The organism is Cytobacillus sp. SAFR-174 (assembly GCF_051964675.1).
Classification (GTDB): domain Bacteria; phylum Bacillota; class Bacilli; order Bacillales; family Cytobacillaceae; genus Cytobacillus.
The window spans coordinates 57,672-173,014 of record NZ_JBQCMZ010000004.1 but is presented as its reverse complement, the minus strand read 5'-3'; the positions used below and the strand labels follow the sequence as shown (position 1 = coordinate 173,014).

Below are 115,343 nucleotides of genomic sequence, written 5' to 3'. Positions count from 1 at the left end.
TTGAAAGGCTATCGGGCAAGGAGCAAATGGAACAATTTGACCCGGCATCCCAGGCGCCGATCTCCATGGAGCTCTATTTCCAAATAGTAGCCAATCATGAATCGGACATTGATGATGGCCATTTTGAAATGATTATCGGAGGTAACCCTGGTTCAGCCGCTGCCGGCAAGACGTTTGGAAGATTTATCGATATATTGGATGAATCGATCGAAACTAAACTGGCAGACACGAGCAAAACAGAGCAATCACTATACGAGGATTCAATTTTTGCAGAATTAGTCTATCTGCCGCCTGCTGGAAGAGCAGCCAATCTGATGGTTTCCAAGAATACCAGAGAATATGAAATCGCAGTGGGAACAAACTCATCCAAGCCGGCTGAAAAGCAGATACCGCTAGAGGATATTGTTGTAGGATGCAATCTGGAATCCTTTTATCTAAAGTCTAAAAGACTGAATAAAAGAATCATCCCTGTCACATGCCATATGCTCGATTATTCCAACGCACCAAATGTATGCAGATTTCTAAGGGAAGTTGCTTTAGAAGGTGTCAGACACTGGATGCCATTTGATTGGGGAGAACTTGAACATTCATATGCCCTGCCGGGTATTAGATATAAAAATATTCTTCTGTCGCCTGCCGAGTGGAAAGTGGACCCGCTCACATTGGATTTAGATCAAAGTATCAGCGGGAAAGAGTTTATGGATTATTTTAAAAAGTGGAGGAAGGAGAGGGAGATTCCCCGTTATGTTTATCAGACCCGCTCCGATAATCGAGTTCTATTAGACTTGGAAAACAGCTTTCATCTGGAATTACTGGAATATGATTTTAAACGGCTTAGTAAGGGACAGACGATCAGGATCACTGAAACTGGAATGAAAGATCCGGCCAATCTATTGGTAAAAAATAAAAATGGGGATTCATTCTTTGCTGAATTTGTTTTCCCTCTCATTAAAAGTAACCACGTAACCAGCGAGAACAAGCTGAATAAAAATAAAATGCAGTTGAAGAAAGAATTTATCCCGGATGATCAACGGCTTAAATTTCCGGGGAGCGAATGGCTTTATATCAAGCTGTATGGCATGAATCAGCGTGTCGAGGAGTTTCTATATAATGGATTCTGCAAATTGGCTGAAGAATCTAAAGAGAATGGATGGGCTGATCAGGCATTCTTTATACGTTATATAGATGAAGTCCCGCATATCCGAATTCGGCTGAAAGGGGACCCGGATCTGTTAGTGGCAAAGGGAATCCCTTCGATCTATCAATGGGCCAATACGATGAAAAAAGAGGGGCTTTTGAATCGGATGGTCATTGATACCTATGATCCCGAGATTGAAAGATATGGAGGTTCTGACCTTATCAGCAGTGCTGAAACATTCTTCTCTAAAGACAGTGAGGCCGTAGCGCGATATTTGGGGCTTAGAAGATTTGAACGTATTGACATAAGCGAAGAATTATTTGGTGCACTAAGTGTGATTGATATCCTCGAGGGATTCTCGCTCAGCTTCAGGGAACAGCTGAACTGGCTCAATGATAGTGTGAATTACAAGGAATACAAAGAGGAATTTAAACAGATGAAATCTGAACTGCTGCGTTATGGCAATACCGATGACAATTGGGCCAATTTGCAGAAGGATGAAAAAGGGCAAACACTCTATTCTTTAATGAATATAAGAAAAGAAGCGTTAAGTATTTATGCTGATAAAGTAAATGTTGCGAACCGGCAAGGACTCATCGCCAATCATATAGACGATCTGATCGGAAGCGTCATTCATATGCACATCAACCGCCTGATTGGAGTTGACCGCACGCGGGAAACGAAAATCATTACACTCGCGAGGCATACTTTATACCATTTAAGGTACCAGAAGGAGAAGCAGAAACAATGGATGAGTTAAAATACTATTCTTCTAATTTCAGCTTTAAAAGTATTTTAAGTTCCTTCTCTTACTGGCCCAGGCTATTCAAGCTTCTCTGGGAGATCAATAAATTCTATTTTATTCTCATTATTGGCTGCTCCCTGCTTCAGGGACTTATTCCTGCCTTTGTAATCATCGCGACACAGGAATTTATTAATAGTATTGTCAGTTCACAGAATAGCGGTGCCTTTTCAGATGTCTTTTTCAGTTTTGGCCTGCTGGCGGGTGCCACTATTCTAAATGAATTGGTGTCTGTCCTGAGAGGATATGTTGAAAGGCTTTATGAAAGTCTCATAGGTTATCGCTTAAATGAAACGATCATGAGTAAATCAAATGACCTTCCTTTGGAATCATTTGAAAATGCCGATGTACAGGACAAATTAAAGCGGGCCCAGTCGGAGGCATCTTACCGTCCGTATCAGATATTTTCCCAGATCCTGTCCTTAATCAGCCAGGCAGTAACTCTTTTTTCTGTTGCTGCCATCCTGATCATCTGGAAATGGTGGGTAGCCTGTTTATTAATTGTCTTTCCGCTCGTTTCCTTTATTTCCTTTTTGAAATTAGGGCAGGAAGAGTTTGATATTCATTTCAGAAGAGCCCCGAAAACAAGAGAATCCTGGTATTTGTCTTTTTTGCTGACCAAAGACAATAGCTTTAAAGAAGTAAAATTGTTTAAGCTGGGCTCTTATCTGATTGACCAGTATAAACGGATTTTCTCGGGGTTTTTTGAAGAAGACAAAGAAATTGCCAAGAAACGTTCGTTCATGTCCATCCGTTTTCAATTTTTAAATGAACTGGTCTCTGCCATTATTATTTTCATGATTGCTTTTGCTGCTTTTAATCAAGAGATCATGATTGGAAATCTGGTAGGGATGATTCAGGCAGTAACCATGACGCAGGGAAACTCTCAAGGGGTTGTTCAGGGTGTCTTGTCATTATGCCAAAATAGCTTATATATGAAACAGCTGTTTGCATTTTTAGATCTGGAAGTAGTGAAAGAAGAAGACGATTCGAATGCGGAAGAGCTGGGAGAGATCCAAAGTTTAGAATTCAGAAATGTCTCGTTTGTGTATCCCAATACTTCCAATTTAGCATTAAAGGATGTCAATTTCTCTCTGAAAAAAGGAGAAACGGTTGCGGTTGTGGGAAAGAATGGTTCAGGTAAATCAACAATGGTAAAGGTTCTAACCCAGTTATACAGCTCTTATGAAGGTGAGGTTCTGATCAATAATCAAGATGTCAGCAATTATAGCAAATCAGCCATTCGCCAAAGGATAGGAGCCGTGTTCCAGGATTTTGTCCACTATGAAATGTCTGCAAGAAACAATATAGGATTCGGAAATCTTCAAAAGATAAAGGATGATGAAAGCATTCTTAATGCAGCTGAGAGATCGGGTGTGCTGCCGCTTATAAATAAATTGAATAAGGGAATAGACAGCCAGCTTGGGAGATGGTTCGAAGACGGCCAGCAGCTTTCGGGAGGACAGTGGCAGCGAATTGCCATTGCCAGAGCATTCATGCGGGAAGCTGACGTTTATATTCTTGACGAACCAAGTTCCTTTTTAGATCCGGAAGCCGAGGCTGATATATTTTCCAGATTTCAGGATTTAGTGAAAGACAAAATCGGATTATTCATTTCTCACCGTTTTTCCTCAGTGAAATTTGCTGACAAAATTATTGTCTTTGACAACGGCGAGATCATTGAAATGGGCTCACACGAAGAATTGATCAGTTTAAATGGCCTCTATAAAGATTTGTACGATACACAAGTAAATGCACTGGTGAGAGATGAAGTGCAGCTGCAGGGCGTATAAGGGAGGGATATTAGTATGGTACAGACGAAAGGGATAACAGGAGAACAGTTAAGAAAAAGAGCTGAAGATATAGCCGTTGAATTGGCTATGAAATTAAAAGATCCGAAAACCGTAAGCGAAGCTATTCAGGATAAAGAAAACTTTATTCTGCATAATGGTGTAAAGCATTACCCATGGGAACCTCTTAGTCTCTCACATGGATATCCGGCAATGTGTGTGGCTATGGCCGAAATGGATGAGTTCAGGAAAAGCTCCGGCTGGGATTTGGCTGGGCATGAATACGTGCTTGGGATTAAAGAGGAAATTGAAAAACATGGGATCCATTCCCTCTCCATGTGGAGCGGCCTGGCCGGTATCCTCCTGGGAATTCATGCACTTTCCAAAGGGGGTACCAGGTATAAAGGATTCATTAATCAATTAATCGATTTCTTCTGTGAAATGTACCCATCTGAACTAGAAAAAACGATGGCCAAAACAGACCTTGAAATGTCAGATTATGATGTGATCGAGGGATGGTGCAGCACGATAGGAATCTTATTAATATTTAAAGAGGAAGAATGGGCGAAAACAGCCCTTGTTAAAATTCTTGCTTATTTAGTGTTGCTTAGTGAAGATAAAGAAGTAATGGGGATAATGGTTCCAGGTTGGTGCATCTCAGCAGATCCTTCATCTTCAGAGTCCGGCCGAAATGCGAAATTTAACTGTGGCATGTCCCACGGGATTGCGGGTATCCTGGCTGCCATGGCAATCTGTCTGAAAGAAGGAATCCAGATCCCGGGGCAAAGAGATGCAATGCATAAAATCAGTGACTGGCTCCGCTCACACACCCGGTACGATGAATATGGCGTCATGTTTCCATCCATCATCAGCTGGGAAGAAGAGGTTAATAAAGATCATTCAAAACCGGAAGACTATCATAGGGATGCCTGGTGCTATGGGTCTCCAGGTGCGGCAAGGGCATTATGGCTGGCAGGTGAAGGGCTTCATCGGGATGATCTGAAAGAGATTGCTTTAGATGCCTTTCTTGCTACATTTTCTAGAACGATGAAGAAATGGAATATCTACTCCCCTACCTTCTGTCATGGATTTTCTGGACTTTTAAGACTAACCCATCTTATGTATCAGGACAGCGGGAACGAAACATTAAGAATAGAACGGGACAAACTCCTGAGCATGATCGTGGATATGTATGACCAGGATGCCCCATTAGGCTTTTATGATCACAATTTTAGTGACAATGCCGAGAAGAAAATTGTCAATATGGGAATGCTGGAGGGGGTGGCAGGTATTATGCTGACACTTATTTCCATATACCAAAAACCGGTGTCCAGCTGGGATTTGGCCTTTATGATTAATAACTGAGTACAGCCGAATTTGCAGAAAGGCTGACATTGCACTAAAGCGCAGTGTCGGCCTTTTTTTGCCGGCTGAAAAAATGTAGAATAAATAGCAAAAAACCATTTGACCTTCACGCTGCGTAAAGGTGTATCGTATTAAACAGAAAGTACTTTCTATAGATTTTCAATGTCTAGCTCCAGTGCCTACCCCCTCGAGGTCACAAGCTTGGCTTGTTGCGGCTCCTAGGGACGAAAGACTAGCCAATCCCTTCCAGAAGGAAAGAACACCTTCTTGCAGGGCTCGTCTTATGCTTGTTGTCCCTGAGCAGTCGCCTCCACATTTCGGTTTGTCTTGTTTCGGCTCCTAGGGACTCGGGGTCATAAGCCGTTTCCTTTCAGAAGGAAAAACGCCTTCTTACAGGAACCGTCTTATGCCTGAGGGCCGCAGGACAAGGAAGGCTTCGTCAGCATAAACATCGCACGACCAAAAGCGACAGCTTTTGGGAGGATGCGGGCCATGCAGACGTTGCCACAGGACGTGGCGTTCTTAGTCTGCGCTCCTTCGTGGGCAAGGCGCTTCCGCTTTTCTAGAAAGGAGGAACCCGCATGGAATACACAGTGCAGAAGCTCGCGCAGCTGGCCGGGGTCAGCTCGAGGACTCTCAGGTATTATGATGAAATTGGGATTCTTAAGCCGGCAAGAACCAATTCGTCGGGATATCGCATTTATGGCCAGCAGGAAGTTGACAGACTGCAGCAGATTCTGTTTTACAGAGAATTGGGTGTCAGTCTCGATCAGATTAAGGAAATCATCACAGCGCCAGCTTTCGACGCTGCAGATGCACTGAAGGAGCACCGCGAGAAACTCCTTGAGAAAAGAAAGCAGCTTGATCTGCTTATTACGAATGTAGAAAAAACGATTGCGTCAGCAGAAGGGAGAACAACCATGTCAAATAAAGAAAAGTTTGAAGGATTTAAAAAGAAAATGATTGAAGATAACGAGAAGCAATACGGAAAAGAAATCCGCGAGAAATATGGTGAGGAGACAGTAGAGAAGTCGAATGCCAAACTCATGAACATGACCCAAGAGGAGCATGAGGCTGTAACGAAACTGGCCGAAGAGGTGAACAGCACCTTAGCCCAGGCCATGGAAACAGGCAATCCGGCAGGCGAGCTTGCTCAAAAAGCAGCAGGCCTGCATAAGCAATGGATCACTTTCTATTGGAGCGAATACAGCAAAGAGGCCCACGCCGGGCTGGCGGAAATGTATGTGGCAGATGAAAGGTTTAAAGCTTATTATGATAAAACTCAGCCGGGTGCCGCTGAGTTTTTAAGGGATGCAATCAAGATTTATACTGGACAGCAATAGGTATGAAAGCGGCTGGCTCTGCCTGGCCGCTTTTTTATGGCTGAATAAGCCGATGCATAGGAGAATTGAGCCGTTATAGTGGATAATTGCGCAGTCACAATTAAGTTTGGGCTATCCGTCAAAATTTCACTAAAACCATCTGCTTACTGTATGTAACTCCTTCCGAAGGGGAAAATGAGTAACAAGATACCAACACAAAATGGCAGGTGATAAGATGAGCCGCATTCCTTCCTATAAAGATGAGCAAACCCTTAGGGAGAAATTAAGAGATATTTCTCTTGAACATTGGGTACATGAGGATTTGTTCAGCTTTAATTGGTGGCTGCTGCTGGCTGCGAGCATTTTGCCTTTTTTTATTTGGTGGAGGCTGGTGGATAAGGGCCGATTCTTTGAAATTTTGGCTTTCGGCTTAATCTGTGCAATCTTCGCCTGTTTCCTGGATGTTGTGGGAGTGAGTTTTCTCTTGTGGGGATATCCGGATAAGCTGTTTCATTTTATTCCCCCATTAGTGCCAGCTGATTTTGTGGTCATTCCGGTGTCAGGGATGCTGATTTACCAGTACTTCAGCACATGGAAAAGCTATGCGGCTGCAGCAGCGGGCCTGGGGATTGTGTTTGCTTATATCATTGAACCGTTATTTAGCTTATTAGATATGTTTGTGCTCATACATTGGAAGCATACTTATTCGTTAATTGGCTTTATCCTCTTTTTTCTGAGTATTCGCCTTTTAATGCTGGCATTGAAGAGCGCAGTCAAAAAATAAAGCAAGCGGTCAGCAATGCTGGCCGCTGTTTTTACTGGATTAATAGTCATATTTATGGAAACATTTTTTACAGTTGCAGTAATGCCTTTCAAATGTGCATTTTTTGCAAGGGCAATGATGAAATTCCGGTGAACATTTTCTGCAGGAACAGCTCTTATGTTCCCCGGAACACTGTTTACACGGACAAATAGGCTTAAAATCGCTCGTGCATTTTTTACAGCCATGGTGTTCAGGTTTGTCCTTCTTCTTGCAGCAGACTTTCTTCTTGTAATAAAATTCTTCTTCCACACAATATTGGCACATGGGATTCACTCCTTTCTCCTGCTAATATATGAAGGGAAAAGAAAAAGGAAAGAGCCCTTGTCCATAGTGCTTGAAATATCCGCAAAAGCCCCCTCTTTTTTTGAGGGGGCGGGACAAATTAATTAACGGTCTCTGGAATTACTTTCACATCACGGCCATTCTTTTTGTGTTTTTTCTTCATCCAGCCAAAACGGAGGCTGGACGCGGTGAACAAGCGGTAAACCGCTGGGATCAGAAGAAGCGTAATAAAGGTTGCAAACAGCAGTCCGGAAATAATGACGGTTGCCATCGGTGCCTGGTAATTTCCGGAAGTTCCCGAAGCCAAAGCAAGGGGAAGCATTCCGCCAACTGTAGTGAGAGTAGTCATGAAAATCGGACGGATGCGGTTTTTACCTGCTTCAATAAGTGCATCTTCAACAGAGTATCCTTCCTTGCGGAGCTGATTCGTACGGTCGATCAGCAGGATGGCGTTATTAAGCACGATCCCAATCAGCATAACAATACCCATTCCAGACATCACGCTCAGCTCCATTTGTGTCAGGAACAATCCAAGAATGACGCCGACGATGGTCATCGGAATGACAGACATAACGATCAGCGGATGTCCAAGGTGGTTGAACTGGACAGCCATCACCAGATAGACAAGGAAAATGGCAATCGCTAAAACAAACACCATATCCATAATTAATTCCTGCTGCTGCTCAAGATCCCCGGCAGCTGCAGCACTATAGCCGGGAGGAGCTTCGAAATCATTAATCAGCTTTTGAACTTCGCGATTCACAGCCCCAAGATCTTTGCCTTCAATATCTGCCGAAATGGAGATGAAGCGCTCCCCGTCATTATGGGAAATTTCATTCGGTGTATCGATACTTTTTAATTCAATAAAGGAAGATAATGCTTTCTCTCCCTCGGCAGTAGGGATTTTTAAGTCCAGCAGAGATGATTTGGAATCTGTTTTCTCAGCCCACTTTAAAGCAAGCGGCACATTTTCTTCATTTATGCTCATTACTCCGACAGGCATTTCCATGAACGCCTGCTCGATAAACTGCCTGATTTGCAGCTGGGTTAAGCCTGCTTTTTCAATTGCTTCTTCTTTTAAAACAACAACCTGCTCCTTTGATGTGCGTTCCATTGAGTTGGTCACACCAACGATGCCGTCAATTTTTTCCAGATCCTCTGTAAAATCCCCGGCAAGGTTCTGCAAATCTGCAAAATCTTCTCCCTTGATATTTACCTGAACCGGAGAGCCGCCGCCAGCTGACATCGCACTCTGGACATTTTTCACCGGAAGAGTATCGGACAGGCTGCGAAGTTCCTTCATAATCTCTTCATTGACATCTTTCTGTTCTCTTGTAATGTCATCGCCCTTTGTCATATTGATGATCGTATAGAACATGCCGCCCTCGTCCATGACATAATTGGACTCAACATCTTCAATGGATTGCAGTTTCTGGTTGATTCCTTGAGCGATGTCTTCTTTTTCATCAGGAGAAAGCCCTGTTTCCAGGTTAACCATCAGCTCTGTGTAGCGGTTGAACATGTCCGGCATGATCGTCATCGGAATTTTCGTCACAAGCGTTAAGGAACCGGCAAACATCAGGAAGAAAATCGCAATGACCGCAAAGCTGTAGCGTTTTTTCCGGATGGCCCAGGCTACAAGACGGCTATACATACGCATTATCGGTCCTTCTTTGTGCTCTTTCTTTGGCTTGCGGAGCTTGAGCATTTTTTCCGAAAGTGAAGGAATTAATGTAAACGAGACAATAACCGAACTGATGAGCGTAATGGCTACCACAGCAGACAGCATGATCATGAATGTGCCCACATCGCCGCCAATCAGGCCGATTGGCAGGAATACCACAATTGTGGTGAGCATCGAAGAAATGACAGCTGAGGATACTTCTTTGGTTCCTTCCAGCACGGACTCAAGCTTGCCAAGGCCCTGTTCCTTCTTTCTATAGATGGATTCTATAATGACAATCGAGGAATCCACCATCATTCCGATCCCCAAACCAAGGCCAATCAGAGTAAGTATATTAAAGCTGTAATCAAAAACCCACATCGCTGTAAATGTCAGCAGGATGGAAGTCGGAATCGACAGGCCGATGATAAAGGTGGCCCTTACATTCCTTAAAAAGATCAGCAGAATGGCAATGGCAATGACGCCGCCGATTAAAATGTTGCCGGTCACGCCATCAATCGATTCCTGTACATAATCTGCCTGTGCCACCATTTCATTCAGTTCAAAGCCTTTTACCAGACCGTCTTTGCGAATGTTCTTCACCTCATCACGGACCGCGGCTGCCATTTCAATTTGTGTGGAATCTGCTGCGCGTCCGATCTGGACAAAAATGAAATCTTTCGTGCCGTTTTTCCATACAAAGGATGAGCTTTCAACCGGCTGAAATGTAACATCTGCCACATCTTTCAAATCAATAAATCCATTTTGTGAGGGGATTGTGATATTCTGTACATCTGCGGCATTTTCCAGCTTCGTATTCCAGCGAAGGGAAGGAGAGCTGGCATCGCTGCTGAGTTCTCCCAGTGTGGCTTCGCTGTTAACCTGCTGAATAGCACCGATCACAGCTGCTGAATCCAGTCCTTTTTCAGCCAACTTGCTGCGGTCCAATTCAATAAGTACCTCGTGCTCCTGAACCCCTGCAAGCGATACATCCCGGACTTCCGGCAATGCTTCCAGGCGCGGCTTCAGAACTTTAGCAGCAAAAGCGGTCATCTCTTCCATGCTGCCGCCGGATACATCCATATAAAATTCATAGCTTTGAGTGGTACCGTACTGACCTGCTGTAACATCTGTAATCGCGGCATTGTCGGCCTTTGCTGCGTTGGCAGCTGCCTCTACTTCATTAAACAGCTCATCGCCAAGGCCTTCATCGAACGTAACTTGAAGTGAGCTGCGTCCGATCGCAGTTGTAGAGTCTACCGACTCGACTCCGTCAATCCCCCTGATCTGCTGCTCCAGGGGAATGGTGATCGATCGCTCCACTTCAGCCGCTGCCATCTCCCCGGCGCTGACCTCTACATAGGCGCCATCCATCGTCACAGGCGGCATCAGCTCTTTATCCAAGTCCATAATGGAATAGCTGCCGATGGCGAGAATTAATACCGTCATCAGGGCAACCAAAATCTTTCTCTGCACAATCAATTTTAAGAATTTCATTAACATTCTCCTTACTCCCTAATAGTGAAAATTTGCACCCAAGATCTAATTATACAGAGGTTAATAGGTATTAATAACTACTTTTACTTAAATTTTCCAATAATTCGTCCGACCTATTTCGCCAATTTGCGATCTTATTTGCAGGAAAAACTTAACAATTCTTACAGATACTATCTTAACCGGGATCAAGAGAAGGCATAACGAGCCAGAGACATATCTTGCTATCGGACTTAAGGCTGAGAAGAAGCTTAAGGAAGAAAAAATTGAGAGCGGAGGGGAGCGGCAAAAGCAGATGGCGAAAATGTAAATTAACATCAGCCATATCCCCGCCCCCAGCCCATAACCCTCTCAAAATGACAATCCCAAACTGTATGTTATACTGAAGAAGCCATAAAACTCCCAAAATTGGAGGAGAGTTCATGTACACTGTTTTTTCAACATTCGACGTTCCCGATGAAAAATCGGAAGAAGTCATTCGCATATATAAAAATCGCTCGCGGTCGGTCGACCAGGCAGAGGGGTTTGTCGATTTTCTGCTTCTGCAGAATGATAAACGCGCCGGCGAACTGACTGTGCAGCTCATTTTTGATACAAAAGAAAACTATTTAAACTGGGTCCGGAGCGAGGATTTTAAAAAGATCCATGATTTAGAAAAGAAATATCCGGATCAGGAACTGGCTGCTGTGATTCCAAAAGTAGCGCAATACAAGGTGGTGGCTAAGTGAATCATGAGAAGATCGTCAATAGTGTAACCGATAAAATTTATGAGCGTGATCCTTCCCTTCTGGAACGGTTCGGCGAACAGGGAAAAGAGAAGTGCCGGGAAGATAATCATCATCATATGAAGCATCTGGAGACAGCTTATGAGCTGGATCAGTCCTCTTTTTTCAATGATTATGCAGTCTGGCTTAATGGCATATTAACCAGGCATGGGATGAAAACCCGGCATTTGATCGACAACTTCGAAATCATTCAGGCTGTGCTGGCTGAAGAAAAAGAGTCTGCGGAGAAGGCAGAACGATTCCATCTTTACCTGGCAGAAGCCATCGCTGTTTTGAAAGGTGAACCAGCGAAAGGGGGCGCGTAGGATGCAGCAGGCAGAAACACTTGCTTCTTTATTACTTGAGGGTAATTCCGGGGAGGTTTGGGAAAATATCCGAAAATACCCGCATCTAACGCGTATCGAGGTTTATCAAAATCTGATTACACCTGCGATGCAGCACATTGGCCACCTATGGGAGACGAATCAAATCACAGTGGCAGATGAGCATCTGGCAACAGCTACATGTGATTTTGTGCTGTCTAAACTCGCTTACCAAAGTGAAAAAAGACAATCAAGCCAAAAAGCCATGTTTCTCTGTCTGGATGGGGAACAGCACTATATCGGCCTGAAGATGGTGAACAGTCTTTTTGAAGAGAGTGGCTGGGAGACGAAGTATTTTGGTCCAAGCCTGCCTTTGGAATATGCGCTTAAAACGGCAAAAGACTGGAAGCCAAGCGTAATCGGGCTGTCAGTCACTATCGTCTATCACCTGCCGAAGCTGAAGGAATATGCCGAGGCATTTGCCAAGCTGCCGCATAAGCCGGCTGTTATCCTTGGCGGGCGATTAGCAGGGAAGTATGACCTGCTTCCGTATTGTACCGATCGTACAGTTATCCTAAAGGATTTGCAGGACACACAGAAATGGCTCCAAAATTATGAAGCGGGAGGACAGCAAAATGCAATATTTTAATCATGCGCTTCCGCTTGCGTTTTTAAAAGCTGACAGAAACGGAAAAATAGTAAGCTACTCCACTATCGCACGGGAAAGCTTTGACCTGAGCGGGGGGCACCTAAAAGGAATCATCGATGAAGAAAGCATTGAAAAGCTCATTCAGTACAGCTGGGAGCCCGGTGTGGATCCTGTGAAGCTGGAACTGAATATGAAAACCAGGGAAATGCCTCTCTGTTTATTTGAGGTTCATATCCAATGGGACAGCGAGGATCATGCCAATATGCTGTTTCTGCCCAAAGACAGCTCAAACGAAGGACTGATGGATAAACTGATGCAGCTGCAGCAGCGCCTCACCTCCACCGACTTTGAACTTTTGGAGAAAAAAGAAGAGCTTGAGCAGGTGCTGACCCGCCTGAATCAATTGTCCGGGCCGTTTATCCCGCTGTCTGAAACACTTTGCCTGATCCCTTTATTTGGCGATATAACTTCAGCTAAAATTAACATTATTTCCGAAAGCTGCCTCAAGGCTGTTTTTGCAGGCGAATATGACGAAATTCTTTTTGATCTGACAGCTGTTGGGGAAATTGAAGGGAAAGGCATCGAGAAATTCACCCAGCTGATTAAAACATTGAACTTCATGACAGGCAGCATCATCAAATTGATTGGCATAAAGCCAAACCTGGCGGAAGTGCTTAATAACTACAAGCTGGATGAATGGGTACAGATCGACCAATCTCTGAAGCAGGTTTTAAATATCTATTTTAATCGGAACGAGCTGGGGGCCTCTTAGGGGGTCTTTTTTTTTGCGAAAAATGCATGATTTTTGTAACTGAAGGGAGGATAGTAATAACTTAAATGATGGGGGAACATTCATGCCTGAAAGACCGCCGATTACATCAAATGAACTGGCCACACTCTGGATGACTTATCAGCAGAAAACCATGCTCTTAAGAATGCTTGAATACTTTCTTGAAAATTCAAATGACGAAGAAGCGAAAAAAATCATGTCCGATTTAAAGGAAGATATAAATCCTTTTATTCAGAAGATCACTCATATATTGAAAGAAGAAGGGGCGGCCATACCGGTGGGGTTTACCGAACAGGATGTCGTGCCGGATGCTCCGGCCCTGTTCGCTAACGGGTTTGATATCATGTTTGTGCGTCTCATGAAATCGATCAGCATGGGGCTGCATACTCTGCACTTAAGCATGTCTTACCGGGAAGATATTATCTTACTGTATAGAGACCTTACCGCCATGACCCAGGAGTATTCCAAAAAATGCACTCAATACTTACTGGGAAAAGGTCTGCTGATCCGTGCGCCTTTTGTGACCATGCCTGAAAAAGTTGAATTTGTAAAGGACACAAATTATTTAAAGGGTACAAACTTACTTGGAAGAAAACGGACGATCAATACGGTTGAGCTGAGCCAGCTGTATTATACAATTGAAGCAAATGTGACAGGCATGCAGATGATTACAGGCTTTGCCCAATGCGCACAGACAAAAGAAGTAAGGAACTATTTTTCAGAAGGCGTGGAACTGGCAAAAGGGATTATTAAAGAATTCTCTGAAATGCTGCTGGAAGATGGTATACAAACCCCGGTGGGTCCAGGCGGCCAAGCTACCCGTTCTACTGCTGCCCCGTTCTCAGATAAGCTCATGATGTACTGCATCAGCCTGTTCTGCAGCTTTTCAATCGGAAAAAATGCCATCGGAACAGCCTTCAGCTTAAGAAACGACATTCCGGCCAAAGCAGCCGTCTTTACAAAAGACATCTTCGAATACGCCCACCGCGGCGCCAAAATCATGATCCAAAACGGCTGGATGGAAGAACCTCCGCAAATGGAAGAACGCCGAAATCTCATATAGGGTGACAGGCATCACCCGAAATTTGTCGAAAAAGAGAAATATCCTTGTGAGGGTATTTCTTTTTTTGACTTGATAAATTTAAAAATTTTCCAGTATAATAGCTATTAATGATTGATTAATCACTCGTAGATAGGGAGTTTTAAAAATGCCGCTTTCAGAACAGCAATTAACAAATATGAAAAAAAGAAGAGAAGCCATTCTAGAAACAGCGACATACCTGTTTGCAACAGAGGGGTATGAAGGGACAACGATAAAAAAAATATCTCAGGCTGCAAACATTAGCTTCGGAAGTGTTTTTACTTATTTCAAAGATAAAGAGGAGCTATTTTATACAGCAGTAGCAGAGCCGCTGCATGAATTGTCTGTTCAAGTGTTTGATTTTAACCATGAAGCTGAAGATCCAATGCTGGAGCTGGAAAAGATGATTCGCGGCCATATAAGATTGTTCGCTGGAATTAATAATTATCTGGCTTTAGTTGTTCAGGTTGTCGGACAGCATCAGCGGTATCCGGCCATTTTTGCAAAGCTGGACGCATTTCATGATGAATTTAGAGAGAAGGTCAGCAAGCTGGTAAAAAATGGCCAGCAGAAAGGAGTACTGGTTGACCAGGATCCATTGACTGCAGCAACTCTTTATACCAGTCTTCTCATCGGAATCCGGTTAAACTCGACAGACGAAAGATATAGTAACGTGTGGGAGAGCTATGCATCTTCCGCCATAAATTTATTCGGGCCTATAAGCTAAGTAGGTTCTCTTTTTTATAATAATAATGATTGATTAATCAATCATTAATGGAGGCGATGTTAATATGAAGTTAAAAACCTTTAACTTAACCATTCGAATTCGACTGTTTTTGATTTTCCTTTCATCCGTTTCAACGATGTCTGTATTGCCGTATTTGATTATTTATCTTTCCGGCAAGACAGGGAATTTAATCACGGGATTTTTATTCCTGGGAGTCATGATTGCCCATGTCGGGGGTTCTATCTTGGGAGGATTCGCATCAGACCGGCTGGGACGCAAAAAGATCATCCTTTTATCTGAATTTATTATGTTTATGGGGTTTACTGGTGCTGCTTTTGTACACTCACACCCTTATCTTATGTTTTTCGCCTTTGTTTTTATCCAATTCAGCAGCGGTGCGGCCAGTCCTGTATATCAGGCGTTAATTATAGATGTCAGCTTGCCGGAAGAGAGAAAGACCATACATACATACTCTTATTGGGTTCGCAATACGGGTATTGCCGTGGGCAGCATGGCTGGCGCTTTCCTATTCTTTGATTATCTCTTTTACCTGCTGTTAGGTGCCGCCATGTCGATATTATGTTCATTCCTCATCACTGCCTTCTTTATTCAAGAAACATATATTCCCGCAAAAGCCAACCAGTCTAACAGCAGATCCTCAAGCATAATAAAAGCATACAGAAACATATTGGCGCACCGATTCTTTACTGTTTTCTTAATCGCAAGTCTCCTTATTGTTTCGGTGGAGGAGCAATTAACCAATTACATAGGTGTTCACCTTGCTAATAAAATAAGTGAACCTGTTCAGCTTGCAGCTTTTCTTCCCTTGAAAGTGGACGGTGTCAATATGCTTGGTATATTGAAAACGGAAAATACAATACTTATTGTTTGCTTTACCATGATGATTTCTGCGGTTATGAAAAAATATAATGACCGCTTTGTTTTCCTGGCTGGCCTCCTGTTATTTTTTGTGGGATATACAGTTGTAAGTTTTAGCACATCCCCGCTTGTGTTGATTTTAGCTATGTTCATAGCATCCATTGGTGAAATGCTGTATATCCCTGTTCAGCAGACTTTGCTGGCGAGCAGTGTACCAGACCATGCACGCAGCTCTTATATGGCTTTATACACAATAGCTATGATACTCGGAGTTAGTGCAGCTGGGATTTTTATGATTGTAAGCAACTGGCTGTCTCCGATGGTTATGACCACGTTAATTGGATCCATGGGGATAGTTAGCATACTTTTATTCTATCAATTAACCAAAACTGGAGACGACAGGAGAATACTAAAGTTACCGGGTGAAAATACATCGGCTGAATAAATGTTTTCATAGGCGAAATAGTTTGACAATTTACCTGTTTAAAATCATGATAGTAAGTAAAATACTCAGAAGTCGGGGGCAGGAAAAATGGGTTTGCCGAAGGAGAGGCATAACGGATACAGTCAGGCGGAACAAAAGGGTTCCTTCATAAGGGATTTAAATGCGGAAAACATTTCATCTGGAATCATTGCAAGCACGCTGGTTATGACCGGGCCTGCCCTGATTATCCTGCAGGCGGCGTCAGCAGGGCGATTCACGGATCAGCAGACGATTAACTGGATGTTTGCAGTTTATTTTTTCGGAGGTGTCTACAGCATCCTCATGCCGCTTCTATATCGTATTCCGATTACTGGGGGGCATTCGATTACAGGTGCAGCATTTTTGGCGACGGTGACTGCGCAATATTCGTACCCTGAACTAATTGGGGGATATGTCATTTCCGGGCTGCTGATTTTTCTGGTAGGCATTTCAGGTCTGTTTACAAAAATCATTGGCTGGGTGCCGAAAGAGGTTATCGCCTCCATGCTTGGCGGACTCGTTGCCGGGTATGTCGTGAAGCTCGTGCCTGCCATACAGGAAATGCCTGTTGTCGGAGGAGCGGCGTTAGTCAGTTTTCTGCTTTTTACGAGATATGTGAAAAAGTTCCCTCCTGTGCTCGCAGCCGTTGCGGCTGCCTTTGCCGCATTGTTTTTGACAGCCGATGTCCATCCGGCCAAAGAGATAGCGTATTTTCTCCCGTCTGTTCAGATGCCTGAATTCAGCTGGATGGGGCTCGTAACCATTGCCCTCCCGCTCGCGATGCTGATTCTGAGCAATGATGCAGCACCAGGAATCGGGGCTTTGGAAAGCGGGGATTTCAAGCCCCCTATTCGGAAAATTGTCTCATCAAGCGGCGTCTTCTCCGTAATCACCAGCTTTTTTGGCGGACAGTGTGCCAATATCGCCGGCATGATGAGCGCCATCTGTGCCGGACCGGATTCAGGGCCTAGGGATAAAAGGTATATGGGAGCAGTGGTGTCAGGGGCAATTACAATTGTCTTTGGGATATTCGCCTGGAAAATCGTGCCCTTTATCCAGTCGCTTCCGCAGGCATTTGTCTCACTGCTCGCCGGGTTCGCCCTGATTGGCGTCCTCCATTCCAGCCTGCAAACGGGCTTTTCCGGAAACCGGTACAGGCTAAGTGCCTTGGCAGCCTTCATCGTCACCTTATCAGGCGTGAGCTTTCTTCATATAAGCGCTCCTGTTTGGGGACTTGTTGCTGGGGCGGTATTGGCGGGGACAGTGGAGAGAGACGGGGTTTAATAGATAAATAATAAGGAGAACTAATATGATCATTCGCCATATAACCACAGCAGACGCTCAGTCCCTCGCACATCTAATCACCAAAGTAGAAAACGAATCAGACTACATGCTATTTGAGCCAGGTGAAAGGCAGACATCAGCAGAGGCACAGCTTAAGAGAATTGAAGCCATCCAAAAAGTAGACCATTCGACCATCATCATCGCGGAACAGAATAACAGATTGATAGGCTTCGTAATGGCCATCGGCGGTGCAGCAAAGAGAAACCGTCACTCAGCCTATCTGGTTGCAGGCATTCTCAGGGAACACAGAGGCCGGGGCATCGGCACCAAACTGTTTGAAGAACTGGACCGCTGGGCGCGTGAACACCATATCCACAAGCTGGAGCTTACAACAGTTATCCGCAATCAGGCCGGTGTCGCCCTCTATAAAAAGGCGGGATTCCAGATTGAAGGCACCAAAAAACATTCGCTTATGATAAACGGAGAATTTGTGGACGAATACTATATGGGTAAGCTGCTATAACAGATAGGCCATTTTCTTTTTTACAAGGGGATGGGCCTTTTTTTTATAGGGAGCAGTCTTAACCCAGGTGGCACTTCTGACAATGATAGAAGATTTCTGGGAGTTTGAGTCCGAACCTGGCCCAACTTCAGACAGAGAAAGCCGAAATACGGCACTCAGAGTCCGAACCCGGCCCAACTTCAGACTTAGAATGCCAAAATCCGGCACCCAGAGTCCGAACCCCGCCAGGCTTTAAACAAGAAAGCGCGAGCCCGCCGCCCAACCTAACCCTTCAACAACTCCACAAGGTAAATTTTCCTATTTTTAATTCAGAAACCCCTTTATTCACAAGGAATCTAGCAACCAAATCTACTAAACAAAAAGAAAAATCAGAATTTTAATTGAATTCAAAACGTGTAATCTTGTATACTTGTAATACAAGTTTGAAAAAAGCGCTTACATACTTACTGGAAAGGGAGGATTTTATGATTCAAAAAAAGTGGAAGATTATCATATCGGTTCTGACACTTATCTTTATTGCGATTGTTGGCGTACGGACAGCGGCCGAGAATAAGGATAAAAAGTTCGTATCCGTTGCGACCGCATCAACCGGAGGTACATATTACCCGATAGGAGTTGGAATGGCTAACATTTGGAGCAGCCATTTAAAGGGTGAGAAAATCCAGGCGAGCGGCCAGTCCTCTGCCGGATCCATTGAAAATATCGAACTTCTGCGTGAAGGGGAAGCACAGCTTGCTATTCTTCAGGGATTAATATCTTCTCAGGCTTATGCCGGTGAAGACTCTTTTGAAGGAAAGCGCTATGAGGATCTCCGCACAATCTCCATGCTCTGGCCCAATGTGGAGCATTTCGTGCTGATGAACAATAAGATCAAAAGTGGAACTATCGACGATATAAAAGGAACGCAATTTTCTGTTGGGCCGCAGGCCAGCGGTACGGAGCAATCCACAGTCGTGATGATGGATGGTCTCGGGCTTACAAAAAAGGATATTTCTCCTGAGTATCTGGGCTACAGTGACACGGTTTCCGCGATGCGTGACGGGAGATTGGATGGAGGTTCTCTTCCGGCAGGTATCCCGATTTCCGCTGTAACAGATATGTATGCAAGTAATGTCAAAGCATCGATCCTGGAAGTAACCGATGAACAGCTGGATGCCATCAATGCAGTATCTGACAGCTGGTACCGTTATGTTATTCCTGGAGGCACTTATCCTCGCATTGACGAAGATATCAACACAATAGCCCAGCCAAACCTATTATCCACAACAAAAGAAATGGATGAAGAAACCATCTACATTTTAACCAAAACACTATATGAAAATCTTGATGAAATGTATGAGGTTCATAGCTCTGCCAAGGAAATGACGCTGGAAACGGCCCTTGATGGCGTATCCGTGCCACTGCATGCCGGAGCATACAGATATTTTAAAGAAGCAGGCCTTGATATACCTGAAAATCTAATTCCGCCGGAAGCGAAATAAAGGAGGGAAAAGAATGACACAATCAACAAGCGAACCTATTGTACAGCCAGCCGACCTCGATAAAGAAGCTGGCGGCGGCATGCGCCTTCTTGAAGGGCCATATAAAAAAGCAGCGGCCATTATTGCTGTAGTGTTTTCTGCATTTGCCATTTATTCCAATGGATTATCCAATATTCAAGAGATTTATAGAAACCTGATTTTCCTGGGCATCCTTTTGGTAATGACTTTTTTCTATTATCCGGCCGGAAAGTCTTCCAATCAAAAAAGGTTTACAGCCCCTGATTACGTTTTTGCGGCACTTGCGATTGCCGGTCTCGGCTACCTGCTCCTGAACTACACAACCATTCATGTGGACCGGGGCTCCCAGCCGATTATGATTGACTATATCTTTGGTGCCATTACGATCATTGTCCTCCTTGAAGCTTCGAGAAGGGCAGTTGGGATTTTTATCCCGATCCTGTGCGGAAGCGCTATTATATATGCCCTGTTTGGCACATACTTCCCGTGGATATTCGGACATGCCGGCTTTTCACTTGAACGCCTTCTGTACCGTCTTTATATGACGACTGAGGGTGTATTGGGATTAACACTGTCAACGGCATCCACATTCATCGTCATGTTCGTTCTTTTCGGTGCTTTCCTGTCTGTCAGCGGTGCGACCCAGCTTTTCAATGATCTTGCCCTTGCCATTGCAGGACGAAAGCGCGGAGGCCCGGCTCAGGTTGCCGTCATTTCCAGTGCACTGACAGGATCTTTGAGCGGAAGTGCAGTAGCCAACGTTGCCACAACAGGCGCCTTTACGATTCCATTGATGAAATCCATCGGCCTTAAGCCTAAGTTTGCCGGTGCTGTTGAGGCTGCTGCTTCAACAGGCGGAATGATCATGCCGCCGATTATGGGTGCTGCGGCCTTCATTATGGCCGGGTTCCTTGGAATCTCTTATACGACGGTCATCCTGGCAGCGATCATTCCAAGTTTTCTCTACTATATCGCCTTGATTTTTGCCATTGATATTGAAGCGAAAAAGCAAGGCCTAAAAGGCATCAGCAAAGAGAATATCCCGGATGTCTTCCAAATCCTGAAGGAACGCGGGGTTCTCCTTATCCCGATTATCGTCGTTATCACAACACTTTTAATGGGAAAAACAGCCCTGTTTGCCGGATTTGCCGGGATCGGCGCGGTTATCATTGCGAGCTGGCTGGCAAAGGATAAATCTTCTAGGATCACGATCTCTAAAACTATTGAAGCTTTCATTGAAGGCGGAAGAGGGACGATTCAGGTCGGGATTGCCTGCGCCGCCATCGGAATCATCATCTGTGTTGTCACCATGACGGGAATTGGATCTACACTAGCTTATAATATTGTCGAATTAACGGGCGGACAGCTTTGGCTGATTTTAATCGTCGTCATGCTCACTTGCATCGTTTTAAGTATGGGGCTTCCATCCACAGCACTTTACATCGTCGTTGCCGTTACAGCAGCTCCTGCCCTTGTGGAAGCGGGCGTTAACCCGATTGCTGCACACTTCTTTGTGTTCTGGTTTGGTGCATTGTCCAACATTACACCGCCTGTGGCTTTGGCATCTTATACCGCAGCAGGACTGGCCGGCGCCAATGCGATGCAGACATCATGGGAAGCGCTTAGAATCTCACTGCCGGGCTTTATCATCCCGTTCATGATTGCCTATAATCCTATCATTCTGCTTCAGGCAGCAGAGGGAGAAACAATATCCATTTTATCAGTAGCACTTGTAGTCATCACAAGCACACTGGGTATTTACGCCCTGGCAAGTTCACTTGGAAACTACCTGAATGCCAAGCTGACGATTGTTGAAAGAATCCTAATGTTTGCAGGGGCTTTAATGCTGATTAAACCTGGCATGATTACGGATATTGCCGGACTCGGGCTTTGTGTGTTCGCGATTCTCTTCCATATCATTAGAGTAAAGAAAAGCAATTCAGTCGAAATCACCATATAAGGAGCTAACATCCATGAAAATCGAACGGAAAAAAATCTCGGCCCAGGTGCTGGATCAGCTGAAGGAAATGATAAAAGAAGGCAAGTTCCCGCCAAATGAGCCGATGCCATCCGAGAATGAACTGGCCAAACGGTTTGGCGTCAGCCGTGCGCCTGTCCGAGAGGCATTGAGCGTATTATCTGCCAGCGGGATCATTGAATCCAGGCAAGGCGGCAGAAGCTTCGTTAAAGAGGTTAATATGGCAGACATGCTTGGTTCGTTAGCGATTGAATACATTCCCGTGGAACAGGTATTTGAACTATTGGAAATGAGGATGGTTATGGAGACACAGGCAGCAGCAATTGCTGCCTTGCGTCGTGATGAGGACGACCTGGAAAAAATGAAAACGGCGCTCGATCAATTTGAAATCACGCTGACGAACCCTGAAGCAGTTGGCGATCAGGCCGACGTGAATTTTCATAAATACCTGATTGCAGCAACGAAAAATCGCTTCATGATACAGGTAATGGAAAACATCGATGATCTGTACCGGAAAGCAATTGCGTTTTCCCTTCAGAAAAACGTGGGCCTTCCGGCAAAGCGCGAACAGGTATATCAGGAGCATATGAGCATTTTTACAGCTATTCAAGATCAGGATGAAGAACGAGCGGCAAAGGCGATGCGGGTGCATCTTGAGAATGTGACAAAGAAATTGAAGGTGAACGAATGGGAAGGAAAGAAGGTGCCATGGTGATCACCGAACAGATTGTTGAGCGGCTTAAAAGCATCATGGGATCAGAAAAGCGCATTCTGCTTGAAAAAGCGGACCTGGTTTCTTATTCATACGACGGCTCATTTGGAGCCTATATTCCGGAGATCATCCTGCAGCCTGTCTCGACAGAGGAAACGGCGGGCATTGTAAAGGTCGCCAATGAACTGAAAATACCCGTCTATCCAAGAGGCAGGGGTACAAGTCTGAGCGGAGGCCCGCTCCCTGTCCACGGCGGGATGGTCCTTGATTTTTCCAGATGGACCCAAAAGCTGATCATTGACCCGGAGGATACCGTTGCGATTGTATCTCCAGGTGTTATAACTGCTGATATTGACCGTGAAGCAAAGCGGCATGGGCTGATGTATCCGCCAGACCCAAGCAGCTCCCATGTTTCCACAATCGGAGGGAATCTCGCAGAAAATGCAGGCGGCCCGCGCGGTTTAAAGTACGGGGTAACGAAGGATTACGTCTTGGGCCTTGAGATCGTCACGCCGGAAGGGGACATCATTCGGACAGGCGGACGGACGGTCAAAAACGTTACAGGCTATGACCTGACGAAGCTGATCGTTGGATCCGAGGGGACGCTCGGCATCATCACAGAGGCCATCCTTCAGCTGATTCCAAGACCGCAGGCAACCCAGACAATGATGGTCATTTTTGATGACATTATTGATGCCGGAAAGGCGATATCGGCTGTGCTCACATCCGGCATCCTGCCTTCCAAAATGGAAATTATGGATCAGGCTTCGATCCAGGCTGTGGAAGAGTTTCAGCCGATCGGGCTCCCGACAGATGTGGATGCCATTATCCTGATTGAGCTGGATGGCCATCCAATCGCCATCAGGGATGAAAGCGAGCAGGTGAAGCAGGTGTGCCTGGAAGTTGGGGCGAGAGAAGCCATCATTGCCAGGGATGAAGAATCCGCCGGGAATCTGTGGAAAGCAAGAAAACTTGTTTCGCCGGCCATCGTCAGGAAAAAGCCGACGAAAATATCCGAAGATGCCACCATTCCAAGAAGCAAGATACCTGAGATGTTCAGAAGGCTTCAGGAAATTAAAGCGAAATATGAAATCGACTTAGTCGTATTCGGCCATGCGGGTGATGGAAATCTGCATCCGAATATCATAACTGATAAGCAGGATAAAGAAGAAATGAAGCGCGTGGAAAAAGCGGTGGAGGAGATTTTTACCGCAGCGATTGAATTGGGAGGAACCCTCTCAGGCGAGCATGGAATCGGGACCATGAAGGCACCGTTTATGGAAATGGAGCTAGGTGAAATGGGCTTGGACATGATGAAACGAATGAAAAAAGCTTGGGATCCAAACAACATTATGAATCCGGGCAAAATTTTCCCAGAGACAAAAGGGCAGAGGCTGGTGTTAGTCCATGACTAGCCAGCTCGCCTATAAAGAAACGTTTGACTGTGTCCAATGCGGCTATTGTCTCCCGGCATGCCCCACATACGCCAGCATGGGGAAAGAAAGGCACTCTCCAAGGGGACGGATCAATCTTGTGCAAATGGCGGCGGAAGGAAAAATAACCATCGAAGAAATTACCGAATCGCTGGAGCTCTGCCTCGGCTGCCGCGCCTGTGAGACGGCATGTCCAACCAATGTTCAATATGGAAAAATCCTCGAGTCTTTTAAGCAAGTAAAGAGGGCCGAAGCACCATCTCCATTCGTGGAGAACATGGCTCTGCAGAAGGCCTTGCCGAATAAAAAACTGCTGGCAGCCATGAGAGCTTCACTTCGGGCCTATCAGAAAACAGGTTTGGATTCGATTGCCCGCAAAAGCAAGGCCCTCGGCATTCTTCCAGAACAGCTTAGGGCTTTTGAAGAGATCGCTCCGGCTGTGGAAATGCCAAATAAACAGCTGAGAACGGGCATCCTTCTGCCAGAGCGTGAGCCGAAAGCCCGTGTCGCGTTTTTTACAGGCTGTATTATGGATGTGTTTTTTGCCAAAATCAATGACCTCAGCATCAAGCTGCTTCAGCATGCCGGCTGCGAAGTCACCGTAATCAAGGAACAGACCTGCTGCGGTGCGCTTCAGAATCATAGCGGAGATACGGGAACATCCAGAAAATTGGCGAAGGAAAATATTGTAGCTTTTGAAAAAGGGAACTTTGATTATGTGGTAAATGCGATTGGCGGCTGCGGTGCGATGCTTGTTGAATATGATCACCTACTCGCAGAAGACCCGGAATGGGCAGAGCGTGCCAGGGTGTTCGCCCAAAAGAATAAAGATGTAAGTGTAATACTGAACAAACTCGGAATCAGTTTCACCCGGGAACTCTCAGGTGCTGTAACCTATCAGCCATCCTGCCATTTACTAAATGTGCAGAAGGTGGCGGAAGATCCCGTTCAGCTCCTCGAAGGCATACCAGGCATTACATATGTTCCGCTTCCGAAAGGGGACATGTGCTGCGGATCGGCCGGAATCTATAATATTGTTCACTATGAAGAGTCCATGGAAATACTCGACACTAAAATGGAACAAGTCCAAAGCATCTCGCCTGACACCATCGTCACGTCCAACCCTGGCTGCCATCTGCAGATGTGCCTCGGGGTGAAACGTGAGGGGCTTGAAGACAAGGTGCGTGTTGTCCATATTATTGAAATACTGGCAGAAGCCTGCGGAATTGATCATAAATAAGAGAAAGGGTGGAGGATCATGTACGATTACATCATAATTGGCGGGGGCATTGTCGGCCTTTCAACAGGAATGGAGCTGCTGAACCGGTTTCCATCAGCAAAAGTGGCCATCCTGGAAAAAGAAAGCCACGTGGCGGCCCACCAGACAGGCCATAACAGCGGTGTCATCCATTCAGGAATTTACTATAAACCTGGCAGCTATAAAGCCAGGCTTGCCAAAAAAGGCAGTGAGTCCATGACAGAATTTTGCCGGAAGCATGGGCTTGAAGTGGATATCTGCGGGAAAGTCATTGTCGCGAGCGAAGATTTCGAGCTGCCGCTTTTGGACGATTTATATCAGCGCGGGCTGGACAACGGACTTGGAATCAGAATGATCGATCAGGGGGAGCTTCATGAAATAGAGCCGCATGTAAATGGAAAAAAGGCTATCCATGTGCCAATGGCCGGAATAGTCAACTATAAGCAGGTTTCGGAAAAAATGGCTGAGATCATTACAGCAAAAGGCGGGGACATCCTGTTGAATCATAAAGTATTAGCCATTGACGAAACAGCTCAGGAAGTAATCGTCCAGACCAGCAGGGGAGAGATAAGAGGAGCTTACTATGTAAACTGCGGCGGCCTGCAGTCAGACCGGATCGCCAAGCTTGCCGGATTGAAGACGGATGTCAAAATCGTGCCATTCAGGGGCGAGTATTTCATGCTCAAGCCGGAGAAAAGCAGTCTCGTCAAAAATCTGATCTACCCTGTGCCAAATCCTAACTTCCCGTTTCTTGGGGTCCATTTTACCCGCATGATTAACGGAGCTATTGATGTGGGGCCGAATGCCGTTCTAAGCTTTAAAAGGGAGGGCTATAAAAAGACGGACCTGAATGTGGCAGACCTGATGGATGTTATGGCTTATAAAGGCTTCTGGAAGCTCGCAAAGAAATATATGAAAGAGGGAGTGGAAGAAATGATCCGCTCAGCATCCAAGGAGCTCTTCATGAAAAATGTCCAGAAGCTTATGCCGGACATTCAGAAGGATGATATTGTTCCCGGGCCGGCCGGTGTCAGAGCACAGGCCTTGAAGGATGATGGTTCATTAGTCGATGACTTTTTCATTGTGCCCAGCAAACGCTCCATCCATGTTTTAAATGCACCATCTCCGGCCGCGACGGCTTCCATAGAGATTGGAAAAGAGATTGTCAGGAAGATGGACGGGATGTTTAAGATGGAATCAGCTGTTTAATAAAAAAATGGAGAATAATTCAAATCCCCCTAAACCACAATATGGAAGAAGGGGGATTCTTATATGAAACTAACTACAGCGATCAGGCTGCTTCATTTGGTCATTCCTTGGCTGACCATATTCTTTCTGCCCAGGAAGTCATTCAATAAATTTTCGACTGTTTCTGTTTTCGCAGGTATTTTAGTGTTAATTTTAAGCACTCTGGCCATTCCCTTTAAATGGTGGACAGTGGAGGGCGGCCACTTCAAGAAATTGCTCAATGACCTCACCTTTATTATGGGCCCATTCTTTATCGGAACGCTATGGATCTTTCATTTTACCTTTGGCAGCTTCAAAAAGTATTTGGCTGTGAATGCCATCATGGATCTGCTGTTCGCATACCCGCTTAACTACTTATATCAAAGGTTGAATTTATATAAGCTCGTAAAATTTAAGCCCACCCATATTTTCCTGTTCTTCACCTCTTATGCCTGGATTATTTACGGGTACCAGGAATTTTTTCACCGGAATAACCGGTAAGAAAAAGCCGCTCCATTATGGAACGGCTTTTCATATTAAATCAGCATTCACCATTATGGCACTCGACCCCAATTACCCGGAAGCCATTTGCATCCATTTCCTTCTTGATTTTTTCCAGGGTCTCCTCTGTCGTATCTTTTGGCAATGTAAAAAGGACGCGGCGGATCAGACTGACATGGAAATTGGATGAATCCAATGAGATGACGCCCTGGATATCGCTGTACTTGCTGATTATGCCCGTCATCTTTTTCAGGGTTCCCTGTGTGCCATAGCTGCCCACAGTCAGCGTATAGCTGCCGCGGTTCAGCCCCCACGCTTCCTCCAGAAGTTCCAGTACAGCTGCATGGGTCAGCAGTCCGGCAAAATGGCCCTGGTTATTTTCAACCGGAAGATAAGGATATCTTTTCAGCGTGAAGAAGGCCTTCATGAAAGAGTCGTCCTCGTCGATCACGGTATGCTGGTCTTTAGCCAGAACCGTAATCCGTTCATCCAGAGAATGAGTCTCCTTATATTCTAAAATATCAACCTTATAGATGTTGCCGGCAAACTTTGTATGTGTGGAATCCAGAATTGGGACACAACGGTAACCTGTTTTATTTAAAAACTGCAGCGCCTGTTCCAAATTGAATGTCTCATCACAAAAATGAACATCTTTTTTCTCCACCATCTGATGGCGAATTAGCATGCGAACATCCTCCTTTACCCCAAACCTTCTCTATTCTATGCGGGTGCTTTTTCGGCCATGATAAGAAATTAAGTGATTCCCCTTACGAAAACTTGTAAAATAAGAAAAAACCATCATCATGAAAGGTGCTGAAAAGAACGTGGAAAGCATTACAGTTGTATCGCTGCTGGATGTAATTGGGGAGCTGTTTTCCGATGAGATTTCCATAGCGGTTTCCAATACGAGTGAATATATTTATTACCGGCCGAGCAAGCGCATCGATTTGAAAATCAGGCCGGGGGACATGGTTAAGGAAGGGACCATCGCCTATAAGGCTTTAGGGACACAGCAAAGAGTCTCGGAGTTTATCGACCGTGATGTGTTCGGTGTTCCGTATCACGGCATGGCTGTGCCATTTTTGCATGAAGGGAAGCTTGAAGGCTGTGTAACAGCGATTTTCCCGGCTTTGACGGACGGCAAATCGGTTGTGACAATGAAAACGAATGATGGCTGGATTCCGATTCCTTTTTCCGAAGTTGTCTGCCTTGAGGCAAAGGATAAGAAGACCTATGTACATACTGGCGGCCATTCAGGCACCCATAAATACTCGCTGCAGGATTTTGAGTATTCGCTGCCGAAGGACAGTTTCATCCGCTGCCACCGCTCATTCATTGTAAATGTTAATCATATCAAGGAAATCTTTCCTGATACCCATTCCACCTTTCTCCTCGTCATGAAAAATGGGGACCGGGTGCCTGTCAGCCAGTCCTATTCCAGCTATTTCAGGAAATTGCTTGGTTTTTAGAAAATTCTTTCTGTTTCAGCTGTGAAATTTGCTGTTTTATCGGAATTTTCCGTAAGATAACCGGAAAAATCCTGGCTCCCTCTTTATCCGGGTAAAATGATTACATATATCTTGATAGAGGGGATGAGCATCATGGAGAAACATTTAGAACGGATTCGCGACAGCCGCCTGCATGACCGGGTAGTTACACCTGAAGAAGCAGCATCCTGGATTCAGGATGGCATGACTCTGGGGCTAAGCGGCTTCACACGTGCGGGTGATGTGAAAGCGGTGCCATTTGCGCTCGCTGACCGTGCCAAACATGAGAGCTTTAAAGTGAATGTGTATACTGGGGCTTCTTTGGGATCTGATGTGGATAAGCTTTTTGCGGAAGCCGGAATTTTAGGAAAAAGGCTGCCATTTCAGGCCGATCCCACCATGAGAAAAGGGATTAATCAGGGGGATTTTCTGTTTGTCGATCAGCATTTATCCCACACGGCAGAGCTTATCCGCGCCAATGTCATGGATCCGATTGATTTCGCTATTTTGGAAGCGGTTTCTATCTCGGAGGATGGGCTGATCATTCCGTCTACTTCTATCGGAAACTCGCTGTCTTTCGCGGAAAATGCCAGACATATCATTGTTGAAATCAATTTGGCACAATCCACACAGCTGGAAGGATTGCATGATTTATATGAACCTGGCAGGCAGGGGGAGCGGAATCCGATCCCGCTGACGAAAGCCGACGACCGTATCGGCGATCCGGGAATTAAAGTGGATATGGATAAGGTGAGGGGAATCGTATTCACGAATCAGCAGGACTCTCCTTCGACGATCGTGCCGCCGGATGAAGAAACCGCCATTATGGCTCAGCATCTGCTTCAGTTTCTACGCAGGGAGATTGCAGCAGGAAGGCTGACAAATAGCCTGGCACCGCTGCAGTCGGGTATTGGCTCGGTGGCGAATGCCGTGCTTCATGGAATGCTCGACTCTGAGTTTGAGAATCTGGAAGTCTATTCAGAAGTGCTGCAGGATGCTGTATTTGACTTGATGGATGCCGGAAAGGTGAACTTTGCTTCCTGCTGTTCTATCACACTATCAGATGAAAAGATGAAAGAGGTTTTCACGAATTTTGACCGGTACAGGGACCGTTTAATCATGCGTCCTCAGGAGATTTCCAATCACCCTGAAATCATCCGCCGCCTCGGCTTGATTTCAATCAATACAGCATTGGAGCTTGATATCTATGGAAACGTGAACTCAACCCATGTCCTGGGAACGAAAATGATGAATGGCATCGGCGGCTCCGGAGATTTTGCGAGAAATGCCCGACTGGCAATCTTCGTGACGAAGTCTATTGCCAAAGACGGCAAGATTTCAAGCATCGTCCCATTCGTCTCCCATGTCGACCACACCGAGCACGATGTAGATGTCATCGTAACAGAGCAGGGCTATGCAGACCTGCGCGGGCTTGCTCCAAGGCAGCGCGTGGAGTTGATCATCGAGAATTGTGCACACCCGCTGTACCGCGACCAGCTTCGCGACTATTACCGGGAAGCCCTCACAAGAGGCGGCCAAACACCGCACGTACTGGAAAAGGCACTCTCCTGGCACACAGACTTTGCAAAAAATGGAACCATGCTGAAAGAAACAGCGGCAGCTGCTGGCCGTCAGTGATGAGATAGTGACAGGCACCTATACCACTTCATCCAAGTGGTATAGGTACCTGTCACTTTTAATGTTACAATGATAGCTATACTAACAAAATGATTGGGTGAATTTATGAGTAATGCTATCAAATTAATCGCGGCTTCTAAATATAAGAATAGTTTTAGGGATGGCTATCCGCTTGTGACGGAGGAGTCGGTGCAGCGGATTCCGAAGGGCATCGAAGAGGGTGCGGTCATTGAGCTGACTGATGAGAGCGGCCGGTTTATCGGCAAAGGTTATTATGGAAAGCAGAATAAAGGCAGGGGCTGGATACTGTCGCGAAATCCTCAGGAAACCTTTGATGAAGCATTTTTTGCGAAGAAATTCCAAGAAGCGTTAAGGAGACGGGAAGCTCTGTTCCGTGATCCAGATACAACCGCCTTTCGGGTTTTTAATGGAGAAGGAGACGGAATCGGAGGCATCACGATTGATTATTATGATGGCTTTTATGTGATCAGCTGGTACAGTGAAGGCATTTATACGTTCAGGCATACGGTGATACAGGCATTCATGAACCGTGCTGATGTAAAAGGATTGTATGAAAAGAAACGGTTTGCTGTAAAAGGCACTTATATAGAGGACGATGATTTTGCAGCAGGAGAGCGGGCCTCTTTTCCGCTGATGGTGAAGGAGAATGGAATCCGCTTTCCCATTTATCTGAATGATGGCGCCATGGTAGGTGTATTCCTTGACCAGAGGCATGTCCGGAAGACGATCAGGGACAAGTATGCGGAAGGAAAAACGGTACTTAACACGTTCTCTTATACGGGCGCTTTTTCAGCTGCTGCCGCATTAGGGGGAGCAGTGAAAACAACCAGTGTCGACCTTGCCAACCGCAGCAAAAGCAAAACCATTGAAATGTTCAGCGTCAACGGCATTGATTTTGAGGCACAGGATATCATTGTGGAAGATGTGTTCAACTACTTCAAATATGCTGTCCGGAAGCAGCTGGCATTTGATATGGTTATTCTGGATCCTCCAAGCTTTGCCCGTTCCAAAAAGCATACTTTCAGCGCCAGAAAAGATTATCCGGAATTGCTTGCACAGGCCATTCAAATCACAGAAAAAAACGGAATCATTGTGGCCTCATCCAACTGCAGCACATTCAATATGAAAAAATTCAAAGACTTTATCAAAAAAGCGTTCGCACAAACAGGTGACCGCTACAAAATCCTTGAGGAATTCACCCTTCCTGAAGACTTCCGCACCATTAAGGAATTCAAAGAAGGAGACTACCTTAAAGTAGCATTCATACAGAAACTGTAATAAAGGGGTGACAGGCACCTATACCACTTCAGCCAACTGGTATAGGTGCCTGCCACCTTTTTATTCATATTTACCCCGCAGTTCCTTCATCTCTTCCACCAGATTCTTCCCGATATCCTGTGAAAAGTCTTCATAGATGGGATCCAGCACAGCTTGCCATTCCTGCTTTTCTTCCGGTGTGAGTTGATGAATCTGAATGGAGGAATTCTGCCTGATTTTTTCAAGCAGTTCTTCGTTCATGTCAAAGGCCATCCGGCTGTTCCATTCAGTTGTTTCTTCCATTGCCTCGAGCAGAATCTTCTTTGTTTCCTCACTCTGCTCATTCCAGACCTTCCCGCTCATCATAACCGCATATCCCAGATAGCCATGATTGCTGATTGTCATATGCTTTTGCAGGTTATAAAATTTCTTAGAGTAGATATTGGAAACTGTGTTTTCTTCGCCATCCACTTCACCTTCTTCCAGCAGCTTATATGTGGAATTGAAGGAATCCTGAATAGCTTTTGCCTTCAGGCGGCTGAATTGGGCTGATATCACATCACTTTGCATGATACGGAAGGATTGCCCTTTCAGATCCTCCGGTTTTTGGATAGGACCCTTATTCGTGGTGATCTGCTTAAATCCATTTGGCCAGTGGGCGAGCCCTTTAATACCGTCCCCCTGAAGAGAATCAAGCAGCTGCTTGCCGATATCCCCATTCAGGCCATCAAGTGCAGCTTCACGCGAAGGGAAGGCAAAAGGCAAATCCAGCACGGCCCATTTCGGGGAAAGCATCCCAAGTTTAGAGGTGGAAGGGGCAATAAAGTGAACCTGCCCTTCCTTAAGCGCATTAATTTCTTCAATATCAGAATAAAGGCTGCCGTTTGGAAACACTTCTATTTTAATATGGCCATCCGATTTTTCGGCGACAAGCTCTGCAAACCTTTGGGCTGCAAGACCCTTCGGCGTATTTTCAGCCACCACATGGCTGAACTTGAAGACAATTTGATCCTTGAGCCCTTCCTGGTCATCATCGTAGGGAAGCTTTTCTCCCGGAAAAAAGCTTCGATAGCCAAACAAGGCAGCCAGCAGCAAAACCATGCCGGCAAGGAGAACATAGCTTTTCATTTGAATCCTCCTTTTTAAAACTATTAATGTTATCATACTTACAAGAATTCTATCCGTAAAGACAGAAGGGAGGGACCCCTTGTGAATCAGATGCCCATCCGCTGGAAGATTACCATATTGTCTTATGCTGTCGTTATTTTTTCTTTATTGATTGGCGGGATGGTCGTGATTGCAAACATCCAGGAGCAGGAAGAAAAGGAACTGAGGATACGCTCGATGAATACCGCCAGAACGGTGGCAGAGCTGTCAGATGTGAAAAAAGGAATCCTGCAGCCGCAGGGCTGGAAGACGGTTAACAAAGTTGCAGAGGAAATCCGGATTATTAATGAAACAGATTATATCGTAATCATGAATATGGAGCGTATCCGCTATTCCCATCCGGTCAGGGAGCTGATCGGCAGGCCTTCATCAGGTGAGGATGAGAAACCTGCTTTTGCCGAGCATATTTATTTTTCCAAGGCTGAGGGAGACGTCGGCAAATTTATCCGCGCATTCATCCCGATTAAAGATGAAAGCCTCAATCAAATCGGTGTGGTTGTTGTCGGCAATAAGATACCTTCGATTACGGAGATTATCACAGATCTGGCAGACGAGATCAGCATCATTGTGCTTTTGACGCTCATATTTGGACTGATCGGCTCTTTAATGCTCGCCAATCATATTAAAAAGCAGATGTTCCAGCTGGAGCCCCATGAAATCAAACGGATGCTGGAGGAAAGGACAGCCACTTTCCATTCGATCAACGAAGGCGTAATCGCGATCGATAACCAGGAAAACATTACGATTTTCAATGAAAAGGCAAAGAAAATTTTTAGTGTGTCAGGCAAAGTCGCAGGCAAAAAAATCAGAGACGTGCTAAAAGACACAAGGCTTCCCGAGATTGTAGAAAGTAATCGTGCTGTCTATAACGAACAGATCATTGTTAGCGGAAAGGTCATCCTGAGCACCAGAATTCCCATCCGGAAAGACAATGAGAAAATCGGAGCTGTGGCCATCTTCCAGGACCGCACGGAAGTTACGAAATTGGCCGAAGAGCTGACAGGCGTAAAAAGCTTTGTTGAGGCGCTCAGGGTCCAGAACCATGAACACATGAACAAGCTTCATACCATAGCCGGATTGATTCAGCTTGGAAAAGCAGACCAGGCGTTACAGCTGACCTTCGACGCGTCTGAAGAGCAGGAAAACCTTTCGAATTTCCTCAGCGATAAAATCAGGAACGATGCCATTGCAGGGCTTTTATTAAGCAAAGTACGGCGCGGCAAGGAATTGGGCATCACGGTGGTCATCGACCCAAACAGCAATCTGGAGGAGTTTCCGAGCAACCTGGATCACCATGACTTTGTTTTGCTGCTGGGCAATCTGATTGAAAATGCTTTCGGGGCTTTTGAGCATAGTGAACGTGAAGATAGAAAAATTGACATCAGCATTGAACAGACGGATGAGATTTGTGCGGTACTGGTGGAAGATAACGGCAGCGGGATAGAGGAGGCGATAATGCCGAAAATATATGAAAAAGGATTTACCGCCAATAAATCTGGCGGGACAGGCTACGGGCTTTACCTTGTCAAACAAATTGCAGAAAAAGGCGGAGGAGCGATCGAGGTTTCATCAAACAGGGGTGAAGGAACCTCGTTTACAATCGTTTTTCCGATGGAAGCGGAGGGAGAATCATATGGCGGTTAAAGAAGAAATCAGTGTGCTGCTGATTGAAGATGACCCAATGGTCCAGGAAGTGAATAAAGAATTTATTGCAAGTGTGCCCGGCTTTACAATCATTGCTGCGGCCGGGAATGGGGAGGAAGGCATTGCCCTGGCGAAAAAGCTGCAGCCTGATCTGGTGATTTTAGATATTTTTATGCCGAAAAAAGATGGTATTCAAACTCTGCAGGAATTCAGAAAACAGCACCTTGATTCTGATGTCATTGTCGTTTCTGCCGCAAAAGATAAGGAAACCATTAAGCTGATGCTTCAAAACGGCGCCAGGGATTATATTATCAAGCCCTTTAAGCTGAACAGGATCCAGCAGGCCCTCGAAAAATACCGCCATTACAGAGAGAGCCTGAAGGAAGCAGGCACTCTGTCACAAGAACAGCTTGATGCCCTGATTTATGCCAGGCAAGCGAAAAAAGAAGTAAATGTTCTGCCGAAAGGGCTGAATGAATTCACCTTAAATGAAATTACTGCTTTCATGAAACAGCAGACCGAACCCCGCTCTGCCGAAGAAGTCGCGCACGGCATCGGCATTGCCAGAGTCACCGCCCGCCGCTATCTTGATTATCTTGAAAAAAACGGTGCGATCCGGCTGGATGTGCAGTACGGAGGCGTGGGCAGACCTGTGAATCGGTATGTCATCGTTTAGCTGCATTGCTTGAGACCAAAATGAACAAAACATCCGTTATGACCATAAACTTCTCTCTTTTATCTGAAAACGCTATCATTTCTAATAGAATGAATAGTTAGAAAAAGGGAGCTGAGATTAGAGTGAAGAAGCAGCGGATTTATAAGAATCTAACCTTTCAGGTGTTAACGGCTATTTTTATCGGTGTTATGGTCGGGCTGATTTGGCCGGAAGTCGGAAAAGAAATGAAGCCGGTCGGCGACACCTTTATCAACGCAGTCAAAATGGTCATCGCCCCAATTATTTTCCTGACCATCGTCCTTGGAATCGCGAAAATGGGCGATATGAAAAAAGTCGGCAAGGTAGGCGGCAAAGCGTTCATCTATTTTGAGGTTGTTACTACACTTGCTTTAATGATCGGCCTGATCGTCGTTAATGTCATTAAACCAGGTGCAGGCCTGAACTTTAATGAATTGGAAAAAGGAGATGTTTCACAGTATACATCCAATGGAGGAGAGGGCATCAACTGGATTGAGTTTGTGACACATATTGTTCCTTCCAACATGGTGGATGCCTTTGCAAAAGGAGATATCCTGCAGGTCTTATTCTTTTCTGTTCTATTTGGTGTCGGCTTGGCGGCTCTTGGTGAAAAGGGCAAAATCGTCATTGAATTTTTGGATAAGCTGTCCTTAGTCTTCTTTAAAATCATCGGCTATGTCATGAAGGCAGCCCCGCTTGGAGCATTTGGCGCCATGGCCTATACAATTGGGCATTTCGGACTGGCATCACTTGTACCGCTTGGTAAACTGATGATTTCCGTGTATGTGACCATGTTCTTATTTATCTTTGTTGTTTTGAATATCATCTGCAAAATGTACGGATTCAGCTTATGGAATTATCTGAAGTTCATCAAAGATGAAATTTTGATCGTATTAGGTACAAGTTCTTCAGAATCAGTGCTTCCGAGAATGATGGATAAAATGGAGCGCATCGGCTGCTCCAAATCGGTTGTGGGCCTTGTCATTCCAACAGGTTACTCCTTTAACCTGGATGGTACATCCATCTATCTGTCCATGGCGGTTGTCTTCTTAGCCCAAGTGTTCGGAGTGGATCTGACAATCGGCCAGCAGATTACGATTCTGCTTGTACTGATGCTGACTTCAAAAGGTGCAGCTGGAGTAACAGGCAGCGGATTTATCGTATTGGCCTCTACACTTGCAGCCCTTCAGGTTATTCCTCTAGAAGGATTGGCGCTTCTTCTTGGCGTAGACCGTTTCATGAGTGAAGGAAGAGCGATCGTGAACCTGATCGGAAACGGAATCGCAACAATGGTTGTAGCAAAGAGCGAAAATGAGTTTGATGAAAATAAAGCTAAGAAAGCCATCAGTGATATGAAATTAATGAAGCAGGAACAGCAAAAGCAGGCAGTATAAAGGGAAAGGCCATTCTCCGCTAAGGGAATGGCCTTTTTTGTCGAAAGCCCCCAGTGCAGACGACAATTCCTGCAGCTATTTCCCGGGAAAAAATCAGAAATGAGAATGCTTTCATGTCATTTCAATCAAATGTTTGATTGAAAAGTAAATTGTTGAATAAACACGAAAGGTAAACAAAATTTAGAAAGTTTTAAAAATTATATGGTATATTATTTTTAAAAAACAGTGACAGGCACCTATACCAGTTGGCCCAACTGGTATAGGTGCCTGTCACCGGAAAGAAGGGTTTACATCGTGAAGCGCTTAAAGGTTCATTATGCGTGGATAATTTTAGTGCTGACGTTTTTGGCTTTGCTCGCAGCGCAGGGTGTCCGATTGTCGTTCGGCGCGTTTATGGCGCCTTGGGAGCATGAGTTTTCCGCTAATCGCAGTGTTATTTCCTTCATTGCTTTCGTCAGCTATATTGTTTTTGCCATTTCACAGCCGTATGTCGGCCGGCTGATTGATAAATACGGCATCCGTTATATTCTGTCCTTCAGTATCCTGATTATTGGATTTTCAACGCTTCTGACCTTTTTTACCACCAATCCCGTCCAGCTGATGATCATCTACGGCGTGATTGCCTCCGTTGGCTTTGGGGGTGCATCCAATGTAGCGGGAACGATGGCAGTGGCGACCTGGTTTGCCGATAAAAAGGGTATGGCAATGGGACTGATGTCTGCAGGAACAGCCGCAGGGCAGCTTATTCTCGTCCCGCTTTCCTTATTCCTGATTAATCTGCTGGGCTGGAAGACAACCGTATTTGTGCTCGGCTCCTTTTTGATTGTAATCATTTTCCCGCTGCTTTTGCTCTTTATCCGCTCGAAACCGGCCGATCTGCAAATCGATGCTTATGGAGCAAAAGTGAGTGTAAGTGAGGAGGGGAAGCAGGGGAAAAAGGAAGCGCCAAAAGGAACGATATCCATATTCCAGCTCTTAAAACGGAAAGAATTCCTGTTTCTCATGCTCCCGTTTTTCGTGTGCGGAGTCACCACTACTGGCCTGATGGATACTCATCTGATTCCCTTTGCCCAATATTGCGGATTTTCGCCTGGCGTAACGGGAGCTGCTGTCAGCCTGCTGGCCGGCTTTAATATTCTTGGAACTGTCGTTTCGGGGTTCCTCGCAGACAAGTGGAATTGCAGAAAAATCCTTGCCTTTCTCTATGGAGTGCGGGCATTAACCATTGTTCTTCTGCTCGTCATCGTAAATGATGCTTCCTTGTTTGGCTTTTTTGTCACTCAGTCCCATCTGCTCATTCTGTTTGCTATCAGCTTTGGGATTGTCAATTTTGCCACCGTCGCACCAACCATGAAACTGGCTGCAGAATATTTCAAACATCTGTCCGCAGGAGCCGTAATCGGCTGGATTTATTTGAGCCATCAGCTGGGTTCAGCTCTTGGTTCATTCGTCCCTGGTGTATTATTTGATCTGACAGGCAGCTATGACAGCTCTTTCATTGCATCCATCATTCTTCTGGTATTCGCATCAGTCTTCAGCATAATGCTTCCAAGCCAGGGGGCAGACTATCAGTATGCAAACAGCAGGGAATTGGCCGACACATAGGTAGGAGCTTAAAAGTGACACTTTATTTCTCTTCGGTTAAAATAAAAATATTGTAATAACAGTTCGGTTAGGGGAGACGGGCATGCATCGTAATCATGATCTATATCAATTTTTCTTTGAGAAAACATGGGACTTAACAGAAGAATGGTATAAAAAAGTGAACAAAGAAGAAAGCGGAGGGATTTATACCTCGGAAGACCCCTCTGTAATTGAAAAAGTTAAAAAGCAAAATTATGAATTCCACAAGCAGTTCTCCGAAGTCTTCCATAAAGAAGAAGAAGCGTTCTTTAATGATTTGGAAGTCTGGATTGTCAAAGTGGCGCAGGATGATGAACATCTCCGCACCCCTCTTGAGATGATCCTCAAGGAGTTCTTTAACACTCAGGAACAGTATTTAAACCTGCTTGAGCAGTTCCTTGAAACCAATCAGGGCCAATATGATGACAAACAAATCGCCTTATGGCGCAGGATGATCATCAGAACCATTGGGGAAGTAGTTACCTGGTTCACAGAAGAGTATAATAACCATTCCCAGAAGAGGCTGCAGGCTCAGCAGGCTTTAATTCTTGAGCTCAGCTCCCCGGTCATTTCATTGACAGAAGATATTGCACTTCTGCCGCTTGTCGGGGATATTGATACAGCACGAGCAAAAATCATGCTTGAAAATACACTGCAGCAATGCAATAAATTAGGCGTCAACCAGCTGTTCCTTGACCTTTCAGGAGTAGTCATGATCGATACAATGGTAGCTCATCAGCTATTCCAGCTGATCGAAGCGCTAAGCCTGATCGGCGTAAAGACCACAATCTCCGGTTTAAGACCGGAAATTGCCCAGACCGCAGTACAGCTGGGGCTGTCTTTTGATCATGTCAGCATCAAATCCACGCTATCGAGTGCCATTAAATCAGCGAACATCATAGCAGGTTAATAAAAAACACGATGAAGACTGTCTTCATCGTGTTTTTGCATCTATTCCAATCCTTTAATGCTCATTTCCTTCACAGGCAGGAATGCCTCACCTGTATCCAGATAGTTAACGCTGACCTGATCGCCTTCCTGCAGATAAATGGCCATCGGCACGGTTTCGGATGAAACCACATAGCTCTGCCGGTTGTCCAGAAGGAATGATACGACCGTAAAATCACCGGACTTCTCCTTGTACACCCGCACCACAGTGCCGCTTATCTGTTTTTCCTCTGCCTTCGAGCTTCCGTCTACTGTGCCTCCGCCCCGCTGCAATGCAGTTTTATACAAACGCAATGCTTCATTTGGCGTCGTTCCATAAGCGGAAATTTCCGGATTGGCAGCTGATACAATGAAGTAGTTCTGCAGGAATCCGTTGGCATCAAGCACAGGCGTCAGCCAGCTTGCTTCCCCGTAGAAGTTATACAGAACAGGCATTTCCCCGCTCCATTTCTTCTCGATGAATTTTTTCTCGATAATCTGGAGGGCACCCTGCGAATCCATATAAGATTCTTCAAGATTGCCTGTAAAGAAGGTCGCTTCGCCTGTCCTTGAATTTGTCAGAGAATAGCCAAGCATTGAATCAACGCCTTCTTTTGGACTCGTAAAATCAGTGAAGTAGTACATGTCGCCATTTTCATCAAAAATAGGGCTCACATTGGCTTCTGTTCCTTCATCAGATGGAAGCCTTACATCTGACTTTCCGAATTTGCTGTTCCAGAAGCCATGGACATAATTCCCGAAATAGCTGTTCTGCAGACTGACCGTCTCAGGAGAAACTGCTCCATCAATAAAGGCCGGCACATCCGCAAGTTTATAAGACTTCGTCTGTCCGTTCAGCGGGTCAACCATGACCACCCCTTGAACCTCAAAGCCATTCCTCGCCGAAATAAACTCTCCATATGAAAGGATATAAAACGGCTTTCCATCGTCATTCACTTCCAGCTGCATATCTCCGTAAAAAATGGCCTGCGGATACTGCATCCGGATATGGCGCTCTAAATTTTTATTAAAATAAGAGGATGGCGTGTACACCATATCGCTTTTCACAAACTTTGGATTAGCTGAGGAATCAGTCGCGCTAATTGTAAAATAGCCTGGTGTCTTATTCCCATTCCACCATTTAAAAAAGCCCGAAAACTCTACAGGCGCAATATACACATACTCTCCATTGACTTTCTGGATCTGCAGACTGCCAAGTTCATAATAACTCGTGTTCGGGACCTGCCCGAAAGCCTTCTTCATCTTATTGCGTGCAAACTTAGGCGGCACGCTCGCCGGTGTTTCTTTTTCATCAAATGTTTCAATCTCCGTTTTTTCCTTCATTTTGGCACTTTCATATTTATCATCTGCATTAAACAGGAAAGCTGTCAGAAAGAAAGCTCCTGCAGCTAAACTAAGGACAAACACACCTGTTTTGATCATACGCTCCCGGCCAGTCGCGAAAACAGCCCCCATTACAGAAGCGAAAACCGCAAACAGCCACAAACTAGTCAAGTTCCGGTCCAGATTGGTGAGGTAATACACGGCAAAAACAAGCAGCACAGATACAGCTGCGGTGGCGGCCATGATTCCGGTTCCCAGTTTCCTTCCTTCCTTTTCCTTCGCCTTCGGTTTATAGCTGAACGGAATCAGCAGGATCGAAATCGCCAGTCCGGCGATGAGTGAAAAAATAAATATATTTCCCATTATGAATCTCTCCTAACAATAAGGTCGTTACAATCCTTTACGGGTGAAATTCAAAAAAGTTTCAAAAAGCTGATCCTTAAGTGTTCTTGTGCATCAGGACAGCATAATCCTTAAAAGGAAGGAATTTTCTGCACTGAACCCGAATAGGATTAGCATTCCCATTGTTAAGGAGATTTTTATGATCAGATATGAATTGGCCATGCCCGACTATAATCAGTTATTTCAGTTATATGAAAATGACGGCTGGAATGAATTTTTGAAGTTGCCGAAAGAAACGCTTTATAGAGCGATGGAGCAGAGCTGGATCGTGGTCAGTGCCTATGATGGAGAGTGCCTGGTCGGGACAGGACGCATTATTTCAGACGGAGTGATTAATGCTTACCTTTGCGGTTTAATCGTTGATCCAGATTATCGCAGCCGGGGCATCGGCAAGGAAATGGTACGAAAGCTTGCAGCAGAGTGCTCGAAGGACCGGCTGCATTTACAGCTGCTGGCAGAGGAAGAAAAGGCGGGTTATTACGAGAAGCTGGGCTTTGAGGTTTTTACATTAGGCTTAAAGTATAAAGTCTCAGTCTAAAGCAGTAGCCGCTTTCAGCCGAAACGGCGATTTAACAGAACGTTTCCGATAGTAAAATGGTGAATATAACCAGTATGAGAAACGGAGGCATTATCTATGGAAAAATATATATGCAAAACGTGCGGAACGCAATTTCCACCATGCGACGATCATCCTGAAAGCTGCCCAATCTGCATGGAAGAGCGCCAATATATTGGACACGGCGGACAGGAGTGGACTACTTTACATGAAATGAAAGAAAGCGAAAATTATACGAATGAAATAAAGCGGGAGGAATCCAATCTTTACAGTTTGAAAACAGCTCCGGAGTTTGCCATCGGCCAGACGGCCTATCTTATTCAGCATAACGGTTATAATCTGATGTGGGATTGCATCACCTACCTTGATGAGTGCACGATTGAAGCCATAAAAGAACTGGGCGGAATTAGCGCGATCGCACTGTCCCATCCTCATTATTATTCAGCACAAGTTGAATGGGCAGAAGCATTCAATGCGCCGATCTATATCCATGAAGATGACAGGGAGTGGGTAATTAGGGAAAGTGACCACATCATTTTCTGGAGCGGAGAAAGTTTTAAGATTCATGATGGCCTGGTGATCCACCGCCTCGGCGGCCATTTTAAAGGCGGTGCTGTCCTTCATTGGGAAAAGGGGAATGGGAGCAAAGGCGTCATGCTTACCGGCGACATCATTCAGGTCGTTGCGGACAGGGATTGGGTCAGCTTCATGTACAGCTATCCGAACCTCATTCCGCTTCCCGCTGAAACGGTTGAACGGATGGCCGGCAAAATCAAACCGCTGTCATTTGACCGGATTTACAATGCGTTTCACAGAGTGGTAGAAAAGGAGGCAGACCTTGCAGTGCAGCGGTCAGCCGAACGGTATGTTAAAGCAATCAGGGGCGAGCTTTTTCAGACCTGAAGTTGGCTCTATGGGTGGAAATTTAGTAAAATAAGGTAATAGAATGGGAGGGAACAAGATGTTAAAGAAACCTGTATTGGATGAGTATGCACCGTATTATGAGAAATATGTCAGCTCTGTACCGGAAGGGGACCTTCTGCAGATCCTCGATGGACAAATGAAGGAGACAATCAATCTGGTAAAAGATCTGAATGAAGACCAGGCGAATTTCCGCTATGCTCCGGAAAAATGGACGGTTAAGGAAGTGATCGGCCATATTACAGATACTGAACGCATCATGAGCTACCGCCTGCTTTGCATTGGCAGAGGGGAGATGGCTGAGCTGCCGGGATATGATGATAACCAGTACGTAAAGAATGGCAAATTTAACCGCTTCAGCATTGAGGAGCTTTCAGCACAGCTGTCCCAGGTTCGCCAAAATACGATTTCTTTACTGAAAAGCCTGGATGATGAGGCATTGCTAAGGCGTGGAAATGCGAACGGCACCGGGGTAACTGCCCGGGCCATTGCCTATATTATTGCCGGACATGAACTTCACCACCGCACCTTAATCAAAGACCGGTATATGGGTGCCGAAAGCTTTGGTGGAGCACATGAATAAGCATGAAATAGCGAGCTGGCTCAAGTCCCTTCTGATTGCCTTTGGAATCGCACTGGTCATCAGAGTCTTTCTTTTTTCACCGTACTATGTGGAAGGTGCCTCCATGGATCCGACCCTTCATGACGAGGAAAAAATCTTTGTTAATAAATTTGAAGAACTGAACAGAGGCGATATTGTCATCATCAGGGGTGATGAAAAGAACTATGTAAAGAGATTAATAGGTTTCCCCGGCGATGAACTGGAAATGAAAAATGATCAGCTGTATATTAACGGCCAGCAATGGGATGAAGACTACCTTGATGAAAATCGTGAAGCAGCAGAAGGAATTGTCAGCAAATTGACCGGTGACTTTGGTCCTCTCACGGTTCCGAGTGATCACTATTACGTCATGGGGGACAACCGCCTTGTCAGCCTGGACAGCCGAAATGGGCTCGGCTTTATTGGGAAAGAGCGCATCATCGGCGTCAGTGAATTTGTCTGGTATCCTTTTACAAGCATGAGAAAAGTAGAGTAGCTGCAGGAGCGGCAAAGAACGCTCTTTTACTTAGATAAGGCAACTCTTAAAAATCTATTCAAAAGAAAGGATGTTTTTTACATATGACAAGAATCGGATTAATCCGGCACGGAATCACAGCCTGGAATAAGGAGGGACGGGCACAGGGAAGCTCGGATATTCCCCTTCATGAAGAAGGTATGGCTGAGGCAGAACGTCTGGCCGAACGAGTTAGCGGCGAAAAATGGGATGTGATCTACTCCAGTAATCTCTTAAGGGCAAAGCAGACGGCAGAAGCGATCCAGGAAAAAATCCGCTCCATTCCCCTTCACCTCGATCCGAGGATTAGAGAAGTCGGCGGCGGAATGATTGAAGGCACAACTGAAGCCGAACGACTTGAAAAATGGGGCACGAATTGGCGTGAAATGGACCTTGGTTTCGAGCCGAAAGAAAGTGTTATGAATAGAGGGCTTGGCTTCCTTCAGGAGATTACAGAAAAGCATCCGGATGAAAACGTGCTGATCGTAAGCCATGGCGCCTTTATTCGTCATCTGTTAAGAGAACTGGTTCCGCAGACAGACCTTTCCACTCCGCCGAAGAACACCTCCATCACGGAACTGTTAATAAAAGAAAGCAAGTGGAACTGTGAGCTGTATAACTGCACGAAGCATTTGGAGGCGGAGCAGATAGAATCATAAATGAAATTGCATAAGCCATAGAGGCCGGACAGGCGGAATCGAAGGCGGGAAAATAAAAGCCTCCCCGAAACGGGAGGCAAAACTTACCTGTACATATTTTAATTTATTTTCTTTTTATCTTTACTTAAGATCGTCAGCTCATATGGGTCATTTCGAATATCTTCTGCTTTTTCATGTGTTTGTAAGAAGCTCTCGATTTCCTCTTCAATGCGTTCTGCCAGCACCTTTGCATCCGGGTCATCTGCTTTCACGGTTGTTTTCACCTTTATTTGCAGCGGGAGAGGATGGAAAGAGTATGAAAACCCTTTTACCTTGAATTCTTTGTTTTCCATCAAGCCGCTTGCGATGACGTGAATGACTCCGGATTCATCCCATCGCTGTTCCTGTTCTCTGGCTTCCATATCAATCTGTCTAATGTCATATTTGAACCCTTTTCCATATTCACTTGAAATCGAATTCAATAAACTATTAAGCTCGTCAGTCCTTTTTTCGGTCTTCGGGATAGCTACAAAAATATATTTCTCAATCTCATTAATCCTGGCCTGAACTGGGAAGGCCATCGTGTAATGATTCTCTTCAAGCGCTTTAATGATCTTTTGTTCCAGCTCCAGGCTGTCAGCTTGCTGCTTTTTCATTTCAGGGGTTTCTTCTGGTATCGTGTTATCACGTTTGTCCCTTTTTATTCTGATATCATACGCACCAAAGTTATGAACTTTTAATGAGTGACTGAAGGTTTTTTTTACTTCTTCTTTAATGCCGTTTACTTCCGCCTTTGTTCCTCCAAGCCAGACGGTTAACTCTTTATCAGGGATGGAGGCATCCATTCTTCTCAAGTCATAGCGATGCTTATTAGCAGTATCACTAACGACATCATATAAAGCATATTTGTATTCTTCCTGTTTTATAAATACGCTGAAGTAAGGAATCTTGGCGGCTACCTTTGCCATTCCGGGAGAAAAATAAGCAGTTCCGATAAAAAGTATGAACAAAGCTGCTGCAGCTGTGCCTGCATAAGCCCATTTCTTTTTCCGGCTTATTCTTTCTTTCTTTTGAAAAGAATATGAGTTAGGTCTTACAGCTTTTAATACCATTTCTTTCTGTTTATCCGCGAATCGAATTTGATTATCTGGGTATTTAAAATGATTGGTCATGTCTGTTCATCTCCCTTCTCTGAAAGAACGTCTTTTAAGGAATTTCTTGCCCGGTGAAGCCGCGATTTGACTGTATTCATATTTAAGCTCAGGAGGTCGGAAATTTCGGTCAGCGTTAGTTCTTCATAATAGTGAAGGATAATGACTTCACGCATTTTCAATGGGAGCCCAAGAACTCTGCTATACAGATACTCCTTATTTTCTATGTGAAGCAGCTCAGTCTCAACAGAATCCATTCGATCTGCCAGCAGGGATCCAATCCATTCTTTATAAAACAAATTTTTATAAGACCAGCTTTTTAAAACATCCTTGCATTTGTTGACAGTGATCCTGTAAAGCCAGGTTTTATAGGCAGCTTTCTTCTGAAAACCTTCAAGGTTCTGATAGCAGCTAATAAAAACTTCCTGAGATACGTCTTCAGCCAGCTGCTTTTGTTTTAAATAGGAGAAGGCAACCCTGATAACCATGTCCCCATATATATCCATTAGCCAAATAAGCTTCTCTTCTTTGGACTCTGTATCGGATTGAAGGGGCGGCCCTTGATTGTCTGTTATTTTTACCAGCATGTTTATGCTCCTTTCGTTGGTAACATTTAGACGAGGGGTACTGCCTGGAGGTTCCATAAAAATTGGAAAAAAGAAAAACAGCAGTGTTGACCCTGCTGTTTTTTGTTAATCCTTATGTATTTCCGACTTGAAAATCGGAAAAGTAAAGCTGAAAACAGTTCCTTTATCGACTTCGCTTTTGACCCGGACATTGCCATCCATGGCCCTTACAATACTGAATACGACCATCATTCCAAGCCCGGTTCCTTTGGAGCCTTTAGTAGAATAATAGGGTTCTCCCAGGCGCTGAATCTGTTCGGAAGTCATGCCCACGCCGGTGTCTTTTATTTCGATGATGATTTGGCTGCTGCTGTAGTGCGTTTCTATGTATAACTGCCCGCCGCGCGGCATAGCCTCAATTGAATTTTTAATTACATTCAAGAAGCATTGGTGGAATTTTTGCCGATCTCCCTTAATAGATCCGAGGAGGGAAAAGTGGGCATTGATTTCGACGGAATTCTGGTTGGCTGTCGGCTTTAATATATTCAATACCTGCATGAGCTCTTTTTTTACATTGATCTCCTCGATCTTATCCAAGGATGGCTTGGAAAAGGTTAAATAATTCTGGATGACCTGCTCCGCTGATTCAAGTTCAGCCTTCACAATGTTCAAATATTCCACCCTTTTTCGCGGTGGCAGCCGCTGCTCCTGCAAAAGCTGAACAAACCCGATAGCGGCTGTCAGGGGATTGCGGATTTCATGTGAGATGGCTGCACCCATTTGCTCGACAGCTTCAAGTTTTTCGGTCCGGACGAGATTCTCACGCATATCCAGATTCCTTTTAGCAAATTCAAATACATATGTAATCATAAAAACACCCAATGGCGGAATCATCAAATAGGCAAACCAGGCATCGAACCGGTTTTGTGGCGGCGCGCTTATTTCCATTACTATGACCGTCAGTACACTTAAAATCAGAGTAATAATAACCGAAAAGCGAATCCTTTTTCGGGGCACCTGCTTCCAAAACCAGGGATAGAGCTTCCAAAGAATAATTCCCAGGGGCAAATATAAAAGAATATTAGAATAAAATCCAGGCTCTATTCCATAAAAACTTCTCATCAAAATCACAGTTCCGGCTAATGCAAGGCCAATCCCCGCATATAAACCGCCGATGATGACAGGTATCAATCGTAAATCAAAAAAATAATGGGGGCTTGTCTGATAGGAAAACTGAAAGCATATCCAGATCATAAACAAAAGCCATACAAAAGAGCAGCCTTTGGAAAACCGGAATTTAGAACTTTTTTCCGCCCATACAAGCACAACAAACAAGATAACGATCAAAAGCGATAGATTAAAGAAAAGATGCTTGGTAATTTCCATCGTTTCACCTGCCTCTTCGTGAGGTTATAAGAAAATTCTATATTGTTTTACTATTATTGACAATACTCAATTGCTTTTTTTATATAACATTGTCACAAAAAACAAAAATTTGATAAGCTAAAGAACCAATTCCTGTAAATAAACAAATGAGATTTCAAGTGATTTAAACGGAAGTTTTACGCTGCTTTCTTTTATTTTGCTGTTTACCTCCTTTAATGTAGGGTACTTCAATTGTAGATACATACGTAATCCAGAAGCATTTGCTTCTTAAATATAAGGAGGAATGAACATTTGAAACAGGATCCGCAAAACAAAGGTGTAAATGAACACAGCAAGGACAGGCAGCTTGAGGAATTCCGCATGGATAACGCAGGCAAGAAACTGACGACGAATCAGGGGGTAAAGGTTTCGGAGGATGAGCATTCACTGAAAGCAGGTACCCGCGGACCGACCTTGATGGAGGACTTTCACTTCCGGGAAAAAATGACGCACTTTGACCATGAACGCATCCCTGAACGGGTTGTTCATGCCCGCGGGTTTGGCGCACATGGCTATTTCCAGGTGTATGAATCCATGGCAGAATACACAAGGGCTAAGTTTCTGCAGGACCCATCTGTCAAAACCCCGGTCTTTGTCCGGTTCTCAACCGTTGCCGGCTCCCGGGGCTCGGCAGACTCTGTACGTGATGCCCGCGGATTTGCCACCAAGTTTTACACGGAAGAAGGCAATTACGATTTAGTCGGCAATAATATCCCGGTATTCTTCATCCAGGATGCCATCAAGTTCCCGGATCTCGTTCATTCATTCAAGCCGGAGCCGCATAACGAAATGCCGCAGGCTTCAACGGCCCATGATACGTTCTGGGATTTTGCAGCCAACAATACGGAAACTGCCCACATGATCATGTGGACAATGTCAGATCGTGCCATTCCGCGCAGCTACCGCATGATGGAAGGCTTCGGTGTTCACACATTCCGGTTTGTGAATGAGCAGGGCAGGGCACGATTTGTAAAATTTCACTGGAAGCCGGTTCTGGGCACGCATTCTCTTGTTTTTGACGAAGCCCAAAAGCTTGCCGGAAAGGATCCGGATTTCCACCGCCGGGATCTTTGGGAAGCGATTGAAATGGGAGATTACCCTGAATTTGAACTGGGTGTCCAGATGATTGATGAAGAAGATGAATTCTCCTTCGATTTTGATATTCTGGATGCGACGAAGCTGTGGCCGGAGGAAATGGTCCCGGTTAAGATCATTGGAAAAATGACCCTGAACCGGAATCAGGATAACGTGTTTGCTGAAACAGAACAAGTCGCGTTCCACCCTGGGCATGTGGTGCCGGGCATTGATTTCTCGAATGATCCATTGCTGCAGGGCCGTCTGTTTTCCTATACAGACACCCAGCTGATCCGCCTTGGCGGTCCAAACTTCCATGAAATCCCGATCAACCGTCCTGTATGTCCATTCCATAATAACCAGTATGACGGCTATCATCGCATGACGATCAATAAAGGGCCGGTTGCTTATCATAAAAACTCGATGCAGAATAATGATCCAAGCCCTGCCACAGCAGAAGAGGGCGGCTATGTTCATTATCAGGAAAAGGTCGAAGGGCGCAAAGTCCGCCAGCGGAGCGACAGCTTCAAAGACCACTACAGCCAGGCGAAATTGTTCTGGAACAGCATGTCCGAAGTGGAAAAGCAGCATATTATCGAAGCATTCCGTTTTGAAGTTGGCAAGGTGCAGAACAAGGATATAAAGCAGCAGGTTGTAGATATGTTCAGTAATGTGGATCTTTACCTGGCTGAGCAAATTGCCCTTGGCGTCGGTGTGAAGGTGCCGGATGAAGCTGCTGAATCCAAAGTCACGCTTTCTTCTCCTGCATTAAGCCAAATGAATACAGCCAGATCAGCTAAGACCCGAAAAGTTGCCATTCTTGCTGATAATGGCTTCAACTATAACGAAGTCAGCAGCGTAATGGAAGCCTTGAAAGCGGCTGGGATCATGCCGGAGATTGTCAGCAAAAACCTGGGCATGATTAAAGGTGACGGCGGGGAGCTCGAAGTCACGAAGACATTCCTGACCTCTCACTCGGTTATGTATGACGCCATCTATGCAGCAGGAGGAAAGGAAAGTGCAGAAGCGCTGAAAAAAGTGCCGCAGGCCAAGGAATTTGTCAGCGAATCCTATAAGCATTTCAAAACCATTGCGTTTGGCGGCGAAGGAGCCGAATTGCTGCCGGCAGAAGCCTTAAATATGCTGGGACAATCACAAACGCTCTCTGATATGGGCATCGTCGAAATTAGAAGCGGAGACCCATCTTCCAGTAAGAATTTAATCAATACGATTGCCATGCACCGTCATTGGGGACGTGCCATATAAAGTCGAAGCCAGCTGCCTGTTAATGGGCGCTGGCTTTTATCGCAGTCTAACGGGCAGTAAGACCCCCACTTCAAGACTCAGAGGAATCAAAGGGGATAAGTGGTGTCAAACTGCCCGTAAAGGCCCGAAAAGAAGAACAAAGACTAAGAACGCCACGTCCTGTGGCAACGTCTTTGTGACCCACTTCCTGTGGGCCTCAACTAACAATCAGTGGGGGATAAGGAAAACCCCCACTGATTGAAGTTTCACTTTATATGATCTTTTGAATCGCCGAAATAATGCAGAGACTGACCATTAAAAACCGCATCTAAAATTCCCCTTTCAGCAGGTATTCTCCGCCTGAAATAAGAATTCATTATTATCGCCTGCCAAAACAAAGCAAAAAATGACAGGAAGCCAAGAAGAGATATAGATAGGATATACATAAGGGAGTGATCAGTAATGTCATGGATTGAATCGCTGCAGAAGGCTATTGATTATATAGAGGAGCATTTGCTGGATGAGGATTTTTCAGTTCAGAGAGCAGCGGAAGCGGCGAACTCCTCCATATTTCATTTTCAGCGCATGTTTGCCATTCTGACAGATATGCCGGTGGGCGAATATATCCGGGGCAGAAGATTAACGTTCGCTGCACAGGACCTGGTTTGTACAGATCTCAAAGTGATTGACCTCGCCTATAAATATGGCTATGACACTCCTGAAGCTTTTACAAAGGCTTTCCGCAGACAGCATGGCATGAACCCGACGGAAGCCAGAAACTTTTCCGGAAAGCTGAAATCCTATAACCGCCTGGTAATCCAGGTTAGTCTGAAAGGGGCAGAACCAATGCAATATGCCATTGTCGAAAAAGAAGCTTTTCAAGTCGCTGGCATCAAAAAGGAGTTCTCTTTGGTCAATGAAGAAAATCTGGCCGGTATCCCGAAATTGTGGGATGAAGTAAACAGTAACGGCACCTCCGATAAGCTGTTCAAGCTGAATAATGGGGATATCAAAGGTATTCTCGGCGTGTGTGTGGATAACCGCAGCCAGAAGCCTGAGAGCATGGATTACTGGATTGCCGCAAGCTTTGAAGGTGAAAAGCCTGACAGCTTTGACACCCTGCAAGTCCCGGCCTCCAAATGGGCGGTGTTCGAAGTACATGGCGCCATGCCGCATGCCATGCAAAACACCTGGAAAAAAATCTTCTCGGAATGGTTTCCATCAAGCGGCTATGAACATGTTGCTGCACCTGAACTGGAAGTCTATACAGCAGGTGATGCATCCGATCCGGATTATTATTCAGAGATCTGGATTCCGGTAAAATAACCATCAAAAAACCTGCAGATGCCAGATCTGCAGGTTTTTGCATCTACACTTTCTTCTTCGGAATCTTCCCAATCCCAAGCTCCTTGGCTTCTTTCTGGAGAGCCTTGATCAGACTGAAGGTCATTAAAGCCATAATAACGGAAAAGGGAAGAGCTGCTGCAATCATTGTATTCTGCAGAGCCTGCAGTCCGCCGGAATAAAGCAGGACCAAAGAAATGGCAGCAAGCAATATTCCCCACACTAGTTTTATCTTGTTGCCGGGATGGTGCGAACCATTTGTCGTCATCATTCCTAATACATAGGTGCCGGAGTCGGCCGAAGTAATAAAGAACGTGCAAATGAGCAAAATGGCGATGATTGACAGGACTGTACCCATCGGAAGGTTAGAGAATACGCCAAAGAGTGCTTCTTCAGTAGCCAATTCCGAGATTTTCGCTGTGCCCTGGTGCTCCTGCATAATGGCGGTTCCCCCGAATGCGGCAAACCAAATAAATCCAATTAGAGACGGAATAAGCAGGACCCCAAAGACAAATTCCCGGATGGTTCTTCCTTTGGAAACACGGGCAATGAATATGCCAACGAACGGCGCCCAGGCAATCCACCAGGCCCAGTAAAAAATTGTCCAGCCATTGATCCACTCCCTGACCTCCGGATTCAGAGGAGCAATCCTGAGGCTCATGCCCGGCAAATATTGAAGGTAGCTTCCAAGCGTATTGGTGAACAGGTTCAATATAAATAAAGAAGGTCCAAGAAAGAAGGTCAAGAGAAACAAAACTGCTGCCAAAAACATATTGGCATTGCTCAAAATCTTGATGCCCTTTCCAAGACCGGACAGGGCCGAGAGAATAAACAGGACTGTAACAATCGCGACAATCACAAACTGTACGGTGAAATTTACAGGAAGGCCGTATAGATATGACAATCCTCCGTTAATCTGCACTGCTCCAAACCCAAGTGTTGTTGCCACACCGATAACGGTCGCTACCACTGAAAGAATATCAATGACTTTTCCTGTAACCCCCTGTGTACGGTCTCCCAATATGGGCTTTAACGTGGCACTGATCAGGCCAGGTTCCCCATGACGGAAATTAAAATAAGCCAGCACAAGTGCGACAATTCCATAGATGGCCCAGGCATGTATGCCCCAATGGAAGTACGTATATCTCATCGCATTCTTAATCGCCTCGTCCGTCCCCACTGAACCTCCGGTTGGAGACCCTACTGCATAGTGATAAATCGGTTCTGCTGAACCCCAGAAAACCAGCCCGATTCCCATCCCCGCGCTGAACAGCATCGCAAACCAGGTAGGACGGGTAAATTCCGGTTTATCATCCTGCTTCCCAAGCTTGATTCTTCCTAAAGGGCTGATTAAAAAATATAAACAAACTATGACAATAAACGAAACAAGGATCAAATAATACCAGCCGAATTTATCGGTGATAAAGGCCTGTACATTTGCTGTCACACTCTCCAGTGAATCCGGGACAAAAACACCGAATAAAACAAGCAATAATAAAATGGCGGCCGATATATAGAAAACCATTAAGTTTTTCTTCACATGCAATCCCCTTTCTTCTCATGCTGCTTCCTTTAGGATTAAATATATGGCAAGTAATTATGCGGCTGAAAAATAAATTTGCAGGAAATTCCCATATGCTGACGAAATTCAAAGGTATCCGGACAAGGAGGTAAGTGAAATTGCTGACATTATTCCGATATAACTGGCAAGTGCGTGATGAGTGGTTTGAATGGTGCCGTCAGCTCTCAGCCGAAGAGCTGAATGCCAACCGGACTGGAGGAGTTGGAGGCATTCTGGAAACCCTCTTTCATATCGCAGATGTAGAATACAGCTGGATTTGTGTGATACAGGGCAAGGAAGTGAAGGATCCTCTGTTTTCCGACTATGCCCAATTGGATAAAGTAATGGCACTTTCTGAAGAATACCGCAGGGGGTTAGAACACTTTTTTCAGGAGGAATGGCCAATTCCATACAATGAGTTTGTTACACCGCCATGGATGGAGAAGCAGTATAAAAAGGGAGATATCCTGAACCATGTCATTGCCCATGAAATCCATCATATTGGACAGCTGTCAGTCTGGGCAAGGGACCTGAATCTCCCGCCTGTATCAGCCAATTTGATCGGAAGGAGATTAATTAAATATGATCAGACAACTTACTGAACAAGATCATGAAATGTGTTTCAGTCTTTTAAAACAGCAGCCGGCTGAGAATCTGTTCATTATTGGAGATATTGAAGCATACGGCTATGAACAGGAATTTCAAAAAGTATGGGGGGACTTTGGGGAAGATGGCAAATTAAAGGCAGTTTTATTGAAATATGAAGAAAATTTCATCCCATATACAGCAGGAGACTTTAACGCCAAGGGATTTGCGGAGATAATGCTTGAGGACCCGAAGTTTGGAATGATGTCCGGCCTAAAAGCTGTAACGGCGGAAATTGAACCTTATGTATCACACCGCATAAAAAGAAAGCGGGAAACCTATTATGCAAAATGTACAAAGTTAAATGCAGAAGGTGTTGAAGTATCAGCAGTGTGCCAGGCTGTTCCTGATGATGCAGAACAGCTTGTTGAGCTTCTGAACAGCATTCCGGAATTCAGCGATTCCGCCATTACTGTTGAACGAAAGCGCAGGGGGCTAAAGGATGGCTCATCGCGTTCCTTTTTTATCAAAGAGGATGGGATGATGGTCAGCACTGCTTCAACGACAGCTGAAAATTCCCTTTCAGCCATGGTTGTAGGTGTAGCAACAAAAAGTGAATTCAAGAAGATGGGGTTTGCCACTCAGTGCATGGTCAAGCTCTGCCGCCAGCTCCTTTCGGAAAATAAAGAGCTGTGCCTGTTTTATGATACCCGGCAGCAGGCGCTATCTATAAACGTATCGGTTTTGAAGATACAGGTTTTTGGATGATGTACACGATTGATAAGAAAATGTCCTGAAAATCCAGGGCATTTTTTTTGTGAGGAAATTTTTTTAAAAAAATCGTTAAATAGGACATATATCACCGAATTAATTTTTAAGCTTCCATAAAATAGGGTTTGGGGATTGTTGAATATTTTTTGGGAGGGGTAGAAATGTATCAGCTTATCGCCATGTATGCGACTGTTTTCTTTGTTTTTCTGCTGGCGCTTGCTTTTGCGTTTGTTTACGGTGAATCCAGGCGCAGCGGTGAATATAGTGCCATTCAGGAAAAAGGATATAAAATCAGGAAATTCTATTTTCTCGGACTTATTGCCATTATGGCTTTTGCTACTGTTATGACGCTTGGCAGGCTGCCGTATGACCGCAATCAGGCCGAAGCGGAAGGTTTTAGTGAAACGAAGATAGTGAAGGTAACCGGAATCCAATACGCGTGGGAGATGAGTGAGGAAAGGTTTAAGGTTGGGGATAAAGTTCAATTTGATGTGACAGCCTCGGATGTTACCCATGGTTTCGGCTTATACAATGAAAAAATGGAGCTCGTCGCACAGACTCAGGCCATGCCTGAATATACAAATACCGTTTACTATACCTTTGAAGAGCCTGGAACTTATCAGATTCTATGTCTTGAATACTGTTCAACCGGCCATCATGTGATGGTCAAAGAAATTGTCGTCGAACCGGAAGGGGGAGCATCTGATGAATGAAGCGATTCACCCTTTAGCTAGGAAAGCAGTGATTTGGCATCTGGCAGTGACGGCACTTGTTTTAATTCTTATGATGATCTTTGGGGTTATTATGCTGATGAATCAGGGGGAAATGATCAGCATTACACCGCAATGGTTTTATAAAATCATGACTGCACACGGTACAGGTATGGTTGGCATCGCGGCATTGGGCGGAACGGCCATTCTATGGTACTTCCTGTCTAAATACGTAAAGCTTAACCCAGCCATTCTCATTGTAAACTTCGTCCTTTTTTTAACCGGAGTCATGATGGTCCTCATCGCTATTTTTGTCTTTGACTTTTCAGATGGATGGACGTTCTTATATCCGCTTCCTGCCCAGTCAGCCAAAATGTACGGGGCAGCAGGGGCAGTATTCTTCTTATCAGGCATGCTGATTCTCGGCATTGGCTTTTTGCTTCTGTACATGTACCTGGCTGCAAGGCTGACAGCAGTTTATGGGGGCCTCGGAAAGGCGCTCGGATGGGATATTATTTTCAGAGGGAAGAAAGGATACGGGCCGCCTGCTGCTGTCGTGGCGACGGCCATGGTTATCATCACTAACTCGACTGCACTGCTGGCAGGTGCCACGGTGCTGGCCGCATCATTGGTGAATATTATCAATCCGGCCATTACGATAGACCCGCTGCTTGCCAAGCATCTTACCTATGCGTTTGGCCATATCTTTGCAAACTGCACCATCTATATGGCTGTTATTGCAGTCTATGAGGTCCTTTCAGAATATACAAAACGGCCGTGGAAAGCTAACAAAGTCTTCTTAATTGCTTGGAACTGCTCCACACTTTTTACCTTAATGATTTATACGCACCATCTGCTGATGGACTTTGCGGTGCCAAAATGGATGCTCATCATCGGGCAGGTGTTTTCCTATGCTAACGGCTTGCCCGTTATGGTCGTTACGGCCTACGGTGCGCTTATGATTGTCTACCGCTCGCGGATGAAGTGGGACTTTGCCTCAAGCCTGTTTTTTCTTTCCATGTTCGGATGGGTGGCCGGAGCCATTCCGGCCATCATTGATGCCACCATTGTTGTCAATCATGTGATGCATAATACGAAATGGGTTCCTGGACATTTCCATACATATATGGGAATGGGGGTAGTCGCTATGATTATCGGATTTATGTATTATTTCAATAAAACCGAAGGCAATCAGCAGCACAGGGGAATCGACACATTCACCATCGCGCTCTATTTTGCGTTTTTTACAGGTCTGGTGGGCTCTTTCCTTTATGCCGGCGGGATCAGTGCACCAAGAAGATGGGCAGAGCACCTGCCGCAATGGGTGCTGTCCGACCAGGTTGGCGCCGTCAGCGGAATCTTTATCGTTCTGGCTGCGATCATCTTCACCGCAAGATTTTTTGCCGGGTTAAGAAATGTTGGCACGAAAGTTCCATACAACAAAAACTCAGCTGCTGGCTGATAATTAAAGACTCTGGAGAATTTTCCTCCGGGGTTTTTTTGTGGTATGGGCATTCATCTCTTTATGTCTGCCGGCAGCGGCAAAGGTGGAGAAGCAGCAGTATTTTTCAGAAACAACATCCGCTTAAAAAAAGCGCAGACCCAAAAGGACCGGCACTGTAATTAATTCCGCGTTATGATATAGATCAAATACATAATGTAAGAGGCTGCAAGAAAACCCCCTTCATATTTTCCAATGGCATAATGGCTTCTTGAAAAAATAAGGAGCACGAATGTAATTAAAATTAAGATTGTAATATCGATGAACATTTTAGGGTCTACAGGAAGTGGAGATATAGAAGCCGATGCCCCAAGGACGAAAAGGATGTTAAAGATATTGCTTCCTACGATATTTCCTAAAGCAATTTCACTCTCTTTTTTTATGGCTGCGGCGACAGATGTCACCAGCTCCGGCAGAGAAGTTCCGATGGCAACAATCGTTAAGCCGACCAATGTTTCACTCATCCCCAATGAAAAGGCAATTTCTGTACTGCTTTTAACAACCAGGTCACCGCCAAAAATAATGGCAGCCAATCCGGCAATCGTCAAAAGACTTTGCTTTGTCCATTGGGCAGCACTTGCTTTGACACGAGCAGACTCTGTGCTTCTTCGGCTCTCCCGGGCCACTTCAAATAAGTAGTACATGAATACAGCAAATATGAGCAGCAGCACAAGACCATCACTGCGTGAAACCACATTGCTGCTGATAGAGTCAAGATATGCATCACTTATAAAAATCATAAGTGCGGCTGTTGCAAGCAATGTGAAGGGAATCTCCTTGCGGATGGTTGCACTTTCGACTTTTAAAGGGAAAATCATGGCGGTTACACCGACCACCAGCGTGATATTAAAGATATTGCTGCCGACAACATTTCCTATAGCAACATCGGCATTTCCATCCAGCGCAGCCAGAATGCTGACAGTGGCTTCAGGTGAACTCGTTCCAAATGCAACGATTGTCAGCCCGACCAGCAGCGGGGAAATCTTTAGGAACCCCGCAATTTTTGAAGCGCCATCCACAAAAAAGTTTGCCCCTGCAATCAATAAAAAAAATCCAATAATTAAAAGTAAATATGACACCTTAACGAGTCACCTCCTGTTTTTACTATGATTACCCAATTATGGATTCAAACAAAAGCCGTTGCGGCTTCATTTGATATCCGCTTCTTCTTTCATAACTTTGTACCAGCTTTCAGTTTCTGCGGAAACTTTGCTGTTCACAAAGATTTGATCTTCTTTAAGTTCAATGTACAGGATCGGCGTATGGCCTTTCTGTATGAATAATAAGCTGCTGCCATAGCCAGTCACTTTAAAATGCCCCTGTGAAAGGGTGGGGAGGCCGATTCCATTCTGCTTCCAGGTAACCTCAGGCATCTCCTCCAATAATTGAACAGACTGAATATCCCGATAATCCCATTCGTCTCCGTACATCCCGGAGATTTCAAATGAATCCTTTGCTAATGCCATTTCATAGCCTTTATGGCTGGAGAGAGTCAGGTAAATGAGGGGGACAAGCGTCACAATAAAAAGAATGAGAGCGATGATATAACTTCGTTTTCTTTTGGCCGGCACTTCATATCTGGATAAATAAATGAATCCCCCAAGCAAAACCACCAGCATAAAACCGAATTGCACTTCCACAGCAAATCTGAATCCTGTAAACGTCAATGGCAGAAGCACCAGCATTCCGACAGCGGTGCCAATGAGCAGGCTGCCGGTTTTTTGCGGATAACCGCTGTTAATTAATTGTTCTTGTTCAATCTCCGGCCGCGAGGCGAATCCGGAAATGAGCCAGTAAGCTTTTTTGAATCGTACAGCCCACCCCAGAATCAGGAAGAGCAGAATCACAGAAATCTGTGTAATGACAAGTCCAATCATGGCAAAAACCTCCTTGTTATTCTTTACGGATAAAGCGGCCGTTTTGTTTCGGTTTTGGTATAATAATAAGACAGCTTTTTAGTTTCAAATAAGAGGAGGCACACCCTTGAAAAACAAAAACATTTTATTCTATATATTAGTAGCGCTCTTGATCACTACCGTTGTCAGCATTGTCATGGGCTACCACAACTTCGGCTTTGGGGTAGGCTTTCTGTTCGCATTTCTGTCTCTTTCAACAGGATATTTCTATTCCATGAAAAACCGTGAATACATGCATCAGAATTATCATGCGGATTATGTGGACCGCTTGAAAAACGATAAAAAGATCTAGGAGCGGTTCCGCTGGCAATAAGCACTCCTCTATTATATGCTTAATTTATAATCAATAGAGGAGGCAGGCTATGATAAACCAGGAAAAGATGGGATTGCTGCTGGATGTGGAGACAACGGGGCTAGGACCAAATTCCGATGAAATCATCGAACTGGCATTAAAGCTATTTTCATACCGTGCCGACACAGGGGAGATTCTTGATATAAAGGATAAATCCTCCTTCCTTCGGGAACCCATCAGCAAATCGGCCAAAAACAATTACAGCCGTGCATTCAGAGTCCATGGGATTCCTTATGAAGCTGTCATCGGAAAAAGCTTTGATGATATCAAAATAAAAAAATACTTCTTTCACGCTGATTCGGTTTTCGCTCATAATGCATCCTTTGACCGCAGCTTTTTATACCGGATGTATCCTGAAGATATTAACGAATTAAAATGGTACTGCACCATGAGAAGTGTTCCTTGGAAAGAATACGGCTTTACAGACAGCAGGCTGCTGACGCTTATTCAATCCCACCGGATCGCAGACAGCCAGACACACCGCGCCATGGATGATATTACATACCTCTTAGAACTGCTGAGAAAAACAAATCCGGCCGGTGACTACTATATGCGTGATGTTCTTGCAAAAGGCCCAATGAGAAAATACCAGCCAGCAGCCCAGGGCCGGCTTGGCTAAAAGTCTATACAGAAAAAGAGTGCACTTGGGCACTCTTTTTCTTATTCATTTTTCAGCAAAGGCAGTATGATGTTCACTGTCGTCCCCTTGCCGATTTCGCTATCATATTCTATCGTTCCCTGCATTTCACGGATGATTTTGTTCGTAACCATGCTCCCCAGGCCTGTACCCTTTGTTTTCGTTGTGTAGAAAGGCAAACCGATATTTTCCAACTGCTCGGAGGTCATGCCCCGTCCATTATCCGTAATTGTCAATTTAACGGTATTATGAAAATAATCAGCAGAAGTAATGATAGAGATTTTTCCTTTTTCCTGAACCGATTCAATTCCATTCTTGATTATATTCATGAGGGCCTGTTTTAGGTGGTCTTCATCACCCCTCACATAAAATGGCCCTTTATTTCCGTACTCAATCACTACATTTGAATAAGAGGCAAGCGGCCTCATGAGCAGGACGCAATCCTGAATCACCTCATGAAGGGGGACATTAGCCAGTTGGAACTGTTCGGGCTTTGAAACTTTAAGATAGTTGGTAATGATGCTGTTTGTGCGATCCAGTTCTTCAATTATGAGAGGGGAGAACTTTTTAAAGTTCTCATCCGCCGTATCATGGCTCAAATATTGAATGAAGCCCCTCACAGTGGATAAAGGGTTTCTAATTTCATGGGCAATCGAAGCTGCCAGCTGGCCGACCATTGTAAGCTTATCCATATATACCATTTCACTGATCTGTTTATTCGTTCTGAAAAGACTCTCGATTATAAAAACAAGAGCAATAAATGTCAGATAAAACGCCGCGAAATAGGTCAGATAAAAAAAGGTGTCCAGAAACATGACGGCTGTCGCAAGAATGGCTATATATAAGTAAAAATAAAAAAAGAGAATAAATGAACCTGTTATCAACCGGTGTTTAGAATTAAGGAACACTCTTCTTAAGGAAAATGTAATCACAAAAGACAATATAGAAACCAAAATTCCAATATAAATAAACTGGCCGCCTATTACATAGCGGGCAATGACGGTACTCAGCATCACAATGGATCCCGGCAGCCACCCCACATACAGTGTCACAATCATGATCGCGACCATGCGCAAATCAAAATGGGTTTCCCCCAGTGTTTCAATGGGGTAAAACATACACAGAAGTGCCCCGAATGAGCCAAGCAGGCCGTAAATCAATTTTTGCTTAAAGGTAAGGGGGGCCTTTGTCTGATAGGGAAAAAGCAAATTTCCGTTAAACGTAAATGAAAATAGTATCGTTATATTTACCAGTAAAGGTTTAATCAGTGTAACCAATAGTCTCCTCCGTGAGTTATCAAATTAAAAGGCCGCTCCTTATGGGCGCAGGATTTGTTTTACCCGGCCAACCTGTCCGTCTTCAAGCCTTACTTTAATGCCATGCGGATGGGAAGGGGACTTCGTTAAAATGTCTTTCACGATTCCTTCTGTCAGCGCACCTGTCCGCTGATCTTTTTTAAGAACGATCTTCACCTTTAATCCTGGCGCTATGGCAGCGCGATTCTGACCTTCCATTACACACCTGTCCGTTTCCGCTGATTATTGGTCTTCTTAGTCTGCTGGCTTTTCAGCGCTTTCGTGGATTTGACGGGGGCATTATTGAACGTTCCGCCTGACTGACCCTGCTTTTTATTCATAAGCTGCTGTTTCATTGCTTCTTTAAGGCTGATTTTTTTTGGTGAATTATCTTCTATATGAGTCATGTTATAGTCTCCTTTATTTACATATCCCTCTATTATAAATCATTAACCTGTTAAAGGAAATTTCTCAGAGAAATAATCTTTTCACCTGTAACTTTTCTGAAAAATAAGTCTTTAGTATCACGAAATTCTATAGGAAACCATGCTTTCCTCCTATTTAGAAAATACTGAATATTTTATAATATTTAGAATACAGAAATAGATTATAGGGAGTGAGTATATTGTTAAAAGTTCTATCAACTTCAGCTTTAACCCTTGCTCTGGCAGGAAGTGCCGTTTTTGCAGGAGCAGGGCCTGCAGATACTCAGGCTAAGCAGGAAAGCAAGTATCAAATCAATCTTGCACATCATGTCGGTGCGTCTCCGGAACTTACTGCAAAAGCGAAGGAGCTGGGAATCGATCTGTCAAAGGCGGATCCGGCTGAGAAAGCAGCCAAGGCGGGAGCAAAATTCCAGCAGCCTGGCGACAATCATGTTGCATATAAGGAGGCGAAAGGGGATATTCCAGTTCTGGTTCTTCTGGCAAAGTATCCGGAAGGTGATGAGCCGGTTGGAGATATGCCTGGACAAGTTCCGGCTAAATATTATGAGGATTTAATCTTTGGGACAGAATATAATCCTTATGAGCTTCCTCAATTCCAGAAATATGATGGACCTGATGTTCCAAAGGACCGCACGATGCAAAACGCTTATAAAGAATCCAGCTATGGAAAAACGAACCTTGTCCGCAAGGAAAATACAGAGTTTGTCTGGGTGGAGATGCCAAAAGGTGCTTCCTACTATCTGGATCAGGAAGGTAAATATGCTGAAGACGGTAAATATGTAAATGGGAATGTGAATGGTGATGCCCATACAGGCGAATTCATTCGTGACTTGCTGAAAGCAGCAGACGATCAGGTTGATTTCTCAAAATATGCCGAGAATGGGGAAGTGCCTAACATTTTCGTCATTCATGAAGGAACAGGGGCTGAATTCAGCCGTGATCCGGCACAATTCTGGTCTCATAAGTGGAATATTCTGAGCGCCCTTTACTATGGCAAATACTATGAAACTGGCCAGCCGGCACCAGTAACAGAAGGAATGCCTGAAGAAGCATGGATTGACAAAACAGTTAAAGAAGATATGACCTATGATGGCGTACTCGTAAACAATTACAACATCCAGCCGGGAATCGGCGGAAACGTTGCCGGATTTGATACTGCCACAAACACTTATAAAGAAGAAGCAAAAACAGGTCCATTCCCGGCACAAACTGGGGTCTATGCCCATGAATTTGGACATGCATTGGGATTACCTGACTTTTATGATACGGTTTATAGCTCTGAAGGGGTAGGAAACTATTCTATGATGGCAGGCGGATCATGGCTGCGCTATCCGAATAAACCTGAATATGGCGGAAACTCTCCGGCACATTTTGATCCGTTCTCTAAGATTTTCTTAGGATGGGTAAATCCGGTTGAAGTGAAACCGGAAGATGGCGTGCAGGAAATCACATTGCCTGCAATCAATAAAGCAGATGCTGACAACGGCATTGTCAAAATGGAAGTGCCAGGCTCAAACGGCACTGAATACTTCCTATTTGAAAACGTTCAGCAGGATGGCTTTAATAAAGGATTTATCCGCCAGGGTGAAGACGCTAAAGGCTTAGTGGCGTGGCATGTAGATGAGAACATCATCAACCTGTACCAGACAGCCGGCTTCCGTCCAAACAATGTGGAAAACTGGATGAACAAACGCTTCCAGTACAACCAATCGGAAACAGCTAGTGACGGAACAGTCGTAACGCACTACGGCTTATCTGTTCTACAGGCTGATGGCAAGTATGACTTAGAGAAAAATCTAAACCGCGGGGATGCAGGCGATTTCTTCAAATCAGGAAGCAAAATCACACCTGTATCAGAAAATGTACACACAGGCTCTTACTATTTCTGGAAGGGCAACAGCTCAACCCCGGCTGACTCCGGAATCCATGTAACAGACATTAAAGAAAATGCGGATGGATCTATCACAGCGAAATTCTTCTATAATTCGAACAGCAGTACAAAATAATAGAATAAAAATCCGAGCAGAATGGCCTGCTCGGATTTTTATTTAAAGACTATTTTTCTCATATACTTTCAAATTAGCATATATGGCACCGATAACAGGTGCACTCAGATCCAGTATGTCAGCTTTCTCCAGCAAATAGCCAAAGAAGTGATCAGCTTCAATTGCCTGCCCTTTTTCCATATCTCGCTGCAGGGAGGATTTCATTTCATAACCCATTTCACGTATTTTGCTCACCTGGGTTTCTTCAATCCCTTCAGCCAGTGGAGCACCCAGCCCTCTCATTATGGCAGATGCCTCTTTTAGAACCTCTTTAACCGAATCCATCCCGAATGCCTGCTCACGAATCGGTCCGATTGGTGAGCGGAACAGGGAGGTGACACCGGAAAGCGTGGAGATAAACAGGTACTTATGCCACATCTCCTGTTCTATATTTTCAGAGAGACGGAGGTTTGCTTTTGTTCCTGAAAAAGCTTCATGAAGCTTCAGAATCCGTTCCGTTTTTTCGCCGGAACGCTCCCCGAAAACCAAGTCATGGACAGGGCTGGTATGAACCACTTTCCCATTTTCACCAAGAGTGGTTTCAATAAAGCAAAGTCCCCCGAGAACATTCTCTTCTCGAAAAGCAGCTGTCAGCTGATCCATATGGGCAATTCCATTTAAGAGAGGAAGAATCATAGTATTACTGTCTGTGTATGGACGGATATCCCTGATGGCTCCCGCAAGATGATAAGCTTTGGTAGAGAGCAGGATGACGTCGAATGAATCTGCCTCTTCTCCAGCCTGAATCGTTTTCGGCCCAGGAAACGCCATCTCCCCATGAACACTTTCCACGCGCAGCCCATATTTCTCAAGCTGCTGCTTTCTTTTCTCCCTTACCAAAAATGTAACATCCATGCCTTTTTCCAAAAGCCTTCCGCCAAAATAGCCTCCAATGGCTCCGGCTCCGACTATTAATATTCTCATACTATAGTGCCTCCTTTGGTTAAATGGAAAAGTGCACGCATGCACGTGCACTTTTTGCTAAATAAAATAGAAGAATATCCCGAATATGGATATCACGCCAAAAAGTAATTTAACAGAAAGAGAGAGAGAAGCTTCACCTTTCGCATTTATTCTCTTCTCTTCCTCATTTACTGCTTCCCGGTATTTGGGATTACAGCAGCCCATTAAGCAGATCTTTTCCAGCCGGAAATATCCTCTTCAAGCGGCAGATTATTCGCCCGCGCTTTTTTAGCAGCAGAGAAGAACAGGGCTACAAGAACAACTGTGCCGATTGCACCGCCAATCCAGGCAGTATTCCAGGATAAACCGAATCCGATAGGTGCATTTAAGATATACGTTAAGACCATCAGCAGCATGAAAGTACCCGGAATAAGTGAAATCCAGTAATTTTTCTTTGCGATATACAAGTACATGGCACCGACAAACAGTGCGATAACTGCTGTTGATTGGTTAGCCCAGCTGAAGTATCTCCATAGAATGTTAAAGTCGATTTGCGTAAGTGCCAGTGAAACTGCGAACAAAGGAATAGCGATCCACAAACGGCTTGAGAATTTCTTCTGAGCAAAATTAATATAATCAGCAATAATCATTCGTGCACTTCGGAAAGCGGTATCTCCAGAAGTGATTGGAAGGACAACGACTCCAAGAATAGCAAGTGTTCCGCCGATTGCACCAAGCATCATTGTGGAAGCTTCACTGACGACTGCTCCCGGACCGCCGTTTGCAAGGAAATCACTTAATCCGTTATAGCCATCAAACAAGCTCATTGCAGCAGCTGCCCAGATCATCGCGATAATTCCTTCTGCAATCATCATGCCATAGAAAATTTTGCGTCCCTGGTTCTCATTCTGAGTTGTACGGGAGATAATCGGAGTCTGTGTCGCATGGAAGCCGGAAAGAGCACCGCAAGTGATCGTGAAGAACAGCAATGGGAAAATAGGTGCGTTAGCCGGATGGAAATTCTGCAGAGAAATTTCCGGAATATCAGCTCCGGTTGCAACTAAACCGATACCAACGCCAAGTGCACTGATTAAAAGCAATGCTCCAAAGTATGGGTATAAGCGGCCAATAATTTTATCAACAGGCAGTAAAGTCGCCAAAATGTAATAAATGAAAATTGCAGCAATGATGAGGGTTACAGATACCTTCTGATCCATCACCACATAAAGCAGATCAGCCGGAGTCGTAACAAACACCGTACCAACCAATAACAGAAGCAGAACAGCGAAAGCGTTAACAACATGCTTCATGACTTTCCCGAGGAACTTGCTCGCAAGCTCAGGCAAATGAGCGCCGCGGTTGCGGATGGAAATCATTCCTGTTAAATAGTCATGAACAGCACCGGCAAAAATACAGCCGACCACAATCCAGATAAAAGCAACAGGCCCGTAAAGAGCTCCCATGATCGGACCGAAAATCGGTCCGGTGCCAGCAATATTCAACAGCTGGATTAACGAGTTCTTAGGTGTGCTCATAGCGATGTAATCCACACCGTCAGCATGTGTATAGGCAGGTGTTGTACGTGCCTCCTTCACACCGAAGACTTTTTCAACAAACTTGCCGTACGTAAAATAACCTACAATTAAAAGTGCAATACAGGCTAAAAAAGTAATCATATTTATCCCCCTTTATGAATGCGTTTACATTAATTATATAAAAGAAGGAGAAAATTTGAACAATTTGTGTCCAAGATGTAAAAAATGAAGATTAAAAGGCAATGAAGGGAGATTAAGATGCATGGAAAAACGGAAGTTCGTTTGAAAATTCACTATATTATGATTGGAAAGAGGGTGGGGTACATATTTTAGATCAAGTGCAATTAACCTCGAGGTCAGTACAACCCTAATTCAAAGTGCACTCGCATCCCCAAGCAGCAAACTCCACCCCCAAAAACAAAAAAGCACCGTCCCCGATGCTATTTCACAATTCCAATCGCACCCTCAGTGCCTTCACATAGTTCCTGCTCACAGACAAGAGTTCTTCCCGGCCTTCCATCTCAAGCTGATAGGCCCCGTTAAACCAGGGAGATAGTCGAGTTACATAATCCAGATTCACCAGGTAACTTTTGTGAATCCTGAAAAAAGAGAAGGGCAATAGCCGGCTCTCCAAATCCTTCAGCGGGGTTTTGGTTTCATGCTCTCCGGTTCTGGTGATAATCCGGGATACTTTTTCATCCCGGCCGATATAGAGGATCTCTTTTGGCTCCAGGTATAAAATTTCCCCATCTTCTTCAACAGCCAGTTTGCCGGCCGGCTTGCCGATGTCATTTTCTTTTTTTGCGCCAATCAATTTTTCCACGCGCCTGATGGTCTGCTCGAGCTGTTCCTCGTCGTAGGGCTTCAGTAAGTAATCGGTAGCTTCATAGCGGAAGGCTTCAGCAGCAAACTGCGGATAGGCCGTTGCAAAGATGATAAGCGGCACTTTTTTCAGCTCGTGCAGGGATTTGGCCGCTTCCATTCCATTCATTTTGGGCATCTCCACATCAAGGAAAACAACATCCGGCTGAAGCTGGATGGCTTTCATCACCGCTGCTTCACCCGATTCAGCCTCACCGATAACTTGAATTGCAGGAAATTTCTCGAGTAAATGCTTTAATTCATCTCTGCTGTAGCGTTCGTCATCAGCGATTAAAGTTCGGATCGTTTTTTCCATCAGCTTTTTTCCTCCGTTTGTGGAATGGCGAATTGAATGGCAGTGCCGGCGCCTGGCGTGCTCGCTATTTGCAGTGAAGCATCTTCACCAAACATCATCGTCAGCCTGCGGTTAATGTTATAGAGCGCAAGTCCGGATCCCGATTCTGACATCAGGGTTTCTTTGCCAATCTGGTCAGATCTCTCCTTGCTCATGCCCTCTCCGTTATCCTTCACTTTCACTATCGTCATTCCATCCCGTTTCATAATTTTGATCATAATGAGACAGTCATGTTCTTTGTCTTTAATCCCATGCTTTACGGCATTTTCCACAATCGGCTGCAAAGTGAGCGGCGGAATTCTTTCCAAAAGGGCCTCTTCCTCAATGTCATATATGACTTCGAGCCGATCTACGAACCGGGTTTCTTCTATTGACAAATAGGCCTTTACATGTCTGAGCTCTTGTTCAAGAGTCGTACAGCTGACGGTTGTGGCTGTCAGGTTCTGGCGCAGAAAATGTGAAAGAGATACAAGCAATTTCCGTGCCTGGGCAGGCTCAATCCGCACAAGCGAGATTATTGTATTTAATGAATTAAATAAAAAATGCGGTGAGATTTGCGCCTGCAGCGCTTTAATTTCAGCTTCTTTTGCCAGCTGGTAGGCTTTATCAGCTTCAGCAATTTCGAGCTGACTGCTGAGCAGTACACTGAGCCCCGAAATCAGCTCCATCACGAGATTTGTCATTTCTTTTTCCGAAGTAAAGTAAAACTTCAGCGTTCCAATGGTTTCACCGCGCAGCTTTAAAGGAGCGACAATGGCAGCACCAAGAGGACAGTTTTCCTGCCGGCAGTGAATGGCCTGGTCATTGGCAGCCACAATTTCTCCGTGTTGAATGACATCCCGTGTAATCTGGGTCTGAATCGGGCTTCCGGAACGGTGATGGTCATTTCCAAGGCCGACATGAGCAAGGATTTCAGTGTGATTGGTGATTGCAACTGCTTTCATTTGAAGTTCCTTATGTAAAATCAGGCAGACTGCCAGAGCGGACTTAGGATTGATGCCTTCCCGAAGGTGTGCGAGCGTCTGATCAGCAATCCGCAGCGTTTTCTGTGCGTGAAAAGCACCTGCTTTTTCTTCTTCGTTAATGACATTTTTTATGATCAGCAAGAATAAGGCACTGCCAAGCCCATTTGCTATTATCATAGGGATTCCAATCATTTCGACAAGTGCGATCGCTTTTTCCATGGGCCGTGATATTCCAAGGATAATCAGCATTTGCACGGCTTCAGCCGCAGCACCAATGAAGAAGGCTGATGATAGCTTCACATGTTCGTTCTTTCGGCGGAAAAAGCCGGCAAGCAGCCCCGCCACTATGGACGCCAGCCCGCAGGCAATCCCGGTAAAGCCTCCTAGCGTAAACCGGTGGAATCCAGCGATAATTCCTGCGCCAATCCCTACTTTAGGGCCGCCAAGCAATCCGGCGAGTACGACCCCGATCACCCTGGAATTGGCGATGGCTTCATCGGAGGCAAGCTCGGATGCCCAGCGGTTAAACTGGAGTGTGTCTGTATTGAAGGCAAGCCCGGAATAAGTTCCAATGATGCCAAAGAAACCAAAAAAAAGAATGGCTTTATACTCCTGCTGCCGTTTTAATCTTTCACCATAAATCATCTCTCTGAAAAAGCGGAACCTTGTCAGAATCAGCGCAATCGTGACAATGATTCCAAGCCGCTCCAGCATTGTAATCAGCAGTTCAAGCATCCTTTATGCCCCTTTAACCAAGTCTATTATCATCATTTTAATAGATTAAAGAGTAAATGAAAAATGGCCTGTTTGAATTTTTCAAAAAAATCGCAGGCTTTTTATAAATAATTGTCGAAAATATCTTGTTAGCAGGCTTTTTTCCTGCTTTTTTCCGATAATAATGGAGCTGACAAAATGATCGAATATAAAATGGATATAGAAGGAATATCACCAGATATGCTGGACGGTTTTTTTGACGGGTGGCCAAATCCGCCGAGCCCTGAAAAACATCTGAAGCTTTTAAAAAACAGCACGAAGATTGTGCTTGCCGTTGACCGCGATAAACATGCAGTGGCCGGATTCATCACAGCAATCAGCGATGGAGTGCTATCTGCCTATATTCCCCTGCTTGAAGTACTGCCTGAATACCAGCAGCAGGGAATCGGCCGAAAGCTGATCACCCGAATGCTTGAAGAGCTGGACGGCATTTACATGATCGATATTATGTGCGACCCTGAATTACAGCCGTTTTATGAAAAGTTCGGAATGATCAAATCTTCGGGAATGGTGCAGCGTAATTATCATAATCAATCAGGAAAGCAGTAACAGGGGAAACTGGAAGCTGGGTATCCCTTTAATTTAGTTTATCTAAAAAGAGGAGGCCAAGTAATTGGACACAGAAATTCTCAATATTTTTGATGATAACCGAAAACAAATCGGTATAGCTTCTCGTGAAGAGGTTCATCAAAAAGGCCACTGGCATGAAACTTTCCATTGCTGGTTTGTTAGCAGGGAACATGATCAGGAATATATTTATTTTCAATACCGCAGCAATGACAAAAAGGATTACCCCGGACTTCTGGACATAACCGCTGCAGGCCACCTCATGAGCCATGAATCTGTCATGGACGGCATGAGGGAAGTGGAGGAAGAGCTGGGGATTCATGTTGATTTTGAGGACTTGGTGCCACTGGGTGTCATTGAATATCTTGCAGAGAAAGAAAATTTTATCGACAAAGAACTGGCGCATGTATTTCTTTATGACAGCGTTCATACACTGGAGGAGTTCAACCCGCAGCTGGAAGAAGTAACAGGAATCTACCGGATTGCTCTGGAGGACTTCTATGAGCTTTGGTTTGAAGGAAGAGAACATATTAAGGCAGAAGGGTTTCAGGTTGAAAGAGATGAAAGAATCACCTCTGCCATTACAGTGCGCAAAGAGGACTTTGTTCCGCATGAGGATTACTATTACAGGCGCGTACTGCATTCAATTCGGGAGATGGAGAGGGAGCATGCTGATTAAGACTGAAGAAGATATAGTGAAGGCGGTAAAGCAGGACAAATGGATGATGACCATCCTAACAGCCGCAAAGTCACTAGACCTCCCTGACTGGTGGGTCTGTGCCGGCTTCGTGAGAGCAAAAGTCTGGGATACTCTTCATGGATTCAGTCAGAGAACTCACTTGCCGGATGTGGATGTCGTTTATTTTAATAAGAGTGACCTTAGCGAAGAAACGGAAAAAGAACTGGAGTCTAAGCTTAAATCCCTTCTGCCCAAAGTGCCATGGTCAGTTAAAAATGAGGCAAGAATGCATCTCATTAATGACCTTTCCCCATATACTTCATCAGTGGATGCAATCTCGAAATTTCCTGAAACGGCGACTGCCCTTGGATTAAAGCTTGATGACAAAAACAATATTATATTAACTGCTCCATGGGAGATCGAGGACTTGCTTGCTCTTAAAATAAAGCCCACACCTATGTTTGCTGAAAATAGCAAGTTATTTGGAGTATACCTGCAGCGAATTGAAAAAAAGAACTGGAAATTATTATGGCCTGAGATAGAAGAAATTCAATCAAACGTTTGATTGATAGCAAGAACCACTGAAAAAGTGTTTTTAATACTGATGTTGCACATGATTATTAGGTTTTTATCAAGAGAAAATGCGAATTCTTATTAAGCGTGCCACATTTAGATTATAATAGAGAAATAACAACTAAAGAAAAGGCAGGATTCTGTATGATTGTAAAAAACGAAGAAGAATTAGCAAAACTGAAGGAAATCGGCAAAATTGTCGCGGAGATTCGCGATGTGATGATTGAAAAAACCAAGCCAGGCATAACAACCAAAGAGCTTGATGATTTAGCCGGAGAGCTGTTCGAAAAGCACGGAGCGATTTCAGGCCCTAAAGGAGAATACGACTTTCCAGGCTTTACTTGCATAAGCGTGAACGAAGAAGTGGCCCATGGGATTCCGGGAAGCCGCATAATAAAAGAAGGCGATCTTGTAAACATTGATGTTTCAGGATCAAAGGATGGCTATTTCGCAGACACAGGCCTATCTTTTGTCGTTGGTGAAGACGAGAAGCTGCAAAAGTTATGTGATGCGGCACAGGAAGCTTTTGATGAAGGCCTGAAAAAATTAAAGCCGGGCGGCAAGCTGAGCCTTGTTGGTAAAACGGTTCATAAAGTCGCAAGAAACAATGGATTCAACGTAATCATGAATTTGACCGGCCACGGTGTAGGCCGCTCCCTTCATGAGAAGCCGGACCATATCCTGAACTATTTTGATCCATGGGATAAGCAGCTGCTAAGAGAAGGAATGGTTGTAGCCTTCGAACCGTTTATCTCAAGCGGAGATGAAGAAGTCAGAGAAATGAGCGACGGCTGGACGTTCGTCACACCTAATAAAAGCCATGTCGCCCAATGTGAACATACCGTTGTTGTCACAAAAGAAGGACCCATTATCTTAACGAAATAATCATGAACCAGGGGCATTGAATGTTCCTGGTTTATTTACTTTTAAGATTTATTAAAAAACACTTGAACATTCCAAAGCATTCAGCTAGAATAATAAAAATTTCAAATTTTAAAGTAATGACAGAAATCAGTAGCTGTTTTCTCCCTGTTTTAGAGAGCTGATGCCCGGTGAAAATCAGCACATAGATAACAGTGAATTACCTTCTTGAACTTTCTCTGTGAACAGAAGTAGCAGGGACCGGCTCGGACCGTTAATCCGCTGAGTGGAAGAGCAATCTTCAATAAGGGTGGTACCGCGTTAACCACGTCCCTTTCTTTAGGGACGTGGATTTTTGTATTCCAAAAATAGAAAGGATGGAAATCATGGACAATTTTTTCGAAAAATTAACTGCCCAACAAAAGCTTGAAACAGAGAGGCAGCTTGAGATTTACTGCAATGGTGTCCAGGAGATTCTGCCAAAAGCCGAATTGAAGAATAAAATAGCCAAATCCATTTTTCAAAATCAGCCTTTAAAAATTAAGCTGGGTCTTGATCCCTCTGCTCCGGATGTCCATATCGGCCATACGGTCGTGCTGAATAAATTAAAGCAGTTCCAGGACAACGGCCACGTCATTCAGCTGATCATTGGCGATTTTACAGGGAAAATTGGCGACCCGACAGGGAAATCGGCAGCCCGAAATCAACTCACAGATGAAGAGGTGAAGCATAATGCCAAAACATACTTCGAGCAGTTCAGCAAAGTGCTGGACATGGACAAAGTTGATCTTCATTACAATTCAGCATGGCTCTCTGACCTCCAGCTTGAAGACGTTATCCGCCTGTCTGCAAGCATAACGGTTGCACGCCTGCTGGAACGCAATGACTTTTCAGAACGGCTGGCCACAGGTAAGCCGATCTCGCTTCATGAGTTTTTCTACCCGCTGATGCAGGGCTACGACTCGGTTGCTCTTGAAAGCGATATCGAGCTTGGCGGCAATGACCAGCACTTCAATGTTTTAATGGGCCGCCATCTGCAGGAGCATTTTCAAAAGGAAAAGCAGGTCGTCATCCTGATGCCGCTCCTTGAGGGCCTGGATGGCAAAGAGAAAATGTCCAAATCGAAAAACAATTACATCGGTGTGGATGAGGATCCTAATAATATGTACGGCAAAACCATGTCCATACCGGATGAGCTGATCGCAAAATACTTCAATCTCGCAACAGATTTGCCGGTGACCGAAAAACAGCAAATCGCAGAAGGGCTGGAAGACGGAACTCTTCATCCGCGTGATGCCAAGATGCTTTTAGGCCGAACAATCGTCCGCATGTACCATGGTGCAGGTGCAGCCGATAAAGCCGAACAGCATTTCAAAACCATTTTCCAAAAAGGAGCCATGCCAAATGAGATTCCGGAAACCGAATGGAAGGGCGATGATGAAATGCTCATTACGGACCTGATTGTCAGCCTTGGCCTGCTTTCCTCCAAAACGGAAGCAAGAAAAATGATTGCAGGAGGCGGAATCCGCTTAAACGGTGAAAAAGTCAGCGATGTAAAGCTGCTCGTGAAAATTACAGACGGATTAGTTCTTCAGGCAGGAAAAAGAAAGTTTGTGAAACTGAGGCTGAACTAGGCAAATCGCTTCTTTCCCCAATCCTTTTCAAGCTATGATAGAATAGACGAAATTTTTAAAGAAAAGCGGGTGGAAGAAATGAAAGCAATCATTCATGAAGGAAAAGCCGGTCTCGCCGGGTTATCTTCTGGTGAAATTGAAATGCCTGAGCCGGGTGCCGGCGAAGTCAGGGTGAAATTAAAAACGGCAGGACTGAACCATCGTGATTTATTTGTCCTGAACCGCCACAAGCCGGAAGACCCTGCGCTGGTCATCGGTTCAGACGGAGCGGGAATCATCGACGCAGTCGGAGATGGCGTTAGAGACGTGAAGCCAGGCGATGAAGTCATCATCAATCCCGGACTTGGCTGGAAGGAAAAAAGCGGGGCACCGCCGGCCGGCTTTGAAATTGTCGGCTTGCCGTTTCATGGCACATTCGCGGAATACATCATTATTCCGGCTGAAAACGCAGCACCCAAGCCAGGATATTTAACCTGGGAGGAAGCAGGCGTCCTTTCCCTGGCAGCACTAACTGCCTACAGGGCATTATTCACAAGAGGAAAGCTTCAGGCAGGCATGAAGGTGTTCATCCCCGGAATTGGAGGGGGAGTGGCCACCTTCCTAATGCAATTCGCAAAAGCGGCAGGGGCAACTGTGTATGTGGCTTCCCGTTCAGAGGAGAAATGCCGGAGAGCTCTTGACCTTGGTGCTGATAAAGCCTTGAACAGCAGTGAAGATTGGACGAAGGCACTTGACGGTGAAAAGGTGGATCTTGTTATTGAATCTGTTGGCCCGGCTACATTTAATAAATCTCTGGAAATCCTTCGCAACGGCGGTACCATTGTAACATTTGGCTCATCTACAGGCGATGTGCTGGACCTTAATCTCCGCAGTCTCTTTTACGCACAGCAAAACCTGCTTGGTTCAACAATGGGAAGTGCAGAGGAATACCATGAAATGCTCCATTTTATAGAAGAGCATCAAATCAGGCCGGTAGTGGATCAGGCATTTCACCTTGAACAATATAAGCAGGCTTTTGATCGAATTGAAAACGCAGAGCAATGGGGCAAAATTGCCTTTACAATCAGATAAAACCTAAACACCTCGGAACAGAGGTGTTTTTTATTATAGGAAAATAGTTTTAAGAACATTCGAAAAATTTGTTGTTGTGAATCTTTAGTAGTGGTAGAATAGCCTTAAATTCTACATGTTTCGACTTTGGAGGCTATTATGAAATTCTATCAATCTTTGAGGTTTAAGATGAGCCTGATTATGATCCTTCTTTTACTTGTTCCATTAATGCTCATCGGGTTTTTATCGTATCAGCAGACTAAAGTGCTTGAATATGCCATCATTCCCAAGAGTTCATTGGAGGAAATCAATCCGGATTTCAAGGAAATTTTTGCAGAGTATGAACATTTCTTAACAGAATTAACTGAATCGGAAGAAATGAAGTCCAATACATACTCATTTCCGGATAAAATGGCGAAAGAGATCACAAATATGCCGGCAGCCAATGATCCATTGAAAACACAATTCTATGAAACCTACCTGAGCAGTAAAGCAGGGGATTATGGAAATACCTTAAATCTATATTTTGCAACAGAGGGTAAGGGAGAGTTTTATCTTTCAAATATCCCGCCGGCAGAAGTAGACCTGAGGGATTTTGATCCCAGGCAGCGTGACTGGTATTTAAGTGCGAAGGAGGCAGATGGAAAGGCAATCTGGACTGATCCTTATATTGACACAGGCACAGGGAAATCTACTATTACATTAGCGAAAGCGTTTAAAAATGAAAATGGAAATATTGAGGGAGTGGCAGGGCTTGATTTCGATATGCATAAGCTTGCTCTGCTAATAAGAGGAGATATTCTGAATAAGTCCTTAATCATTGCCGGATTATCTGTGCTGGCCGGACTGCTGATTGTTTATATCTTTATGAAAAATTTCATAAAACGGCTTGGAGCACTTCAGTCAGGCATGTATAGACTGGCAAAAGGTGATCTTTCAGTCGATAAACTGTACTCAGCCCAGCAGGACGAACTCGGCAGGCTAGTATCAAGCTATAACGAAATGATGGATCAATTAAAAGAGCTGATAACCAATGTGATAGATACCTCACAGCAGGTGGCGGCCTCTGCAGAACAACTGAACGCAAATGCGGACGAAGTTGCGAAGGCAACTGACCAAATTGCCGGGTCCATTCAGGAAGTATCTGAAGGGACTGAAGGCCAAGCTGGAAAGGTTGCCGAGTCCCGCGAACATTTGAATCGAATTACAGAAGATATCCGGGAGATTTCTTCTATGTCAGGAAAAGTCGCTCAGTCTTCTGAATATACAGCTGCCAGATCAGAAGATGGTATGCTGATTGTTAATCGTGCAATTAAGCAGATGGAAATCATCAGCCAAAACACGGATGAGACGGGCAGAATTATTCATAAGCTGGATGAAAAGTCGGCAGAGATCGAGAAGATTCTATCGATTATCAGTCAGATTGCTGACCAGACCAATTTGCTTGCATTGAATGCTGCAATCGAGGCTGCCAGAGCTGGAGAGCACGGGAAAGGGTTTGCTGTTGTTGCAGATGAAGTCCGAAAACTGGCTGAGCAATCAAGTGTTTCTGCAAAACAAATTTCTTCACTTATTCTCGACATACAGGATCGAACCAAAATTGCGGTCGAATCCATTTCAAAAGGGGAAGGAACAGTAAAAGAGGGAATCACACTTTTTGGTGAAGCATGGAATTCCTTCGATGAGATATCAGCTGCTGTGAAAGAAACGTATGCACAAATGGAGCTTGTGTCCGGAAAAATGAAAAAGATACAGCTTAGCACGAGCCAGCTGTCAGATTCGTTTAATACGGTTGATGAATATGCCATTCAGGCTGCGCTGCACACTCAGGAGGTCGCGGGTGCAACAGAAGAGCAGAGCGCAGCCATTCAGGAGGTTTCATCCGCAACAGGTGTCCTTGCAGACATGGCACAGGAGCTTCATGAAAAGGCTATGAAGTTTAAAATATAAAGAAAGAGCCTTTGCTGGCTCTTTCTTTTCAATATCTTATACATGTAAAAACTTCACACAAACCGGATCCGGCACTTTCACATCAGATTGAAGCAATGTAAGCCTCCCTGTATGTTCATCTCTCGAAAACAAAACAATATTGCTGGAATTCTGGTTTGAGCCAATTATAAATTTTTCAGATGGGTCGAGCACAAAATCACGCGGCCAGTTTCCTTCGGTAGAGGTATGCTCCACAAATGCAAGCTCTCCATTATCCTGATTGACGGAGAAAACAGCAATGCTGTCATGCCCGCGGTTGCCGGCATAAACGAAGCGGCCGTCGGAAGAGATATGAATGGCGCTTCCCTGGTTATTTTCCTTAAAACCTTCGGGAAGTGTGGTTATAGCCTGCTTTTGAACGAAGCTTCCATCTTCATGATACTGAAGCAAAAGAACTTCAGAGCTAAACTCGGTCATCACATAGGCATACTTGCCATTTGGATGGAACACAAGGTGTCTGGGTCCGCTTCCAGGCTTAACGGACAGGGTGCTATTTTCCTTTAGAATGCCTTCATTTACTTCATACGTAATCACCTGGTCTGTTCCCAGGTCAACTGCAGCTAAGTATTTTTCATCCGGAGTCAGCCCGGCATAGTGAGTATGCGGTTTTTCCTGCCTGCTGTCAGGTCCTGATCCGCTATGCTCCATAACCGAAACAGCAGGATTTAAAGAGCCGTCCTCATTTGTTAAGTAAGACTCGACTGTCCCTTTATGGTAGTTTGCACTGAAAACATTGCTCACGGAAGAGTCCACACTGACGTGGCATGGAGGGGAGCCGGCAGAAACCTGGCTGTTGATTTTCTCAAGTAAACCGCTGCTGCTGTCAAGGCGATATGCAGCCACTCCGCCGGATTCGCCTTCCTTGGCTACCGAGAATAAAAATTGATTATCCCGGCTGATTGTTAGATAGGTGGGATTATCCAATTGCGCTGCAGTCCTGACATCGGAAATTTTGCCTGCTTCTGTATCCAGAATAAATGAATAAATCCCTTCACTTTCACCCTTTGTGTATGTGCCTATGTATCCTCTGTACTTGGCCATATGAAGCCTCCTCTATATGTATTCATCTGAAAATACTCTATCATAATTTGCCTTCTAAACAAAAGGAAGAGGAATTTTACAATGGAAAAAGAATAGTAAAAGGTAAATATTTGAGAGGATGATGAGGTTGTACGCTCCCCATTCGATATTGGCAGTCTGGAGAAAATTTGATCGTTTTCCGATGGAAACTCTGACAAAAGCATGGTTTTATAATAAAGCAGGAACGAAAAAGCAGAGGGATGTTTCTTTAATGAAGGAGCACCGTGCTCAATATGGCATTGCCGGAAACTGTTTTGACCTTGCGATTTGGCTACTTTACGAATTTAAGGAGGCTGGAATTCAGGCCTATCCGGTAGGCCATGATTTGGAAACTTCTTCAGCCCATGCAGCAGTGGTGGCGGTGGATGAAGAAGGCCGCCGCTTTCTATGTGATCTGGGCGACCAATGGCTGCAGCCTATATTAATTGATTCAAAGGCCCGGGATTTTACTCCCGATAAAATAAGCGGATTTTTCCCTGCAGCAGATGTCCAGGTTTCATCTGAACGCGGACAGCTGGAAATTGCCTATCACCGCCCAAACGGAAAAATTTCGGGGCAGAGTTATGATACGGACCCGGCAGACATGAAAATTTTTCTGGAAGCAGCTGAACGATCGCAAAACTCTATTTATCCAAAAGTTTTGCTAGAGCAGCGGATTCCCTATAAAAACGAAACCGCACACTGGGAATTTTACAACTGGAAAAGCTTCCTCAGTACAACAGAAGGCCTTTACCATGATGCTCCTGCAGAATCTATTGAAGAATGGGCGGCCCGGATTCATGAAAAGACAGGGTATGATTGGGAGTTTTTAATAGAGGCATTGGGCTTCTATAAAAAGCTGGGAGATTGAATAACTGTTGCCGGTTGAATTTCCCTTTTATCTGAATGTTACTCAGAAGCTGGATTCGCTCAAAAGGTGTAATTTGGCCATGAATACCAAAAAATCGATCATAAATCCCCAGATTACCCATAACTGAATAACCAAAGGAGCTGCCATGTACATAAAAATCTATCAATATCATATCAGCCCTGAAAATGAACATGAACTGATGCTGATACAACGGAAAGTCGGTCAAATCTACCAGAATTACATCGATATTCAGACCAAAATATTAAAAAGTAGGATAGATGAGACAAAGTGGACTGAAATCAGTTTTTTTAAGTCGGAAGATGACTATCAAATCAAGCTGCCGCTGATTAACAGTGACCCCGGGATCCAGGAGCTTTACAGAAGATTTGAAGCTCTACTGATCAGCGAAATAAGGGAAGAAGATTATGAAGAGTGGCTTTAATGACTCTTTCTCTTAAGGAAATTCTCCTATTTATTTTCCATTCTGTCCTTTTGAAGATATAGTAGGATATAATCGAAGCAAGACATAAGAGGGGAGATATATACACAGATGGAGCCTATTCATAAAGTTTCAGCGTATCTTACTCAAAATGCGGAGGTATTATCTGAAGAGATAGTTACAGAGATCGTAAAGCGATTTGGCTTTGAAATTCCCAAACTGGAATTCGAGGCTGCCGTTTCGATGTATGTGGAGTTTATGAAGTTCCTGGGAAACATGATTGCAAGCAGCGATAATATGATTCCTGAAGGACTGGTTGAATGGAGCAAAGGAAATGGCGAACGGGCTGCCTCGAAGGGAGGAAAAATTTCTGATATCGTCATCCGGTATCCGGACACCCGCCTTGTTTTTACTGATAGATTAAACAAAATTGGCAAAAATTTTGAAGTAACGGCTGATGAGATTATTTCTATTATTAAAAAAGTGAACTTTATGCTGGACATTAGCGTTAATGAGACCGTATTCGCTTTTGAGCGCCACTCCGAAGAACAATTAAAAGAGACCCAATCCCAGGTAAATGAGCTGTCTGCAACCATTGTACCGATACAGGACAGCATTGCAATCCTGCCATTAATCGGCAGTATAGACTATGACAGGGCGCAAATCATCATTGAGAAGACAGTCCCGCGGGTCAGCCAGCTGGGGATCGAAACCTTAATTATCGATTTTTCCAGCACGGTGAATATAGATGTCGAAATTGCCAAGCATATTTTTGATATCCGGAATATCCTCCTTCTGATCGGTGTCAACACCATTGCCACAGGAGTCAGACCCGATTTGGCAAAGAAAGCCGTTACCCTTGGCATTGATTTATCATCCCTTGAAGTCTATTCAAACGTCCTGCAGGCGATTAGAAGTATTAATTAAATGAAATGATTGAAGCTGCTCATAAAGCGGCTTCTTTTTATATAAAAAAATATTGTCGAACACCAAGTCACATGATAGTATTTAGATATTTTCAAATATATTAAATTAACAAATTATAGATACAATTATAAAGATTCGTATGGGAGGCTTTTTGCATGACTGTTTTTACATCCGCTTATTTTACAATGACTGAACAGGAAGCCATTGAATATGCCAAAACAAGGCTGAGTTATTTTTCTCCAGATGCTGAATTGGACTGCAGGGAAATTGGCGATGGCAATTTGAACTATGTATTCAGGCTGACTGACTATAAACACAAGAAGTCGCTGATTATCAAGCAGGCCGGACCGGTTGCCAGAATATCTGATGAATTTAAGCTGTCTCCTGACCGCAACCGCATTGAATACGAAATTCTTGATCTGCAAAACAAGCTAGCTCCAGGCTTCGTGCCACAAGTGTTTAACTACGATCCCGTAATGAATTGTACAGCAATGGAGGATCTGTCAGATTACACTATAATGAGAACAGCCTTAATGCAGCATGAGAAATTCCCGCTGTTTGCTGACCATATCTCAAGCTTCCTGGTAAATACCTTATTGCTTACTTCAGATGTCGTAATGGGGCATAAGGAAAAGAAAGAGCTTGTCAAAAAGTTTATCAACCCGGAACTATGCGAAATTTCAGAGGATCTCGTCTTCACAGAACCGTTTTACGATTGTGTGAGAAATGAAGTGTTTGAAGGCACCAGGGAATTTGCCAAAAAGGAAATTTGGGAGGATCCTAAGCTTCAGCTTGAAACGGCTAAGCTTAAATTTGAGTTTATGACAAATGCCCAGTCCCTCCTGCATGGGGATCTGCACACAGGCTCAATTTTTGTGAAAGAAAATTCCACCAAGATCATTGATCCTGAGTTCGCCTTTTACGGCCCTGCCGGATACGATGTCGGCAACGTGATTGCCAACCTGATTTTCGCCTATGTAAACGCGAAATATACCATCACTGAAGATGGAGCAAGAACCGATCAGCTTGGTTATCTTGAAAACACAATAGAAGATATTATCGACTTATTCCAAACGAAATTCCTGCAGGCCTGGGATGAGAAGGCAACTGAACAAACAGCCAGCTATGAAGGCTTTAAGGAATACTATCTTGATACAATCCTGCGTGACACAGCAGCCGTCACAGGACTTGAATTGTGCAGGAGAATTATCGGGCTGGCATCCGTAAAGGATGTCACATCCATTAAAGATTACACCAGCAGAGCTGCAGCAGAAATGATTTGTCTGGCAGCCGGAAAAATGTTTATTATGGATAGGGAATCTTTTAAAACAGGAGCGGATTTTGTGCGTACTTTAAAAGACTGTGAAAAAAGATTCTAGAGGAGGCAGCATGATGGGGAAACCAGTGGATGTGATCCAGTCTGTGAGATTGGACGATGAAAACAATACACTCATTCTATTAGATCAAACAGTTCTGCCGAATGAAAAGAACTTTTTGCATTTAAAAGAATTAAAGGATATTTGGGGTGCAATCTATCATTTAAAGGTACGAGGTGCACCTGCCATTGGCATAGCCGCGGCTTATGGTGTTTATTTGGGCACAAAGCAATCAGCAGCAGAAAGCTATGAAGAACTTTATCTGGACTTTAAGAAAGCGAAGGAATACCTTGCGTCATCACGGCCAACTGCTGTCAATCTGTTTTGGGCACTCGATCGCATGGAAGCCCGTTTCCAGAAGGAAGAAGGCAAAGCTGCTGCGGAAATAAAGCAGGCCCTGAAAGAGGAAGCAGAAAAAATTCGTGCTGAGGATGAAAAAGTTTGCGAGTCGATCGGACAGCACGCGCTTTCTATACTTGAGCCTGGATGGGGCATTCAGACACACTGTAATGCCGGAACAATTGCTACTGCTAAATATGGGACAGCCCTTGCTCCGATTTATTTAGGACAGGAAAAGGGATATGATTTTAAAGTATACGCCGATGAAACCCGCCCGCTTCTGCAGGGGGCACGCCTGACTGCATGGGAGCTCGAAGAAGCAGGTGTCGATGTTACACTGATCTGCGATAACATGGCCAGCATCGTCATGAAAGAAGGCAAGATTCAAGCGGTTCTTGTCGGCTGTGACCGTGTTGCAGCCAATGGGGATGCAGCCAATAAGATTGGCACATCCGGCGTCGCAATTCTCGCAAAACATTATAATATACCTTTCTATGTTTGTGCTCCGCTGTCAACAGTCGATCTCGCATGCAAAACAGGGGACGATATCCATATTGAATTAAGAGATTCAGAAGAGATTACTTCTAAATGGTACGAAAAGCCGATGGCGCCAGATGGTGTAAAAACCTATAATCCCGCATTCGATGTAACAGATAATGAACTGATCACAGGCATTATCACGGAAAATGGCATCGCGTATGCACCTTACACAGAAAGCCTTCCAAAGATGTTCAAATAAGAAGAAATAGCCTCCTGACCAAGCGGTTAGGAGGTTTTTTATTCTTCATATCTTTAAAGCGTTTAACTAGGAAAATATCCCTGACATCCATAAAAACGAAGTGTAATTTCACTCTTTGTATCTATCAAAGGAACTAATTTTTTTGAGGTAATTTATTTATTTCTGGAAAAATTATGAATTAAACAACATGTAGAAAGTAGAAAAAATTTGTAAATCAGTCAAAATGCCTGTTACTTTTTTAGAAGCTATGTTTCAATGCCTGATTCTAAAGTCTGAGAATTAAACATTTTAGCATATTGTTAGAGTCTGAATATTTTAAATATACTTTAAATACAACAGGAATCGACAGAAAAATATAGACTTGAGAGGAGAAAAAGGATGAAGAAAAAAAGGGCATTAGGAGCAGCACTTCTAAGTATGACCATGGGTTTATCGGTTTTCACAGCGGGGGCATTCGCAAAAGAACCGGAGACCCAAAATGAAACCTACCGGGTATTGATCCAGGGTCCGGCAAATGCTAAAGCCAGTGTGAATTCACAGGTGGACAAGCGCTGGGATTTTGGGAGCGATGGCATGACTGCAGAGGTTAATGCTAAGCAATACCAGGCACTCCTGAAAAATAAGAACTTAAAGATTGAAAAAGTAAGCGAAGTTACTCTTGATACTGCCAGAACAGAGGCGTCCAAGAAAGATTCAGTTTCTATTCAGGCAGCAGGATATCCTAGTGATCAAACACCATGGGGAATTGCTTCGATCTATAATAACAGCAGCATTACGAGTACGTCAGGCGGAAGCGGCATTAAGGTAGCTGTTCTTGATACTGGCGTTTATACAAGCCACATTGACCTGGAAGGCTCTGCAGAGCAATGTAAGGACTTTACTCAATCCACTCCGCTTGTCAATGGTTCTTGTACCGATCGCCAGGGCCATGGCACACATGTAGCCGGGACGGTTTTAGCACATGGAGGATATGATGGTCAGGGAATCTATGGAGTGGCTCCACAGGCGAAGTTATGGGCATATAAAGTCCTTGGAGATAATGGTTCGGGATATTCAGATGATATTGCAGGAGCAATCCGCCACGTAGCTGACGAAGCATCCCGTACTGGCTCTAAAGTGGTCATTAATATGTCCCTTGGTTCAAGCGGCAAGGATTCTCTCATCAGCAGTGCGGTTGATTACGCATACAGCAAAGGTGTCCTTGTTGTTGCCGCAGCAGGAAACTCAGGCTACAGCGCTAATACAATCGGCTATCCTGGAGCTCTGAAGAATGCGATCGCGGTTGCAGCTCTTGAAAACGTTCAGCAAAACGGTACATACCGTGTAGCCAACTTCTCATCCCGTGGCAACCCTAACACGGACGGCGACTATGTCATTCAGGAAAAAGACGTGGAAGTGTCTGCTCCTGGTGCAAGCATCGAATCTACGTGGTATAACGGAGGCTACAATACGATCAGCGGAACATCCATGGCAACACCTCACGTAGCAGGCCTTGCAGCAAAAATTTGGTCTTCCAGCCCATCCATGAGCCATACTCAGCTTCGCACAGAGCTTCAAAACCGTGCCAAGCAATATGACATTAAAGGCGGATATGGAGCAGCAGCTGGTGACGACTATGCGTCAGGCTTCGGATACCCGCGCGTAAAATAAACGGACAGAATCATACCCCCGAAAACCGTCTGATCTCGGATCAGGCGGTTTTTAATAATATTTCCGCGGAAATGATCTAATTTTGACGAACCATGAAACTAATAGAAAAGGCTGAAACAAATTAATTTTGATTATACAATAGGGAGTGGATGTGAATAGGAAGGGAGCTGACAGCCGTGGCTGTTCGTAACACATATCTTAATGACCAGGAAGCAAAGGAACTCATCTGCGAAATCGGCAGAAGAATATACAATAAAAACTTCGTGGCTGCAAACGACGGAAACATTTCCATTAAAGTGAATGAACGTGAACTCTGGACAACACCAACCGGAGTGAGCAAAGGGTTTATGACACCGGATATGATGGTTAAGATGGACCTTTCAGGCAATATTCTGGAAGGGAAGCTGAACCCATCTTCAGAAGTAAAGATGCACCTCAGAGTATATCAGGAAAACCCTGAAGCAAAGGCTGTTGTCCATGCCCATCCGCCTGTGGCCACATCATTTGCCATAGCCGGAATCAGTCTTGAAAAGCCCGTTTCTCCGGAGGCGGTAGTTTTGCTTGGCAAAGTGCCCGTAGCCCCTTATGCCACCCCCGGGACACAGGAAGTGCCGGATTCTATTGCTCCATACTGCAGGGATTACAATGCTGTACTTTTAGCGAATCATGGCGCACTAACCTGGGGCAGGGACATAACAGAGGCCTATTTCCGGATGGAGTCACTGGAACACTATGCACTTATGCTGATGTATTCCGAACAAATCATTCAAAAGTCAAACGAACTGAGCACTGGACAAATTGCAGAGCTGATCTCAATCCGGGAGAAAATGGGCATTAAAACAGGCGGAATACCGGTTCCGAAAAGTGATAAGGAAATCCGGACAGCTCCCGGCCTGCCAGAAGAAATGATCGACAATATTGTTCGGAGAGTAACGGAAGAAGTCCTGAAAAACGTTTTAAAATAGCCAAAAAGGGATAGCTATAAGGGTATAGGAATTCTGTATAATTTCAACCTTTTAACGAAACCTATCTTGAATACCTTATTGAACGTGAGGAGAGATTCCGAATGAAACTGCTAGTCATTGGCGGGGTGGCTGCAAGTATGTCAGCCGCATCGAAATTAAGGAGAATGGACGAAAAAGCGGAGATTACCGTGTATGAAAAAGGCAAGTTTTTATCCTACGGTGCCTGCGGTCTTCCTTACTATATTTCCGGTGAAAATGACGATTACCGGAAAATGATCGCTAGAACACAGGAGCAATTTTCTGAGAGGAACATTAATACACATCTGCAGCATGAAGTTTTAAAAGTGGATACAAACAAAAAGGAAGTAACGGTTAAAGACCTTGCATCAGGCAAAACCTTTACGGATACATACGACAAGCTGATGATAGGGACAGGCACGTTTCCGATCATGCCCCCATTCCCGGGAGCCGATCTCGAGAACATTTATGTGCTGAAGACACTCGAAGATGGAATGGTATTAAAAGAAATTTCCCACAAACCTGAAGTGCAAGATGTTGTTATCGTCGGCGGTGGCTATATAGGTATTGAAGTGGTTGAAGCGATGAAAACCCTCGGTAAAAATGTCCGTGTTATTGAAATGGGGGAGAGAATCCTGGCTCCTTTTGACAAGGAAATAACCGATATAGCTGAAAAAGAAATCCGTGATAACGGCGTAGAACTGAATCTGGGTGAAAAGGTAGAGAGCTTTAGCGGCAATGGGAAAGTGGAGAGTGTAAAAACGGATAAAGGCATTTATAAAGCAGACTTAGTGCTTGTTGCTGTTGGTGTAAAGCCTGCTACGAAGTTTCTGGAAGGGTCGGGAATAGAGATGGCGGAAAATGGTGCCATTATCATCGACCGTGAAATGCGGACAAATATTGAAAGTGTTTATGCTGCGGGGGACTGCGCTCAGGTTTATCACAAGGTGCTTGAAGAAAACGATTATATTCCGCTGGGAACAAATGCGAATAAATGCGGCCGCCTGGCTGGTGGCAATATAGCCGGCAGTCATGAAAAATATGTGGGAACTTTGGGAAGTGCTGCGATTAAAATTTTTGATATGGAGCTTGGGAGAACGGGGCTTTCCGAGGAGGATGCCAAAAAGCTTGATATTGGCTACACAACTGAATTTGTAAAAGCGGCCGATCATCCAGACTACTACCCGAATCAGACTCCTATCTGGATCAAGCTGATATGTGAGAAAGGAACAAACCGAATTCTCGGAGCCCACGCCATCGGAAATAAAGGAGTGGTCCTTCGAATTGATGTATTTGCCGTTGCCATCCACAACAATATGGCAGCAGAAGAGCTTGGCATGGTGGATCTTTGTTATGCCCCGCCGTTTGCGGGTGTTTGGGATGCTGTCCATATTGCAAGCAATGCAGCGAAATAAAAATGAAGCCGGCATTTCTGCCGGCTTCATTTTTATTTAATAAGAATCCTTCGCAAGCTTTGGATGGCGGTTCATCGCACCGAGCAGAATCAGTCCGCTTAAGATGAGGAGGAAACTTGTGACGACAAATACGGCCGAAAAGCCAAGATAGCCTGATATCATACCGCCGATAACGGGACCTATTATATTCCCGAAAAAGCGAAGACTTGTGTTGTACCCAAGCACTTCACCTTGCATAGCAACGGGTGCTTCCTGGCGGATATAGGCGATCCGGACAGGAATGATGCCTCCGATGGTGACACCAAGTGCAAAGCGGACAAGAACAAGCTGCCACATGTTTGAGACAAATCCGCCCGGCAGATAAAACACGCCTGCAAGGAAGAGGAGAACAACCAATGTTTTAATATAGCCGTACTGATCCCCAATTTTCCCCCATTGCCTGGCCATCAGCAAGTTGCCAAGCCCTGCAGCTGAAAAGGCAATCCCCGCAAAAAACGCCAGATTTTCCGGTCCGTGCAATTCGCTGACATATAGGGATAGGATAGGCTGGATGCTGAAGTGTGCGATCTGAACAAGCGTTGATATCAGCATAACTGTCAGCAGGATGGGATTACTGATAATATGCTGAATGACCGCCTTGCTTGAATACCGCGTTTTCTCGCCCTTTTGAGTTTGAATTTTGTGTTCTTTTGTGAAAAAAACAAGAAACGCGGAAACAAAGATGGCGATGGAGGTCCATTTGAAGGTATCTGAAAATCCGAATAAATCTGCAAGGACTCCGCCAAGAAGAGGGCCCATCAATGAACCTGTGATGCTTCCGGTCTGCAGTGTCCCCATCACCCTGCCGGCAATTTCCTTCGGAGTCTGCGTAGAAATGAACGCCTGGGACATACCGATGAAGCCAGTAAAAATTCCCGTAAACAGCCTGAGAAAAAACAGCTGCCAGACGTTTGTCACATATCCCATCAGGAAGATGGATATCCCCATTCCGATTCCTGACAGAATCAATATTTTCCGGCGCCCAAAAAGGTCCCCTATTCTTCCCCAGACAGGAGAAAAAAGAAATGCGGTTACAAATGTAATGGCAAACGTCCACCCTGACCAATGCTGCACATAGGCTGGAGAATGGTCGCCAAAGCTTTCTATATATAACGAAATAAAGGGAAGCACCATTGTCATGCTGCCTGCTACAAAGAAATTAGCAAACCACATAATCATTAAATTTCTTTTCGTCTGTTTTACCATATTTGAAACACTTCTTTCCGGTCAACATTTCGTTTCCCTAAATATATAATAACGAAAATTACAAAAAATAGGAAGGGTTATGCTATCACTCTAATTTTTATATAACCTCTCAACTAAGAAGAAAACCGCTTTATTCAGGGAATCCAGAAACTTCTATGACATTATTCCCACAGTCCGTTAAAAAAACATTGTCTTATAACAGTATTTATTCTATAATTCCTAATAGGAAAAAGATTCAGAATATATATTAAAAAGGGGGAAGTTGTTTGGAAGCTTTTGTTAATCAGCTAAACGGTATTTTATGGAGTACACCTGTTATCTACATCTGTCTTGCAATAGGGTTGCTATTTACAATCCTGACGCGGTTCCTGCAGGTCAGACATATTAAAGACATGGTTATGCTAATGTTCCAGGGTAAAAGTTCCGAATCGGGCGTTTCTTCATTCCAGGCCTTATCTATTGCTCTTTCCGGCCGTGTAGGAACTGGTAACATCGCAGGTACTGCCACTGCCATCGCAATGGGTGGACCGGGTGCTGTATTCTGGATGTGGGCTATGGCCTTTATCGGAGCGGCTACGGCTTTTATAGAGTCAACGCTTGCCCAGATTTACAAAGAAAAGAAAGACGGACTGTATCGCGGGGGACCGGCATTTTATATTGAAAAAGGTATAGGGATTAAATGGTTTGCCGTTCTTTTTGCCATTTCTGCTTTGCTTGCAATGGCAATATTAATGCCTGGCATTCAGTCCAACTCTATTGCTTTGGGAATGGAAAACGCATTTGGAATCAATAAAAGCGTTACAGGCGCAATTATTATCGCACTTTTAGCTTTAATTATTTTTGGCGGTGTTAAGCGTATTGCTACAGTAGCCCAATACGTTGTTCCTTTTATGGCAATTGGTTATATTCTAGTATCATTAGTTATTATCGGGATGAATATTGGTGAACTGCCTGCCGTATTCTCATTGATTTTCCGAAGTGCTTTTGCTGCAGACTCCATGTTTGGGGGGCTTGTCGGAAGTGCAATTGCATGGGGAGTAAAGCGTGGAATTTATTCTAATGAAGCTGGTCAGGGTACTGGAGCACATGCTGCTGCAGCTGCTGAGGTTTCCCATCCGGTCAAGCAGGGACTGGTTCAGGCTTTCTCAGTTTACATTGACACGCTATTCGTGTGTTCTGCAACAGCTTTCATGATCTTGTTCACTGGTATGTTCAATACTGTTGGCACAGATGGAAAGACATTCCTTTTTGAAAATCTGCCTGGAGTAGAAGCGGGCCCAGGATATACACAGGCTGCTGTTGAATCCGTATTGCCGGGATTCGGTGCAGGATTTGTTGCTGTATCTCTGTTCTTCTTCGCTTTTACAACGATTATGGCTTATTACTATATGGCAGAAACGAATGTTACTTATTTAATAAAAGGGAAAAACCTCAAACTTGCTACTCATATATTGAAGGTTGTTTTGCTGGCATCAACTTTCTATGGAGCAGTCAAAACAGCGGGTCTTGCTTGGGCACTCGGAGATGCAGGTCTTGGTTTAATGGTATGGCTGAATCTTATTGCCATTCTTATACTTGCGAAACCTGCACTGCTTGCGCTTAAAGACTATGAAGCACAGAAGAAGCAGGGACTTGATCCAGTATTTAACTCTACTAAATTGGGCATCAAAAACGCCGAATATTGGGAAGAAGGCTACAAAGTTCAGAAAGAAAAAGTATCTTAATAGAAAGATTAGAAATGTCCGGCTGATGCCGGGCATTTTTTTTACAATCTTTAAACTACTTTTACAATATTCAGGTTATTTCTTAGCATTCTCTTAATATTCATCTTTTAGTATTGTACTTGGGTTTGGTACATAAATACGATGAAAACATTATCAAATAATATGAAGAGGTGCTAAGAATGTCAGAATTGAATCGCCGCAAGTTTTTAACGTATGTAGGTACAGGTGTGGGAGCATTGACTGTAGCTTCGACAGGTTTGGGGGCAATGGTTCCAAAAGCGGAAGCTAGGGGTGTTGAGGCAGCCTCCCATTTATTCGGATTCCAGAAGAAAGTCTCTGGCTTGAATTTTAAGCCGATTGACCCGACAGATAAAGATGACCTTGTTTTGCCTCGTGGTTACAAATACGATGTTGTGGCAGCCTATGGAGATGTCATAAATAAAAAAGGCGATACATTCGGCTTTAACAATGACTTTACCTTATATTTTCCAATAGATGGGGACAAGCGCGGTCTTTTATGGGTGAATCATGAATATTCAAGCGATCTATTTGTTCATGGTGCAAGGCCGGCAAATGGCAAGTATTCCGCAGCCCAAATTCAAAAAATGCTTTACAGCCAGGGCGGATCGATTATCGAAGTATACCGTGATAAAGAGGGCACCTGGAAATTGGACACAGATTCTAAATTTGCGCGCCGTATTACAGGCTTGACTCCGTTTCAGCTGACAGGTCCTGCCAAAGGTTCAAAAGCAGTGGGCGGTGCAACGAATGTACAGGGGACTTTTGCCAATTGTTCCGGCGGCAAGACATTGTGGGGCACGGTTTTATCAGCTGAGGAAAATTTCGAATCTACCTCAAAGGATGCAGGATTAAATGATACACATTATGGCTGGATTGTGGAAATCGATCCGTTTGATCCAAATTTTAAGCCGCGCAAGCACACTGCTCTTGGTCGCTTCAACCATGAAAATGCAGCAGTCGGCCTGACCAATGACAATCGGGTTGTGGTTTATATGGGCGATGATAAGAAAGATGCATGCGTGTATAAGTTCATCAGCAAAAATAAATATGTAAAGTCCCGCGGGAAAGCAAACTCTGACCTTCTGGAAGAAGGGACACTTTATGCGGCTAATATGGGCAGCGGAAAATGGGTGCCATTAACGATTGAAAATGTGCAGAAAGCCGTCAAGGGGAATGCAGATCTTTTAAAGAAATTCCAGACACAGGCCGATGTGGCTGTTCACTGCCATGAAGCAGCTCTGCTTGTTGGCGGAACGCCTACTGACCGTCCGGAAGATGTGGAGATCAGCCCGTTCGATAAAACGGTATTCATTGCCCACACCAACAATGATAAACATGGCAACTTCCATGGCCATATTACCAGATTTATCGAAGATGGAGATGACCTGGGGGCACTGACTTTTGATTTTGAAATCTTTGCAGCCGGCGGAAAACAGAGCGGCTTCAGTGCACCTGATAATCTGACTTTCGATAGCCTTGGCAATCTCTGGACTGTAACAGATATGTCATCAAGCAAGCTGAATACAGGAATCTACACACATTTCGCCAACAATGGCATGTTTGTCATCCCAACGATCGGAAAAAATACAGGTGAAGCTTTTCAGTTTGCTTCAGCTCCCGTTGAAGCAGAACTGACTGGACCATCTTTTACACCAAACGAGACAACCCTGTTCCTGTCCATTCAGCACCCGGGAGAAGAGACGGAAAATCTGAACAATTTGACAAGCAAATGGCCGCACCGCAAGGGAGACACCATGCCGCGTCCGGGAGTTGTGGCGATTACAGGCTTTAAATACTAGGAGGTTACTATGCTATCAAATATCGGGATACCAGGATTGATTATTGTACTAGTGCTGGCGCTGATCATTTTCGGCCCATCCAAGCTTCCTGAAATAGGCAGGGCATTCGGCACAACTTTGAAAGAATTCAAGAAGTCCACACGCGAACTTGTTTCAGACGAACAGCCGGAAGAAAAGAAAAAAGAATTGCTATAAGAATGAATAGGGAAGGGAGGGATATCTTCCTTCCTTTTATATAAAGATAAGAAAGTATATAATTTTTGAACGTCGATAACTGTCTAGCGCAAGCAGCCTACCCCCTCGAGGTCACAAGCTTGGCTTGTTGCGGCTCCTAGGGACTCGAGACATAAGCCAATCCCTCCCAGGAGGAAAGAACACCTTCTTGCAGGGCTCGTCTTATGCCTGTCGTCCCTGGGCAGTCGCCTCCACATTTCTGGCAATCCTCCCAAGAAGGCAAAGAACGCCTTTCCGGGTGGCTCGTCTTGTGCTTGTCGGGGGTGGGCAAGGCGCTTGCGCTTTTCTTATGAGGTGATTAATATGAACAATGAGGCAGTAAATGTTCTCCAGCATTTTGAAGAGCTCCGGAAGAGGCTGATGATTATAGCTGCTGTCTTTATAGCATTCTTGGCACTATCCTTTATTTTTGTCAGCGACATTTACCAGTGGCTGGTTAGGGATCTGGACTTTAAATTGGCTGTTCTTGGTCCTTCTGAGATTCTATGGGTCTATTTTATGCTTGCGTCTGTTGTCGCTATTGCAGCCGCCATCCCGGTAGCTGCCCATCAAATCTGGCAGTTCGTCAGCCCGGCGCTTACCGGAATTGAGAAAAAGGTGGCCTTATCCTATATTCCCGCGTTATTTTTTCTGTTCATTACCGGTATAGCATTCGGATATTTCATCCTTTTGCCGCTGGTTCTGAATTTTTTAATGACCTTATCAGGAGATATGTTCACAGCTTTCTTTACAACGGAAAAATACTTTCGATTCGTGCTGCATTTAACACTGCCATTCGGCTTCCTGTTTGAGCTTCCGGTTGTGATTATGTTCCTGACCAGCCTTGGCATTCTTAATCCTTATTCGCTGCAGAAGATAAGGAAGTATGCCTACTTCGTGCTGATTGTGGTTGCGATCTTAGTCACACCGCCTGATTTTATTTCAGATATATTGGTCACATTGCCTCTCCTGCTGCTGTACGAGGCGAGTGTGAGCCTATCCAAAATTATATATAACAGAAAGCAGAAAAAGCAGGCTGTTTTGCAGTAATTATAATTAAATCAGAAACAAAAAAGCTTGGACATCAAATGTCCAAGCCTTTCTATTATTCTCTTACTTTACACGAGGGAAGCCAAAGCCTGACGCATAATCGTCGCCAGCGGCAGCTCCTGTTCCTCCAAGAATATCATTTTGCTTAGCGCGGTTCTGAAGCTCGGCGCGAAGCTGGGCATGGGTCATGGATGGATTCTGGGCCCAGATCTTAGCAGCCAATCCGGATACATGAGGAGTAGCCATGGATGTGCCGCTGATGGTGCTGTAGCTGCCATCATACCATGTGGATTCAATCGCTCTGCCTGGTGCAGATACTTCGACATCACGCTCCTGAATCACGAAGTCGCCATCAGTTGCAGGATTGCCCCGTGATGAGAAATCTGCAACACGGTAGGAACCATTTTGCTGAACATTTTCAAGTGCAGCCACTGCAACAGCATTCACTAATGCACCGGGATAGCCGATCGTGTTGTCCCCGGGACCATCATTTCCGGCTGCGGCAACTACCAGCACACCTTTGCTGTAGGCGTAATCAACTGCATCTGTAATCAATGAGTTTTTGGAACTGGAACCTAATGACATGGAAATAACCACTTTAGATCCTGTGCGGGCTGCTTCATCGGCCGCATGCTGAATGGCTCCTGCGATGTCATCAGAATAACCTGATCCTCTGTCATTTAACACCTTATATGCCCAGAGATCTGCGTCTGGAGCTACGCCATAAACACCTTGTCCGTTAGCGCCGCCAGTAGCCAGTACAGTACCAGCAACATGTGTGCCGTGCCCGTTTTTGTCTGCGCAGCTTCCGTCAATTAAAGGCGATGTTCTTTGTGTGAAGTCTTTACACTGCTCGGCTTGTCCGGCAAGGTCTGCATGTGCTGTATTTACCCCTGTGTCCAGCACTGCCACTTTTACTTCATTTCCGCCTGATGTGCTTTGGATGGAGCTGTCATTATAAATGGCTTCAATTCCCCAGGGTGTACCGTCAGTTGGAGCAGATGCTGCCCCTGATCCGGGTTTTGCAGCGGTCACAGGTGCATTCTTAACTTCGTCAACTCTATCAATCTTTAAGTTTTTATTTTTTAAAAGTGCCTGATACTGTTTAGCATTGACCGTTGTAGTAAAACCATTCTGTCCAAAATCCCACCGTACTCCGTAGTTCGATTTTGCCTTTGCCTTTTCCGCACTTGGTCCCTGAATAACGACCCGGTAGGTTTCATTGCTCTCAACCTGCTGGCCAAATGCCCCAGATGCAAATACAGAAAGCCCCATTGCGACACTTAATACTGCAGATCCAATTACTCTTTTTTTCTTCATTCAAAATCTCCTCTCAAAATATGTATGGGCACAGCCGGAAAAGCTGTGACTCTATTATATTTACAAAATTCAGAATAATTAAACCGGCCTTTCGTACTATTTCTTTGAAATTATTAGAGATTTGGATTTTCAGGAAAAATTTTCTGTTCGATAGAATGGATATAAATGGTGTTAATAAAACCTCTTGGAGGGTATAGCCTACTAAGTCATTTAAGGAGTGTGAAGCATGAGAGCTGTAACTTACCAGGGAGCAAAAGATATTCAAGTGAAAAATGTGGAGGATCCCAGAATTGAAAAACGGGATGATGTGATTGTCCGGATTACGTCAACAGCCATTTGCGGATCGGACCTTCATTTATATCAGGGAAACATGCCATTGCGGCCCGGGTATATTATCGGGCATGAACCAATGGGAATCGTTGAGGAGACAGGCCCTGATGTGACGCGGGTGAAAAAAGGCGACAGGGTGGTCATCCCATTTAATGTGTCGTGCGGGCATTGCTTCTACTGCCAGCATGATATGGAAAGCCAATGTGATAACTCGAACCCGCATAATGATTCAGGCGGCTATTTTGGCTATACAGAGAAATATGGAAATCATCCGGGCGGCCAGGCAGAGTTTTTGAAGGTGCCCTTTGGCAATTTCATGCCCTTTGTCATACCGGAATCATGCGAGCTGGAGGATGAGTCCCTGCTCTTTTTATCAGATGTGCTGCCGACAGCTTATTGGAGTGTGGAGCATTCAGGTGTAAAAGCGGGAGATACAGTCGTCGTTCTCGGCTGCGGCCCCATCGGGTTAATGACCCAGAAATTTGCCTGGATGAAAGGTGCTAAGCGGGTAATAGCGGTCGATCATCTTGATTACCGTCTGAACCACGCCAAGCTCACCAATGATGTGGAGGTCTATGATTTCACGAAATATGATGACATGGGAGCTTATCTGAAAGAAATCACCCAGGGTGGAGCTGATGTGGTCATCGATTGTGTGGGCATGGACGGAAAGAAATCCGCAGTTGAAAAAATAGAACAGAAGCTGAAGCTGCAGGGAGGAACGCTTGGCCCGATTCAAATTGCGACAAAAGCCGTCCGGAAATTTGGGACCGTCCAGCTGACAGGTGTGTACGGGCTGACTTATAATATGTTCCCGCTGGAGGAATTTTTCTCGAGAAATGTTACCATTAAAATGGGACAAGCCCCTGTTGTGCACTACATGCCTGAGCTGTTCGAAAAAATCACGAACAAGGAATTTGATCCAAAGTCGATCATTACTCATCAGATTCCACTCCAAGAAGCAGATCGTGCCTATAAGATTTTTAATGACCATGAAGATGACTGCATTAAAGTCATTTTAAAACCCTAGCTGTTATACAAAAACCGGCCTGAATATACCAGGGCCGGTTTTTTGAAGTTTAAGAATAAAACATAATATTACATGTTTCGACACAAACGTATATAATAGTGCTAAAGGCATATTATTAATAGAGTTAACCAAGGAGCATGTAAATGAAAGGCTTTAATCAAGATACTTTGATAAAAGAAGAAACAAAAGCAGTCACCCTTTTTATCTGGCTGTTTTATATTATTTTAGCACTTTATGATTTATTTTATTATTATCTGCTTCCTCTCAATACAGGTGGAAATCCCGGGCTCCCAAAAGGCGGACTTGGCTGGGGGTTTTATCTCGCGAATATCGGACTCTTGCCGTTTGCGCTGTATTTAATCAGGATGGGACGGCCTTTTCAGGTGAAATACTTATTTTTTGCAGGTTTTTTTCTGATAGATTTTAGTAACAGCATGCTGATCTATCTTGGTGAGTCGAAGGAATTTCAGAGCGGAAGCGCAATAGAACTATTATTTATTTTATTTGCACCTATTTTTGTAAATAAGCGTTATTTTTGGATCGTATCCGGCGGCATGATTGGGAAGTATCTTTTGGCTGGTTTACTGTTGAGCAGCCAGAAGGTAATGGTGCCAATCGTGCTTATGGTCATTTTTTCAAGTGTTTCATATGTTCTGCTGAACCGCTTCTATTCATATATTCACTCGCTGACACATGTTTTCCAGGAACTCCGCCAGACGGAAAAGCTGGCTGCTGTTGGACAGATTGCTTCAGCAGTGGGCCATGAAGTGAGAAATCCTTTAGCAGCCTTAAGAGGGTTTACTCAGCTGCAGATGGAAAAGCACCCTGAAGATAGGGATCGATATAAAATGATGATTGAGGAAATCGACCGCATTAATCTGATTGCTGATGACCTTATGATCCTGAGCAAACCAAGGCTGCCTATGTTTAAAAGGGTTGAACTGAATGCAGTGATTCACTACGTCCTCTCAATCATTAAAGAACAGGCAGCCAATCAGAATATTCATTTTGAAACAGAGAATCTGAAATCTCTTCCAAAAGTTCAATGTGACGAGCATATGCTGAAGCAGGCTTTTATTAATCTGATCAAAAATGCGGTGGAATCTATGACAGAAGGCGGCACAATCGTGATTTCGGCCAAATTGGCAGGGGGTGGCCAGGTTTTGATCAGCATTAAAGATGAAGGCTGCGGGATAGATGCAGAAAATATGGAACGGGTCGCGGATCCATTTTATACAACGAAACCGGATGGAACCGGTTTAGGACTGATGGTTACCAAGCAGATTATGAATGATCACAAGGCGGAGATCATATTTGAGAGTGAAGTGGGAAAAGGGACCATCGTGAACCTTTTTATACCTATAGAGCAGCCGGCAGAATAAAAGGATTTCAGGGGATGTACATTTAATGTGCATCCTCTATTTATCGTAGTCTAACGGGCAGTAAGACCCCCACTTCAAGACTCAGAGGAATTAAAGGAGGATAAGTGGGTCAAGACTCAGAGGAATTAAAGGAGGATAAGTGGGGGTCAAACTGCCCGATCTAGCTGCGGCTCCTAGGGGCTCGAGGTCATAAGCCAATCAGCTGATGGGAAGAAAAGCACTCCCCGCCATCTGCTCGTCTTATGCTTGTCACCCCAAGGCAAGTCGCCTCGCTTTATAATGTAAAGGCCCGATTGGTGAGATACAGTGAAACTTGCCGACGCGCAGGCAGAGGCTTAGTTGAACCAATCGGGTTCGTAGTGTCGATTGATCAAAGCGCTAGCGGAGATCTTAGCGACACTAGAACGCGACTAACAATCAGTGGGGGATAAGAAAGACCCCCACTGATTGAAGTTTCACTTTATATTAAGGACTATTGTCCCGATATAAATAAAGAGTTAATGGTTGCTTTTTACCTATTAATTATACATAATATATACAAAATATGTACAAATTGGCTAAAGAGCCGGAGGGAAACTATTATGCTATTTCAGTTAAAAAAGAAGAATCCATCTTCATTTTTTCAGCCGGAAATGAACTTTCCAGAATTAGAGGAAACAGTTGACGTAAAAGATCAGCGTATTACTGAACGATTGTGGTATATGGGCTTTTCAAAAAAGCATCTTGAAACACTTCAGGATCTGAGCCCGGTGATTTCACCCCTGCTGGATGAATTGCTCCAGAAAGTTCTGGATCATCTTTATAAACAGTCGCCATTAAAGAGAATTGCTGAAAATAATACAAGCAGGAATAGGCTCTATGGCGTATATGTCCGTTACTTCCAGAGCTTATTAAGCGGCAATCTGGATGATGAATACTTTGCGATGAGAACGAGGATTGGCAATACCCATAACGGGGCTGGTCTTCCAGTTGAGTGGTTTCTGGCCACATATTCTGCCATTAATTCATTATTGGTGCCTAAGGTCGTCGCGGAACTGCACCAGGATCCTGAGAAGCTGACGAACGCACTGCTGGCTCTTACACATATCATCAATCTGGATTCCCAGCTGGTTGTCGAAAATTATCTGCAGGCCAGAATGAATCAACTCAATGAATTAAATGCTTCAAATGCTAATCTGCAGAAAGAATTAAATTCTATCAGCCAGGAAGTAGCAGCCTCGGTCCAGCAAACGGAAGCTTCGATCAATGAGACAAGCTTAAAAGCTGATCAAATCCGCAGTGAAACCGAAACAACGCAAAAAAGCAGCAAAAATCTGCTGAACCTGACTAACCTCAACCAAACACAAATGGATGAGATGGTTCATGCTTTCAATAAAGTCCTTCAGGATGTGGAGCAGTCTATAAGCGGAATTGAAGCTTTAAAAGGAATCTCGGAGCAAATTATCACGATGACAAAAGGGATTGAGGATATTGCCGATCAGACGAATCTGCTGGCACTGAATGCATCGATTGAGGCGGCCCGGGCGGGTGATGAAGGACGTGGATTTGCTGTAGTGGCAACCGAAGTGAGAAAGCTGGCAGAAAACTCTAAGAAGATGAGCAGCCATATCAAGGAACAAATCGAAAAAAGCGACAATCAAATCAGCGTGCTGGTTGATACGATGAACTCCATGAATCTCTCAACAAAAGAATCACAAGCTCAGATTCAGCAGGTTAAAGGCGGGCTTGTTACTGTAAAAATGGAAATGGAACAGTATCTGGACATGTTCGGCCGCAATAAAACAGATCTCGACAGCATTGTACAGTCCATTCAGGAAATTAATCATACAACCGAAAGCCTGTCCCTTCTTGCAAATGAGCTGAAGGAAAAGGCTGAGGGCGGAGATAGGAATTATTAATCTCTATGATAATAACTATTTAAAATGATGCAGTATCCTTTGAGGGTGCTGTTTTTTTTAGGTATTTAGAAATTGATTTTTACAAAAAATTAATAAATTGCCACACGAATTGCTCCTAATTGCTCATTCTCAAATAAGTCTAAAAATAGATAGAATTATGAATGTTATCATCCTAATCTACTAATATCGAGGAGATGTATCCATTTGAAAAATCCTGCGCGCAAATTAGGTAAAACAATTCTTGCTGCAACTATGTCCCTATCTGTCTTGGCAGCTCCTGTTTCATATGATTCTGTAATGGCAGCAAAGCCTGATCATTCAGGGAAACCTGAAAATAAATTCAGCCATGAAGTAAGCCTTCGGATACTGGGAACAACAGATATACATACACACCTTTATAACTATGATTACTATAAAGATGCAGAAACCATTGAATTTGGTCTGGCTAAAACAGCTACCTTAATCAAACAGGCGAGAAAAGAAGCAAAGAATACATTATTATTCGACAATGGCGACTTAATACAGGGAAATCCGCTTGGCGATTATAAAGCAAAAGTAGATAAGCTTGAGGATGGGGAAGTGCATCCTGTATTCAAGGCTATGGAACTATTAGATTATGATGCCGCTACGGTAGGAAACCATGAATTCAACTATGGGCTGGATTATCTGGATGAGGTCCTGGATGATTCGCCATTTCCTTATGTAAATGCCAATGTCTACAAAGAAGACCACGACCAAAATCCGAAAAACGATAAAAATTATTTTAAGCCATATAAAATCATCAAGAAAAAAGTGGTTGACGAAAACGGCAGAAAACAGGTCATTAAGGTTGGGGTAATCGGTGCTGTGACTCCGCAGATTACACAATGGGATAAAGCCAATCTTGATGGAAAAATCATCACAAAAGACATTGTAAAATCAGTAGAAGCTAATGTTCCTAAAATGAAAAAAGACGGGGCAGACATTATCATTGCACTCGCGCACTCCGGCATGGGGGATGCGGCATATGCGGAATTGGAAGAGAATGCAGCCTACGACTTAACAAAAGTAGAAGGCATTGATGCGGTGATTTCCGGACACAACCATAAGAATTTTCCGGGAGATTTCACCGATCTTCCCGGAGTAGATACAGAAAAGGGAACGGTCAACGGGGTGCCGTTCATCATGCCGGGCAGCTGGGGCAACCAGCTTGGCGTTATGGACCTGACCATTGCCAAGGTAAAGGGAAAGTGGCAGGTTAAGGATTCCCAGTCATCTTTAAGGTCTATTTTTAGAAGCTATAAAAATGAATCCGGCGCGACCGTCAAAGAAAGCCTTGCAGATGCAGATCCTGCTATTTTGAAAGCTGTAAAGGAAGAGCATGAAGGTACCGTGAATTATGTCCGCCAGCCTGTCGGGGAAACAACAGCGGATATCCACAGCTATTTTGCACTTGTAAAAGATGATCCTTCCATTCAAATTGTAACGAATGCACAAAAGTGGTATATCGAGAAGCAATTAAAAGGAACACCTGATGAAAATACACCAGTGCTTTCAGCGGGAGCACCTTTTAAAGCAGGCGGCCGCAACGGGGCGAGCTATTACACATATATTCCTGAAGGCACAATCGCCATCAAGAATGTAGCTGATCTATACCTGTATCCGAATACTGTGGCTACGGTAAAAATTAAAGGAGCAGATGTGAAAGAATGGCTTGAAATGTCTGCAGGACAGTTCAATCAGATAAAAGAAAATGAAGCAGGAGAACAGTCACTCATTAATAATGATTTCCCTACTTATAACTATGATGTAATCGATGGTGTGACATATGAGATCGATGTAACAGAACCTGCTAAGTATGATAAGGATGGCAAGCAGGTTAATGCTGATGCAAACAGAATCAAAAATCTTCAGTATAACGGATCACCTATTGATCCAGATCAGGAATTCATCGTTGTGACAAATAATTATCGGGCCAGCGGCACTTTCCCTGGAGTCAGAAACAAAACAGCAGTAGAGCTTTATCCGGATGAAAACCGCCAGGCAATCATTGATTATATCCGTGAAGAACAAACCATCGATCCTTCTGCAGATGCCAATTGGTCTTTTGCACCGGTTGCCGGTGAAGTAAATGTAACGTTCGAATCTTCACCGGATGCAAAGAATGCAATTGCTGAAGGCAGCGGAATCGGCTATGCCGGTGAAGCAGGCAATGGCTTTTCGAAGTATTCGCTTCAATTTCCGGAGCCAAAGCCTTTTGAAGTCCAGCTTTTGGGCATCAATGATTTCCATGGCCAGCTTGATACATTTAATGCCGGATTGAATGCGGGAAAGTAAACCCAGTGGTTGAAGGAAGAATTACCAAATTGAATAAATAAAAGTAAAGGGGCATCAGAGCAGTCTGATGCTCTATTTTTATACCCCCTAAATAAGCATTAATACCCAATTATTTTTTTGTGCTGAATAAATTAAACACAATTACCTACTAAAATGTTATCAAAATATTAAAATAACAGTATTGTTAGACTATTAAAAACTTTGTGTTAGTTTGATAGAATTAATCTCGCACTTCGGAAATTCAGAAAAACTAAATAGGAGGCTATAAGAATGAGTAATAAGAATAAACCTTTTAAGGTTGTATCTTCCATTACAGCCAGCACGATGATGGCAGCTGCACTATTTGCGGGATCTTTTGCCGGGACAACAGCAGCTCCTTCAAAAGCTTCAGCAGAGGAACTTTCTGCACCGATTGATTTGAATATTGTGAACGAAGACCGGCTGGGGAAGGCATTAAAAGAAAGAGGATTAGTTAAAAAGGATGCTTCTTCGAAAGAAATAGAAAAGGCAGTAAAGGAATACATAAAGGAAAAACAAGGTGAAAAGCAGCCTGGAAGTACAAAGAATAGCCATGGCCATAAGGATGAGTTTGACAAAAAAACAAAAGATTTTTTAACCAAACAAAAAGACAAGCTGTCAAAGCAGCTGAATAAGGGTCATAAAAACTTTAAAAAGGGCAAACCGGACGGATATGTAAAAGTAGATCCGGCCAAAGAAGCAAACTACAATGGTGATGTCAGAACAGACAAAGTGCTTGTGCTTTTAACTGAATTTGAAGATTTCAAGCATAACAATGTAACACAGGAAGAGGGCTACATGTACGCTGATGATTTCAGCAAAGAGCACTATGAAAAACTGATGTTTGGCGATACTGAATTTGAATTATTTAATGGAGACAAAGTAAAAACATTTAAGCAATTCTATGAAGAGCAGTCCGGAGGCAGCTACACGGTGGACGGCACTGTGTCTGAATGGCTGACGGTCCCTGGAAAAGCGGGCGATTATGGTGATGATAACCCTAACGGAGGCCATGACAATTTATCTCCTCTAGGACCTCGCGACTTAGTAAAAGAGGCATTAAAAGCAGCTGTAGACGCTGGAATGGATCTTTCAGATTACGATGAATTTGATCTATATGATTTAGATGGAGATGGAAACCTTAACGAGCCTGATGGATTGGTTGACCATCTAATGATTATCCACGCTGGTACAGGACAGGAAGCTGGCGGAGGTGCGCTCGGTGATGATGCCATCTGGTCTCACCGCTGGACGCTTGGCGGAGTATTTGCAGTTCCGGATACAACTGCCAAGGTAGATTATTGGGGCGGAAAAATGGGCGCATTTGATTATACGATTCAGCCTGAAGATGGAGCTGTCGGGGTGTTTGCCCATGAGTTCGGACATGATTTAGGATTGCCGGATGAGTATGATACGCAATACACCGGTCAAGGTGAGCCGGTTGCTTCCTGGTCCATCATGAGCGGAGGCAGCTGGAACGGCAAAATAGCTGGTACAGAGCCAACCAGCTTCTCACCGCAAAATAAAGAATTTTTCCAAAAAGGCATGGGCGGAAACTGGGCCAATATTATGGAAGTAAATTATGAAGATATTGATAAAAAAGGCTTGGCAACGGTTATTGACCAAAGTGTAACCAAATCTAAAAACCCTGGAATTGTAAAAGTTAATCTTCCAGAAAAAGAAGTGAAGGGGATCGCACCTGCGTTTGGCGAGAAATACTATTACAGCACGAAGGGTGATGACCTTCATACCACTTTGACGACGCCTGAATTAGACTTAACAAATGCGGAAACAGCTGCCTTCAATGCAAAAGTTTATTATGATATTGAGTTTGATTATGATTATCTGACAGTTACTGCAAAAGCATCCGATGGCACAGAACAAGTAATAGATACAATTGGTGATGATGATACAGACGGCGATGCCCGTGCAGAATCTTCAAAAGGACAATGGGTGGATAAGAAATATGACTTAAGCGGATTTGCCGGTAAAAAAGTTAGCCTGACATTTGAATATGTAACAGATGGCGGCTTAGCATTGGACGGATTTGCGATGGATGAAATCAATGTAACAGCTGATGAAAATGTGATTTTCTCAGACGATGCTGAAGGCGCCTCTCAGATGGCACTTGACGGATTCATTGTTTCCAACGGGATCAGCTTTGCCAAAAACCATTATTACCTTGAGTGGAGAAATTACGCAGGCTCCGATACGGCTCTTGCCCATTCAAGAGGTGTAAAATACAACACTGGTTTAGTTGTTTGGTATGCTGATGACAGCCACACAGACAACTGGGTTGGCGTTCATCCGGGAGAAGGTTTTCTTGGAGTGGTGGATTCACATCCGGAAGCCATTACCGGTCTGTTAGACGGCAAAGAAACAGTATCTCAAAGCACAAGATATCAGATTGCGGATGCTGCATTCTCCCTGGATAAAGCACCAGCATGGGAAGTAAGTTCGCCAACACGCGGGGATTATGACTACCCTGGCCTTAAAGGAATTTCAGTTTTTGATGATTCTAACAAATACATCAACAGTATGATTCCTGATGCAGGAAGAATTGTTCCTGAACATGGCTTGAAATTCCAAGTGGTCGGTGAAGCCAAAGACAACTCTGCGGGAGCTGTATGGATTCATAAGTAAGTAATAAGGTGCGAATGCCAGAAGTGGCTTCGCGCCTTTTTCTGTTAAGGGTGGACAACTTCCAGCCTATAAGCTAGTATCATTACCGATACTAGTTTTTTCCGATTTTCGGCTATACTAAATATAACTTTCTGATTACACGCATTAAAGTTAAAGGAGTAACTTATGACACAATCTATCATTCAAGATATGAAACCATTTATCCAGGAGGCATGGAAAAAGTCTGCATTTACTCAGCCGACGACCATTCAGGCAGAGGCGGTTCCTCCGGCTTTGGAAGGCAGAGATATTATTGCCGAATCTCCGACTGGAACAGGCAAGACACTTGCATACCTGCTGCCGGTCCTGGAAAAAATTGATCCGGATAAACAGGCGGTACAGGCCGTTATTTTGGCCTCTTCACAGGAGCTTGTGATGCAGATATTAAGCGAGATCCAAAAATGGGCTGAAGGCAGCGGGATTAAAGCAGCTTCTTTTATTGGCGGAGCCAATGTGAAAAGGCAGCTTGAAAAATTAAAGAAGCATCCGCATATTGCTTTAGGAACGCCGGGACGGGTGCTGGAGCTGATTAAACAGAAAAAGCTGAAAATGCATGATGTCAAAACCGTTGTCCTTGATGAAGGCGATCAGCTTCTCGTTAAGGAACACACTCAGACGGTTCAAAACATTGTTAAATCTACACTTAAAGAACGCCAGGTCCTGCTGTTTTCAGCGACACTGCCGCCGGTTGTTGAGCAGCTTGCAAAAGAACTGACAGCTGATGCTGAAGTCATTCGTGTCGAGAAGGATGAAACCATTCAGGCTGCAGGTGTGGACCATATTTATTTTGTGGCAGAAGCGCGGGATAAAATCAAAATGCTCGAAAAGATCTCAAGGCTTGAAGACATTAAGGCACTGGTATTTGTTAAAGATATCGGCAACCTGACCGTTATGGCTGAAAAGCTTGATTTTAAAAATATCTCTTCAAGCACTCTGCACAGTGACCTGACCAAATTTGACAGGCAGAAAGCCATCAAGAACTTCCGCACGGGCAATACGAATATGCTGATTGCCACAGATGTTGCGGCAAGAGGGCTGGACATCAAGGGAGTTACCCATGTCGTACATTTTGACTTCCCGAAGGATATAAATCAATATGTCCACCGTTCGGGAAGGACAGGAAGATTCGGCGCAGGCGGAACCGTTATTTCTCTCGTCACTGAAAGAGAAGAGCGCGAACTTAAAAAAATGGCGAAAGAACTGGGCCTCACTGCCGAAAAGAAAGTCATGCGCGGCGGCCAAATCGTTTAAAAATCAAGTGCCGGGCACCTATATCAATTGGTGCCTGGCATTTTTTTATAAAAAGGAATTTCTCCTTTTCTAAGCGAATTAGTAAGTGAAGCTTTATTTCACTAAAGAATAAGGGGAAGTCAGTGATGGAGAATCCAAGACTAAAGAGTTTTCATGATGACTATTTGCTTGAAGCCACGATAGATGAATTACAGGAAAAAATGCAGAATGGGGAAATTACCTCCAAAGAACTTGTAGTGATGTATATGTACCGAATTGGACAGCTTGATCAAAACATTCATTCTGTTTTAGAACTCAATCCGGATGCACTGCATATTGCAGCTGCTCTTGATGCGGAAAGAGAAAAGAAGGGGCCGCGCAGCCCTCTTCACGGAATACCCATTTTGTTAAAGGATAATATCGATACAGGAGACAAAATGCAGACAACTGCAGGGTCACTTGCTTTGAAGGGTCATTATGCACAAAGTGATTCATTTGTGGCTTCTCAATTAAGAAAAGCGGGAGCCGTCATTATCGGAAAAACGAATATGACAGAATGGGCCAATTTTATGGCAGAAGGGATGCCGAGCGGGTACAGTTCGCGCGGCGGACAGACCTTAAACCCTTATGGGCCGGGGAAATTTGATGTGGGAGGTTCGAGCGCAGGATCCGGTGCCGCTATTGCCGCTAATTTTGCAGCTGCAGCCATTGGAACGGAGACATCAGGCTCCATATTAAGTCCTGCCAGCCAGAATTCTCTCGTCGGAATAAAGCCGACCGTCGGACTTGTCAGCCGAACCGGGATTATTCCGATTGCCCATAGCCAGGATACTGCCGGGCCAATGGCGAGAACGGTAAAGGATGCTGTATTTTTATTAAACGTGCTGGCAGTCTCTGACGAAAATGATCCGGTTACCCTGACAAATCAGGATCTTCAGGAGAAGGATTTTACCATCTTCCTTGATAAAAATGGACTTCAGGGAGCACGAATCGGCATTGCCAGAGATACTTATTTTGACTACTTAAGTTCTGAAAAGCTCGCCGTTATGAATCAAGCTGTAGCCCGGTTAAATGAACTGGGTGCAGAGGTTGTCGACGAAGTAGTGATTCCTTCCACTAAAATGGAGTGGAGTTACGATGTCCTGACTTATGAATTTAAAGCGGATGTGAATGCCTATCTGCGGACTGTCGCACCGCACCTGCATATTCGCACCCTGTCCGATGTCATTGGATTTAATGAAAAAAACAGCGAAAAGTGCTTGAAATACGGTCAATCCATTCTGATTGAAGCGGAGGAAACAAGCGGAAATTTGATTGAATCAGCGTATTTATCAGCTTTAGAGAAGGATATTTATTTTTCAGGAGAACAGGGCATTGACTGCGTAATGCAGGAGCATAATCTGGATGCCATCGTGTTCCCGAATAATTATGGAGCAGGCATCCCTGCAAAAGCGGGATATCCATCCATCACAGTACCGGCCGGGTATACCACGGAAGGAGAGCCGGTGGGCATCACATTTACAGGACTTGCATACAGTGAGCCGCTCCTGATCAAGCTTGCTTATGCCTTTGAACAGGCTGCCAGGCATAGAAAAGCACCTGAACTTGGAGTGCCGGCATCAGAATAAGTGCTCCATAATTTACTCATACTACTCCTGATAATACAAAAAAGGAGCAGATGAGAACATGGGCAGAACCAAACTTGGAAACGGCAATGCACAGCGCAATAATAATAAACACAGACCGCAGCGCACAAGCGAAGAGCTTGTAGAATTTACAACCGGAAGCAAAGAAAAGAAAGAAAACAACGTGCAGGACTGATTGAGCCGAATCCTCCTTTTTAAAGGGGGATTTTTTGCTGCCGCCGGCTATATGAAAATAAAAATGTGCTAAACGGTAGTAAAATAGTTTATCCGAAAGGCTCTTTTCGTATAAATTGTTGTTTTCGCTTATTAATGTTGTCCGTTGATTTCCGCTCCAGGATGCTCGCTTTCCGCGGGGCGTGCGCTGAGCCTCCTCGACGCTACGCGTCTGCGGGGTCTCACCTGTCCCGCTACTCCCGCAGGAGTCTCGCACCTTCCGCTACAATCAACTCAGTAAATTTAATACAAATAGCAACAAACTTCGCCTAAACAGCCATCCGAAAATAAAAATGTGCTATCTGCAAGTAAAATCCAGTTATCCGAAAGTAAAAGCGGGCTATCAAGCAGTTCAACATCTATTAGGCAGCCATAGTAACAGCGCAGAAGTCTAACCGCACATAAAATTGAGCTATCCACACAGAAAAAAACTTATCCGCACATAAAAGAGGTGAACTCAATAAAATTACCCTAAAATCCACAAAAAAGACAGTTTCCCAAGGAAGACTGCCTTCTTTTCTTTATTCTTCAACCTTTTTAAGCGGTTTGGCTGCCGGACCTTCCACAACGGTTCCATCATAGGAAAAGCGGGAGCCGTGGCATGGGCAGTCCCAGGTGCGGTCGCCATGGTTCCATTCACATTCACATCCCATGTGAGTGCAGGTTGTATCCACAAGGTGAAGGCTGCCTTCAGGATCCCTGTATGCACCTGTCCGCTTGCCTTTAATCATCACGACGCCGCCTTCATCATTTGACAGATCTCCTGTTTCTTTTGGCACGAATTCAAGCTTGCCTTTGATCAGCTGTCCGGCAACATCTGTATTGGCTGCGATAAACTTTTTGATGCTTGGGTCAGCCTGAAATCTGGATGGCGTAAACAGTTCGGCATAAGGATTGTCTCTTTCCATAATCTGATCCTTTATCAGCATGGCAGCTGCTGTCCCGTTTGTCATACCCCATTTCCGGTAGCCTGTTGCGACAAAGATATTCTTCTGTTTGGACGTAATCGGGCCGATATAAGGGACCTTATCAAGTGTGTATAAATCCTGGGCAGACCATCGATAAGGATAATCGGTAATGCCAAGCACCTCTTCCGCAAAGACTTCCAGGGCGTCGTAGTGCTTCATCGTATCCGGCCCATGGCCTGTCTTGTGGCTGTCGCCGCTCACTAAAATAAGCTTGTCTCCGTTATAGGGTGTGTACCTGAGCGAGCGGGTCGGTGAATCGGCACTGTAATACATGCCTCCAGGGAAATCCTCTTTGATTTTTACGCCAAGTACATAAGATCTTTCCGGAGATAATCTGGAAAAATAAAACCCTTTCATATCCGCAAATGGGAAGTGGGAAGCCGCAATGACATATTTGCATTTCAGACGATGGCCGTCTCTGGTTACGACATCAGGAAGACTGCCTTCTTCAATATCTGCTGCTGTGGTATTTTCATAAACAATTCCTCCCAAATCCACAAAGTCTTTAAGCAGCTTTTTCAAGTATTTAACCGGATGGAACTGGGCCTGATCAAACATGGAAAGCACGGCTGTCGTGTTGATGTTAAACGGAATGCTCTCCTTCATTCCGTGTGGGATTCCGAGTTTTTCATAGGCTTGCCGCTCTTTATCGACTTTTTGTGCATACTCTTCCGATACAGCGTAAATGATTGCTTCTTCATTACTGAAGTCGCATTCAATTTGTTTTTCAGTTACTGTGTTACGGACGAAATTCAGTGCATCAGCCGAAGCCTGATAATAGAGCTTGGCTTTTTCCACGCCAAAGTGGCTGATCAATTCATCATATATTAAGCCATGCTGTGCCGTCACTTTGGCTGTTGTATGGCCAGTGGTGCCGTTCAGGATATTGCCTGCTTCAACAATCGCCACTTTAAAGCCTTCCTTGGCAAGAAGGTACCCTGCCGTTATCCCGGTAATGCCTCCGCCGACAATCGCAATGTCCGTATGAGCATCTTCTCTGAGCTTGTCAAAGACAGGAAGTTCCTCTTCCCTCCAATATGGCTCAGGATATTGGGGTGTGTTGTGGTTGGATGTCGTCATCTTTGTCCTCCTACTTTATATTCGTACATAATTTTTCCTGTAAACCCTATTTCTATACAATTTCTCCTTCTCTAACCATACCCAAATAATTTTTAATTAATCAGGTGGATTGGTAAATTGGAACCTGGACGGTTTTTTCTTTAATTCTGGATAAAATGGGCAGACCGAGAAAAGATATACAATATCCAATGTTAATGGGGTACAGTCATGATTACATTTAGCTATCTGACCATTTTTCTGCTCTTGGCTATATTGAGCACTATATTTGATATGAAAATATTTGATGATACGTTTTGGGAAGCTTTGAAGAATCTGCTGTTTTCAGAGATTGCCACTGGAAGAATGATTATTATTTTTACTGTTTTGGTTGGGTTGGCCTCAAGTGCAGTGGCTGATTTCCGCCTTTTGAAAGCGAAGAAAAAGAAGCGGCTATCATAGAAACGCTTGCTTAATTGACGTACACAAGGGATTGGTGATGGAATGTTAAAAGAGAATATCTCTCTCAGCCAGCTGCTGACATTGATGATCAATTTCCTTTTAGGAAGCGCCATTGTTGTGGGAGTAGGCGGGGATGCCAGGAAAGATGCCTGGATTGCCATTGCTGCTTCGATTATGTTTGGGTTTGGGATCATGCTATTCTACTATTTCCTAATCAGCAGGGTGCCCGGAAAAAATTTGTATGAGCTCATGGAAATTGGGTTTAAGAGACCAATTGCCATTATTTTTTCTAATCTATATGCAGTTTATTTTCTGTACCTTGCCAGCAGGGTGGTCCGGGATTTTGGCGAATTAATTGCGTCGGCCATTCTGCCGTCGACGCCAATTGAGATCATTTCGCTGACCATCTGTCTTGCCATGGCCTATATTTTATATCTTGGTCTTGAAGTCCTTGGCAGAACTTCAGAAATTTTTACCCCATATTTATTCGGCTTTTTATTCCTGTTGACCATCCTTTTATTTGCAAGCGGGAATGCCAATTTATATGAAATAAAGCCCGTGCTCGGAGATGGGCTAAAGCCTGTTTTGAAGGCACTTTTTCCAACTTTAATCGTGTTTCCTTTTGGCGAGCTTATTGCATTTACACTTATCCTTCCGGTAGTAACCAACTTTAAATATTGCCTGCGTGTGTCAATGCTGGGAGTAGCAATTGCGGGTGCGCTTTTATTATTTGCGATGTTTTTAATGATTGTGACTCTTGGAGCTGATGCTTTGCAGCGTTCCAATTTTCCCATGCTCAGTTCAGCCCGCGAGGTCTCCATCGGTAATTTTATTGAAAGAATTGATGCGCTCGTTGTTTTTATCATGATGCTGGGGATTTTGGTAAAGGGGTCTGTGTTTATGTTTGCAGGATTGAAGGGCCTGGAATACACCTTCAGACTTCCATACCGGTATTTTTCCCTGCCTGTTGCCATGATTGTTTCAGCTTATTCTGTATTGATATCAGTAAATTTCGGTGACCATTGGCAGGAGGGACTTGAGATGGTCCCGTATTTCCTGCATTTGCCGATGCAGTTCGGACTGCCTTCACTTCTATTATTCGCAGTTTTATGGAAGAGGCGAAAGAAAAAGTCTAAACCCGGCACGAAGGGGATGAAGTTTTGAGTATTCTTAAATCACTTTTAAAAATGCGCAAAAAAAAGGAATACACTGTACAAATTGAGGAAACCGCAGACCAGGGTCCGGATCTTAAAAGCATGAAGCTGGAACAGTTGAAGAAAAAAATAAACGCAGAGTTTGGGAGCACGATTGATTTAAGCATGGATGAGCTGAAAACAGAAGGCAAAGATGCGCTGCTTATCTATCTTACTACTATGATTGATACTAAATTGCTAAAGGAAACGATTCTGCAATCCATCAGCGGGAAAGAGGATGGTTTTAAATTAACAACAGAGGATGATTTAAAGTCTTTATGCAAGGAGAAATTCGGAGGTGACGGCTATAAGCTGGTGGGGTCATTCGATGAGATTATTACCTCTCTGCTTTATGGAAACATCATCATTTTATTTAAAGATATGGAAAAGGCGCTTTCCCTTTCCATGAGTATCGGCGAAGACCGGTCCATATCAGAGCCAAGCACTCAGACGGTCATACGGGGGCCTAAGGATGGGTTCGTGGAGTCGATCACAACAAATGTGAGCCTTCTGAGAAGAAGAATAAAAAACAGAAACCTCCGTTTTGAAAAATTCATCATTGGTTCTGAGACGAACACTACTGTATACATCGGGTATATGGAAGGCACGGCGAATGAAAAAATCGTTGGAGAGGTTCGCAAAAGGCTTGGCGGGATAAAGGTGAATGCCATACTTGAATCCGGAAATATTGAAGAGCTGATTGCAGATAAATCTGCGACACCTTTTCCGCTGGCTTTGAACAGTGAGAGGCCTGATGCAGTGGCATCCAATTTGCTTGAAGGGAAAATTGCCATCCTTGTGGATGGCACACCTTTTGTGCTGGTGGTTCCGGCTGTACTGGTCGATTTCTTTTCCATTGCAGAAGATTATTATCAAAACTTCATGATGGGAAGCTTCTTAAGAATAATCCGGTATTTATCCTTTATGATTGCTTTGATTACGCCTTCCTTATATGTCGGGATTTTAACCTTTCATCATGAGCTTCTGCCCACGCCCCTTCTTCTCGGGATTATTGCCCAGCGGGAAGGAGTGCCGTTCCCGGCAGTGATTGAAGTGATATTGATGGAAGTTACCTTTGAGATTCTGAGGGAAGCCGGTGTCCGGATGCCGCGGGCTGTTGGGCAGACTGTTTCCATTGTAGGGGCTCTTGTGATTGGACAGGCTGCAGCAGAGGCAGGGATTATATCGAATATTATGGTCATCATTGTCGCTATTACAGCCATCGCCAATTTTGTATCGCCCACTTATAGTTTTGCTGCAGCAGCAAGGCTGTTAAGGTTTCTCTTAATTATTGTGTCGGCCATACTGGGCTTGTATGGCGTCCTGATTGTACTTGTTTTTATTGTGGCCCATTTGAGCTCTCTCAGGTCTTTTGGCATTCCATATCTTTCTCCGGTGGCCCCGTTTATCATTGAGCAGCAGAAGGATGTATTTTTCCGATTCCCGATCTGGAGCATGAGGAAGAGGCCGGCTTATTTAAAGACGCAGAATCCGGAAAAGTTTCCAAAGACAGGGTCGCCTTCTCCTCCTCCAATGAAAGGAGATCAGCCCAATTGAAAAATTTTGGTGTAATGTCCGCCATTTTATTAGCGGCAATACTGCTGTCCGGATGCTGGGATCAGAGAGAACTGGGTGAAATTACTGTTGTGACAGGAATGGCTGTCGATAAGGGAGAAAACGATAAGTATATTCTGACTGTGGAAGGCATTAATGCAACTGAATTGAATAACCGTACCGCCAGCGGTTTTGCTCCATCCATTGTTTACTCTGCGGAAGGGAATTCTCTGGCAGAGCTGACCTATAGAGTGAATGAAGGGATGTCCAGACATCTGATTTATTCACACATGCGCACACTGATTATCGGAGAGGAGCTTGCAAAAGAGGGAATTATTGACTTCATTGATTTTCTGGAAAGAAACCGGGAAATCCGTGATGATTTTAATATATTGATTGCAAGGGAAGCTAAAGGTTCCGATATTCTAAAAGTGACGTATCAATTTCAGAAATCTACTTCATTAAAATTGCACACTCAGCTGGACACGATGATGAAGGATTGGGGTGGAGACCCGGGAGTGAGGATGAATGACGTCATAACAGCCTGGACTGCTCCGGGCCGTCAGCCTGTTATGGCCGCTGTCAGAATCAAGGGTGACCCGGATGCTGGCTCAAGTGTGGAGAATATGATGAAGGTCACCCCTGATGCGCTTGTTGTCCTGGACTCTTTGGCTATATTCAAAGGTGATAAGCTGGAAGGATTTCTGACACTGGAGGATTCAAGAAATTACTTATGGATTCAGAATAAAATCAATAAAACATCCATTACCGTAAAATGCAGCGAAAGTCAGTATATGGGGCTTAGAGTATATGATACAAGGACAAAAATCAAAGGGGAACTCGAACATGGAAAAGCAAGACTTAATTTAAAAATCAGAGCAGAGGCATATATTGACGGGACTCACTGCAACGATCAGTTTGATAAGGCGAAGACATATGAAGAAAATGGTGAAATTGCCCAAAAACAGATTAATGCTATGGTTAAAAAAACGATTGAGAAGGTTCAGCAGGAATATGGCACCGATATTTTTGGTTTTGGCGAGGTTGTGCTGAGGCAGGATTATCAGGATTTTAAAAAGGTCCTGAAGAACTGGGATGAAAAATTTGCTGATGCGGATATAGATGTAGACACAACATTAATCATTCGGCGGACGGGCATCAGGACTAAAAGCTTTCTGAAGGAAGTCAAGTAGAATAGAGATCCTTTCATTCATTGACGCATAAAAGCTGTATTGATATAATTTTTTATATATTCAGCTAATTATCATTAAGGTCTGGGCATGTTTCCAGACTTATTTCTTTTAAAGGGGAAAGGCCATATGAATTTCGAGACTTCTGTTCTGCATAGAAAAAATAGCGGCAATCGCACTATTAAAAGTAAAGTCACACCCATCTATCAGACCTCCGCTTTCGCTTTCAGCGATCTTGAAGAGCTGGAGGGGTTTTATCAGGGTAACGGCAACTATCTTTATTCCCGGGTCGGAAATCCGAATACAGATGAGCTTGGTGAGTTAATTGCCGGCCTTGAAGGAGCGCCGGCCGGGACAGCTGCCTCCTCCGGTTTATCTGCCATCCTCTCGGGAGTACTTGCTGTGGTCAAAAGCGGCGACCATATTGTGGCAGCTGATGACCTGTACGGAGGCAGCTTCCATTTAATCAAGGAAGAGCTGACACAGCTCGGTATAGAAGTAACCTTTGTGCCATTTTCTGATGCTCAACAGGTGGAGGGAGCCATTAAGGAGAATACAAAACTTCTATACTCAGAAAGCATCACAAATCCTTTATTGAGAGTGGAAAACCTTGAAGAAGTCGTCCGCCTGGCGAAGAAGCATCATCTTGTTACCCTGATTGATAATACATTTGCCACTCCGTATCATTGCCAGCCCTATTTGAAAGGCATTGATCTAGTCGTCCACAGTGCAACCAAATACATAGGCGGACACAGTGATATCACCGCAGGTGTCCTCGCTGGAGATGAAGAACTGGTTGGAAAAGCGCGCGGCAAAATTGTAAACCTCGGGGCAAATCTGAGTCCGTTTGAAGCCTGGCTGACCTGCAGGGGAGCGAAAACGCTGGCTCTCAGAATGAAGCAGCAGTCAGCCAATGCCAGAAGAGCGGCAATCGCATTAGAACAAAATCAGGAAGTAAAAAAGGTCTATTATCCTTTTCAGCACGGTGAAGAAGGGTTCGGCGCCATCGTCACGATTGAATTGTCTGAGAGTGCTAATGTGAATAAATTTTTCAAAGAGCTTGGATGGATAAAAATTGTGCCGACACTTGCGGGTGTTGAAACGTCCGTATCCCATCCTCTGACAACATCCCACCGGGCATTGCCTCCTGAAGTGTGCAGGGAGCTCGGCATTACTAAGCAGGTGGTAAGGATATCCATTGGCATTGAACATGCGGATGATATTATTGCACAGCTGAATGAGGCTGTTAATCGGAGTCTGTGAGGATCTTAGACGCTCTCGAGCTGGTCAAACAGCCAAAACTTCAATAAAACCAAAAAGATAACAGTTAAGATGAAGTTTTTCAGACTGAATGTCAACTTGCCATCCCTGGGCAAAACAATGCCCAATGAAACCAAGTACCAGAACCACTTCTTATTGGTCAGCCTATTTGGATTGGAGAAATGCCCCTGCTGTTTCTTTTTATTTTCATGACGGGCCCAGAGAAGTACAACGATGATATCAAGACAAGAGCCGATGGAAATGGCTGTGATCATAAACGTATTGGATGGCTGCCATTTCTCTTCGTTCTCAGCTGCCTTCTTTTCCTGATTGTGCTTTTGAATCTGGAGTTCTTTGGAGAAAGCAGAAGAAATTTCTGAAGGCTGTTGAAAAGCGGGTTTGAATGAGACAGCCGCAAAAATTAAACTGCCTAATAACGCAATATAAACGATAAAAAACATTAAAGCCTGATTGCTGGAACGGTTCTTTTGCATATGGAAAAACCTCCCTTAATCATCATCGTAACATTTCTAACATCAAAATATTGAAAACTATTGTTGCGAAACGTTGAACAAACGAAAAAAATTGATTGTACAGTTTTCAGGAATGAAGTGAATCCTTCCATTAAATACTAAGGTAACAGTATTTTAGGAAGGAGCTGACACCATGCCTGAGCTTCCGGAAATGGAAACCTACAGAAGGCTGTTAACGGAGAAACTGGTCCGTAACGTCATTACTGATGTAGAGGTGAACCGCGAAAAATCAATAAATGTGCAGCCTGCCCAATTCGAAAGTCAGCTGATTAATGTGCAAATAACGGAAATCCAAAGAAGGGCCAAGCACCTGATTTTCAAGCTGAGCTCCGGGAAAAACCTGCTGCTGCACCTTATGCTTGGGGGCTGGATGTATATCGGCAGCGAAGCGGACAATCCTGACCGAACCAAACAGGTTATTATTTCTTTTGGTGATAAAAAGCTTTATTTTATTGGATTAAGACTTGGCTATCTGCATTTGCTGACAGATGCAGAGTTGGATAAGGAGCTTTCCCATCTGGGACCGGAGCCTCTGGATCACACATTGGGATTTCCGGCCTTCCGGGAACTGATCGGAAGCAGAAGAGGAATGCTGAAAACGACATTTGTCAATCAGAAGTTTCTCTCCGGAATCGGCAACTGCTACAGCGATGAAATCTGTTTTGAGGCTGGACTGCTGCCAATGAAAAAAGCGCATGAATTGGATGAGGATGAAATAAAAATCCTGTATCAGTCCATGAAGGGCGTATTAACCCGTGCCATTCAGTTTGGGGGGTATATGGAAGAGGTCTTATTTAAAGGAGATGCCAAAACCGGGGGGTATAATGAGCAGTGCAGGGTCTATGACAGAGAAGGAGAACCATGCCTCCGCTGCAGCAGCCCTATAGTGAAAGAAGAAATATCTTCACGAAAAACGTTCTATTGTGCAAACTGTCAAAGCTAGAAAAGAGGCTGCCAATTCCGGCAGCCTCTTTTCACTACTCTTTCGAATCACTCTGAATCCTGTCAACAGTCGTGGAATCGCGGGAATCCATTGCACCCTTTAGAAAATGGACAAGCATAAATCCGACCAGCCCCAATGAAACAATAAAACCGATTGTAATAGCCCACATTAAAGCCATCCTTTAACCTCCCTTTTCTATTAGCGCAGAATGTCCTTACTAAAAGATATATGCCTGAAATCTGCAATCTTTCCCTTTCGATTATGAAAAAAGGAAGGGAACAGGCTGCTGCATATCGAAGTATTGAAAGATGGCATAATGAGGTTTACAGCCAAAAGTGCTAAAGGAGGAGATCTCTTTTGGATTTTAAAACGGCAGACTTATGTGATGAACACAGCCAGGAGCTGCGTATTTGCCAGCAGGAGTTTAAATCTTATGGGCAAAAAAGAAAGTTTTCCGGCCCCATTTCTACGGTTAGAGTGTTTGAAGATAACGTGCTGGTCAAAGAGTCGCTGGAGTCCATTCCGGAGGGAAGTGTCCTGGTGGTGGATGGCGGAGGTTCAAAAAGATGCGCACTAATGGGGGACAGGCTTGGTGAGATAGCTCAATCAAGAAAGCTTGCCGGTGTGATTATTTATGGATGCGTTCGGGATACTGTGGAGCTTGGAAGACTGGATACAGGCATCCTGGCACTTGGCTCAAATCCTTTGAAGAGCAGAAAAGAAGGAAAAGGGGACCGCAGCATTCCTGTTACATTTGGCGGGATTGACTGGAAGCCGGGTGAATATGTATATGCAGATGAAGATGGAGTGATTGTCTCTTCTGTACCGCTTATTTAAAGTTGAACACCCGCTTATGAGCGGGTGTTTTCTATCTTTGGCACTTTCCTGCTTAACACAGAATACCGTATCTAAAGGGGGTGCACAGCATGATTATCATCTTTTTGCTTTTATGGGCAGCCGGCATTTATCTTTTGTTCCGCAGCAGGAATGAGGAAGAAGAACACTTGGTGCTGAAGCTGATTGGTTATTATCTATTAGGAACATTTACTTTTAGTTTTAATGGCATTGTTCTGCCGGTTGGTTTTGTGATCAGTTTATTCCTGAAGCCCCGGCAGAACAGGAGCGTGAAGCGAGTCTCTGCTATATTTGGGCTGGTCATAATGCTCCTTGGTCTATTTTTATAGACTGTAGTAATTTCGAATGAAATAAAGTCTTTCAATCCTCCTTAACCGCTTCCTTTTCAATGCTGATTTCTTCCGGCAGCATTGTTGAAGCCTTCGGGACCTGGCGGGGCTCATAGT

Annotated in this window: 101 protein-coding genes, 1 pseudogene and 1 other annotated feature (2 of these 103 cut by a window edge); of the genes and pseudogenes, 78 read left to right on the top strand and 24 right to left on the bottom strand. The window is 44.4% G+C overall.

The genetic code is table 11. The features are described from left to right. The 5 genes from ACTHRG_RS06135 to ACTHRG_RS06115 form a co-directional block, all read left to right on the top strand. Positions 1–1,898, top strand: the 3' portion of a protein-coding gene (locus ACTHRG_RS06135) for a lantibiotic dehydratase (protein WP_076257707.1). Its footprint begins 1,342 nt before the window's first position; only the last 1,898 of its 3,240 coding nucleotides appear in the window; its start codon lies off the left edge, out of view; its stop codon occupies positions 1,896–1,898. After that, on the top strand, positions 1,886–3,733 hold the full coding sequence (locus tag ACTHRG_RS06130) for an ABC transporter ATP-binding protein (protein ID WP_076257706.1): 1,848 nt from the start codon (positions 1,886–1,888) through the stop codon (positions 3,731–3,733). Before ACTHRG_RS06135 ends, ACTHRG_RS06130 begins: the two co-directional genes overlap by 13 nt. Positions 3,734–3,748: 15 nt before the next feature. Next, positions 3,749–5,095 carry a lanthionine synthetase C family protein gene (locus ACTHRG_RS06125; protein WP_076257705.1) on the top strand — a complete coding sequence of 449 codons (1,347 nt, stop codon included), beginning with the start codon at positions 3,749–3,751 and terminating at the stop codon, positions 5,093–5,095. Positions 5,096–5,676: 581 nt separating this feature from the next. Further along, a complete protein-coding gene (locus ACTHRG_RS06120; protein WP_076257704.1) occupies positions 5,677–6,438 on the top strand; it encodes a MerR family transcriptional regulator in 762 nt (253 codons plus the stop codon). 214 nt (positions 6,439–6,652) lie between these two features. Then, positions 6,653–7,201 carry a CBO0543 family protein gene (locus tag ACTHRG_RS06115; RefSeq protein ID WP_076257805.1) on the top strand — a complete coding sequence of 183 codons (549 nt, stop codon included), beginning with the start codon at positions 6,653–6,655 and terminating at the stop codon, positions 7,199–7,201. A gap of 421 nt (positions 7,202–7,622) precedes the next feature. Here ACTHRG_RS06115 and ACTHRG_RS06110 read toward each other — a convergent pair whose 3' ends face one another. Continuing rightward, positions 7,623–10,682, bottom strand: a complete 3,060-nt coding sequence (locus tag ACTHRG_RS06110; RefSeq protein WP_076257702.1) for an efflux RND transporter permease subunit — start codon at positions 10,680–10,682, stop codon at positions 7,623–7,625. Between the two features lie 419 nt (positions 10,683–11,101). On the opposite strand from ACTHRG_RS06110, the gene ACTHRG_RS06105 reads away from it, so the two are divergent. From ACTHRG_RS06105 to ACTHRG_RS06030, 16 genes are all read left to right on the top strand, one after another. Next, positions 11,102–11,407 (top strand): antibiotic biosynthesis monooxygenase family protein, encoded by a 306-nt coding sequence (locus ACTHRG_RS06105; protein ID WP_076257701.1) that lies wholly within the window; start codon positions 11,102–11,104, stop codon positions 11,405–11,407. Continuing rightward, a complete protein-coding gene (locus ACTHRG_RS06100; protein WP_076257700.1) occupies positions 11,404–11,769 on the top strand; it encodes a hypothetical protein in 366 nt (121 codons plus the stop codon). Before ACTHRG_RS06105 ends, ACTHRG_RS06100 begins: the two co-directional genes overlap by 4 nt. A gap of 1 nt (position 11,770) precedes the next feature. Continuing rightward, a complete protein-coding gene (locus tag ACTHRG_RS06095; protein ID WP_076257699.1) occupies positions 11,771–12,415 on the top strand; it encodes a cobalamin B12-binding domain-containing protein in 645 nt (214 codons plus the stop codon). After that, positions 12,402–13,187: an STAS domain-containing protein gene (locus tag ACTHRG_RS06090; RefSeq protein ID WP_076257698.1), complete on the top strand. Its 786-nt coding sequence runs from the start codon at positions 12,402–12,404 to the stop codon at positions 13,185–13,187. The genes ACTHRG_RS06095 and ACTHRG_RS06090 overlap by 14 nt, the downstream gene beginning before the upstream one ends. A gap of 82 nt (positions 13,188–13,269) precedes the next feature. Continuing rightward, a complete protein-coding gene (locus tag ACTHRG_RS06085) occupies positions 13,270–14,268 on the top strand; it encodes a DUF3231 family protein (protein ID WP_076257697.1) in 999 nt (332 codons plus the stop codon). A 145-nt stretch (positions 14,269–14,413) separates the two neighbouring features. Then, positions 14,414–15,013: a TetR/AcrR family transcriptional regulator gene (locus ACTHRG_RS06080; protein WP_076257696.1), complete on the top strand. Its 600-nt coding sequence runs from the start codon at positions 14,414–14,416 to the stop codon at positions 15,011–15,013. A gap of 64 nt (positions 15,014–15,077) precedes the next feature. After that, a complete protein-coding gene (locus ACTHRG_RS06075; protein ID WP_076257695.1) occupies positions 15,078–16,337 on the top strand; it encodes an MFS transporter in 1,260 nt (419 codons plus the stop codon). An 87-nt stretch (positions 16,338–16,424) separates the two neighbouring features. Then, a complete protein-coding gene (locus ACTHRG_RS06070; RefSeq protein WP_076257694.1) occupies positions 16,425–17,639 on the top strand; it encodes a benzoate/H(+) symporter BenE family transporter in 1,215 nt (404 codons plus the stop codon). 25 nt (positions 17,640–17,664) lie between these two features. Then, positions 17,665–18,162: a GNAT family N-acetyltransferase gene (locus ACTHRG_RS06065; RefSeq protein ID WP_076257693.1), complete on the top strand. Its 498-nt coding sequence runs from the start codon at positions 17,665–17,667 to the stop codon at positions 18,160–18,162. Positions 18,163–18,626: 464 nt separating this feature from the next. Further along, positions 18,627–19,643 carry a TAXI family TRAP transporter solute-binding subunit gene (locus ACTHRG_RS06060; protein WP_440230849.1) on the top strand — a complete coding sequence of 339 codons (1,017 nt, stop codon included), beginning with the start codon at positions 18,627–18,629 and terminating at the stop codon, positions 19,641–19,643. A 13-nt stretch (positions 19,644–19,656) separates the two neighbouring features. Next, the gene (locus ACTHRG_RS06055) at positions 19,657–21,621 is read left to right on the top strand and encodes a TRAP transporter permease (protein ID WP_076257690.1); all 1,965 of its coding nucleotides are present in this window, start codon (positions 19,657–19,659) and stop codon (positions 21,619–21,621) included. Between the two features lie 13 nt (positions 21,622–21,634). Beyond that, positions 21,635–22,354 carry a FadR/GntR family transcriptional regulator gene (locus ACTHRG_RS06050; RefSeq protein WP_076257689.1) on the top strand — a complete coding sequence of 240 codons (720 nt, stop codon included), beginning with the start codon at positions 21,635–21,637 and terminating at the stop codon, positions 22,352–22,354. Continuing rightward, complete coding sequence (locus tag ACTHRG_RS06045; RefSeq protein ID WP_076257804.1) at positions 22,348–23,766, top strand: FAD-binding oxidoreductase; 1,419 nt, start codon at positions 22,348–22,350, stop codon at positions 23,764–23,766. The genes ACTHRG_RS06050 and ACTHRG_RS06045 overlap by 7 nt, the downstream gene beginning before the upstream one ends. After that, a complete protein-coding gene (locus ACTHRG_RS06040; protein ID WP_076257688.1) occupies positions 23,759–25,024 on the top strand; it encodes a (Fe-S)-binding protein in 1,266 nt (421 codons plus the stop codon). The genes ACTHRG_RS06045 and ACTHRG_RS06040 overlap by 8 nt, the downstream gene beginning before the upstream one ends. 18 nt (positions 25,025–25,042) lie before the next feature. Then, on the top strand, positions 25,043–26,251 hold the full coding sequence (gene lhgO, locus ACTHRG_RS06035; RefSeq protein ID WP_076257687.1) for an L-2-hydroxyglutarate oxidase: 1,209 nt from the start codon (positions 25,043–25,045) through the stop codon (positions 26,249–26,251). Positions 26,252–26,314: 63 nt separating this feature from the next. Continuing rightward, positions 26,315–26,770, top strand: coding sequence for a hypothetical protein (locus tag ACTHRG_RS06030; protein ID WP_076257686.1), 456 nt, complete (start codon positions 26,315–26,317; stop codon positions 26,768–26,770). Between the two features lie 40 nt (positions 26,771–26,810). Here ACTHRG_RS06030 and cbpA read toward each other — a convergent pair whose 3' ends face one another. After that, a complete protein-coding gene (gene cbpA / locus ACTHRG_RS06025; protein ID WP_076257685.1) occupies positions 26,811–27,455 on the bottom strand; it encodes a cyclic di-AMP binding protein CbpA in 645 nt (214 codons plus the stop codon). A 139-nt stretch (positions 27,456–27,594) separates the two neighbouring features. Here cbpA and ACTHRG_RS06020 point away from each other — a divergent pair, with 139 nt between their 5' ends. The 3 genes from ACTHRG_RS06020 (at position 27,595) to ACTHRG_RS06010 (ending at position 31,194) form a co-directional block, all read left to right on the top strand. Next, positions 27,595–28,239, top strand: coding sequence for a LytTR family DNA-binding domain-containing protein (locus tag ACTHRG_RS06020; protein WP_076257803.1), 645 nt, complete (start codon positions 27,595–27,597; stop codon positions 28,237–28,239). 132 nt (positions 28,240–28,371) lie between these two features. Beyond that, entirely contained in the window at positions 28,372–29,895 is a 1,524-nt protein-coding gene (locus ACTHRG_RS06015) for an acetyl-CoA hydrolase/transferase family protein (RefSeq protein WP_076257684.1), read from the top strand. A gap of 105 nt (positions 29,896–30,000) precedes the next feature. Continuing rightward, a complete protein-coding gene (locus tag ACTHRG_RS06010; RefSeq protein WP_076257683.1) occupies positions 30,001–31,194 on the top strand; it encodes a class I SAM-dependent rRNA methyltransferase in 1,194 nt (397 codons plus the stop codon). 60 nt (positions 31,195–31,254) lie between these two features. Here ACTHRG_RS06010 and ACTHRG_RS06005 read toward each other — a convergent pair whose 3' ends face one another. Then, entirely contained in the window at positions 31,255–32,301 is a 1,047-nt protein-coding gene (locus ACTHRG_RS06005; protein WP_076257682.1) for a TRAP transporter substrate-binding protein, read from the bottom strand. 90 nt (positions 32,302–32,391) lie between these two features. Here ACTHRG_RS06005 and ACTHRG_RS06000 point away from each other — a divergent pair, with 90 nt between their 5' ends. The 5 genes from ACTHRG_RS06000 (at position 32,392) to ACTHRG_RS05980 (ending at position 38,605) form a co-directional block, all read left to right on the top strand. Further along, the gene (locus tag ACTHRG_RS06000; RefSeq protein WP_440230865.1) at positions 32,392–33,984 is read left to right on the top strand and encodes an ATP-binding protein; all 1,593 of its coding nucleotides are present in this window, start codon (positions 32,392–32,394) and stop codon (positions 33,982–33,984) included. Beyond that, positions 33,974–34,660 carry a response regulator gene (locus ACTHRG_RS05995; protein WP_076257680.1) on the top strand — a complete coding sequence of 229 codons (687 nt, stop codon included), beginning with the start codon at positions 33,974–33,976 and terminating at the stop codon, positions 34,658–34,660. The genes ACTHRG_RS06000 and ACTHRG_RS05995 overlap by 11 nt, the downstream gene beginning before the upstream one ends. A gap of 122 nt (positions 34,661–34,782) precedes the next feature. Beyond that, positions 34,783–36,072 (top strand): C4-dicarboxylate transporter DctP, encoded by a 1,290-nt coding sequence (gene dctP, locus ACTHRG_RS05990; protein ID WP_076257679.1) that lies wholly within the window; start codon positions 34,783–34,785, stop codon positions 36,070–36,072. A gap of 294 nt (positions 36,073–36,366) precedes the next feature. Continuing rightward, positions 36,367–37,677, top strand: coding sequence for an MFS transporter (locus tag ACTHRG_RS05985; protein WP_076257678.1), 1,311 nt, complete (start codon positions 36,367–36,369; stop codon positions 37,675–37,677). Between the two features lie 82 nt (positions 37,678–37,759). Further along, positions 37,760–38,605, top strand: coding sequence for an STAS domain-containing protein (locus ACTHRG_RS05980; RefSeq protein WP_076257677.1), 846 nt, complete (start codon positions 37,760–37,762; stop codon positions 38,603–38,605). A 41-nt stretch (positions 38,606–38,646) separates the two neighbouring features. On the opposite strand, the gene ACTHRG_RS05975 is transcribed toward ACTHRG_RS05980, so the two are convergent. Further along, positions 38,647–40,329, bottom strand: coding sequence for a hypothetical protein (locus ACTHRG_RS05975; RefSeq protein WP_076257676.1), 1,683 nt, complete (start codon positions 40,327–40,329; stop codon positions 38,647–38,649). Positions 40,330–40,507: 178 nt separating this feature from the next. Between ACTHRG_RS05975 and ACTHRG_RS05970 the strand changes: the two genes are divergently transcribed. The 5 genes from ACTHRG_RS05970 to ACTHRG_RS05950 all read left to right on the top strand — a co-directional run bounded on the left by ACTHRG_RS05970 (position 40,508) and on the right by ACTHRG_RS05950 (position 43,619). Further along, positions 40,508–40,906: a GNAT family N-acetyltransferase gene (locus ACTHRG_RS05970; protein WP_076257675.1), complete on the top strand. Its 399-nt coding sequence runs from the start codon at positions 40,508–40,510 to the stop codon at positions 40,904–40,906. A 96-nt stretch (positions 40,907–41,002) separates the two neighbouring features. After that, on the top strand, positions 41,003–41,827 hold the full coding sequence (locus ACTHRG_RS05965) for an MBL fold metallo-hydrolase (protein ID WP_076257674.1): 825 nt from the start codon (positions 41,003–41,005) through the stop codon (positions 41,825–41,827). Positions 41,828–41,885: 58 nt separating this feature from the next. After that, positions 41,886–42,428 (top strand): DinB family protein, encoded by a 543-nt coding sequence (locus ACTHRG_RS05960; RefSeq protein ID WP_076257673.1) that lies wholly within the window; start codon positions 41,886–41,888, stop codon positions 42,426–42,428. Further along, complete coding sequence (lepB, locus tag ACTHRG_RS05955; RefSeq protein WP_076257672.1) at positions 42,421–42,942, top strand: signal peptidase I; 522 nt, start codon at positions 42,421–42,423, stop codon at positions 42,940–42,942. The genes ACTHRG_RS05960 and lepB overlap by 8 nt, the downstream gene beginning before the upstream one ends. A gap of 83 nt (positions 42,943–43,025) precedes the next feature. Next, complete coding sequence (locus tag ACTHRG_RS05950; RefSeq protein ID WP_076257671.1) at positions 43,026–43,619, top strand: histidine phosphatase family protein; 594 nt, start codon at positions 43,026–43,028, stop codon at positions 43,617–43,619. A gap of 98 nt (positions 43,620–43,717) precedes the next feature. On the opposite strand, the gene ACTHRG_RS05945 is transcribed toward ACTHRG_RS05950, so the two are convergent. The 3 genes from ACTHRG_RS05945 to ACTHRG_RS05935 all read right to left on the bottom strand — a co-directional run bounded on the left by ACTHRG_RS05945 (position 43,718) and on the right by ACTHRG_RS05935 (position 46,701). Next, a complete protein-coding gene (locus ACTHRG_RS05945) occupies positions 43,718–44,770 on the bottom strand; it encodes a DUF4030 domain-containing protein (protein WP_076257670.1) in 1,053 nt (350 codons plus the stop codon). Beyond that, positions 44,767–45,336, bottom strand: a complete 570-nt coding sequence (locus tag ACTHRG_RS05940; protein ID WP_076257669.1) for a sigma-70 family RNA polymerase sigma factor — start codon at positions 45,334–45,336, stop codon at positions 44,767–44,769. Before ACTHRG_RS05940 ends, ACTHRG_RS05945 begins: the two co-directional genes overlap by 4 nt. Before the next feature lie 105 nt (positions 45,337–45,441). Next, positions 45,442–46,701: an ATP-binding protein gene (locus tag ACTHRG_RS05935; protein ID WP_076257668.1), complete on the bottom strand. Its 1,260-nt coding sequence runs from the start codon at positions 46,699–46,701 to the stop codon at positions 45,442–45,444. Positions 46,702–46,992: 291 nt separating this feature from the next. Between ACTHRG_RS05935 and ACTHRG_RS05930 the strand changes: the two genes are divergently transcribed. After that, positions 46,993–49,080 (top strand): catalase, encoded by a 2,088-nt coding sequence (locus ACTHRG_RS05930; protein WP_076257667.1) that lies wholly within the window; start codon positions 46,993–46,995, stop codon positions 49,078–49,080. Positions 49,081–49,521: 441 nt separating this feature from the next. Then, complete coding sequence (locus ACTHRG_RS05925) at positions 49,522–50,385, top strand: AraC family transcriptional regulator (protein WP_076257666.1); 864 nt, start codon at positions 49,522–49,524, stop codon at positions 50,383–50,385. Between the two features lie 43 nt (positions 50,386–50,428). Here the strand turns inward: ACTHRG_RS05925 and ACTHRG_RS05920 are convergent, their stop codons facing one another. After that, a complete protein-coding gene (locus ACTHRG_RS05920) occupies positions 50,429–51,943 on the bottom strand; it encodes a glycine betaine uptake BCCT transporter (protein ID WP_076257665.1) in 1,515 nt (504 codons plus the stop codon). Positions 51,944–52,083: 140 nt separating this feature from the next. Between ACTHRG_RS05920 and ACTHRG_RS05915 the strand changes: the two genes are divergently transcribed. From ACTHRG_RS05915 to ACTHRG_RS05900, 4 genes and pseudogenes are all read left to right on the top strand, one after another. After that, a complete protein-coding gene (locus ACTHRG_RS05915; RefSeq protein WP_076257664.1) occupies positions 52,084–52,566 on the top strand; it encodes a DinB family protein in 483 nt (160 codons plus the stop codon). Then, positions 52,547–53,346 (top strand): annotated as a pseudogene (locus ACTHRG_RS05910) (GNAT family N-acetyltransferase). Before ACTHRG_RS05915 ends, ACTHRG_RS05910 begins: the two are co-directional and overlap by 20 nt. A gap of 135 nt (positions 53,347–53,481) precedes the next feature. Then, entirely contained in the window at positions 53,482–54,033 is a 552-nt protein-coding gene (locus ACTHRG_RS05905) for a cytochrome c oxidase subunit II (protein ID WP_076257663.1), read from the top strand. Then, positions 54,026–55,492 carry a cbb3-type cytochrome c oxidase subunit I gene (locus tag ACTHRG_RS05900; RefSeq protein ID WP_076257662.1) on the top strand — a complete coding sequence of 489 codons (1,467 nt, stop codon included), beginning with the start codon at positions 54,026–54,028 and terminating at the stop codon, positions 55,490–55,492. The genes ACTHRG_RS05905 and ACTHRG_RS05900 overlap by 8 nt, the downstream gene beginning before the upstream one ends. A gap of 161 nt (positions 55,493–55,653) precedes the next feature. On the opposite strand, the gene ACTHRG_RS05895 is transcribed toward ACTHRG_RS05900, so the two are convergent. Beyond that, on the bottom strand, positions 55,654–56,610 hold the full coding sequence (locus tag ACTHRG_RS05895) for a calcium/sodium antiporter (RefSeq protein WP_076257661.1): 957 nt from the start codon (positions 56,608–56,610) through the stop codon (positions 55,654–55,656). A gap of 69 nt (positions 56,611–56,679) precedes the next feature. Beyond that, positions 56,680–57,408, bottom strand: coding sequence for a DUF3784 domain-containing protein (locus ACTHRG_RS05890; RefSeq protein WP_440230847.1), 729 nt, complete (start codon positions 57,406–57,408; stop codon positions 56,680–56,682). A gap of 106 nt (positions 57,409–57,514) precedes the next feature. Here ACTHRG_RS05890 and ACTHRG_RS05885 point away from each other — a divergent pair, with 106 nt between their 5' ends. Then, entirely contained in the window at positions 57,515–57,739 is a 225-nt protein-coding gene (locus ACTHRG_RS05885; protein ID WP_048010560.1) for a hypothetical protein, read from the top strand. Between the two features lie 70 nt (positions 57,740–57,809). Continuing rightward, on the top strand, positions 57,810–58,418 hold the full coding sequence (locus ACTHRG_RS05880) for an exonuclease domain-containing protein (protein ID WP_076257659.1): 609 nt from the start codon (positions 57,810–57,812) through the stop codon (positions 58,416–58,418). A gap of 41 nt (positions 58,419–58,459) precedes the next feature. Here ACTHRG_RS05880 and ACTHRG_RS05875 read toward each other — a convergent pair whose 3' ends face one another. Genes ACTHRG_RS05875 through ACTHRG_RS05865 form a run of 3 tightly spaced genes read right to left on the bottom strand, consistent with a single transcriptional unit; the run spans position 58,460 to position 60,138 of the window. Then, a complete protein-coding gene (locus tag ACTHRG_RS05875; RefSeq protein WP_076257658.1) occupies positions 58,460–59,713 on the bottom strand; it encodes an ATP-binding protein in 1,254 nt (417 codons plus the stop codon). Between the two features lie 39 nt (positions 59,714–59,752). Continuing rightward, complete coding sequence (locus tag ACTHRG_RS05870; protein WP_048010563.1) at positions 59,753–59,950, bottom strand: YwbE family protein; 198 nt, start codon at positions 59,948–59,950, stop codon at positions 59,753–59,755. Beyond that, the gene (locus tag ACTHRG_RS05865) at positions 59,950–60,138 is read right to left on the bottom strand and encodes a hypothetical protein (protein ID WP_076257657.1); all 189 of its coding nucleotides are present in this window, start codon (positions 60,136–60,138) and stop codon (positions 59,950–59,952) included. The genes ACTHRG_RS05870 and ACTHRG_RS05865 overlap by 1 nt, the downstream gene beginning before the upstream one ends. 218 nt (positions 60,139–60,356) lie before the next feature. On the opposite strand from ACTHRG_RS05865, the gene ACTHRG_RS05860 reads away from it, so the two are divergent. Further along, on the top strand, positions 60,357–62,183 hold the full coding sequence (locus tag ACTHRG_RS05860; protein WP_076257656.1) for a M6 family metalloprotease domain-containing protein: 1,827 nt from the start codon (positions 60,357–60,359) through the stop codon (positions 62,181–62,183). 42 nt (positions 62,184–62,225) lie between these two features. Here the strand turns inward: ACTHRG_RS05860 and ACTHRG_RS05855 are convergent, their stop codons facing one another. The 4 genes from ACTHRG_RS05855 to ACTHRG_RS05840 all read right to left on the bottom strand — a co-directional run bounded on the left by ACTHRG_RS05855 (position 62,226) and on the right by ACTHRG_RS05840 (position 67,576). Next, on the bottom strand, positions 62,226–63,146 hold the full coding sequence (locus tag ACTHRG_RS05855; RefSeq protein WP_076257655.1) for a ketopantoate reductase family protein: 921 nt from the start codon (positions 63,144–63,146) through the stop codon (positions 62,226–62,228). 203 nt (positions 63,147–63,349) lie between these two features. Beyond that, positions 63,350–64,801 carry a carbon starvation CstA family protein gene (locus tag ACTHRG_RS05850; RefSeq protein WP_076257654.1) on the bottom strand — a complete coding sequence of 484 codons (1,452 nt, stop codon included), beginning with the start codon at positions 64,799–64,801 and terminating at the stop codon, positions 63,350–63,352. A gap of 304 nt (positions 64,802–65,105) precedes the next feature. Further along, positions 65,106–65,837, bottom strand: a complete 732-nt coding sequence (locus tag ACTHRG_RS05845; protein WP_076257653.1) for a LytR/AlgR family response regulator transcription factor — start codon at positions 65,835–65,837, stop codon at positions 65,106–65,108. Further along, positions 65,837–67,576: a sensor histidine kinase gene (locus tag ACTHRG_RS05840; protein ID WP_076257652.1), complete on the bottom strand. Its 1,740-nt coding sequence runs from the start codon at positions 67,574–67,576 to the stop codon at positions 65,837–65,839. The genes ACTHRG_RS05845 and ACTHRG_RS05840 overlap by 1 nt, the downstream gene beginning before the upstream one ends. A gap of 177 nt (positions 67,577–67,753) precedes the next feature. Between ACTHRG_RS05840 and ACTHRG_RS05835 the strand changes: the two genes are divergently transcribed. The 7 genes from ACTHRG_RS05835 (at position 67,754) to ACTHRG_RS05805 (ending at position 74,929) form a co-directional block, all read left to right on the top strand. After that, positions 67,754–68,164, top strand: coding sequence for a GNAT family N-acetyltransferase (locus ACTHRG_RS05835; RefSeq protein ID WP_076257651.1), 411 nt, complete (start codon positions 67,754–67,756; stop codon positions 68,162–68,164). 64 nt (positions 68,165–68,228) lie between these two features. After that, a complete protein-coding gene (locus ACTHRG_RS05830) occupies positions 68,229–68,861 on the top strand; it encodes an NUDIX hydrolase (protein WP_076257650.1) in 633 nt (210 codons plus the stop codon). After that, a complete protein-coding gene (locus ACTHRG_RS05825) occupies positions 68,851–69,426 on the top strand; it encodes a nucleotidyltransferase family protein (protein WP_076257649.1) in 576 nt (191 codons plus the stop codon). The genes ACTHRG_RS05830 and ACTHRG_RS05825 overlap by 11 nt, the downstream gene beginning before the upstream one ends. Before the next feature lie 152 nt (positions 69,427–69,578). Next, positions 69,579–70,319 (top strand): type I methionyl aminopeptidase, encoded by a 741-nt coding sequence (gene map, locus ACTHRG_RS05820; RefSeq protein ID WP_076257648.1) that lies wholly within the window; start codon positions 69,579–69,581, stop codon positions 70,317–70,319. Positions 70,320–70,426: 107 nt separating this feature from the next. Beyond that, positions 70,427–70,633, top strand: a binding site (T-box leader). A gap of 48 nt (positions 70,634–70,681) precedes the next feature. After that, complete coding sequence (gene tyrS / locus ACTHRG_RS05815; RefSeq protein ID WP_076257647.1) at positions 70,682–71,929, top strand: tyrosine--tRNA ligase; 1,248 nt, start codon at positions 70,682–70,684, stop codon at positions 71,927–71,929. A 78-nt stretch (positions 71,930–72,007) separates the two neighbouring features. Further along, the gene (locus ACTHRG_RS05810) at positions 72,008–73,000 is read left to right on the top strand and encodes a zinc-binding dehydrogenase (protein WP_076257646.1); all 993 of its coding nucleotides are present in this window, start codon (positions 72,008–72,010) and stop codon (positions 72,998–73,000) included. A gap of 138 nt (positions 73,001–73,138) precedes the next feature. Beyond that, positions 73,139–74,929, top strand: coding sequence for a methyl-accepting chemotaxis protein (locus ACTHRG_RS05805; protein WP_076257645.1), 1,791 nt, complete (start codon positions 73,139–73,141; stop codon positions 74,927–74,929). A 36-nt stretch (positions 74,930–74,965) separates the two neighbouring features. On the opposite strand, the gene ACTHRG_RS05800 is transcribed toward ACTHRG_RS05805, so the two are convergent. Further along, a complete protein-coding gene (locus ACTHRG_RS05800; protein ID WP_076257644.1) occupies positions 74,966–76,009 on the bottom strand; it encodes a lactonase family protein in 1,044 nt (347 codons plus the stop codon). Between the two features lie 118 nt (positions 76,010–76,127). On the opposite strand from ACTHRG_RS05800, the gene ACTHRG_RS05795 reads away from it, so the two are divergent. The 8 genes from ACTHRG_RS05795 (at position 76,128) to ACTHRG_RS05760 (ending at position 84,766) form a co-directional block, all read left to right on the top strand. Further along, positions 76,128–76,898: a hypothetical protein gene (locus ACTHRG_RS05795; protein ID WP_286148156.1), complete on the top strand. Its 771-nt coding sequence runs from the start codon at positions 76,128–76,130 to the stop codon at positions 76,896–76,898. Positions 76,899–77,043: 145 nt separating this feature from the next. Next, positions 77,044–77,340 carry a hypothetical protein gene (locus ACTHRG_RS05790; protein WP_076257642.1) on the top strand — a complete coding sequence of 99 codons (297 nt, stop codon included), beginning with the start codon at positions 77,044–77,046 and terminating at the stop codon, positions 77,338–77,340. A gap of 108 nt (positions 77,341–77,448) precedes the next feature. Then, positions 77,449–78,264, top strand: coding sequence for an STAS domain-containing protein (locus ACTHRG_RS05785; protein WP_076257641.1), 816 nt, complete (start codon positions 77,449–77,451; stop codon positions 78,262–78,264). Positions 78,265–78,419: 155 nt separating this feature from the next. Then, on the top strand, positions 78,420–79,643 hold the full coding sequence (gene mtnK, locus ACTHRG_RS05780; protein WP_076257640.1) for an S-methyl-5-thioribose kinase: 1,224 nt from the start codon (positions 78,420–78,422) through the stop codon (positions 79,641–79,643). 13 nt (positions 79,644–79,656) lie between these two features. After that, positions 79,657–80,718, top strand: a complete 1,062-nt coding sequence (mtnA, locus tag ACTHRG_RS05775) for an S-methyl-5-thioribose-1-phosphate isomerase (protein WP_440230843.1) — start codon at positions 79,657–79,659, stop codon at positions 80,716–80,718. Positions 80,719–81,096: 378 nt separating this feature from the next. Further along, positions 81,097–82,368, top strand: a complete 1,272-nt coding sequence (locus ACTHRG_RS05770) for a S8 family peptidase (protein WP_076257638.1) — start codon at positions 81,097–81,099, stop codon at positions 82,366–82,368. Between the two features lie 176 nt (positions 82,369–82,544). Continuing rightward, the gene (locus ACTHRG_RS05765; RefSeq protein WP_076257637.1) at positions 82,545–83,333 is read left to right on the top strand and encodes a class II aldolase/adducin family protein; all 789 of its coding nucleotides are present in this window, start codon (positions 82,545–82,547) and stop codon (positions 83,331–83,333) included. 101 nt (positions 83,334–83,434) lie between these two features. Continuing rightward, positions 83,435–84,766, top strand: coding sequence for a CoA-disulfide reductase (locus ACTHRG_RS05760; RefSeq protein WP_076257636.1), 1,332 nt, complete (start codon positions 83,435–83,437; stop codon positions 84,764–84,766). Positions 84,767–84,802: 36 nt separating this feature from the next. Here the strand turns inward: ACTHRG_RS05760 and ACTHRG_RS05755 are convergent, their stop codons facing one another. Then, positions 84,803–86,011: an MFS transporter gene (locus ACTHRG_RS05755; protein ID WP_076257635.1), complete on the bottom strand. Its 1,209-nt coding sequence runs from the start codon at positions 86,009–86,011 to the stop codon at positions 84,803–84,805. A 266-nt stretch (positions 86,012–86,277) separates the two neighbouring features. On the opposite strand from ACTHRG_RS05755, the gene ACTHRG_RS05750 reads away from it, so the two are divergent. The 4 genes from ACTHRG_RS05750 to tatC all read left to right on the top strand — a co-directional run bounded on the left by ACTHRG_RS05750 (position 86,278) and on the right by tatC (position 90,818). After that, positions 86,278–87,735 carry an alanine/glycine:cation symporter family protein gene (locus ACTHRG_RS05750; protein WP_076257634.1) on the top strand — a complete coding sequence of 486 codons (1,458 nt, stop codon included), beginning with the start codon at positions 86,278–86,280 and terminating at the stop codon, positions 87,733–87,735. Between the two features lie 179 nt (positions 87,736–87,914). Continuing rightward, on the top strand, positions 87,915–89,555 hold the full coding sequence (locus ACTHRG_RS05745) for a PhoX family protein (RefSeq protein WP_076257633.1): 1,641 nt from the start codon (positions 87,915–87,917) through the stop codon (positions 89,553–89,555). 9 nt (positions 89,556–89,564) lie between these two features. Continuing rightward, positions 89,565–89,750, top strand: coding sequence for a twin-arginine translocase TatA/TatE family subunit (locus ACTHRG_RS05740; RefSeq protein ID WP_009335004.1), 186 nt, complete (start codon positions 89,565–89,567; stop codon positions 89,748–89,750). 342 nt (positions 89,751–90,092) lie between these two features. Next, positions 90,093–90,818 carry a twin-arginine translocase subunit TatC gene (gene tatC / locus ACTHRG_RS05735; RefSeq protein WP_076257802.1) on the top strand — a complete coding sequence of 242 codons (726 nt, stop codon included), beginning with the start codon at positions 90,093–90,095 and terminating at the stop codon, positions 90,816–90,818. Positions 90,819–90,881: 63 nt separating this feature from the next. On the opposite strand, the gene ACTHRG_RS05730 is transcribed toward tatC, so the two are convergent. Beyond that, positions 90,882–92,138 (bottom strand): S8 family peptidase, encoded by a 1,257-nt coding sequence (locus ACTHRG_RS05730; protein WP_076257632.1) that lies wholly within the window; start codon positions 92,136–92,138, stop codon positions 90,882–90,884. A gap of 226 nt (positions 92,139–92,364) precedes the next feature. On the opposite strand from ACTHRG_RS05730, the gene ACTHRG_RS05725 reads away from it, so the two are divergent. The 8 genes from ACTHRG_RS05725 to ACTHRG_RS05690 all read left to right on the top strand — a co-directional run bounded on the left by ACTHRG_RS05725 (position 92,365) and on the right by ACTHRG_RS05690 (position 104,845). After that, on the top strand, positions 92,365–93,498 hold the full coding sequence (locus ACTHRG_RS05725) for a zinc-dependent alcohol dehydrogenase (RefSeq protein ID WP_076257631.1): 1,134 nt from the start codon (positions 92,365–92,367) through the stop codon (positions 93,496–93,498). 143 nt (positions 93,499–93,641) lie between these two features. Beyond that, positions 93,642–94,880: an ATP-binding protein gene (locus ACTHRG_RS05720; protein WP_076257630.1), complete on the top strand. Its 1,239-nt coding sequence runs from the start codon at positions 93,642–93,644 to the stop codon at positions 94,878–94,880. Between the two features lie 581 nt (positions 94,881–95,461). Beyond that, positions 95,462–96,778: a globin-coupled sensor protein gene (locus tag ACTHRG_RS05715; protein WP_076262730.1), complete on the top strand. Its 1,317-nt coding sequence runs from the start codon at positions 95,462–95,464 to the stop codon at positions 96,776–96,778. Positions 96,779–97,075: 297 nt separating this feature from the next. After that, positions 97,076–99,094 (top strand): bifunctional 2',3'-cyclic-nucleotide 2'-phosphodiesterase/3'-nucleotidase, encoded by a 2,019-nt coding sequence (locus ACTHRG_RS05710; RefSeq protein ID WP_286149073.1) that lies wholly within the window; start codon positions 97,076–97,078, stop codon positions 99,092–99,094. 270 nt (positions 99,095–99,364) lie between these two features. Beyond that, positions 99,365–101,755: an immune inhibitor A domain-containing protein gene (locus tag ACTHRG_RS05705; protein WP_076262733.1), complete on the top strand. Its 2,391-nt coding sequence runs from the start codon at positions 99,365–99,367 to the stop codon at positions 101,753–101,755. 165 nt (positions 101,756–101,920) lie between these two features. Beyond that, the gene (locus ACTHRG_RS05700; RefSeq protein ID WP_076262735.1) at positions 101,921–103,045 is read left to right on the top strand and encodes a DEAD/DEAH box helicase; all 1,125 of its coding nucleotides are present in this window, start codon (positions 101,921–101,923) and stop codon (positions 103,043–103,045) included. A 125-nt stretch (positions 103,046–103,170) separates the two neighbouring features. Next, positions 103,171–104,652, top strand: a complete 1,482-nt coding sequence (locus ACTHRG_RS05695; protein WP_076262738.1) for an amidase family protein — start codon at positions 103,171–103,173, stop codon at positions 104,650–104,652. A 58-nt stretch (positions 104,653–104,710) separates the two neighbouring features. After that, the gene (locus ACTHRG_RS05690; RefSeq protein WP_258549819.1) at positions 104,711–104,845 is read left to right on the top strand and encodes a hypothetical protein; all 135 of its coding nucleotides are present in this window, start codon (positions 104,711–104,713) and stop codon (positions 104,843–104,845) included. 559 nt (positions 104,846–105,404) lie between these two features. Here the strand turns inward: ACTHRG_RS05690 and ACTHRG_RS05685 are convergent. Continuing rightward, entirely contained in the window at positions 105,405–106,931 is a 1,527-nt protein-coding gene (locus ACTHRG_RS05685) for an FAD-dependent oxidoreductase (protein ID WP_076262741.1), read from the bottom strand. Positions 106,932–107,138: 207 nt separating this feature from the next. Between ACTHRG_RS05685 and ACTHRG_RS05680 the strand changes: the two genes are divergently transcribed. From ACTHRG_RS05680 to ACTHRG_RS05660, 5 genes are all read left to right on the top strand, one after another. Continuing rightward, positions 107,139–107,369, top strand: a complete 231-nt coding sequence (locus tag ACTHRG_RS05680; protein ID WP_076262743.1) for a hypothetical protein — start codon at positions 107,139–107,141, stop codon at positions 107,367–107,369. Positions 107,370–107,411: 42 nt separating this feature from the next. Further along, positions 107,412–108,533: a GerAB/ArcD/ProY family transporter gene (locus ACTHRG_RS05675; protein ID WP_076262745.1), complete on the top strand. Its 1,122-nt coding sequence runs from the start codon at positions 107,412–107,414 to the stop codon at positions 108,531–108,533. Then, positions 108,530–110,119, top strand: a complete 1,590-nt coding sequence (locus tag ACTHRG_RS05670; RefSeq protein WP_076262747.1) for a spore germination protein — start codon at positions 108,530–108,532, stop codon at positions 110,117–110,119. The genes ACTHRG_RS05675 and ACTHRG_RS05670 overlap by 4 nt, the downstream gene beginning before the upstream one ends. Then, the gene (locus ACTHRG_RS05665; protein ID WP_076262749.1) at positions 110,116–111,309 is read left to right on the top strand and encodes a Ger(x)C family spore germination protein; all 1,194 of its coding nucleotides are present in this window, start codon (positions 110,116–110,118) and stop codon (positions 111,307–111,309) included. Before ACTHRG_RS05670 ends, ACTHRG_RS05665 begins: the two co-directional genes overlap by 4 nt. Positions 111,310–111,435: 126 nt before the next feature. Next, on the top strand, positions 111,436–112,569 hold the full coding sequence (locus tag ACTHRG_RS05660) for a trans-sulfuration enzyme family protein (protein WP_076262750.1): 1,134 nt from the start codon (positions 111,436–111,438) through the stop codon (positions 112,567–112,569). Positions 112,570–112,574: 5 nt separating this feature from the next. On the opposite strand, the gene ACTHRG_RS05655 is transcribed toward ACTHRG_RS05660, so the two are convergent. Continuing rightward, positions 112,575–113,060, bottom strand: a complete 486-nt coding sequence (locus tag ACTHRG_RS05655; protein WP_076262752.1) for a hypothetical protein — start codon at positions 113,058–113,060, stop codon at positions 112,575–112,577. A 172-nt stretch (positions 113,061–113,232) separates the two neighbouring features. Between ACTHRG_RS05655 and mutM the strand changes: the two genes are divergently transcribed. Continuing rightward, positions 113,233–114,042 carry a bifunctional DNA-formamidopyrimidine glycosylase/DNA-(apurinic or apyrimidinic site) lyase gene (gene mutM / locus ACTHRG_RS05650; protein ID WP_076262754.1) on the top strand — a complete coding sequence of 270 codons (810 nt, stop codon included), beginning with the start codon at positions 113,233–113,235 and terminating at the stop codon, positions 114,040–114,042. Between the two features lie 34 nt (positions 114,043–114,076). Here the strand turns inward: mutM and ACTHRG_RS05645 are convergent, their stop codons facing one another. Next, complete coding sequence (locus ACTHRG_RS05645) at positions 114,077–114,220, bottom strand: hypothetical protein (RefSeq protein ID WP_175609172.1); 144 nt, start codon at positions 114,218–114,220, stop codon at positions 114,077–114,079. A gap of 179 nt (positions 114,221–114,399) precedes the next feature. Here ACTHRG_RS05645 and rraA point away from each other — a divergent pair, with 179 nt between their 5' ends. After that, positions 114,400–114,879, top strand: coding sequence for a ribonuclease E activity regulator RraA (gene rraA / locus ACTHRG_RS05640; RefSeq protein WP_048010607.1), 480 nt, complete (start codon positions 114,400–114,402; stop codon positions 114,877–114,879). Positions 114,880–114,968: 89 nt separating this feature from the next. After that, on the top strand, positions 114,969–115,226 hold the full coding sequence (locus ACTHRG_RS05635) for a hypothetical protein (RefSeq protein WP_048010608.1): 258 nt from the start codon (positions 114,969–114,971) through the stop codon (positions 115,224–115,226). A gap of 31 nt (positions 115,227–115,257) precedes the next feature. Here the strand turns inward: ACTHRG_RS05635 and ACTHRG_RS05630 are convergent, their stop codons facing one another. Then, positions 115,258–115,343, bottom strand: the 3' portion of a protein-coding gene (locus tag ACTHRG_RS05630; protein ID WP_076262756.1) for a VanW family protein. It continues 850 nt past the right edge of the window; 86 of the gene's 936 nt are visible here — the last part of the coding sequence; its start codon lies beyond the right edge, outside the window; it ends in the stop codon at positions 115,258–115,260.

Coding starts and splice junctions, on each gene's coding strand:
- ACTHRG_RS06130 (WP_076257706.1), top strand. CDS start 1,886: ATGGATGAGTTAAAATACTATTCTTCTAATTTCAGCTTTAAAAGTATT.
- ACTHRG_RS06125 (WP_076257705.1), top strand. CDS start 3,749: ATGGTACAGACGAAAGGGATAACAGGAGAACAGTTAAGAAAAAGAGCT.
- ACTHRG_RS06120 (WP_076257704.1), top strand. CDS start 5,677: ATGGAATACACAGTGCAGAAGCTCGCGCAGCTGGCCGGGGTCAGCTCG.
- ACTHRG_RS06115 (WP_076257805.1), top strand. CDS start 6,653: ATGAGCCGCATTCCTTCCTATAAAGATGAGCAAACCCTTAGGGAGAAA.
- ACTHRG_RS06110 (WP_076257702.1), bottom strand. CDS start 10,682: ATGAAATTCTTAAAATTGATTGTGCAGAGAAAGATTTTGGTTGCCCTG.
- ACTHRG_RS06105 (WP_076257701.1), top strand. CDS start 11,102: ATGTACACTGTTTTTTCAACATTCGACGTTCCCGATGAAAAATCGGAA.
- ACTHRG_RS06095 (WP_076257699.1), top strand. CDS start 11,771: ATGCAGCAGGCAGAAACACTTGCTTCTTTATTACTTGAGGGTAATTCC.
- ACTHRG_RS06090 (WP_076257698.1), top strand. CDS start 12,402: ATGCAATATTTTAATCATGCGCTTCCGCTTGCGTTTTTAAAAGCTGAC.
- ACTHRG_RS06085 (WP_076257697.1), top strand. CDS start 13,270: ATGCCTGAAAGACCGCCGATTACATCAAATGAACTGGCCACACTCTGG.
- ACTHRG_RS06080 (WP_076257696.1), top strand. CDS start 14,414: ATGCCGCTTTCAGAACAGCAATTAACAAATATGAAAAAAAGAAGAGAA.
- ACTHRG_RS06075 (WP_076257695.1), top strand. CDS start 15,078: ATGAAGTTAAAAACCTTTAACTTAACCATTCGAATTCGACTGTTTTTG.
- ACTHRG_RS06070 (WP_076257694.1), top strand. CDS start 16,425: ATGGGTTTGCCGAAGGAGAGGCATAACGGATACAGTCAGGCGGAACAA.
- ACTHRG_RS06065 (WP_076257693.1), top strand. CDS start 17,665: ATGATCATTCGCCATATAACCACAGCAGACGCTCAGTCCCTCGCACAT.
- ACTHRG_RS06060 (WP_440230849.1), top strand. CDS start 18,627: ATGATTCAAAAAAAGTGGAAGATTATCATATCGGTTCTGACACTTATC.
- ACTHRG_RS06055 (WP_076257690.1), top strand. CDS start 19,657: ATGACACAATCAACAAGCGAACCTATTGTACAGCCAGCCGACCTCGAT.
- ACTHRG_RS06050 (WP_076257689.1), top strand. CDS start 21,635: ATGAAAATCGAACGGAAAAAAATCTCGGCCCAGGTGCTGGATCAGCTG.
- ACTHRG_RS06045 (WP_076257804.1), top strand. CDS start 22,348: ATGGTGATCACCGAACAGATTGTTGAGCGGCTTAAAAGCATCATGGGA.
- ACTHRG_RS06040 (WP_076257688.1), top strand. CDS start 23,759: ATGACTAGCCAGCTCGCCTATAAAGAAACGTTTGACTGTGTCCAATGC.
- lhgO (WP_076257687.1), top strand. CDS start 25,043: ATGTACGATTACATCATAATTGGCGGGGGCATTGTCGGCCTTTCAACA.
- ACTHRG_RS06030 (WP_076257686.1), top strand. CDS start 26,315: ATGAAACTAACTACAGCGATCAGGCTGCTTCATTTGGTCATTCCTTGG.
- cbpA (WP_076257685.1), bottom strand. CDS start 27,455: ATGCTAATTCGCCATCAGATGGTGGAGAAAAAAGATGTTCATTTTTGT.
- ACTHRG_RS06015 (WP_076257684.1), top strand. CDS start 28,372: ATGGAGAAACATTTAGAACGGATTCGCGACAGCCGCCTGCATGACCGG.
- ACTHRG_RS06010 (WP_076257683.1), top strand. CDS start 30,001: ATGAGTAATGCTATCAAATTAATCGCGGCTTCTAAATATAAGAATAGT.
- ACTHRG_RS06005 (WP_076257682.1), bottom strand. CDS start 32,301: ATGAAAAGCTATGTTCTCCTTGCCGGCATGGTTTTGCTGCTGGCTGCC.
- ACTHRG_RS06000 (WP_440230865.1), top strand. CDS start 32,392: ATGCCCATCCGCTGGAAGATTACCATATTGTCTTATGCTGTCGTTATT.
- ACTHRG_RS05995 (WP_076257680.1), top strand. CDS start 33,974: ATGGCGGTTAAAGAAGAAATCAGTGTGCTGCTGATTGAAGATGACCCA.
- ACTHRG_RS05980 (WP_076257677.1), top strand. CDS start 37,760: ATGCATCGTAATCATGATCTATATCAATTTTTCTTTGAGAAAACATGG.
- ACTHRG_RS05975 (WP_076257676.1), bottom strand. CDS start 40,329: ATGGGAAATATATTTATTTTTTCACTCATCGCCGGACTGGCGATTTCG.
- ACTHRG_RS05970 (WP_076257675.1), top strand. CDS start 40,508: ATGATCAGATATGAATTGGCCATGCCCGACTATAATCAGTTATTTCAG.
- ACTHRG_RS05965 (WP_076257674.1), top strand. CDS start 41,003: ATGGAAAAATATATATGCAAAACGTGCGGAACGCAATTTCCACCATGC.
- ACTHRG_RS05960 (WP_076257673.1), top strand. CDS start 41,886: ATGTTAAAGAAACCTGTATTGGATGAGTATGCACCGTATTATGAGAAA.
- lepB (WP_076257672.1), top strand. CDS start 42,421: ATGAATAAGCATGAAATAGCGAGCTGGCTCAAGTCCCTTCTGATTGCC.
- ACTHRG_RS05950 (WP_076257671.1), top strand. CDS start 43,026: ATGACAAGAATCGGATTAATCCGGCACGGAATCACAGCCTGGAATAAG.
- ACTHRG_RS05945 (WP_076257670.1), bottom strand. CDS start 44,770: ATGACCAATCATTTTAAATACCCAGATAATCAAATTCGATTCGCGGAT.
- ACTHRG_RS05940 (WP_076257669.1), bottom strand. CDS start 45,336: ATGCTGGTAAAAATAACAGACAATCAAGGGCCGCCCCTTCAATCCGAT.
- ACTHRG_RS05935 (WP_076257668.1), bottom strand. CDS start 46,701: ATGGAAATTACCAAGCATCTTTTCTTTAATCTATCGCTTTTGATCGTT.
- ACTHRG_RS05925 (WP_076257666.1), top strand. CDS start 49,522: ATGTCATGGATTGAATCGCTGCAGAAGGCTATTGATTATATAGAGGAG.
- ACTHRG_RS05905 (WP_076257663.1), top strand. CDS start 53,482: ATGTATCAGCTTATCGCCATGTATGCGACTGTTTTCTTTGTTTTTCTG.
- ACTHRG_RS05900 (WP_076257662.1), top strand. CDS start 54,026: ATGAATGAAGCGATTCACCCTTTAGCTAGGAAAGCAGTGATTTGGCAT.
- ACTHRG_RS05890 (WP_440230847.1), bottom strand. CDS start 57,408: ATGATTGGACTTGTCATTACACAGATTTCTGTGATTCTGCTCTTCCTG.
- ACTHRG_RS05880 (WP_076257659.1), top strand. CDS start 57,810: ATGATAAACCAGGAAAAGATGGGATTGCTGCTGGATGTGGAGACAACG.
- ACTHRG_RS05870 (WP_048010563.1), bottom strand. CDS start 59,950: ATGGAAGGTCAGAATCGCGCTGCCATAGCGCCAGGATTAAAGGTGAAG.
- ACTHRG_RS05865 (WP_076257657.1), bottom strand. CDS start 60,138: ATGACTCATATAGAAGATAATTCACCAAAAAAAATCAGCCTTAAAGAA.
- ACTHRG_RS05855 (WP_076257655.1), bottom strand. CDS start 63,146: ATGAGAATATTAATAGTCGGAGCCGGAGCCATTGGAGGCTATTTTGGC.
- ACTHRG_RS05850 (WP_076257654.1), bottom strand. CDS start 64,801: ATGATTACTTTTTTAGCCTGTATTGCACTTTTAATTGTAGGTTATTTT.
- ACTHRG_RS05845 (WP_076257653.1), bottom strand. CDS start 65,837: ATGGAAAAAACGATCCGAACTTTAATCGCTGATGACGAACGCTACAGC.
- ACTHRG_RS05840 (WP_076257652.1), bottom strand. CDS start 67,576: ATGCTTGAACTGCTGATTACAATGCTGGAGCGGCTTGGAATCATTGTC.
- ACTHRG_RS05835 (WP_076257651.1), top strand. CDS start 67,754: ATGATCGAATATAAAATGGATATAGAAGGAATATCACCAGATATGCTG.
- ACTHRG_RS05825 (WP_076257649.1), top strand. CDS start 68,851: ATGCTGATTAAGACTGAAGAAGATATAGTGAAGGCGGTAAAGCAGGAC.
- map (WP_076257648.1), top strand. CDS start 69,579: ATGATTGTAAAAAACGAAGAAGAATTAGCAAAACTGAAGGAAATCGGC.
- tyrS (WP_076257647.1), top strand. CDS start 70,682: ATGGACAATTTTTTCGAAAAATTAACTGCCCAACAAAAGCTTGAAACA.
- ACTHRG_RS05810 (WP_076257646.1), top strand. CDS start 72,008: ATGAAAGCAATCATTCATGAAGGAAAAGCCGGTCTCGCCGGGTTATCT.
- ACTHRG_RS05805 (WP_076257645.1), top strand. CDS start 73,139: ATGAAATTCTATCAATCTTTGAGGTTTAAGATGAGCCTGATTATGATC.
- ACTHRG_RS05800 (WP_076257644.1), bottom strand. CDS start 76,009: ATGGCCAAGTACAGAGGATACATAGGCACATACACAAAGGGTGAAAGT.
- ACTHRG_RS05795 (WP_286148156.1), top strand. CDS start 76,128: ATGATGAGGTTGTACGCTCCCCATTCGATATTGGCAGTCTGGAGAAAA.
- ACTHRG_RS05790 (WP_076257642.1), top strand. CDS start 77,044: ATGTACATAAAAATCTATCAATATCATATCAGCCCTGAAAATGAACAT.
- ACTHRG_RS05785 (WP_076257641.1), top strand. CDS start 77,449: ATGGAGCCTATTCATAAAGTTTCAGCGTATCTTACTCAAAATGCGGAG.
- mtnK (WP_076257640.1), top strand. CDS start 78,420: ATGACTGTTTTTACATCCGCTTATTTTACAATGACTGAACAGGAAGCC.
- mtnA (WP_440230843.1), top strand. CDS start 79,657: ATGGGGAAACCAGTGGATGTGATCCAGTCTGTGAGATTGGACGATGAA.
- ACTHRG_RS05770 (WP_076257638.1), top strand. CDS start 81,097: ATGAAGAAAAAAAGGGCATTAGGAGCAGCACTTCTAAGTATGACCATG.
- ACTHRG_RS05760 (WP_076257636.1), top strand. CDS start 83,435: ATGAAACTGCTAGTCATTGGCGGGGTGGCTGCAAGTATGTCAGCCGCA.
- ACTHRG_RS05755 (WP_076257635.1), bottom strand. CDS start 86,011: ATGGTAAAACAGACGAAAAGAAATTTAATGATTATGTGGTTTGCTAAT.
- ACTHRG_RS05745 (WP_076257633.1), top strand. CDS start 87,915: ATGTCAGAATTGAATCGCCGCAAGTTTTTAACGTATGTAGGTACAGGT.
- ACTHRG_RS05740 (WP_009335004.1), top strand. CDS start 89,565: ATGCTATCAAATATCGGGATACCAGGATTGATTATTGTACTAGTGCTG.
- tatC (WP_076257802.1), top strand. CDS start 90,093: ATGAACAATGAGGCAGTAAATGTTCTCCAGCATTTTGAAGAGCTCCGG.
- ACTHRG_RS05730 (WP_076257632.1), bottom strand. CDS start 92,138: ATGAAGAAAAAAAGAGTAATTGGATCTGCAGTATTAAGTGTCGCAATG.
- ACTHRG_RS05725 (WP_076257631.1), top strand. CDS start 92,365: ATGAGAGCTGTAACTTACCAGGGAGCAAAAGATATTCAAGTGAAAAAT.
- ACTHRG_RS05720 (WP_076257630.1), top strand. CDS start 93,642: ATGAAAGGCTTTAATCAAGATACTTTGATAAAAGAAGAAACAAAAGCA.
- ACTHRG_RS05715 (WP_076262730.1), top strand. CDS start 95,462: ATGCTATTTCAGTTAAAAAAGAAGAATCCATCTTCATTTTTTCAGCCG.
- ACTHRG_RS05710 (WP_286149073.1), top strand. CDS start 97,076: ATGGCAGCAAAGCCTGATCATTCAGGGAAACCTGAAAATAAATTCAGC.
- ACTHRG_RS05705 (WP_076262733.1), top strand. CDS start 99,365: ATGAGTAATAAGAATAAACCTTTTAAGGTTGTATCTTCCATTACAGCC.
- ACTHRG_RS05700 (WP_076262735.1), top strand. CDS start 101,921: ATGACACAATCTATCATTCAAGATATGAAACCATTTATCCAGGAGGCA.
- ACTHRG_RS05695 (WP_076262738.1), top strand. CDS start 103,171: ATGGAGAATCCAAGACTAAAGAGTTTTCATGATGACTATTTGCTTGAA.
- ACTHRG_RS05690 (WP_258549819.1), top strand. CDS start 104,711: ATGGGCAGAACCAAACTTGGAAACGGCAATGCACAGCGCAATAATAAT.
- ACTHRG_RS05685 (WP_076262741.1), bottom strand. CDS start 106,931: ATGACGACATCCAACCACAACACACCCCAATATCCTGAGCCATATTGG.
- ACTHRG_RS05680 (WP_076262743.1), top strand. CDS start 107,139: ATGATTACATTTAGCTATCTGACCATTTTTCTGCTCTTGGCTATATTG.
- ACTHRG_RS05675 (WP_076262745.1), top strand. CDS start 107,412: ATGTTAAAAGAGAATATCTCTCTCAGCCAGCTGCTGACATTGATGATC.
- ACTHRG_RS05660 (WP_076262750.1), top strand. CDS start 111,436: ATGAATTTCGAGACTTCTGTTCTGCATAGAAAAAATAGCGGCAATCGC.
- ACTHRG_RS05655 (WP_076262752.1), bottom strand. CDS start 113,060: ATGCAAAAGAACCGTTCCAGCAATCAGGCTTTAATGTTTTTTATCGTT.
- mutM (WP_076262754.1), top strand. CDS start 113,233: ATGCCTGAGCTTCCGGAAATGGAAACCTACAGAAGGCTGTTAACGGAG.
- ACTHRG_RS05645 (WP_175609172.1), bottom strand. CDS start 114,220: ATGGCTTTAATGTGGGCTATTACAATCGGTTTTATTGTTTCATTGGGG.
- ACTHRG_RS05635 (WP_048010608.1), top strand. CDS start 114,969: ATGATTATCATCTTTTTGCTTTTATGGGCAGCCGGCATTTATCTTTTG.